This window comes from Pseudomonas sp. PDM26 (assembly GCF_019219185.1).
In the GTDB taxonomy this organism is placed as follows: Bacteria; Pseudomonadota; Gammaproteobacteria; order Pseudomonadales; family Pseudomonadaceae; genus Aquipseudomonas.
On record NZ_JAHUWC010000015.1, the window covers coordinates 55000 to 169559 of the forward strand.

The window sequence follows — 114560 nt, forward strand, 5'->3', positions numbered from 1 at the left end:
GCGCCTACCCCGGGCGTTCAGAAGCGAAAGCGCAACTTATCTATCGTGCAGATGTTTTTTCAAGAACGACCGGGTTCGTTCCTGGACAGGGTTTTGCAGGATCTCTTGCGGTGCCCCCTCCTCCACCACAACCCCGCCGTCCATAAAGACAATCCGGTCTGCCACTTCGCCTGCAAAGCGCATTTCATGGGTGACGATCAACATCGTCATGTGCTCTGCAGCGAGTTGTTTCATGACCTGGTTGACCTCTTCGACAAGCTCAGGGTCCAGTGCCGATGTAGCCTCATCGAACAGCATGACTTTTGGTTGCATCGCCAGTGCCCTTGCTATGGCTACGCGCTGTTTCTGTCCACCCGACAGGCGAGAAGGATACTCATCGAACTTGTTGGACAATCCGACTTTTGACAAATATTCCATTGCCAATTCGCGAGATGCTTTTTTAGTAAGCCCCTTGAGTTTTATCGGGCCAAGAGCGATGTTTTCATATACGGTCAAGTGCGGAAATAGATTGAAGTGTTGAAATACCATGCCCATCTGCTGACGCACAGCGTTTATATGCTGTTCAAACGCACGACCTTTCAATGGCCGATTGACTTGCTGACCCTCTAACCAGATCTCGCCATCGTCAAGCACTTCCAGGTGGTTGATTGACCGCAGAAGCGTGCTTTTGCCAGATCCACTTGGGCCGATAATGGCGACGATTTGTCCACGAGATACGGAAAGATCGATTCCCTTGAGTACTTCAAGTGCTCCGTAAGCCTTGCGAGCGCTCTTCACCTCAACCATGAGTTCCTTTCTGATCATCGTGACATCTCTACCTTGTTTTCGAGAATATGCAAGCCGGCTTCGAGAACAAGATTGGCTGCATAATAAATAACCGCAACAGTCAGATAAAACTCAAACGGGCTATAGGTCTCGCTCACGGCAAGTTGCGCACTGTATACCAACTCGGCAATACCGATTATGGAAACCAGAGAGGTGTCCTTCAACAGGACAATCAGATTATTTCCCAGCGGTGCAATAGTCCTGCGGAGCGCTTGCGGCACGATGACATAACGCTGAGTCTGTCCACGACTGAGGCCAATGGACCGGGCACCTTCAATCTGACCCGGGTCTACAGACATCACACCGGCACGAATAACATCGGCATTGTAGACAGCGAAGTGCAAACTAAGGCCTATGACGCCAGCCACCAAGGCAGGAATATCAATTCCCACTTGCACAAGACCATAATAAATCAAGTACAACTGAAGAAGGAGTGGAGTTCCCATGAGCAACCATGTAATAAAGCGCACGGGCAGAGCTAGAATTTTAGGCGCATAAATAACAATAAGCGCAAAGGCTGTCCCCGCCATCAAACTCAATATGCTGGAACTTAAAAACATCACAACCGTCCACCAAAGACCGGTCGCAAGCAGCTCGGAATAAGGTGTAACTATACTAAGGTCCAGGCTTTGCATATGAACACTCTCACCTTGCCGCGAAGCGATTATCGAGATAGTCAACAATAAATCTAACCGAGTAGACCATCACAATGTAGAGCAGTGCAGACACCATGAAAATCTCAAAAGGCTTGTACGTTGAACTGATAAAGCGTTGCGCTGTATATGAAAGTTCAACAACAGAGATCGTCGACACCAGTGCAGAACCCTTGATAAGAGCCACGGCGTTGACTCCCAGCGGCCTTATCATCAACTTTGCAGCTTGTGGCAGCGTGATAAACCACAAGGTTTGGCCCCGCCCGAAACCAATTGAACGTGCAGCTTCTTCCTGGCCCGGGTCAACGTTGGTGATAGCGCCACGAATAGATTCCGCCATATAAGCAGCAATGTTCAGACCCAAGCCGATTACACCCGCAGCAAAAGGCTCCAGCTCAAGCCCGATCTGTGGTCCACCGAAGTAAATGAGAAACAGTTGAACCAGGCAGGGAGTGCCACGAAAAACACTTATGTAGAGCCTTGCAAGGTATCGAAATATGAGAACAGTAGACAACCGGGCAGCAACCAGCACTATTGCGACCAGAAAACCAAGCAAAAGAGCAAGTACAGAGATCTGCACCGTAATCCAGGCCGCCTCCAGGAAAAACGGGAATGTTCGCTGTATGAGAGTCAGATCCATGAGCACGCTCGGAAAAGTCGGATTGGCTGGCCCGACGACAAGTCGAGCCATGCTGAACATGAATCAGCGGATATCGTTGCCAATCCACTTCATCGAGATCTTTTCGTAGGTGCCGTCGGCGAGCATGTCTTCAAGCGCTTTCTGCATCGTCGCCTTGAGCTCAGGGTTATTTTTACGCAGCGCAATGCCCATGCCTTCAATACCGCCATCGCTGTCCGGTGGAGTAATGATGCGAACCTTCTGCCCTGTTTCCTTGACGGCGACCAGCACCGGAACACTGTCCATCACAATCGCGTCGATACGTCCGGCGTCCAGATCGACAAGCATTTCGGGAAGACCTTTGTACGTTCTCACTTTCAGGTTGCCACGAGCCCTGGCCCATTTATCGTGAGCATCCCCAAGCGTAACGCCGACAACGACATCTTTAAGATCATCAAGACTTTTGATCGAAGAATCGTCCTTCACTACGATCGTACGGCCAGCATGGTAATAGGGCCCAACGAAATCCACTGCCCTCTGGCGCTCCGGGGTAATGGTCATGGAAGCGATAATGGCGTCATATTTTTTCGCGAGAAGACCTGCAATTATCCCGTCGAATGGCGTCGTAATGATCGTCACTTTTACTCCCATCCGCTCGGCCAGTGCCTCGCTGATGGAGGCGTCGAATCCGACAATCTGGTTCTGCTCGTTTGCAAAGCTGAAGGGAGAGTATTGTCCGCTCATCGCGATACGGATCTCTTTGGAATCCTGGATCGACTTCAAATCATCAGCGTGAACAGTTGAGGTGGAAAGTAGTGCCGCAGCCGCCACAGTGGAAGCGACAATCAAACCCTTGAGCTTTTTAATTAGCATTGGATGGCACCTTGGAAGAATTGTTTTTTATTTTTCTGGGGTTATTCACCCGGCCTTCATGAAAAGTCTTGCATAGGCAATTCTGGAAAGCACCCGGCAAGGTGTCAGCCTGACTGACACATTGCCGGAGTTGGCCGACACTATGTCGGGTAGTCACATCGTCCAACCAGGTTACCGGAGTGCGGCCTTGAAGCTTTCGTCCAGGACCTCAAGCAGAAAATCAGCATTTGCCTGACTGAAAATCATCGATGGGCGCATTTTCAGAACATTGTCATACGGGCCTTCAGTACCGATCAAAATGCCCCGCTCCCTGGCACCATCGGCTACTCGCCTGGCCAACTGCGTGGCCGGAACTTTCGTTTTGCGGTCCGTGACAAGTTCTATCCCGAGAAAAAGACCCTGCCCGCGCACATCGCCAATTGCATCGTAGCGCCGCTGCAATTTACGGAAGCCGTCGAGCAGATAGTTGCCAATGGTCAGTGCGTTGAGTTTCAAGTTATCGCGCTCGATCACATCGAGTACCGAGAGCCCTACAGCGCATGAAACCGGACTCCCGGCAAAGGTATTGAAGTACTCCATACCATTGTTGAAGCTGTCTGCAATCTCACGCGTGGTCACAACCGCCGACATGGGATGGCCGTTGCCAATGGGTTTGCCCATGGATACTGCATCGGGAACGACACCCTGGGTTTCAAAAGCCCACCAGTGGCTACCTACACGACCAAAGCCGACCTGGACTTCGTCAGCCAGGCAAAGACCGCCTTCTGCACGCACCATTGCGTAGACTTCTTTCAAGTAGTTTTCCGGGAAGAACAGTTGCCCGGCGACACTTGGAATGGACTCCGCCAGAAAGAACGCCGGAGCTCTGCCCTGCTTGCGCATGATCTCGATCTGATCCGCCACGCTCTCGGCGTAACGCTTGCCAAGTTCCTCGAACGACCAGTGATCCAAACCACGGTAGGCATCCGGGACGGCCGCCTCAAACACATGGTCTGCAGGGCCTTTACCGGCTTTACGCTTATATTTGTAGGGGCTAAGGTCAATCAGTTCCTGTGTAGTGCCGTGGTAAGCCCAATCCAGCACGATTGCATCGTTACGCCCCGTGTGATTGCGCGCCATACGCAGCATGAGGCTGTTTGCTTCACTTCCCGAACACCCGAAGGAAGCGACCGCCAAACCTTCGGGCAAAGTAGCCGTGAGCCGCTCTGCATACTCCACAATATTATCGTGCAGGTAACGCGTGTTTGTGTTCAGACGGGCAGCCTGCCGCGAAAGCGCTTGCACTACATCTGGATGGGAGTGGCCGAGATGGCACACGTTATTGAAGCAGTCCAGATACGCCCTGCCAAAGTTATCGATCAACCAGACCCCATCACCGCGAACGAATTTGATCGGATCGGAATAGGAAATCGACAGGTTGGGAAGCAACAACTCCTTACGCTTGGCCACAATTTCTGTCTTGGTGCGTCCGTCCTGACTGTAGGTTTCCGCAGGAATCCCCGCGAGCGTCGATGCATCGGGGAAAACGTCGGCCCATACCTCAAGATATGCCCGCTCACCGACGCCGATGAACTCGCCCGCTTTCAACCCGGTGTCGGTGGACATTTGAAAATGCACATGGGGGATCCACCCGCCATTTTCCGTATCCGCGCCCATGTATCCCACAAGCGCGCCAGCCTCCAGGCGGTCACCGGGCTTGAGCCGCGCCAGGGCTTCATGAGCCATGTGCCCCCACAGCGTCAGGAATGGCGGGCAACCTTCAGGCGAGTGTTCGAGCATGATCAAGCCGCCATAGCCAAGCGGCTCATGCTCGACCTCGACGCTCTGCACCACACCGGCAACAGGCGTATAGAGAGGCGTTCCTGCGGGCATGATCAAGTCGACACCGACGTGGATGATCCGACGCTGCCCTTCGATGAATCGCGACTCAAACGCCGTGTCGGTGTAGATAGTCCTTTCCTCGCCCCACGGCCCGATGCCGAGCGGCACCTTGTGTTCGGCAGAAAAATCATTCCACCACTTCGTTGCCTCCGCTGGACGCTGCTCGGCTGAAGCGATAGTCATCACATGCGACGCATCTGCGAACGGGGCAATGACCTTGTTCATGGTTGCAGCAGATGGACGCACGATATCCGCGAAGGACTTGCTGTTTTCGGCAACCCAGCGGCGAACCGCACCAGCGCCTTCGATCGCGTCAAAACCACAGGCCTTGCGCAGGATCGCCGTTGCCAGTCGAGGGTTCATGCGATCCAACCTTTCCAGAAGACGCCAGGCCGGCGCTTCGCTGATGCCAAGGTAGGGATTGTCTTGCGTCCGGTCGTATCGCGATGCCGACAAAGTGACGCTGGTGACCAGGCGCATCGCAATGAGATTGAAGAGGACGTCAAGCTCCTCCGGCTGCAGAGGGTACTTGTCATGGAAACCGGCAGTAAGAGCGGCGGCCGCGCCGATTGGATCCTCCATGTCGAGAATGGAATAGGCGCAGGTAATGGCGACTTCGGCAATCAGGATCGTATGGACCGCATCGCCGAAATCGATGACGCCCGAGACTTTCTGATGGTTGCGGGAATCGACGAGGATGTTCCAGTCATTGCCGTCATTGTGAATGACTTGTGCGCGCAAGCGCGAAAGCTTCGGTTGGACGCTTTGTTCGAAGTTTTCAATGAAGCGTTCCAGAATGGCCCTTCTGCCAGGATCTTTCACAAAGTGCAGGCGGGATCGCGAACGTGCGGCGTGACGCAAATCCCAGTCGAGATCACGCACCGCACCCGGATGAATGAAGCCCTGAAGTGCACGGTCGATCTCACCGAACGACTGGCCAAGGCTGCGCATCAATTCGAACGTACGCTTGACCTCGGCCAGCGGCGTTCCGTGCAACCAGCTCACCAGGCGGACCGCATGGGTTTCGCCCGAGGGCGCTGCCGCAGTGGCGAGGTATTCACCGGCAAGGCTTTTCTTGAGAAAAGGCACAGTAAGCTCGGGGTTGTGAGTGGCGAGATGACTGAGAATGGCTGTTTGAAACTCGCTTTCAACTCGCGGCTCAGTCGAGTTGACGACCTTCAGAATCCATCCGGCATCGGTTCCTGTCTTCAACCGGTAGTTGCGGTCGCGCTCGCCATCCAGAGGCGTGGCCGTACCGATAACGTTGAAAAGCTGCTCACTCAGTTTTTCGGCATCCCCGGTCGAGAACTGGGGAGCAGGATGGGAAAGATTTGTCATGGTAGTTGTTTTCCAAGCCATTTTTTTCAGATAGCTTGGCACGCAAAGCCCTGGACGGCAGTAGGTATACGGTCGGCTTCAGCCTGCATATTGCCGGAATCGACCGGCACAATTTCGGCAGCAACATTAGGGAGTTCTGATGCGCGACCTGGACACGAAAGATCGGGAAATACTCGAAATTCTTTCTAAAGAGGCTCGAATTGCCCTGAAGGCCCTGGCAGCGAGAATCGGGCTTTCAAGAAGTGCTACCAGTGAACGAGTCATCAACCTTGAACGCAATGGTGTGATCAGAGGCTACCGAGCTGATATCGGCGAAATCGATGCCCACGTGATTCGCGCCATCCTGCTTGTATGCCTGAAACGCACACCAGCCATCAGCTTGCTGGACCTGCTTGCCCAAAACTCGCAGGTACGACGCGTCTCCTCGGTCAGTGGCCAGCTCGATCTGGTCATTGAGGTCGAATCGCGAACCATCGATGATCTGAACCGGGTCAGAGATGCAGTAGCCAGTCACGAATCCGTTGAAGACATCACCACCGCTGTCGTTCTGCGGCGCGATATTGATCGCCAGAGTTCCTGATTTGGCTGGGGGGAGAAGACTTGAGACCAACTCCCCACCATAGCCCCCTCGATTCATGAGCAATCCGGCAACAGTGTTTATCCCGCGAGCCGATATTTGCGCCCCCGCCAAACGCCTAATATCGGCTCTACCCAAGTGAGCAAACCCAATCAGATGCAACCCGCTCACAAGGCTGAACACCCTTGCAGGACAACGCTTTTACCACGAGGTGAAGATCATGAAACTGTTGAACATCGCACTCTTTGTTGCCCTTGGCGCCGCCGGTGCCCAAGCCTTTGCAGGCGACAGTCACTCGACTGCCGCAAGCAGCCAAGCGCAGGTTGAAACCTACACGTACGGCACCAGGCTCGATATCAAACGCGTCATCGAAGTCTCGCAAATCGCCGATGAATGCGGCCCGGTCCCGGCGCGCATGACCTATGAAGACTCCCAGGGTCAACGCCGCACCATTGAATACCAAGTAATGGGCACTGGATGCTCGAACGGTTGAACATTGTATGGACGGTGGAGGGTCGACACTCCATGCGTACAACGCCAGCCACAACGCTACACAGATGCACCGACAATTTTTTCATCAGCAGCGAGCAACCCCGGTATGGAATGCTTCAGAAATTCCACCCAGGTTTTTATTTTTGCATCCACGAACTTGCGTGACGGGTAGATCGCAAACAGGTTCAGTTCCTCAAGCCGATACCCCGGCAATACCCGCACCAACGTCCCCGCCCGCAGGCCCTCGACGGCCGAAGCAATCGGTTGAATGCCAATCCCCATCCCGTTCTTGATCGCGAATGTCATGGCGTCAGCCGTGTTGACGTGAAACGGCGACACCGGTGTGCTGAACGTTTCTATCCCCTGCGGGCCTTCAAATACCCAGTTCTGCGCCGGCATGACCGTGTTGACGATTCGCAGGCAAGCATGGCCGGCGAGTTCACCCGGCGACTCGGGAATCCCGCGTTGACTCAGGTACGCCGGCGAGGCGCAGAGAATGCTGTAGGTGATACCCAGCCGCTGGGCGACGAATCCGGAGTCGGGCAGGTCCCGCGCCAGCACAATCGACATGTCATAGCCCTCCTCGAGCAAATCCGGCAGCCGATTGGTCACGGTCAGGTCAAACAGAACCGAAGGATAGGTTTCCCGGTAGCGGGCGATGGCGCCGATCACGTAATGGTTGCCGATGGCCGACATGGCATGGATTTTCAGCCGGCCGGCGGGCATGACCTGAGCCGTGCCCGCCTCCTCATCGGCCTCGCGCATGTCCTGCAGAATCCGCTCGCAGCGCTGCAAATAGCGCACGCCGGCTTCGGTCAATGCCAGGCGCCGGGTGGTGCGGTTGATCAGCCGTGTTTGCAGCCGGGCCTCCAGGCTGGAAACGGCTTTTGAAACGTTGGTCGTGGTGGTGTCCAGCATCGCGGCCGCCGCGGTGAAGCTGCCGCTTTGGGCGACTGCCGTGAAACAGCGCAGGGTCTGGAAAACATCCATCGTTTTCACCTCAAGGGGTCGGCAAACAGGACGGCCCCGTGACGAGCCGCCCTGACGTCAGGCATTACTTTTTGCGCGGAATGAATCCAGGCACACCGGTTTCAACCACCGAGTTGAAGCGTATACGGGTTGTGATGTCTTGTTGAATCTCAATCATGGCCCTGAGCGGCAAGGTCGAGATATCGATATTTTCCCGGATATGGCTCGGCGTTGCCGAGGTGGTCAGGAACGCTACCCCACGTTGTACCGACCAGGCCAGCGCCACCTGAGCCGGGGTTTTCTGCACACGCCGGGCGATGCCGGTAAGCACCGGGTCCTGCAGCACATTCGGTTCCATGCCATGCCCCAGTGGCGCAAACGCCAGCAGGATAATCCCGTGCTCTTTGCAGAACTCCAGCAACTCCCACTCCGGCAAGTAAGGGTGGGACTCGACCTGTACCACGGCGGGTTTTATCCGGGCGTCGGCAACCAGCGCCTTCAGCGCCTCCAGCGTGATATCGGACACCCCGATGGACCTCGCCCGCCCTTCATCCACCAGCCGCTCAAGCGCCCGCCACGTCTCGATCAACGTCACGCCGTTGTCGTAGATGACGTTGCCCTGCTCGTCCCTCGGGTCCTGATTGTCGCCGGGTTGAAAGGCAAACGGCGTGTGGATCAGGTAGCAGTCGATGTAGTCCACTTGCAGGCGTCGGCAACTGGCTTCGAAGGCGGGCTCGACGCGCTCGGGACGATGGTTGGTGTTCCACAGTTTGGTGGTGATGAACAGCTCCTCGCGCCGGACTTTGCCGGCCTCCTGCACTGCCTTCAATGCAACACCAACCTGCGCTTCGTTGCGATAACGCTCGGCGCAATCGAAATGGCGGAAACCGGCGGCCAGCGCCTCCTTCACCGCTTCAGTCGTGGTGGCGAGATCGCGGAACAACGTCCCGAACCCAACCGCCGGCATCTCGACCGCCCCATGGTTGAGCAGGAATCCGGTATTGCGCAGTCCGTCGTGAAAGGCTTCATAAGTCATGTCATTACTCCAGGCCGCAGCCATTATTGATACGAAGGTTTCTGCCCGTCGCCGGACGCCACGCGTTGCTCGAAGGCACCGACGGAGTTGCCGCCCAGCGCAATGAACAGCTGCACGGTGTCGAGGTACTGCGCGGTTTTCACGCGAATCTGTCCCAGCAGCGCCTGCTCGTAGGCGCGCTCCGCTTCCAGGACCTGGAGGATGCTGTTCTCGCCTTGCGCGAAGGCCTGCCGGTTCAACTGCAAACTGGTTTCGGCCGCGCGCAATGCGTCGGACTGGGCCTGGTGTTCCTCGGCGTCATGGTTGATCGCCTGCAAGGTGTCGGCGACCTGGCCGAACGAAGTAATGACCGTCTGCTGGTAACCGGCGAGCGTCGCCTTGTAACCATCGACGGCTGCCTGTTGTTCGGCCTTGAGCGTTCCGCCATCGAAGATCGGCCCGGCCAACCCGGCAGCGAAACCCCAGAGTGCCGCACCGCCATTGCCGGAAGCCGCCTGCGCCAGGGACGCGGACAGCGTGACGTGGGGATAGAGATTCGCCGTCGCCACGCCCACCGCTGCGCTCGCCATGTGCAGTTGCGCCTCGGCTTGCAGCACGTCCGGCCGGTCGTGGGCCATTTCCGAAGGCAGGCTCACCGGCATGTTCGACGGCAAGGCAAACTCGCTCAAGTCGAAATCGGGAGCGATCCAGTCCGCCGGTCCCTTCCCCGTCAGGATCGACAGTGCGTGGCGTGCGGCATCGCGCTGCTGAGCGAGGGGCGGCAACAGCGTGCGGTCCTGGGCGAGACGGGTCTCGGCCAGCGACACATCGATCTGCGTGGTGCTGCCATTGAGGTGGGCCATGCGCACCAGCTCAAGGTTCCTCGCGTCATTGGCCAGCAGCTTTTCCACGGCTTGCATCTGCGCGTTGGCGGAGGCCACCAGCAACGCCTGGCTGGCGACGTTGCCGGTCAGGGTCAGGTACGCCGCTTCGTAGCGGTGTTTTTGCAGGTCGGTAAATGCCTGCTGTTGTTCAATCAGCCGCTTGTTGCCGCCGAACACATCAAGGTCGAACCCCACTCGCGGCCCAATTGCATAGAAATTGGCGATGGAGGGTTCCTTGGTGTTGTGCAGCCGTTGACGGCCGGCCACGGCAGCGAAGTCGACCTGCGGATACAGCGCACCCTGCGCCGCCGCCACAGAAGACGCGGCTTGCCGGATCGTGGCATCGGCGGCCACCAGATCCAGGTTGCCGTCGATGGCACGACGAACCACGTGGTCGAGCTTCTGCGAGCGAAAGGCAGTCCACCAGTCGCCACTGACCTTCTTGCCCAGTTCGATGCGTGGGTCGGCACCATGAGCCAGACGCTGCTCGGCCTGTGGGTCATAGTGCTGCGACGCACTCGCCGCCGGTGCTTGATAGTCGGGGCCAACGGTGCAGGCCGTCAGGAATGCAAGCAGCGACAACGCCGCGAGTTTCGTTTGCAGCAGATAGCGGTTGATGACCCGCGCATAAGAATTCATTTGGCACACTCCACGAACACTAATTGGCCGCAACGGGCTTGCGAAGGAACAACACCAGCGGGCTCACCACCAACATCACCACCATCAGGATCTTGAACTGGTCGATCACGGCGATGAACGCTGCCTGGCCGGTGATCATTTCGTTGAGCCCACCCAGCACCTGCAACGGCGCCGAGGCCAGCGAATGCGCAGCGGCGCGGTACGGCGTCAGGTGGCTGGCCAGCGCCATGTGCATCGCCTGGGTGTTGTTGAAGAAGAACAGTTGCACGATGGCCACGCCCAGCGTGCTGCCGTAGACCCGGGCCAGGTTGAACAGGCCGGTGCCTTCGGGGCGTAGCGCGGGGTCGAGCGTACTGAACGCGACCTTGCTCACCGCCGGCATCAGGATGCCCAGGCCCGCGCCCTGGAGCGCACCGGCGACCGCCACGGGCCACTCGTCCATCAGCGGCGAATAACCAAGCATCAGCCAGTTGGCGTAAACCACGATGGCGACACCGGCGGCCACGAAGAGACGGCGATCGAAGCGCTCGGGCAGCCGCCCCATCAGCAGAAAAGCACCCACCAGGCCCATGCCACGGGGAATCGTCAAGGCGCCGGTGGTGTCCGGCGGATAGCCGAGAATTTCGTCCAGCATCGGCGACGTCAGGGCCATGGTCGACAACAGCACGAAACCGAGGGCGAAAAAGATCACCGTCGACAACACGAAATTGCGGTCCTTGAGCAGGCGTTTGTTGAGGAAATGCACGTTCGAAGTCAGCACATGCACCGCGAACAGGTAGGCCCCCAACGCAGCCGCCACGGCTTCGAGCCAGATCTCGGGCGAAGCGAACCAGTCCAGGCGCTCACCCCGGTCGAGCAGCATTTGCAGGCTGATCAAGCCGAGGGTGAAGGTGCCGAAACCGAAGAAATCGAACACCGGAGGTTTATCGGCTTTCTTCTCGGTCAACAACAGCGCCGCCACCAGGAAGATAAACGCCGACAGTGGCACGCTGAGGTAGAACATCGGCCGCCAGCCAAAATGCTCGGCGATCCAGCCACCGATACTCGGGCCGCTGACGATGCCGAACAGCACAATGGCCGTCCACCTCGCGCCAAACGTAGCCCGCTTGTCCAGCGGCAAGGTTTCCATGGCAATCGCCATCGACAGCGGCGCCAGCACGCCACTGGCGATACCTTGAATGATGCGCGCCCCCACGAACTCCAGTGGTGTCGTCGCTGCCGTGGCGAGCAACAAGCCAAGGACAAACACCGCCAGCGCCGCCTGATACACGAGCTTCAAGCCAAAGCGCCCGGCCAGCCACTGCGCGACCGGCATGCTGATCGCACTCGCGGCCAGGTACGAGGTGAAAATCCACCCAGCCTGATCGTCGCTCATCGACAGGCTGCCCTGAATCAACCTGAGTGCCGCGTTCGGCAGCGGCAGGTTCGCCGACTGCATGTAGGTCGCCAGCAAGGCCGCGAACCTGAGCGAACGCGCACCCTCCCCACCGGGGCTTACCATCGATTGGCTGTTCATCAGAAGTTACCTGCGGTCAGCAATGCCTTGAGCGGGTGCCACCAGGGGCCTTGAAACCGGGTATTGATCCGCACCGTGGCGCTGGTCCCGGAGAACAGCGGCAGTGCCGGGTCGACTTCGTCGAGCTCGAGCCGTACCGGCACCCGCTGCGTGACCTTGACCCAGTTACCGGTCGCGTTTTCCGGCGGCAGCAGCGCGAAATCCGACCCGGCCCCCGGGCTCATGCTGGTGACGTGGGCCTTGAACACGCGATCCGGGTAGGTATCGATGCGGATGGTGGCTTCCTGGCCCGGGCGCATGTGGGTCACGTCGGTCTCGCGGAAGTTGGCCTCGATCCAGAGCTCATGACCGGACAACAAGGCAAAGGCCGGCGCGCCGTTGTTCACATGGTTTCCCACCTGCAGGTCATCGACCTTGGCCACGATGCCATCCCGCGGCGCATACACCGTGGTGTACGAGAGGTACAACTGCGCCTCGTCGAGCTGGGCTTTGGCCTCACGCACCGTCGGGTGACTGTCGGCGTCGATGTCCGGATTGCCGTTCAAGGCCACCACGGTGCTGGCGATCTGTTGTTCGATGGACGCGATCCGTTGCCGCGCCACTTTCACGTCGGTGTCGGCCCGTTCGTAAATCGACTTCGACACGAACTCGGACGCGACCAGGGCCTTTTTGCGGGCAAAATCCTTTTGATCGAAGTCAGCCGACGCTTTCGCCGATTGCAGTTCCGCCTGTTGTTGGCGATAGCTGGCCTTGAGCCCATCGATACGCAGGCGCGCCACGCCCAGTTGTGCTTGCGCGCGGTCGACGGCGATCTGGAACGGTTTCGGGTCGATCCGGAACAGCACCTGGCCCTTGTGGACCGGCTGATTGTCTTCGACAGCGATCTCTACCACTTGCCCGGAGATCCGCGCATTGATCGATGCCTTCGCCACTCGGGCGTAAGCGTTGTCGGTCGAGACAAAAGCCTGCCCCGACACGTAGTGGGCATAGCCCAACGCTGCGAAGAGGATGGGAACACCCACCATCAGCCAGGGGCGCAACCGCTGTTTCAGTGGTTTGTTGATACGCGAGTCAGCCGGGTTTGGGCCTGGGTGCTCGAAGGTCTGCGAAGCCGGGAGATCGAACGCTTTGGTCATGATCGAGTGCGCCTTTAGCCGGGTAATCGGGCCGACGTCGGCAAGCATCGCCAGCGGCCCGCAGGTCAATAAATGTCGTAAGGAAGCAAGCCCGTGCGCGGCCGGGAGGATCGCTCCCGGCGCGTCGGTTTCGTCGCCGCAACACTCAGTTCGCGCTCGGCTACAACAAACCCTGGAACAAGGAATTTCTGATTCCTTAATTTTGTGCGATGGTGTAAGAATATCCCTCGACCTACTTCCTAACAAGGATTTTGTACGACATGGCACAAAATAAATCGACGGAAGGCAAAGGCCGTGGCCGCCCTCGCGCCTACGACCCGCAGACAGCGTTGCAGCAGGCACTCGGTGTGTTCTGGAACACCGGCTATTCCGGCGCGTCCCTGGACAGCATCGCCACCGCCGCCGGGATGAATCGCCCCAGCCTCTATGCGGCATTCGGCGACAAGCACGCGCTCTACATCAAAGCGCTGGAGCAATATTGGGAGTTTGCCGCCGCGTCCATGCACGAGGCGCTGACGGACCTGGAGCTGCCGTTGGCCGAGGCCTTGCAGCGTTTCTACGAGGGGCAGTTATCGATTTACTTCTCAGGCGACGGCCAGCCCCGCGGTTGCTTCGCCATCGGCACGGCAACCACCGAGGCCGTCGAAGACCCGGAAATTCGCGAGGTGCTTTCCGACCGGTTGAGCCGGCTGGATGCCGATCTGGAAGTTCGCCTGCAAGCGGCGAAAAATGCTGGTGAGTTGAAAGGCGATGCAGACCCGGCGGCCCTGGCCGTGCTCGCCTCGTCTCTGCTGCACAGTATTTCGATACGTGCCCGGGCCGGTAAATCCCGAACCGAACTGACAGAACTGGCACGCAATGCGATCAGAGTGATCTGCGGTGAGTGAAAAACTCGACGATATCCTCGCCGGGCAGTTGGCCGTGATCTTCTGCGGCATCAACCCCGGCATGACGGCCGCCGCCCAGGGGCACCATTTTGCCGGGCGCGGCAATCGCTTCTGGCGCACGCTGCATCTCGCCGGGTTTACCCCTGAGCTTGTGCAGCCGGAAAACGATCGGACACTTTTGAGCTATCGATGCGGATTGACCGCGGTGGTCGAACGGCCGACGGCCAGTGCGGATCAGTTGTCCCCGCACGAGTTCACCGCCGCGGCAGCGGCTTTCGAACAGAAAATCGCACGCCATGCGCCGCGTTTCGTGGCGTTTCTGGGCAAGACGGCGTATGCCGCGCTGTCCGGACAGCGCGACATTGCCTGGGGCCTGCAAACCAAAACCTTCGGCAATGCCTCGGTCTGGGTCTTGCCCAACCCCAGCGGGAGAAATCGTGGGTTCAGCCTCGAGCAACTGGTCACGGCCTACCGCGAACTGCGCCGGGCCGTCGACGACCGACAGCGGGTGTAATCACGTCGGCGGAATCGTCGCGAGCATACCGATCAGGATGGTCAACAGCAGAAAACCGCCGAGAAAAATCGTCATCTTGGCCATGGGGCCTCCCACACTATGAATTGGCGATACAGGGGGCAGCGTGTGCTGCCCCAACGGCGTACCGAGGACTTATTGTGGGCTGGCGGCTGTATCCGTTACAGAGGCAGATTGCGCTGAAAAATACGGATCAGATCCGCTTTCAGGCCGTGATTTCAGGCGTTTTGCACAGAGGAGCTTGCGCGCGATGTCCACAAACGGCGTGACGATCAAACCGTGCAACGTCAGGTAACGCTCGTGATCCTGCTCACCGGTGCCGTATTGAATGGCCTCGGGTGTGGACCGGGTGACGTACAGCGTGCCGAACATCCAGTCCCACAATGACAGATTGATGCCGAAGTTCTTGTTGAAGTGTCGCGGCGCATCGCTGTGATGAATCTGGTGCTGCGCCGGGCTGCTCAGCACCCGCTCAAGCAGCGGCCCGAAGGAACACCAGACATGGCTGTGGCGCAGGTTGGCCGCCAGGCTATTGAAGATGAACACCATGTAGGTCACGCCAAACAGCGTATAGCGGCTGATCTCCCCGCCGCAGGCGTACCAGAAGACACCGGCAAAGGCGCCGACGCAGATGATGTCCGTGAGCTTTTCGACCACTTCTTCCAGAAAGTGCACGCGGCTGGCCGTCGCCGGCACCAGCACGGGCGCCGAATGATGGACTTTGTGGAAGGCCCACAGATACCGCGAATGAAAAGCGCGATGGCCCCAGTAATGGCTGAAATCCTTGACCAGGAATACGCCCAGCCCATAAAGCAAGGTCAGCGCCAGATGCTCCTCCACTTGCGTGCGCGCGCCCCACAGTTGAGTGAAGAACGCGATGTAGTCCGCTGAACGCAAGACATACGGATCGACCAGGCCGACGATGGGTAGCACCAGGGCAACCTTGAGGATGGCGAGTACGAAGTAATAGCGGTAGTCGAGCAGCGCCGAGCGGTGCAGGTAAACCCTGCGCCCGCCGATGAACTGGCCGAACGAGCGCGCGTCGGTCAAGCCCCGGGATCTGCGCCGGCGGAACAGGCAATAAGCGACGCCGTAAGACATGCAGAGAAAGGATAGACCGAGTCTGCCGTTGAAGTCGAAAATGCCCAGGAACTGCCGGGTGACCGGCTCGATCACCCACTGGGATAAATAAAGATGGATTGCGGCAAGAACATCCATACCAGGCTGCCCGACGTAAATGGAAGGGCAATAGTAAATGAGAATGAGTCTTCAGTGTGTTGAATTATGACCAGCTGTCAGCCACCGAGCGCAATGATTGCAAGGATCAGCACGCCCCCCGTGGCGGCCATGATCACCCCTCCCTGCCATTGCGTGGCGCCAGCGTATCTGGCGAGCATCCAGCCGGCGATGAACAGCACCACGAGGCCCACCAGGTTGGACAGGCGGATGGCGAGTGCTGTCTGATCGAGCAGTATGAACGGCACCACCAGCGGAAATGTCGAGCCCACCACCAACAGGAAAACACCGAGCGCACCCTTGAAGTCGTTCCAGCCAAGGCCCGCCCTGGTCGGCAAGGGAGGCTGCTCGAGCAGCCGACGGCGCAACAACTCCAGGCCCTCGCTGCCGGCCGCCGTCGCGAATTGCACCGGCAACACTTGCGCAACGAGCGCCTGGCCGACCGCGGCGTCCGTGCCATTGCGCAGGGCGAGGTACAGCTTGATTCTGCGCGTGCGCTCGACCAGTGCGCGCAACAGGTACATGACCGCATCGGCCAGTCCCCAGGCGAGATTGCAACCGAGTGCGGCAATCATCATCGTGCGTTCGGCTGCCTGATCTGCCGTAGACACGCTGATGGTACCGGTGAACGTCATGGCCATCAGCAGGCCGAAGATCACCTCGGTAATGCGTTCGACAGGGTCAAGTACCGGCGCCCTTTCGAATTGACCAGTGGTTTGCATGATCTCACCTCGCCCGGGGGGGCCTGCACGATATCGGTCGACGCTGCGGCCAGGCACCGGTTGCTCAAGCTGGATATCCGCGTCCCCGTCAAGTGTAGATTGAACGGCTACACTCATGCGCACACGTCACCTGTTTCAAGAGGAGTGATTCATGCTTGATTACTTCGCGCTGGGCCTGCTGATCTTTGTCGGGCTCATCTTGTTCTACGGGGTCATCCTGCTCCACGACATCCCCTATGAAATTGCCGTCCACCGCAACCACCCCCACCAGGATGCGATCCACGCCACCGGCTGGGTCAGCCTGTTCACCCTGCATGCGCTCTGGCCGTTCCTGTGGATCTGGGCAATGGCCTATCGAGAGGACCGGGGCTGGGGTTTCAGTGACGGACATTCAGCAAAAAGCCATGTGGTTCACCTCGAACAACAAGTCGCCGAACTGCAAGGGCGGATCGAACGCCTCGAGGCGGCAACCGGCACTGCACAGGGCAGGCTGCCAACGGACAATCTCGGCGAGGGCATCTGAGCCATGGATCTTTTACTCATTCTGACGTATGCCGCACTCTGCGTTGCCATCTTCAAGATCTTCCGCATCCCCCTGAACAAATGGACGGTGCCCACGGCGGTACTGGGCGGGATCGTGATCATCGGCGCGCTGATTTTCACGATGAACTACAACCACCCCTACTCCGAGGTGGCGCGTTCCTATTTCGTATCGGTTCCGGTGATACCCGTGGTCAGCGGCCAGGTGATCGACGTGCCGGTGCAGGCCAACCAGCCTCTGGAAAAAGGCGATGTGCTGTTTCGCATTGATCCAACGCCTTTCGAATACCGGATGAAATCCCTCAAGGCACAACTGATTGCCGCCCAGGCCGATCGCGCCCGGATCACCGAGCTGATCAAGCGTAATTTCGGTACCCAACGGGAACTGGACATTGTGGTCGCGCGCAGTGATGACCTGAAGGCACAACTGGACAACGTGCAGTACGAACTCGACAACACCACCGTCCGCGCGCCGAGCAAAGGTTTCGTCACCCACGTTTCGTTGCGTCCGGGCATGATGGCGACCAAGTTGCCGCTACGCCCCTCGATGGTCTTCATTCCCGCCGAAGGGCATTACTTCGCGGCGTGGATGCGCCAGAACAGCCTGTTGCGCCTGACCGAGGGCGACGAGGCCGAAGTCGCTTTCGACGGCATTCCCGGAAAGGTTTTCGAAGGCAAGGTCAAGACCGTGGTTTCGGTCATCGCCGAAGGCCAGGTCCAGCCTTCGGGCACGCTGCTCGGCTTCACCGGTTCACCACCGGCCGGCCGGGTCCCGGTGGTCATTGAAATCACCGATCCCGACTATGCCCAGTACGCCGACCAGATGCCCGGCGGGGCCTACGGCCAGGCGGCGCTGTACAGCCAGCATTTCCATCACATCGCGATGATGCGCAAGATCCTTCTGCGCATGGCTGCGTGGATGAACTACATCTTCCCATTCCACTGATCGGGTAGCGACGGCAACTGGCTCAATCCTTGAATTGGGTCAGTTGCCGGTTCAGCTAACCGGCCTGATCGCGATAGAACACGTCGTCGGCATACGGGTACCACCAGTCCTGAATCTTCGGCTGGTGGTCGATGATGACCATTTTCGAGCGGCGGAACGCTTCCAGCCCCTGACGCCCGAGTTCGCGCCCAAGGCCAGACATCTTCCAGCCACCGAACGGCAGTGCATCGTTGTCGATCAGCGGATTGTTGACCCAGACCATCCCCGCCTCCAGGCGCTCGGCGGCTTCCATTGCTTCGGTCAGGTCAGTGGTAAACAGCGAGGCACCGAGGCCGAACGGCGAGTCGTTGGCCAGCCGCACCGCTTCATCGAAATCGTTGACACGACAGATCGCCGCCACTGGGCCGAAACACTCTTCCTGCAGAATCGCCATGTCGCCGGTCACGCCGGTGAGGATGGTCGGCTCATAGAACCAGCCGACGCTGTGCCCGGGTGGAATCCGTGCGCCACAGACCACTTTCGCACCCTTGGCCACGGCGTCATCGACCAGGCGCATGACTTTATTACGCGCCGCCTCGCTGACCATCGGCCCGATTTCCGAACGTTCCAGGCCATGACCAATGCGCAAGGCACGGGCGCGCTCGGCGAATTTCGCGACAAACTCGTCATGGACTTCATCGACGACGTAGAAGCGTTCCGCCGAGGTACAGATTTGCCCGCTCAAGTGGAACGCAGCGGTCGCTGCGCCCGCCGCCGCCACTTCCAGCGGCGCATGTCGGGAGATGATCAACGGATCGCTGCCACCGGCCTCGATCACGCAAGGTTTCATCCGTTCGGCGCAGGCCACGGCTACCGCCTTGCCTGCCGCCACGCTGCCGGTGAACGCCACCGCGTGGGTCTGATCCGACTGCACCAGCAACTGTGCGGTCGCTGCATCGCCCGGCACGCAAGACACCAGCCCCGGCAATAGCGCGCTGAAGTGCTCCATGAACTTGAGGGTGCACAGGGTCGTGGCTTCCGCCGGTTTGATGATGCAGGCATTGCCCGCCGCCAGCGACGCGGCGACCGTCCAGCACATCAGCAGGATCGGAAAATTGAACGGCATGATGTGCACGCTGACGCCATACGGTTCATAACGCACATGCTGGAAGGAGCCGATCTGCGTGGTGCCGGCGACCTTGCCGGCATCGTCCCGGGCCATTTCCGCGTAGTAGCGAAAGATCGGCGCGCAGTTGGCCAGCTCGCCCATGGCTTCGGGAAACGGCTTGCCCATTTCCAAGGTCATCAGGCGTGCGACTTCACGGTTGCAGGCGACATTCTGTTCGATGGCGTTGGCCAGTTGATGCAGGCGTGCGGCGCGGGTTTTGGCATCCACTACACGCCATTGTTTTTGCGCGGCGGTGGCGGCATCGATGGCGGCTTGCACATCGGCTTCGCCACACACGCCGACTTGCCCGACTGCTTGCAGGGTCGCCGGGTCGAGCACTTCGCGCACGCGGCCAGCGGTCAACGGCAGGAATTCAGAATTGATGAAACGCAATGCGGTGTCAGGGTTGAACGTGGCCATGGGATGATCCTTGAACCAATCGATAAGGGGTTTCACGCAATGTCGCCAGGGTCTCGGCGGGCAGTTCTTCACGCCAGCCCGGCACGTGCCGGTCGAGCCACTGGCGCAGCGGCGCAAAGGCCTCAGCGCCGAGGGCGCGGACAAACAAACCCAGGGTGCGCGGCAAGTGCGCCAGGTAACCGTGCTTGCCGTCCCGCCCGGCCAGGCGCACGAAAATTCCCAGCACCTTGGCGTGACGCTGGGCGGCCAGACGTCGGTAGTCTTCGAGAAAACGCAGTGCATCCAGTTCCGGGCGCTGCAGCAGGTAATGGCTGATCAGTGCTTCCCGCAGCGCCTCGGGCACATCGCGTCGGGCGTCTTCGAGCAGCGACATCAGGTCATAGGCCGCCGCCCCGACCAAGGCGTCCTGGAAATCCAGCAAGCCACAGGCCGCGACGCCTTCACGGCCTTGCAGCAGCATCAGGTTGTCGACGTGGAAGTCGCGCAACACCAGGGCTTCGCGGCGTTGTGCGACGTCGCGGCAAGCGTCGGCGAACAACGCCAGATACTCATCGCGCAGGGCCAGTGTCGCTTCTTCGCCGATCAACAACGGCACGTACCAATCAATAAAGAGTGCGTACTCGGCCGCCAGTCGCGGTTCGTCGTAAGGCGCCAGTTCAGTCGCTGGCGCTGCGCGATGCAACGCCACCAGCGTATCGACCGCCAGGTGATACAACGCCGACTCCGAATGCCCGGCCAGCAGCAGCCTGGTGTAGGTGTCGTGACCGAAATCCTCGATCAGCGCCAGCCCCGCCGCCTCATCCACCGCCAGCAAGGCCGGCGCGGACAGCCCCAGCCCCTGCAACTGCCGGGCGATCCGCACGAACGGGCCGATCGGCTCGCTGTGTGGCGGCGAATCCATCAGCAACAGGCCGGCGCCGTCCAGGCGGAAATAACGCCGGGTCGAAGCATCCGCCGGCAACGCAATCAGAGGCGCATAGGCGAAACCGGCGCGGGTCAAAAAGGCCGCACGCTGGTCTTCACGGGCTGGCAATGACGCCAGTGCATCTGTCATGGCAGTCACCGGATCATGTAGACCTTTTTGATGGTCTCGTGGACGGTGCACACACCCTTCCAGTCCTTGCCGAAGAAAGCGGCGGTGTCCGGCTTGATCTCGATCACTTCGCCGGATTCGTGGACGTAAGTGCAGCGACCTTCGAGGAAGTGGCAGAACTCATCGCTGGTCACATGGCAGATCCACTTGCCCGGGGTGCAGATCCAGATACCGCATTCGGACTGGCCTTCGGGGCCTTTGTGCAGCACCACGCCGGAGACATGGGACTCACCTTCGAGCATGGTCGGGATCACGCCCCAATCCTTGACGTCGGTGATGCTCAGCGGGTCGTATAGAAACGGGGTCTTCATCTGTTGCTCTCCAGAAAAATCAGTTCAAAAGGTTCATCGCATAACCTGTGGCGAGGGAGCTTGCTCCCGCTGGACTGCGCAGCAGGCCCAATTGTTGGGGCAGCTTCGCTGCCCAGCGGGAGCAAGCTCCCTCGCCACAGGTCCAGTGTCAGATTCAGATTCAGGTTCAAGTGCGGTGTCAGGTTCAAGCCAGCATGTACACGTTGCGCAGGGTTTCGCGGACGTCGCATTCACCCGTCCATCCGGCCGGGAACAGCACCAGGGTGTTGGGGCGTACCTCGATCACTTCGCCGTTGTCGTTGCGGTAAGTCGCGTGTCCGGCAATGAAATGGCACAGCTCGTCCCGGGGAATCGACAGCCGCCAGCGCCCGGGGGTGCACACCCACAGCCCGGTTTCCGGGCTGTTGTCCGGGCCCTTGAACAGCAAGCGGCCGCTGGAATGCGAGACGCCTTCGACGGCGTCGCTCTGCACGCCCCAGTCCACCAGGTCGGTGCGGCTACTGACGGCTTCGAGGTACGGCGTGATACCCGCCGTGGTGGATGAGTCAGGCATCGTTGAGCACCTTGTCGAGAATCGCGGCCGCGTCTTGCGGCCCCTTGCGTGATTGCATCTGCGTGCTGGTGCGCTGCAGGCGTTGGCGCATCGCCTCATCGTTGAGGCACGCGTGGAGTTTTTCCGCGAGCTGTTCTTCGCTCCATTCGTAGCGATCGAGCTTGAAGCCGTGGCCGCTTTCTTCGGCGCGCATGGCGTTGTCGTGGCCGTCCCAGACGTAGGACATGACGATCGCCGGTTTGCCGAAGAACAGGCACTCGGTGAAGCTGTTATTGCCGCCGTGGTGGATCACCGCGTCGACCTGGGCAATCACCGAAGGCTGCGGGAACCAGTTGGAAATCTGCACGTTGTCCGGCAGGTCGGTGTATTCGTCGAGGTGCTCGCCGACATTGAACAGCGCCCGGTAAGGCAGCTTGCCCACCGCCTCGATCAGGCGCTTGAGCAGCTCGACATCGCCGGAACCGAGGCTGCCGAAACTGGCGTACAGCAGCGGCTTGTCGTTGTGGGCGCGGAACGGCGCAATCTCGTACGGCGTGTCGTGGCGCACGCAACCTTGCAGGTAATGGAAACGCTCGGCCGGCAACGGATGGCGGCGGTCGAACTTGACCGCATCCGGGTACAACAACAGGTTCATGAACGGCGAGGCTTCAAAGAAGGTCCCCAGCGGATACGGCTGTTCGCCATGGGCCTGGAGGAACTGGTTGAAGTCGTCGTGGATCGGCCCGACCACTTCTTCGAAACGCTGGCGGAATTGCGCGTGGCCGGCCTTGTCGTCGATGCTCATGCCCGACAGGTGCGGCGGGATATCCGGGTCTTCGATCTCGTTTTCCGAGCAGGAAATGATCCGCACCCACGGCTTGCCGTATTGCTTGATCGCCGGGAACAGGATCACGTTGTCGACGCAGATCAGGTCGGGCTTGACCTTGTCCAGCACAGCCGGCAAGTCCTTTTGCGCCCACTTGGCGGTTTCGACGATGGCCGCCCAGCATTCCTTGACGTAGTTGTCGATCTGCTCCAGCGGTGACTTGCGGAAGTTCGGAATGTGGCCGTTGATGAAATCCACCCAGTAGCGGGCCATCTCTTCGGCCGGCATCGGCGCCGACATGTTGACCATGTGCTCTTCAAAACCATAACCGGCGTAAACACCGCTCATGCCCGGGTCGGTGAGGAACACCGCTTTGTGCCCCAGGGCTTCACACGCCTGGGCGATACCGACTGAGTTCAGCGCCGGGCCGTAGGCGGCTTCGGGGAAGAATGCGATCACTTTCTGTTTCATCGAGTGCTGCTCCTGCCTGGTCTTTTTATTGTTCAGCGCGTCAATACGCGGGCATGCCGGGCCTGCCAGCCCAGCCGGATGGTCGTGTCGATTGCAAAATCGGCGAATTCGAACTGTGAGGACGGCACGCGCACGATCAGCGGTTTGTCGCTGAGGGGGGTCTGCACGTGCAGGTTGGTGTCGAGACCGTGGTAGGCGACTTCGACGATCTTGCCGCTGACCTGATTGGCGCAATCGCCGCCCTGCTCCGTCAGCACTTGCAGGCGTTCGGGGCGCACCACCACGGCGACAGATTGGCCGGTCACCAGCGGCGCGTCGGTTTCGACGCTCAGCTCCTGGCCGTTGACCCGCACCGAGTGCTGGCCCGAGCGCATGCCTTCGAGCAGGTTGCTGACGCCGATGAAGTTGGCGACAAAACGGCTGTTGGGGTTTTCGTAGAGTTCGGTCGGGCTGCCGCACTGGCACACCTTGCCGCCGTCGAGCACGGCCATGCGGTCGGACATCACCAGGGCTTCTTCCTGGTCGTGGGTGACGATGATGAACGTGATGCCGCTCTCGTGTTGCAGGCGCTTGAGTTCCAGCTGCATCTTTTCCCGCAGCTTTTTGTCGAGGGCGCCCAAGGGCTCGTCGAGCAACAGCACCCGCGGACGCTTGACCAGTGCCCGGGCCAATGCCACCCGCTGACGCTGGCCACCGGAAAGCTGATCGGGCTTGCGTTCGGCCAGCTCACCCAGTTGCGCGGTGCTCAGCACTTCATCGACCCGGCGACGGATTTCGCTTTCCGGCAGACGCTCCATTTCCAGGCCGTAGGCAATGTTCTTGCGTACGGTCATGTTGGGAAACAGCGCGTAGGACTGGAACATCAGGTTCAGCGGACGCTTGTTGGCCGGCAGCGGCGAAATGTCATTGCCGTCCAGGTAGATGCAGCCACCGCTGGGGGTCTCGAAACCGGCGAGCATGCGCAGCAGCGTGGTCTTGCCGCAGCCGGACGGCCCGAGCAGCGCGAAGAACTCGTTCTCGCGGATGCTCAGCGACACCTCGTTGACCGCCAGGCCGTTGCCATAAGACTTGCTGACCTTGTCCAGGATCAGTACCGCAGATGAATTATTCATGGGTGCGAGGAGCCTTGTTGAGACGCTGCGAAGCCAGCAGCGCGGTGATGCTGACCAGCATCACCAGCGTCGCCAGAGCGTTGATTTCCGGGGTGACGCCGAAGCGGATCATGGCGTAGATCTGCATGGGCAATGTGGTGGACGCCTGGCCGGAACCGGAGTTGAAAAAGGCGATGATGAATTCGTCCACCGACAGGGTGAACGACAGCAAGCCGCCCGCCAGCACGCCGGGAAAGATCACCGGCAACAGCACCCGACGGAACGTGGTGAACCAGCTCGCACCGAGGTCGATCGAGGCTTCGAGGATCGAATAGTCGAAGTGCTTGAGCCGCGTGCGCACCACCGCGCAGACGAAAGCGATGTTGAACACCGCGTGGCTGATGATGATCGAGTGCAGCCCCAGGCCGACCTTGAGCAGGTTGAAAAAACTCAGCAGCGCAATCGCCAGCACGATGTCGGGAATGATCATCGGTGCCATCAGCAAGGTGTCGACCACCTGGCCTTTGTGGTTGTCCTTGCGGCGCAACTCAATGCCCAGCGCCAGGAACGTACCGAGCACGCAGGCAATGAAGGTCGCCGACAACGCCACGACCAGCGTATTGAGCGCCGCGGACAGAATCGCCGTGTTGTGCGCCAGTGCCGCGTACCACTTCAGCGATACGCCGCCCCAGGCGGTGGGCAAGCCAGACTTGTTGAACGACAACAGGATCAGCACCAGGATCGGTATATAAAGGAAGGCGTACACCAACCCCAAGTGCGAACCCAGCACGGTGCCGCTGACAGAACGAGACTGACTCATGAGCGCGCCCCTTCTGCACGACGGGCCACCAGGGCCTGGATGAACAGCAGGACCAACATGATCGCGATCAGGAAGAAACTCAGCGCGGCGCCGAACGGCCAGTCCCGCGCCGTGAGGAATTGCGAATAGATCAGGTTGCCGACCATCTGCACCTGCTTGCCGCCCAGCAGGTCGGCGGTAATGAAGTTGCCAATGCTCAGCACGAAGACAAACACCGCGCCCGCCGCGATGCCCGGCACGCTCAGCGGCAGGATGATCCGCCGGAAGGTCATCCAGCCCGAGGCGCCGAGGTCTTTCGAGGCGTCCCACAGTTCGTTGTTGATCCGCGACAGCGACGAGAAAATCGCCAGGATCACAAAGGGGATGTAGTTGTAGACCAACCCCAATACCACCGAGGCTTCGGTGTACAGCAAGCTGATGGGTTCGCCGCTGTAGCCGAGCATTTGCAGCAAGCGGTTGATCAGGCCTTCGCGGTTGAGCAGGACGATCCAGGCGTAGGTGCGGATCAGGTAATTGCTCCAGAACGGCAGCATCACCAGAAACAGATACGCCGCCTGACGCCGCCGTGGCGCCCGGGCAATCGCATAAGCCGCCGGGTAGCCGATCAACACCGCGAACACCGTGGCCAGTCCGGCGATTTTCGCCGACTTGAGCAGGATGCCGAGGTACAGCGGATCGAACGCACGCTGGTAGTTTTCCCAGGTGAACAACCAGTCGATGCCACCATAGGCACCGCGTTCGACGAAGCTGTAGACCAGCACCAGCAGGCACGGAATCACCAGGAACATCAGCAGCCAGCCGAAGCCGGGCGCAAGAAGCCAGGCCGACAGACGCCTGTCAGCGTGCAAAGCACTCATTAACCCTATCCTCCCGCCTCAGGACAGAGGCGGCTTGCGAGCGTGGCGAGGCATGCCGGGCATGCCTCGGATCGACGTGGCGTCAGTTCTGCGCCGCCATGATTTCGGTGACGGCGCGGGTGTAGGCCTTTTGCGTGGTACCGCCCAGGTCGCGCAATTGCTCCATTTTCAGCAGTTCCGCGGGGGCGATGGTCAGGTTGGGGTATTGCTTGAGCAGGTCTGCGGACAACCCGGCCATGGCCGCCTGGTTGGGGACTTTGTAGAGGATGTTTTCAGCGACCCAGGCGTGGTTGTCCTTGGCCAGCATGAAGTTGATGAACTTGAAAGCTTCGTCCTGGTGCTTCGAATTCTTGAGCACCACCATGGTGTCCACCCACAGATCGGAACCTTCCTTGGGCACCACGAACCTGATCGCCGCGTTGGCCTGGGTGCCGTAGTTGCACCAGCCGTCCCAGGCGTGGGCCATCAGCGATTCACCGGAGGCCAGCTTGGAATAGAAGGTGGTGTCGTCGAAGGAGAGAATGCGTTTCTTGGTGGCGATCAACTGGTCGCGAACAGCGGCGATTTGCGCAGGGTCGCTGTCGTTGACCGACCAGCCCTTGGCGAGGAAACCGGCACCGAGCATCCAGCGATCGGTGGCGAGCATCGTCACCTTGCCCTTGAGGGCATCGCTCGGATTGAGCAGCTCGTTCCAGCTCTGTGGCGCCGGCGTCACCTTGTCGGAGCGATAGCAGATGCCCGTGGTACCCCAGGTGTAAGGCACGGAGAACCGGTTGCCCTGGTCATATTCCAGGTGAGTGGCTTCGGGGTAGAGGTTTTTCAGGTTGGGGACCTTGACCGGATCGATGTCCGCCAGCAGCCCCTGCTTGCGCAGGACTTCGGCGAAAGGCGAAGAGACGAACACCACGTCATAACCTTCACCACCGGACGCCATCAGCTTGCCCATGATTTCTTCGTTGGTGGCGTGCAGCGCCTTGTCGACGTCCACACCGCTGGCAGCCTTGAACTTCTCCAGCGCATCCGGGGCCATGTAGCCGTCCCAGATGGAAATCACCATGTCTTTCGCACTTGCAGCCTGTGAAGCGATCGCCAGGGAAACGGCCAACCCCACGCACAGAAGATCATTCAGCTTGCTCATAAATACTCACCCGACGATTGTTTATTGTTGTGTTCGAAGGCAGTACGGCAAAACGAGAAACGATTGCTGGTGTTTTTTTTTAGAAATTAGGACCAGTATCAAAAGATGTCAACGCTTTTTTCCGGCTCTTCGCAGATAGCGGAATATCTGTAGGAGCAGCCTGCGGCAGCTCCTACAGGGGAAGGCGTACACCGCCAGGGTGTTACACCCTGACCATTGAGCGACGCATGGCATAAGATGAGCACCTGATTCGCCTGCGACCGAACCGAGATAAGACGCTTGAGCACAACAGCCGAAAAAAAACCGCGCACCAATCACCTGGAACTGGCCCGGCGCATCCTCGAGCACACTCAGGAAAGCGGCCTGGTGGCTGGCGACCCGGTGGCCGAACAGGCCCTGGCCCGGACCTTCCAGGTCTCGCGCACGCTGATTCGCGGCGCACTGAAAGTGCTGTTGGAAGAAAACCTGCTGAGTCATGAAGCCGGCAAGGGCTACCGATTGCTGGCATCGCCGACAGGCCATGCGTTCAACGCCGCCCTGCCCCAGGCCGAGGAAGAAGAACTGGCCGCCTCAGTGCTGCGTGACCGTATGGCCGGGCGCCTGGGCGACAGCATCAGCATCAGCGAACTGATGCGCCGCTACGACATCGGCCGGCCGGCGGCACAAAAGGCCTTGCAGCAATTGAGCGAAAGCCAGGCCATCGAGCGCGGCCCCGGCCAGTCCTGGCTGTTTCGCCCGTCGCTCAACAGCCTGGCCGCCCTTGAAGAAAGCCTGAAATTCCGCCTGATTCTCGAACCCGAAGCCTTGCTCAGCCCGAGCTTCAATGCCGACCCGCAACGCCTTGCCCTGCTGCGCAGCGCCATGCAAAGCCTGCTCTCGAGCCCCGTGGAAGACTTCGACATCCAGCAGTTTCGCGAACTGGACATCAGCTTCCACGAACTGCTGGCCCAGAGCTGCGGCAATCGTTTCATCAGCGACGCCCTGCTCCAGCATCAGGGCCTGCGCCGCTTGCCGAACCTGCTGCCATCGGTGAGCGTGCACCGCCTGCAGGAAGCCCTGCGCGAACACCTGCAAATCATCGCGCAGATCGAACGCGGGCAGATGGAGATCGCCGCCGACCTGCTGCGCCTGCACCTGCGCCTGAGCGCCGCGCAGCGCCCGCAGACCGCCAACCGTGGCATCCCGCAGAGTCATCTGTTCGGGCGTCGTTAACCGGCTCGTAAAAAAATGATGATTTTTTTTTAAAAATAAGACAGCATCAAAAACACCTTCAGGAGCGGCGGGTCTGACCCGCCATGGACAGTCCCTCGCCATGCAAAAACAAAAACTGATCGCCCTGTTTCCGGAAGCCAGTTTCGGCGCGGCCCTGAACTGCATTGGTATCGCTCAGTCGCTGCGCGAGCTGGGCGCCAGGCCGGTGTTCATCTGCCATGAGCATTTCCAGGGGTTGTTCGCCGAATACGGTTTCGACGAGTACCCGATTCCGCAAGCGAGCCCGTTGTCGGCGGCGGAACACCAGCACTACTGGGAACGTTTCATCGAGCGCAGCATTCCCTACTTCGACCAGACCCCGCTGGCACAGATCGACAGCTACGTGGCACCGGCCTGGGAAGCGATCATCGACACCGCCATCGAAGCGGAGAAACCCTTGCAGCAGTTGCTCGGCCGCCTCAAGCCCGACGTGATCGTGCTCGACAACGTGGTGATGTTCCCGGCCATCGCCAATGCCGGTTGCCCGTGGGTGCGAGTGGTGTCCTGCGCTGAAACCGAACTGCCGGATGCGGCCATTCCGCCCTACCTGTCCGGGTGCCTGGCCAGTGACACCCAGGCCTGCGAGCGTTACACCGAGCAGTACCTCAAGGCCGTCGCACCGGCTCATGAACGTTTTTTGCAGTTTCTTCTGAGCAACCATACGGCGCCGTGCCCAGCGGGGCAGTTCCTCACTGACTCCCCATGGCTGAACCTGCTGCTGTCCCCGACGCCAGTGCGCTATGAACGCCAGCAACCGCTCGATCCGCAGCGCTACGTCTACCTCGACGGTTGCGTACGACGGGAAGCGCCGTACATCGTGCCGGACTTTCCACGGCACAACGACGCGCCGCTGATCTACCTCAGCTTCGGCAGCCTCGGTGCCGCCGACACCGGGATGATGAAGCGCCTGATCAGCACAATCGAAACCTTGCCGTACCGCTTCCTGGTCAACGTCGGCGCCTACCGCGACATGTACACCACCGTGCCGGACAACGTGTACCTCGACAGCTGGTTTGCCCAGCCGGCGGTGCTCAAGGAATGCGATGCGTTCATCCATCACGGTGGCAACAACAGCTTCTGCGAAGCGCTGTATTTCGGGCTGCCGTCGCTGATCATCCCCTATTGCTGGGACGGCCACGACAACGCCGCCCGCGCCGAAGAAGTCGGTGTCGGCCGCTACCTGCCGCGCTTTGCCGATCCCGTGGCCGCCCTGCCCACCGCCCTCGAACAGCTGCTGGCCGACCAAGCGATGAAACAACGCCTCAAATCGTTCAGCGAGCGCATGCAAGCGACCCGCGGCACCGACATTGCCGCGCGCGCCATTCTTGAGCTGCCAGACCTCTAGCCAAAACAACAAAAACCGTCGGACAACCGAACGCAATCGTCGCTACCCGACACACCGCCGGAGTTTCAGCATGAATGCCCCACCGCATCTCGATGCGCTCGACCACGCCCTGCCCCATCCCTTCTGGCAGGACACCGTCACCCCGCCGCCTGCCGCACCCTCCGTCACCGGCACAGTGCAGTTCGACCTGGCGGTGGTCGGCGGTGGCTTTACCGGATTATGGACGGCGCTGCTGGCGCGCCAGCGCAACCCTGGGCTGAGCATCGCGATCATCGAGGCGCGACGCTGCGGCGGTGAGGCCAGCGGGCGCAACGGCGGTTTCTGCGCGCCGAGCATCTCCCATGGGGTGTCCAACGCGCTCAAGCGTTGGCCGGATGAAGCAGAGCAACTGATCCGCCTCGGCCGGCAGAACCTCGATGAACTGGCCGCCGACCTGCAGCGCTTTGGCATGCACGTCGAGTTCGAGCGCCAGGGCAAACTCAGCGTCGCCAGCCAGCCGTGGCAGGTCGACGGGCTGCGCTCGATGCAGCGCAACTATGCGCGGTTCGGTATCGAGTGCGAGTGGCTGGAAGGCCGCGATCTGACACAGAAACTTGATTCACCGGCGTATGTGGCCGGCCTGTTCGAGCCCAATTACGCCCTGCTCAACCCGGCGAAAATGGCCGCTGAACTACGCCGCGTGTGCCTTGAGCAAGGCATTCAACTGTTCGAAAACAGCCCGGTCCTAAAACTGGATGCGGACAAAGACAATTTGCGCCTGCGTACAGTAAGCGGCGAAGTGATCGCCGGGCAGATCGCCCTCGCCACCAACATCGCCCCGCCGTTGCTCGGCCATCTGGCATCGAGCGTGATCCCGGTCTACGACTACAGCCTGGTCAGCGAACCCTTGAGCGATGCACAGCTGCAAGCCATCGGCTGGACCGGCCGCTACGGCATCGCCGACGCCGGCAACCAGTTCCACTACCTGCGCAAGACCGCCGACAACCGCATTCTCTGGGCCGGCTTTGATGCCATCTACCATTTCGGCGGACGCCGCGACGAGGCACTGACCCAGCGCCCGCAAAGCTTCCAGCGCCTGGCCGAACAATTTCAACAGACTTTTCCGGCCCTGGGCGATGTGCGTTTCAGCCATGCCTGGGGCGGCATCATCGACACCTCCGCGCGCACCACGATGTTCACCGGTTGCGAGCACCAGGGCCGCGTCACCTATGCCTTGGGCTTCACCGGGCAAGGGGTATCCGCCAGCCGTTTCGCTGCACTGAACATGCTCGACCTGCTGGCCGGCGAGCGCACCGAACGCACCGAGCTGCTGATGACCTCCAAGGCGCCGTTCCGCTTTCCCCCCGAACCCTTGCGTTATGCCGGCGTGAAACTGGCCCAACGCTCACTGGCGCGCGAAGACCGCGACGGTCACCGCGACTGGCTGCTCAAGACCTTCGATGCCTTTGGCATCGGCTTCGATTCCTGATCCGGGAGACCACCATGTCCACAGCCCTGCCCCGGCATGTCCTCGACTTCGCCAGCGAGCTTGCCCCCCGTGAAACTGAAATCAACGACCCAGCCGTGGTCGACGCACCTTATCGCAGCAAGAGTTGGCGGCACTTTGTGGCACCCGGGAAAAACGCCGTGGCCGGCATCTGGGAGGCCGGACCGCACCGGGAGCGCTGCCAGTGTGATTACGATGAGCTGTGCCACATTCTGCAAGGCACGGTGCGTCTGACCGATGCCGAGGGCGTCGCGCGCACGTTCGGCCCCGGTGATTCGTTCGTGGTCGCCAGCGGGTTCAATGGCACCTGGGAAAACCTCACCCCGGTGCGCAAGGTCTACTTCATCCTCGGCTAACGTACCTGATTACGCCCGTTGCGCTTGGCCTGATACAGCGCATCGTCGGCACGGGTCAGCAGGCTCTCCGGCGTGTCACCGGGTTGAACATAAGCCACACCGAACGACGCGGTGATGGTGTCCAGCACCGTGTCGGTGCCTCGGGCCTTGACCCGCAGCGCCTGGACTTTCAGGCGCAGGCGTTCGGCAAAGGCAGCGGCGACCGCCAGATCCGGGCAATCCTTGAGCACGACACAGAATTCTTCACCACCGTAACGCGCAGCAATGGCCTCGGCCGGCAGCGAGTCTCGCAACACCCGGGCGACATGCTGAAGCACGCGGTCACCCAAGGGATGGCCGTACTGGTCGTTGAATTGCTTGAAGTGATCGATATCCAGCATCACCAGCGCCACGCCGGTCGCCGCGTTGCTCATCGCCTGCTCGAACTTGCGGTTGAAGGTAGTGCGGTTGAGCAATTCGGTCAGGCCATCGAGGCTCGCGGCCAATTGGGCGCGCTCCAGCTTGTCCCGCAGGCTTTTGATCTCGTGTTGCGCCGACTGCAACCGGGAGAGGAAGTGTTCCTGCTGACTCTGCATCAGTTGGGTGCTTTGTTGCAGCTGGATCAGGATGCTCGGTAAGCGCTCGTTGGCGGGCTCTTCAAGCATTTGCAGGTATTGGTCGAGGTTGGCCTGGAAATTCTGATTGCCCTTCACGCTGCGCGAAACATCGCGCTCCATGTCGTCGACCAGGTTGATCGCATCCTGTTGCCCGGAACGGGCGTCCGCCAGTTCATCGCGGATGATGTACTCGCGAAACAGTTTGGTGGCCGACTCCGGCGGGAAATAGTCGAAATCGTTGACCATCCGGTCCAGGTGCCGATTGAGTTCCGGCTCCTGGCCTTTGCTGTAGGTGTACCAGAGCGCGTAGTGCACCGGGTTGGGCGCAATGTTGTGACGAACCATCAGCGGCACTGCCTGCTTGAGCAACGCCGCCGCCTCGCGGGAGTCTTCCGGATACTGCGCTAGAACAGTCGCACGCGTGTCTGATTGGCTCATGGTTTCACTGTGGTTGTTATTATTTGGCGATTGGCAAACTCGCTGAGCATAACCATACGCCCGAAAAACGACCATCCCGAATGACACAATCATTTCAACCCGGTACGCCCGAGGTATTGCACCCAGCTTTTTGTGGGAGCGAGCCTGCTCGCGATGGCGGTGGACCAGCCAACGAAGATGTTGAAGCTGATGGCCTCATCGCGAGCAGGCTCGCTCCTACAGGTTTTTTTGGTGCCTGTATCAGCGCGCAGCCCAGGCGTTGAAGCGCTGTTCAAGCTCTTCGCCATGGTCGACCCAGAACTCCGCGTCCACGGCCCGCGCGCCGGCCAGGTTGGCCTCGGCGGTCGGCAGTTGCTCCTGCACGTCCTTGGGCAGCAATGGCAGGGTCTGGCGATGCACCGGCCCGTAGGGGATGGTTTCCGAGAAGACTTTTTGCGTCTGCGGCTGACTGGCAAACGCGATGAAGTTTTCCGCCAATGCCTTGTTCGGCGTGCCTTTGACCACAGCCCAGTATTCCGGGTCGTACAGGCTCTGCGGCCAGACGATACTCAGTTTCATGCCTTCCTTTTGCGCCGAGGCAATCCGCCCGTTGTAGGCCGCGCTCATCACCACGTCGCCTGCCACCAGCCATTGCGCCGGTTGGGCGCCCGCCTCCCACCACTGGATGTTCGGCTTGATCTGGTCGAGTTTGGCAAAGGCCCGCGTCACGCCTTGCGGGGTGTTCAAGACCTTGTACACGTCGTCCGCCTTGACGCCGTCGGCCAGCAGCGCAATTTCCAGGGTGTACTTGGCGCTCTTGCGCAGGCCGCGCTTGCCCGGGAAGTCGGCGACATTCCAGAAGTCCGCCCAGGATTGCGGCGCCTTGGCCTGCTTGCTCTGGTCGAAGGCCATGACCATCGACCAGACGTATGTGGCCACCCCGCACTCGGTCAGTGCACCGGGCACGAAGTTTGCCGAATCACCGAAGCGTCCCGCATCGAGCTTCTCGAACAGGCCCTCCTCGCAGCCGCGCAACAGCTCGGGGCTTTCGACTTCCACCACATCCCAACTGGTGTGGCCGGCGGAGACCATGGCCTTGATCTTCGACAGCTCGCCGCTGTACTCACCGGCGATGATGTTGCCCGCGCCGCTGGCATTAAAGGGCTGGAAATAGGCTTTATCCTGAGCCTGTTTGGTAGCACCACCGAAGGAAATCACGGTGAGGTCCTGGGGGGCCGCCCACACACTGGCACTCAACACCGCCAGGGCAAACGGAACACTGCAACGCAAGGATCTGGACATGGATCGCTTCCTCGGGCCTTGTCGACCCTTTGTTGTCATGGGTGTTCGGATTCACTCAAGTACGCCGCCAGGCGATCCATCAGGCGGTCGCAGGCTGCCATCTGTTCGACGCTGACAAATTCATCGGGTTTGTGTCCCTGGTCCATGCTGCCGGGACCGCAGACCACCGAAGGAATGCCGGCCTGATCGAACAGCCCGCCTTCGGTGCCAAAGGCCACGGTGCTGAACTCGTCACTGCCGCAAAGCCGGGCAATCAGCCGGGCCGCCGCGCTATCGGTAGGTGTCGCAAGGCCGGGATAGGCCGAGATTTCTTCAAAGCGGATACCGGTATCGGTGTCCACGGCCTGCATGGCCGGCAGCAACGTCTGCTCGGCGTAGTCCTGCAGTTCATCGACGACCACTTGCGGGGCGAAGTCCGGCAAGGCGCGGATCTCGAAATCGAAACGGCAGTCCGCTGGCACGATGTTCAGTGCCGTACCGCCCTGGATCACTCCGACCTGCACGGTCGAGAACGCCGGATCAAAGCGCTTGTCGTGCAATGGCGGCCGGGCCAGGGTGGCACCGATGTCGCCCAGCCGACCGATCAGGCGCGCGGCCTGCTCGATGGCATTGACCCCATAAGGCGCGTAGGCGGAATGACAGGCGGCGCCGCGCACATGGCAACGCATCGCCAGTTTGCCCTTGTGGCCGAGCACCGGCTTGAGTTCGGTCGGCTCGCCGATCAGGCACAACGCTGGCGCCGGGATGCGTTGCGGCAGCACTTCCAGCAAGCCGCGCACGCCGAGGCAGCCGACCTCTTCGTCATAGGAAAACGCCAGGTGCACCGGGCGCTTCAAAGGGCTGGCGAGAAACACCGGCACAGCGGCCAGCACCGAAGCCAGATAACCTTTCATGTCCGCTGTGCCGCGCCCATACAGCTTGCCGTCCGCTTCGCTCAGGCAGAACGGCTCGACCGTCCAGGCCCGGCCGTCCACCGGTACCACGTCGGTGTGACCGGACAGCACGATGCCGCCGGCCACACGCGGGCCGACCGTGGCCAACAGATTGGCCTTGGTCCGCTCGGCGTTGTAGATCAGTTCGCAATCCACGCCCAGTTCGTGCAGGTAGTCGCGCACGAACTCGATCAGCGCAAGGTTCGAATCGCGGCTGACCGTGGCGAACCCGATCAGTCGCGCGAGCATGGCGCGGCTGCGCAACTCACTCATCGCCGGGCACTCCATACGCGGGGGCCAGGGTCGGATTGAGGGCGCGGGTCAGGTAGTCCTGCAATTGCGGCTCGTAGGCAATCCACAGTTTGCCCAGCTCGCCAATCGGGTTTTCATCGGCCCAATCCACCCGCAGGTCGACCATCGGCCAGGTCAGGTCACCGACCACCGACAGCGCCGCCGAGTGCACCGCGCCGGCTTCGCCACCGGCATCCTGCCCGGCCTGCAAGGCGTTCATCAGTCGGGTGGCGAGGCAGCCTTCACTGTTTTCGAACGCCGCGACCATCGCCTCGATCACCCCACTGTTGGCCAGCAGATTGCCGGCCGCCACACATTGCTCACCGGCCACAGCGTTGTTGATGCCCAGCGCATGGTTGCCGCTGAACACCGCCGTGCGCCCGTGGGCATCGACCACCGCCACCTGGCGGTATTGGCTGTAGCCGTTGCGGGTCAATGAATGGTCCAGCGCCTGGGGTGGCGCCGAGCCGCCCGCCAGTTCATCGAGGATCTGCGGGCCGAGGGCCGGCAGCGTGATGTTCTGGCTCGATACCGCGCCGACACCGGCCCGCAGCCAGGGGCAGCGCGCGCCGACGGCAATGCTCGAAGAGCTGATGGCAATGCCTAGTTGGCCGGTCTCGGCGCAGCGACCCACGATGGAAAAAGTCATGGCCAATTCCTTATTCAGGGATGACAGCGATCACGTCGATTTCCATCAGCCACTGCGGCTGGCCGAGGGCGCTGACCACCAGGCCAGTGGAGATCGGGAACACACCCTTGAGCCATTTGCCGACTTCCTGGTACACCGGCTCGCGGTAGCGCGGGTCGATCAGGTAAGTGGTGGTCTTGACGATATGGCTCAGATCGCTGCCTGCCTCTTCGAGCAGTTGCTTGACGTTGCGCATGGCCTGCTCGGCCTGGGCGCGCGGATCACCGAGGCCCACCAGTTGACCGTTGAAATCGGTGCCGACCTGACCACGCACATACACGGTGTTGCCGGCACGCACGGCCTGGCACAGGTCGTTGTCCAGCGTCTGATTCGGGTAGGTGTCCTTGGTGTTGAACATGCGGATGCGGGTATGAGTAGGCATTAACGAACTCCCATGAGGCTGGCTTTCTGAATGGGTGCACGGGCGGCGTCGGCTTGACGTTGGGTCGCATCCCGGTAGTTGAGATAGGTGTGCTGTTTAACGATGTGATCGGCGATGTGCTTGGCGTCGTGCCAAACGCCCCAGATAAACGCGGAGCCACGACGGGACTGCCAAGGCAATCCGACGAAATACACGCCTGGCTCGGCCGACACGCCGCGCTGGTGCCGTGGCTTGCCGTTGTCCTTGAAGGCGTCGACCTTCAGCCAGCTGTAATCGGTGGAGTAACCGGTGGCCCAGATGATGGTGGTGACGCCGGCCTTGAGCAGGTCCAGTTCCAGGATTGGATTCGTCACGCAATCCGGGTCCGCCAGCATGGCCCGGGCTTCGGGTTCCAGCGGCAGGTCCAGGCCATTGCGCTCGATATAGGCGTCGGCCTTGTCGAGCAGTGCCAGGTAGTTTTCATCGCCACGCCGGATGTTGTCGGCGAGGTTGTCTTCGAAACTCACCACAGCGCCGTTGAACGATTGAGTCAGGCCGACCAGCGTCATGCCCTGATGGGCCAGCCGGCGGAAGTCCACGGTGTGGCCGCCACGGGCACCGCTCACGGCGATGGTCACGTGCTCCTTGCCCGGTTGCATGGCTTCGGCGTCCCACTCGCCGAGCACCCCCAGCCACCAGCAGAAATCACGGTTGCGATAGGCACGCGGCGGACGGTCGTGGGCGCCGACCGACAGGTAGACCTGTTTGCCGCAGCGTTGCAGCTCATCGGCGATCTGCACGCCAGAGGAACCGGCTCCCACCACCAGCACCGCGCCTTCGGCCAGTTGCTGCGGGTTGTAGTATTGGGCGGAGTGAATCTGGCTGATGCCGGCGATTTCCGGAGCAATCGGCGGAATGGCCGGGCGCTGGAATGGACCGGTGGCGACCACTACGTGGCGGGCCTCGATCACGCCATCTGAGGTTTCAACAGTGAAGCCCGGACGGTCGGCATTGCGTTCGACTTTCTTGACTTCAACGCCCGTGCGGATCGGCGCATTGAACTTGCGGGCGTAGGCTTCGAAGTACTCGGCCACCTGCTCTTTTCCGGCGAAGGCATCCGGGTCCAGACCGTCGAACTCCAGCCCCGGAAAACGGTCGTGCCAGGCCGGACCGTTGGCCACCAGCGAATCCCAGCGGCCGGTGCGCCAGGCTTCGGCGATACGATTGCGCTCCAGCACGAGGTGAGGCACGCCGAGCTTGCTCAGGTGTTCACTCATGGCCACGCCGGCCTGGCCGGCGCCAACTACAAGCGTATCAATTTCGGTCTTGTCAACTGTCATGGCTGTGCACTTCTGAAAGGTGGTTTGATTCAGGTCGGTCATGGCTGCCGCCTCGATTCTGATCACTGTTGTTCTTCTGCTGCGGCTATCGGTGTCAGGGTGTTGGCCGCATTCTGTTCGGAGCCGGGAAATAGCGAAATTATGTTTTTTGTGGTCGCTGACGAGGAAAAAGCGTCGAGGCGACCGGTTGGCTGTGCAAGGTTGCGGTCGACCCGATCCCGGCCTATGGTCCAAGCGATGCATTACCCGCGACCGACGCGAAGACCCGGCGCGGATTGCTGTCCATCCAGTGCGGATTTACGCAAGGAGTGATGACATGCCCGACAATTCCCGTCCTGCCGTGCTCGAACTGATTGGCAATACCCCGCTGGTGCGCGTCAGCCGTTTCGATACCGGCCCGTGCACACTGTTTCTCAAACTCGAATCCCAGAACCCCGGCGGTTCGATCAAGGACCGCATCGGTCTGGCGATGATCGATGTCGCCGAACGCGATGGTCGCCTGCGCCCCGGCGGCACCATCGTCGAAGCCACCGCCGGCAACACCGGCCTCGGCCTGGCCCTGGTCGGCCGCGCCAAGGGCTACCGGGTGGTGCTGGTGGTGCCGGACAAGATGTCCACCGAGAAGGTCCTGCACCTCAAGGCCATGGGCGCCGAGGTGCACATCACCCGATCCGATGTCGGCAAAGGCCATCCCGAGTATTACCAGGACGTCGCCGCGCGGCTGGCTGCGGACATTCCCGATGCGTTCTTCGCCGACCAGTTCAACAACCCGGCCAACCCGCTGGCTCATGAATGCAGCACCGCGCCGGAGATCTGGGCGCAGACCCAGCACGATGTGGACGCCATCGTCGTCGGCGTCGGCTCGGCCGGCACCCTCACCGGCCTGACCCGTTTCTTCAAACGCGTGCAGCCCGACCTGGAAATGGTTCTGGCCGACCCGGTCGGCTCGGTGATGGCCGAATACAGCCGCAATGGCACCCTCCCCACCCCCGGTTCCTGGGCGGTGGAAGGCATCGGCGAAGACTTCATTCCGTCGATTGCCGACCTGTCCAGCGTGCGCCGCGCCTATTCGATCAGCGACGAAGAAAGCTTTGACCACGCCCGCCAGTTGCTGCGCGTCGAAGGCATTCTCGGCGGCTCGTCGACCGGCACCCTGCTGGCCGCCGCCCTGCGTTACTGCCGCGAACAGACTCAGCCGAAACGGGTGGTCAGCTTCGTCTGCGACACCGGTACGCGTTATTTGTCGAAGGTCTACAACGACCAGTGGATGAACGATCAGGGCCTGCTGCAACGCAAGCACTATGGCGACCTGCGCGACCTGATCGCGCGGCGTTTCGAGGATGGCCGGGTGATCAGCGTCGGCCCGGATGACACGCTACTGACGGCTTTTCAGCGCATGCGCCTGGCGGATGTCTCGCAGCTACCGGTGCTGGTGAACGGCAAACAACTGGTCGGCGTGATCGACGAGTCCGACATCCTGCTGGGCGTGCACGAAGACGTTGCGCATTTCCGCAAGGCCGTATCCAGCGCCATGACCGACAAGCTGCAAACCCTGTCCCCCGACGCCTCTCTGGCGGAACTGGAGGCAGAGCTGGGCCGTGGGTTGGTGGCGATCATCCAGGACGCCTCGGGTTTCCACGGCCTGATTACCCGAACCGACATGCTCAATCACCTGCGGAGATCCCTGCCATGAGTCAACAGGATAAAAACGCCCCGCCACAGGGCTTCGCCACCCGGGTGATCCACGCCGGGCAAGCGCCGGACCCTTCGACCGGGGCGTTGATGCCGCCGATCTACGCCAACTCCACCTACCTGCAACAGAGCCCCGGGGTGCACAAGGGCCTGGACTACGGGCGTTCGCACAACCCGACGCGCTGGGCGCTGGAGCGTTGCGTGGCCGACCTCGAAGGCGGCATCCGGGCCTTTGCCTTCGCCTCGGGGCTGGCGAGCATTTCCACGGTGCTGGAACTGCTCGACGCCGGCTCGCACATCGTCTCGGGTAACGATCTGTACGGCGGCACCTTCCGCCTGTTCGACAAGGTGCGCCAGCGCAGCGCCGGGCACCGTTTCAGCTTCGTCGACCTGACCGACCTGGCGGCGTTCGAGGCATCCCTGCAAGACGACACCCGGATGGTCATGGTCGAGACCCCGAGCAATCCGCTGCTGCGCCTCACGGACCTGGCCGCCATCGCCCGCACCTGCCGCGCCCGCGGCATCATCTGCGTGGCCGACAACACCTTCGCCAGCCCGTGGATCCAGCGCCCGCTGGAGCTGGGTTTCGACATCGTGCTGCACTCGACCACCAAATACCTCAACGGCCACTCCGACGTGATCGGCGGCATCGCCGTGGTCGGGCAGAACGCCGAACTGGCCGAGCGCCTGGGCTTCCTGCAAAACGCCGTCGGCGCCATCGCCGGCCCGTTCGACGCCTTCCTCACCCTGCGCGGGGTGAAAACCCTGGCCCTGCGCATGGAGCGCCATTGCAGCAACGCAATGGAACTGGCGCTGTGGCTGGAACGCCAGCCGCAAGTCTCACGGGTCTATTACCCGGGCCTGCCATCGCACCCGCAACACGAACTGGCCCAACGGCAAATGCGCGGTTTCGGCGGGATGATTGCCCTCGACCTCAACAGCGACCTGGCCGGCACCAAACGCTTCCTCGAGAGCGTGCAGATCTTCGCCCTGGCCGAGAGCCTGGGCGGCGTGGAAAGCCTGATCGAACACCCGGCGATCATGACCCACGCCACCATTCCACCCGATACCCGCGCAGAGCTGGGGATTGGCGACGGGTTGGTGCGGTTGTCGGTGGGGGTTGAGGATGTCGAGGACTTGCGTGCGGATTTGGCGCAGGCGTTGGCGCGGATGTAAGCTCCGTCGTTCCCACACTTTTGAATTTCTGTCATACACAAATTTTGTGTTCACCAGAGATCCACTGTAGGAGCGAGCCTGCTCGCGATGGCGGCGGATCAGTCGATATTGATGCTGGCTGACACTCCGCAATCGTCGGAACGCCGCCCGGAGCAGGCTCGCTCCTACAGTTCCGTTTTGGCCCTCTCCCCTGCTGCAACGCTGCCCAAGCACGCAAGAGTCCCCATAATCGCGACAATTTCATCGGAGCGCATCGCACCGCGTCGCCAACCCAGACGACTCAGACTCATTGCACTCCTCCACCCGCGGCGAAAGCTGCGTCTGCTTTTATGGCGCGGGGTCAAGGGTTAGTCCATGGCGTGGCCAATGCCAGCGTGATGAGGTAGCGCTCTTCCGTGGGGCGCTTTTTGTCCTTGAAACGTCCGACTACCAGCATCACTTGATACTGGTTACCCGCATGCCAATAGGAGGTGCCGCCCTTGTTCACGTCGCGCAATCGGGCTCGCCATTCTGGCGTATCGGCGAATGGTGGATCTTCCTCGATTCGGATCGGAGTCCAGCCGGCTGCGCGCAATTGGTCCTGCAGATCCAGCACGACCTTGAGGGTGTCGTCGAGCAGTAGTGGCTCGATTTGTGGAGACATGCGGACATTGCCAACTCGCTCATCATCGAAACTTACGCTGAGAAAGCGCGCCAGTGGGGTCACAAACCCGTATTGAGGGTCTACGAAACGCAGGCGAGCATCGGTACTTGGGATTTTGAACCAGTAGTGTCCTGGGATGGCTGGACCTATGGCTGCACTGGAGCGTTGGCGCATATCTTCCCAAGGCTCGCCAATCATCAACGCAATTTCTGGCTCATCCGACAGGAGTTGAATCACCACCACTGTCAGGAGAACCGTGACTGCGAGTACAACGACACCAAGTCGCCAACCCACGCGATGCATCAAACTCATCGCACGCCCCCACCCACGGCGAATGCTGCGTCTGCATTTATGGCGCGGGGTCAAGGGTTAGTCCATGGCGTGGCCAGTGCCAGCGTGATGAGGTAGCGCTCTTCCGTGGGGCGCTTTTTGTCCCGAAAGCGACTCACTACCAACAACACTTGATACTGGGTGCCCGCATGCCAGTAAGCTTTGCCGCCTTTGTTCACGTCCCGCAATTGGGCTCGCCATTGCGGGGTGTCGGCGAATGAAGGGAAGTAATCGACCTTGATAGGGGTCCAGCCAGCGTTGCGCCATTGCTCCTGCAAATCCAACACGACCTTGAGGGTGTCGTCGAGTAATAGCGGCTCGATTTGCGGGGACATGCGGACGCTCCTCACCTTCTCGTCAGTAAAACTCACGGTAAAGAAGCGAGCCAAAGGGGTTACAAATCCGTATTGAGGATCTACGAAACGCAGGCGGGCATCAGACCTGGGGACGTTGAACCATGAGTGGCCCGGTATGGCGGGGCCAATGCTCGCGCTGGAGCGCTGCCGCATGGTCTCGTATGGCTCACCAATCACCAAGGCGATTTCCGGTTCGTCCGATAGCAACTCAATTGCTGACAGCGTCAGGAGGGATGCGACCACCAATACCAAAATGCTACGCCGCCAGCTCAGATGGTGCATCAAACTCATCGCACGCCCCCACCCACGGCGATTTCCCGAATCGACTGCTCAATCTGGTCACGCTGGTCGCTTTGCAGCAAATCGTCAAACTGCGCCGCGGCTTTAAGCACGAAGGCCATGCGCCGCTCGACGTCAGCCAGGTCGGCGAAGGGAAAGTTGCTAAAACCAATAGTGCGCCCGTCCTCGACGGGACGGCACTGACTGGCCAGGGTCAGTTCAATGGCCTGAGCAGCCCCGGAAGGAAGGTTGGTGACGTAGGAGAAATGGTTACCGCGCAGCAACCATTTTAGACCGCTGTCGTTGTACATCGCCGGTTGCAGGATATTGACCTGCTCGTGTTCGGCAAGAAGCGCGACACTTTCCGCGATATTGCCAGCGTCAATCGCCTCGAAGGCCAGGAGGATTTCCTTGTGGTCAGTCCCGAACTTCAGCGTTTCCTGCCCGACCGGCCACAACACTGGATGTTGGTCATGCCCGTAAATGTTGCTACGTGATTCCAGACAAGCCTTAAGCGCCTCCAACCCTCGCTCCGCATAAAACACATGCAACGGATACACATCCAGGAACAGCGTGGTATTACCCATGGCCAACATCTCGTGCACAAACCGGTACATCTGTTGCGCAAGGGGCAATGCACTATCAACCCCCCAATGAGTAAAACCCCACACCGGGTTGTCACGGTTGGCCTGTTCGTAGTCGCGTTGGCGCTGTTCAAATTCCCGTATTGTCGCGCGCTTTTCCCGCTCACTGGGGCTGAGCAAACCCACCAGCCCTTGCCTGGCGCTGTCCCTCAACTGCTGCATCGTCTCCTCTTCAGCCTGCATCTTGTCGATCGACTCGGCCGCGTGCAGCAGGCCGCAGCCCACCTGCTTGGAGGCAAAGGCCGCCAGCCCCGCCCACTGGAAACGCGGGTCGTGGCGCCACAGTTGGGCGTAAGCGGCGTTGATCGCCTTGTTGCGTGCCTTGGGGTCGGCAATCAGCTGGCCACCCGGCGCCACGACGTTTTCGACCCGTTGCTGGTAGCCGCGCCAGAGGTTCTCGCAGGCCGTTCCCGGCCGTTCGCTGAAGGATGGCGTGGCAGTCTTCGCTGTCGAAGCAGACCCGGACCGGCGAGCCGTGACCGGATGGCCGGGGGCAGGAGCTGTCGCGGGTTGCGGGACGGCCCTGGCGGCGGGCGCTGAAGTCACCTTCGAGATATAACTGGTGATGAAAATCGAAGGCTCCAGCGTGGCTTTGCAGGGACAACTGCTAGCACTGTCCAATGAGCCGGCCACCAGCCTGCCGTGACTGTCCATGAATGAAACGCCACCCTCGATTTCGTAGGTTTTGTTGTCCTTGCCGCAGGACACCGGGTCCCCTGCACGAGCATGGGCGAAGCCAAACACCGTGATGCGGGTATCGCCGTCCAGCACCTCGCCGCCGCAGCTGGTCTTGTCACCCTTGCGAATGAAATATCCCTTTGCCATAGACTCAAATCCTTGTGTGTGTTGATGACTTGAGCGGGGCAGTGCACCCGCCTACGAGCAATTTGCGCCTGCCCCGAGTGAAAACGGAGGCATGGCAAAATGCGGCGCACAGGGTTGACGCGAAGGGAAATAAACGTAAATGGGATGTTTCCGAGATGCGTGTAGGAAATGGAGAATCAATCGCCTTCTGCTGCGGTCTTCCTACGATAAATGTGAAGGAAACCGCTTTTCTCCAGCCTGCACGCGTAATCGTTCGCGTGCATCGTCGGAGCGCCGCCCGGAGCAAGCTCGCTCCTACAGGTTTTGCTGGTCTGGCACGCAAGAGTCCCTATAATCGCGGCGTTTTCGTCTACCCTCACGAAGCGTCGTGCAGCAATCAGCTTGTGCGGGGCGCATCGACATTTTTCCGCTATTGAACCGGAGAACTTCCATGCTCAAACGTACCCTGGCAGTGGCCATTGGCCTGACCTTGTCCCTTTCCACCCTGCTGGCACAGGCCGCCGAGACCCTCAAGGTCAGCGCCATTCCTGATGAAGCCCCCACCGAATTGCTGCGCAAGTTCAAGCCACTGGGCGAATACCTGGAGAAGCAACTGGGCATGAAGGTCGAGTTCGTACCGGTGTCCGACTACCCGGCGGTAGTCGAGGCGCTGGCCACCGACCGTATCGACATGGCGTGGCTGGGCGGTTTCACCTTCGTGCAGGCACGGCAGAAAACCGGCAATGCCATTCCATTGGTACAGCGTGAGCAGGACGCCCAGTTCACCAGCAAATTCATCAGCGCCGACCCGGCCGTCAAGTCGCTGGCCGACCTCAAGGGCAAATCGTTCGCCTTCGGCTCGGTGTCGTCGACGTCGGGCAGTTTGATGCCGCGTTATTTCATGCTGCAGGACGGCATCAAGCCGGAAACTTACTTCAGCCGTGTCGGCTACTCCGGCGCCCACGACGCCACCGTCGCCTGGGTCCAGGCCGGCAAAGTGGACGCCGGCGTGCTCAATGCCAGCGTCTGGGCAAAACTGGTCGCGGCCGGCAAGGTCGACACCGACAAGGTCAAGGTCTTCGCCACCACGCCGGCCTACTTCGACTACAACTGGACCGTGCGCGGCACCCTCGACCCGGCCCTTGCCAACAAAATCAAGGTGGCCTTCCTCGCGCTCGACCCGGCCAACCCGGAGCAAAAAGCGATTCTGGACCTGCAAGCCGCCAGCCGCTTCATCGAGACCCAGCCTGAGAACTACAAGGGCATCGAGGAAGCCGCGCGCGCTGCCGACCTGCTGAAATGACACTGCATCTGAACCGGGTCAGCCTCACCCACGGCAATGGCGTGCGTGCGCTGCATGAGGTCGACCTGCACATCGCTGCCGGTGAGCAGGTCGCGATCATCGGTCCGTCCGGCGCCGGCAAGTCGAGCCTGCTCAACCTGTTGGCTACCGCCCTGCGCCCCGGCAGCGGCACGGTCGAGGTGCTCGGCGAGCAAGCCTGGCAGCTTGACGCCCGACAGCGCCAACGGCTGCGTGCACGCATCGGCCTGGTGCATCAGGCGCCGCCACTGCCTGCGCGGCAGCGGGTGGTCACGGCGGTGCTGGCCGGAAAGCTGGGGCAATGGAGTTTTGCCAAAAGCCTGTTGAGCCTGTTGCATCCGGCGGATGTTCCGGGCGCGCGGGCGGCACTGCTCAAGCTGGACCTGGGTGACAAGCTGTTCGCCCAGTGCCAGCAATTGTCCGGCGGTCAGTTGCAGCGTGTGGGCATTGCCCGCGTGCTGTACCAGGCGCCCGAAGTGCTGTTGGCTGATGAGCCGGTGTCGGCGATGGACCCTGTACTGGCCGGGCACACCCTGTCGATCCTCTGCCGCCATGCCCGGGAGCACAACGTGACGCTGGTCGCCAGCCTGCATGCCGTGGAGCTGGCCCTGACGCACTTTTCACGCATCATCGGTTTGCGTGAAGGGCAGATCCTGTTCGATCTTCCCGCCAGCGACATCGACCAGCAATTGCTCGACAAGCTCTACGCCAACGAGCAACTGCTATCGCCGCCCACGCCGGTGGCGCCCTTGATCCTGCAGATTCCCCGATGCTGACCCGCGATATACGAGACCCGGCCACCCTGCCCCGCCTGCTGCTCAGTCTGTTGGCGCTGGCCCTGCTGTGGCCGGGTATCCATTTCAGCGAGCTGGACCTGGGTGTGCTGCTCAAGGCCGACAACCAGAGTGAGATGGGTCGGTTTGTCTCAGCCTTCTGGCCGCCGGCCCATGGCGAAGAGTTCCTCCAGTTGCTGTGGCAAGCCACGCTGCAGACACTGGCCATCGCCACCGCCGGCATGGCCCTGGCCTTGCTGTTGGCCGTACCCGCCAGTCTGCTGGCCAGTCGGGCACTGTCGTTGTCGGCGGCTTCACGCAGCGGTCGCCCGAGCGCCCTGGGCCGGCTGTTGCGCTGGCCGGTGCGCGGGTTGCTGATCTTCCTGCGCAGCGTGCCGGAAATCGTCTGGGCATTGCTGTTCGTACGCGCCGTCGGCTTGGGCCCGACGGCCGGGGTGCTGGCGATTGCCATCACCTACAGCGGCATGCTGGGCAAGGTCTACGCGGAGATCTTCGAGTCGGTCGACCAGCGTCCGGCCCATGCGCTGCTGCAAGCCGGCAGCAGCCGGTTGGCGGCGTTCTGCTACGGCACCCTGCCCAATGTCGGGGCGGAGTTGCTGTCGTACACGGTGTACCGCTGGGAATGCGCCATCCGCGCGTCGGTGGTGATGGGCTTCGTCGGTGCCGGCGGGTTGGGCCAGCAGATCGACTTGTCGTTGCGCATGTTCGCCGGCGGTGAAGTGGCGAGCATGTTGCTGACCTTTTTCGTCCTGGTGCTGCTCGCCGATCAGATCAGCCGCCTGTTGCGCTGGAGGTTCGCATGAATCGCCTGATCAACCTGCTGCTGATCCTGTGCATCGTCGCGGCAGTCGTCGTCTCGTTCAGCTATCTGGGCATCGATCTCGGCGAACTGACGGGCAGCGCTAACCTTGCACAGATGGGCGCCTACGTGCTGCGCTTTCTCAGCCCGGACTTGAGCGCCGGCCATCTGCACGCCATCGGCCGTGGCGCCGTGGAAACCCTGGCCATGTCGGCCCTGGGCACCCTGCTCGCGGCGGTCTTCGGCCTGGTCCTGGCGCTGCCTGCGGCCGGGCGTTTCGGTTGGCCGTTGCAGAGCGCGTCGCGCCTTGTGCTCAATGGCCTGCGCGCCATTCCCGAACTGGTGTGGGCGGCGTTGATGGTGCTAGCGGCCGGACTCGGCCCCAACGCCGGGACCCTCGCACTGGCCATGCACACCGCCGGGGTGCTGGGTCGACTCTTCGCCGAAGCACTGGAAAACACCCCGCCGCAACCGGCGGAAGCCATCCGCTTGCAAGGCGGCAACGTCGTCTGGGCCTTCTGCTACGGCACCCTGCCCAACCTGTTCCCCCAGCTGTTGGCGTACATCCTGTACCGCTGGGAAAACAACATCCGCATGGCCAGCGTGCTCGGTTTTGTCGGTGCCGGCGGTTTGGGGCAGATGCTCTATGTCAGCCTCAGCCTGTTCCAGGAGGCCCAGGCCAGTACGGTGATCCTGGCCATGTTGCTGCTGGTGTTTGCCGTTGATGGGCTGAGCAGTTGGAGTCGTCAGCGTTGGGTCAAGGCGTGATTGCGAGTCTTCTGGAGATTTCACAACCAGGCAAGTTGTCAATTTGCTTGTAGCAAGAGGGCCTCAATGAGGCCCTCATCGCTAAAGCGTAGTTGTACTCAGTGCGCCACTACTGGCTCGCGGTGACCGTGACCGCTGCCGAGACCGCCACGGACACCGTCGCCGGTGCCGACTCCGCGCCCTTGGCATCGGCGGCTTTATAGATAAAGGTCGCGGTGAACGGCGCAGCGACCGTGGCCGGTGGTGTGTAGGTCACGCGCACACCATCGGTGCTGACCACGCCCTTGCCGGAGTCCGGTTGCTCCAGCCCCACCACTCTAAGTGGCACGTTACCGTCAGGGTCGGTGTCGTTGGCCAGGACGTTGATGGGCACCGGTTGACCGGTGTTGCTGATGGCGCTGTCGGGGTTGGCGATCGGTATTTGGTTATTGCCGTCGTTATTGGCACGGGTATCGCCAGTGCGGAAGGTCGGCAGCGCGGCGGAGTTGATGTAGGTGACGCCGTCCCAGCCGGGTATGGGTGCTGGCATCAACTGGAACTGGCCGGGGTGCTCGACATCCCAGCGCAGCAGCATGGACGTGTCCTCGTGCTGGGTGTTGTGGCAGTGCTCCATGTAGGTCCCGGCGAATTCACGGAAGTGGATGGCCATTTCCACGTCCACCGAGCTGTCGATGCCATCACCGACGCGATAAACGTCCTTGCGCGCCCATTTTTCCCATTCCGGCGGTGGGTTGCCATCGCGGCTGAGGATGATCCCCTCTTCGAAGTGCACGTGCACCGGGTGGTTCCAGCCGTTGCCGCCGCTCATGATTCTCCATACTTCCAGGGTACCGTCGCCGGAGAACCCGGCAGGGGTCGGGCCGTTGGCCAGTTGCGGAGCGGCGCTGATGACTCGAGGGTCCATGGGGAAGCCAAACTCACCACCGTCGGTCTTGATGGTCCAGGGTGTTTCGTCGGTGCCGTCGGAGCGGCCGAAGCTGAACTCGCGATGCCGCGCCACCTGGAGCCTGGCCTGCACCGCCGGATCGTCACGGTTGAGGGTTAGCGGGATCATGGTCTTGCCGGCTGGCTTGCCCGGTTTGGCGGGCTCGAAGTCGGCGGGGTTCATGCTCACGTCCTGGCCGGCATAAGGCTGGACCACCAACTGCAGGAACTTGCCCACCCCCGGGTCGCCGCCGACCCATTCCGGCCCTTTGCTGCCCAGCCTGATCACCGCCTTGTACGTCCCGGACAGGACATCGGCCAGGCTCAGCACTGTAGCTGTCGGCTTCTTGCCGTTCTGGTGCTCCAACAGGTTGACGAAGTACAGCTTGTCGCCGGTGTTGATCCCGTTTTTCGCGAAATTGACGATGATGTCGAAACGCTCGGCGATGCCCTGGGTGGGCAGGATGGCGTTGTGGTCCTGGGGATCGCCGTTACCGTCCAGGTCCATGCTGCCGTCGAACGGCACGGCGTGTTCCATCAGGTTGCCGTCGTTGGCGATCAAGTGGAACGGCACGCGGCTATAAGACAGGCCGGAACCTGCCGGGCCGGGGAATTCGCCGCCGGTGCCGGGGACTTCACGCACCAGCGCGATCCTGAAGTAACGCGACACCGATCCGTTGAGGATGCGGAAGCGATAGCTGCGCGCCCGCACGTTCAGGCGCGGCTGGTACTGCCAGTTGACCAGGACCTGATCGCCGAGAAAACCGTCGGTGTTGAACGGGTTGAACCACAGCTGGCCGTTCTGATCCCAAGCCTTGTCGGCCACCAGCAGGTTGACGTCATAGTCGCGGTTGCCCCAAGGCAGCGCCGAACCGCTGGGCAGGCGCAGGTTGACGCCGTCTTCGAAGGCTTCGTTACCGCGATCCAGGGCGCTGTAGTAATTCATCATCACCGCGTTGCCCTTGTAGACGTTCTGCGCGGTGAAATCGAGCATGTGGTCATGGAACCAGTGGGTGCTCATGGTTTCGTGCCAGTCGCCGCGGATCTTGATGCTGCCGTTGTTGCACGTCTTGAGGCCCGGTGTGGCATCGTTGACAAACAGGGTTTCGCCCGGGGCGCAGGGGAACGCCGCGCGCGGATCCTGAGCGGTGGTGTTGATGGTGTCGTAACCGGCCAACTGGATCGGCCAGCGATAGTCGTAGTACTGCCCCGGAAAGAAAAACGCACCGGCAAAACCATCGCTTTCAGCCGGGGAGTGGCCGTTGTGTTCATGGGTTGTAATGGTGTGCAGGCCAAACCCCATGTTGGCCGACGGATCGATCGGCAGGGCGTTGTAGTGGCGCATCAGCGCGGCCTGACCGTAACGCACCATCAACAGTTTTGGCGGAAAAGTGCCGTCGAAGGTCCAGAGCGCCTTGTGGTCCTGAATCGGCATGTTGGGGTGAAAACGAACATTGATGCCTTGGGTGGTGCCCACCAGGACCGGGGTGTCCGAGGTCTGGTTGTAGAGCCCGCCCGGCCCGAACTCACCGACAGCGTAGTTGTGCAACTGTCGGTGGTCGCGCATGCCGCTGTTGATCTGGGCACCCGCTTGCACGGTTTTGAAGCCGACCTGCGGGAAGAACTCGTTCCAGCGCTGGTGCGACCAGCCTTTTCCTGGCGGACGACCTTCGGCCGGCGAGCCGACCGGATGGCGGTTGAGGAAGGCTTCGATCTGCGCTTGCCACGGGTTACGGTCCAGCACGTTGGAAAATTGCGACGGAAACGGGAACAGCCCCGGCTGGCGCATGAAGGCTTCCAGCGCCGCGGGCGAAGGGCTGCTGCGGGCGGTGTTGTTCGGGTCCTGCGTGGGCGCCGGGCCGACGAGCGGAACCGGGAAGGTCAGGGGCGGTGCGGGCAACGCCGGGTCGAGTTTTTCCGTGCCGAATTCTTCGAACAGCAACAGTTGCTGCGTATACGGCTGGGCCCCGAACAATGGGCTGGGATTGCCATTGGTGGGGATATTGAAGGATGTCTGCAGGGCTGGCGGCAGCACGTTTTCGGCCCGTGGCGTGTTCCGGTCACCAAATACGCCATTGGGCAGGGCGAGGGCGCCCTGGTTGGCGGGTGGCGAGGCCCGTAAGGCAGCCGCCGCGGCATCGAGGTCGGCCGGCGGGTTGCTAAACGCCGAGGGGTCCGTCGGAGGTGGCGGGCCGAAATCATCCAGCGGCACGGCGCTTGCCATGCTGGTCAGGGTAAGGAGCATCGCACAGGGCAGGCTTGTCCTGTGCAGAAAGGCGATGGAGCTGCGAAGTGATGTCGTGCGTTTCATTTTTTCACCCCTCGCGACATATCGAGTCTGGCGAAACCCACCGTCGCCAGGATGTCTGGGACACAGCTATTGCGGGTACAAGAGGACGGCAATTAATGGGCCATCACACCAGAGGGGGAGAAAAAATCCAGATAAATTAATAAACTATTTTTGAGTGTTTCAAACGAGAGAAGAGTGAGTGGGGAATACCCCTCTAATTAGGTGGAAAACACCCGCTCGTGGGTGTAGTGCCCCATTTATGGAGAGGATTGAAACCTTTACTTTTAGCGCAGGCATTCGGTGCTCAAGTGCAGTGCAATTTCGCGCCTGACGAGCAAACCAGTACTGCCCACGCAAAAAACCCTTCCTGCGCGTCAACACAGGAAGGGTTTTTCGTTGCGGCCGATCAGCCTTTAGCCTGGCTCAACTTGGTGAACAGCTCGGTCGGTACTTTCTTGCCGTTGGAAATGAACTGGTTGGTGCGGAACTTGTACACCTCCCCCTCGGACAGGAAACCGTCGCCGTTGGTGTCCATCGCCTTGAATTCCCCAGTGCCCTTGGGCGCCACCGCCAGCAGTTCCTTGAGCGACACGCGTCCGTCATCATCGGTGTCGGTGCGCGCGAAAGACGCATCGCCGCACTTGCCTTCACCGCACTTGCCCTCGGCCTGGGTCTTTTGCGCGCTGGCTTCGGCACCGCACTTGCCTTCGCCACACTTGCCTTCGCTGGTCTTTTCCGCGGAAGCCACCTGATAGCCCTGAGGCAAGGCTTCGGCGGAAAACGCAGTGGACGCGAAGTTGATACCGCCGACCAGTGCAACAGCGATCAGGCCAATACGGGTTTTGTTCGACTGGATACGAGACATGTTGATACTCCGGATCATTTGCGCGGCTGGACCGTTATTGGTCGTACCACAAGGGTTGATAAACCTGGTGGCGAGTTGCAGGGTGCATCTCGCTTTGGCAGGTCTATTTGGCCCCGGTGGTGTATCCCGGCTGTATCCGTAAAGAGTGGGTTTTGTATGGCTGTATGCGGATGCCGTGCCCTGATACACAGCGATACACGAAAGCCGGTATTGAGCTAATCCGTCTCGCTTGTGTCCGCTGAGGGCAACCGCCCGACATCGCCCAGGAGCGCTTGTTTAAAAAGGTTGTAGGTTATTTCCTGAGGGCTACAAGACCTTGCGTCGTTGCCTACGGTTACGCCAGAATCCGCCGGCTTGTGCGTCTAGGGCGCGGGTTCTATCGTTCGCGTGTCGCTGCCTGTTCAGTGACCGGGTCTGGAAACCCCGAAATGAAAATGGCGCCACTGCGCCCTTCATAACCTAGGCTTGCACGCTTTTAAGTGTGCACTCCGTTATGGCGGCTGTGCGCGGGAGACCTTCGGGTCTACCGGGTTGCCGTTTCCCCGGGTTTCCAGCCTGCGTACAGCTGCCACCTCTTCGTCTGGAAACGAACGTGGCAGCTTCAACCATGAAGCGGAGACAGCCATGTTCAAAGTCACCCCCAACCCGCCGGACACCGATCCGACATCCCCGTCCGAACCCGATTCAAAAACGCTCAACGAAGCCGCCGAACGCGCCCTCGCCTTCCCCTCGACCGCAGATATCAAAGCCACACCACGCACACCCAGCACCCTGTTTACCGTAGATCCCAAGGCCGATACCGAAACCCTGATGGTGTATCTGGTCGAAACGCTGGCCTCGGTCGATGTGATGGTGCACCAGTTGGTGGATCATCTGGACGGCGGCTCACGCAATGCCCTGCTGGGGATTTCCAACAGCGTGATGTTGGCGGAGATCACGGCGAATCGGGTGCTGGACCAAATCGACCCGCGCGAATAATCACTGAATCTGTGACTAACACAGACCCTGTGGCTAACACTGACCCTGTGGCGAGGGAGCTTGCTCCCGTTGGGCAGCGAAGCGGCCCCCGCTTTTCTTCAGTCCAATCGTGCAGGCAGGCTTTGCGACGGCTTCGCCGCCGAACGGGAGCAAGCTCCCTCGCCACAGGCTTTGTGTGTTTGATGTTTGCTGGGCTAACGCTAGTTCGGGTCAAGCAACCCGCCACTCCAGTTGCGGGACACCCGGCTGCCGGTGAATTTCGCCACCCCCATGCCTTGGGGTATCAGCCGGTCGCGATAACGCGTCACCAGCCGCCCCGCTTGCTCGGCGTGCAGCACCACTTCGGTGGACGGATCGCCCGGTATCCTGAGAATCCGTGCAAACCTCTGGCCTTCTTCAACAAAATCCCCCAGCTCTTTTTCGAAGATCAGCACGCCGGGTTGCGGCGCGATGATGGTTTCCATGTGGCCCATTTCCACGGCTTCGACGGGCCAGTCAGCCGGTGAAACTTGCTCATCGATGACACCGCAACCGCACAGCCAGTTGTACAGCCCTTCGGCATCGGACTCGGCAAAACGGTCGCTGACATCGCCCTGCCCGCGCAGCTCCAGGGTCGCCGCCATGCGGTGCTCGGTGACGCCTTCGCGCAGCCATGGGGCAATGATGGTTTCCTCGAAGGAGCCATCGCCGCCGTCATCCCAGATGATCGCCACATCCATCTTCATCGCCGCCGCCAGTTCGCGACCACGGGGCCAGAAACTGCGGTGTACGTAGAGGTATGGCAAGGCCTCGTCATCGGTGTGCAGGTCGAGCATCACATCGGCCGGGGCGGCCAGTTGCACCAGTTTCTTTTGCCACTCCTGGACGCAGGTCGAAGGTTGTTCCATGGCCGCCGACTGGTCGAACGAGCGATTGAAGTTATGCCCGGTCGCGTCGTGATAACGGCCGAGAATCCGCCCCTGGCGAAACTGCCCGATGCCCAGCGGATTGGCCTGCGGCACCACGGTCACATTGCCCTTGAGCCGGCCCTGGGATTCAGCGGTTTGCAGTCGTTGCATCAGCAGGTGCAGGACCAGCATCCCGGCGATTTCATCGGCATGTACGCCCGCCTGCAAGTGCACGTTTGGCCCGCTGCCGTCGCCTGCATAGCGCCAGGCACCGACCCGCACGGTATCGCCGTTGTTGTTGCGAACACTGAACGAAATATCCTGCGGCATTGGCTTTCCCTCCCGCCGTGAACGTTGAAAAACGTTGTATCGCTGCTGCCGAGGCTGGTGATTGAACAGACGTTCAACTAAGCTCGGCATCGTGGAACCTCACCCAAGGACAGCCTTGTGACAATCGATGCCCCGAAAAACCGCCGCGCCGAACCCGAAGACCGCCGCGAAATGCTGGTGGCTGCCACCCTGCGCTGCCTGGGCCGCGACGGTCACGCCGGGATTTCCGTGCGACGCATTGCCACTGAAGCCGGAGTGTCCGTGGGGCTGCTCAACCATCACTTCGGCAGCATCGAGGCACTGATCGCCGACACCTACCAGCGGCTGGCGAGCGAACTGACCACGGCCCTGCGCCAGGAAATCGAGCAGGCCCAGACACCTGCGCAAAAGATCGATGCCTTCCTGGAAGGCTCGTTCTCGCCCAGGGTCATGGACCCGCAACTGCTCGGCGTTTGGGTGGTGTTCTGGAGCCTGATCCGTCACTCCGAATACGTCAGCCAGTCCCACGAAAAAAGCTACCGCGCCTACCTCGACCTGATCCGCCAGTTGCTCGACGGGCTGGCAGCCAGCGAAGGCTTCGTGATTCACGACACCCGCCTGGCGGCCATCGGCTTATCGGCGATGCTCGACGGTCTCTGGCTCGAGTGGTGCCTGAACCCCGAGACCTTCAGCGCCGCCAACGGATTGCATATCTGCCGTTGCTGGATAAAAGGGCTGCGTCACGGAGCATTCAGCACCGACGACGCCTTGTGACGAATGCCGGCCGAAGATCATTGCCAGGGTGCCGCTGACGGTGGTCAACCCTTGTCGAACTCATCAGGCCGACCTGCGCACGGGCGTCCCGCGCCGTTCGGCAAAGGCAAACAGCGCTTCGATCAGGAACGTCAGGCAGACATACACCCCGGCTACCAGCAACAAGGGTTCGTACACCTGCAGGGTCTGTGCGCGGACCACGTTGGCGGCGCCCAACAGGTCGATCACGGCGATGGTCGAGGCCAATGCCGTGGACTTGAGCAGCATCACGGTTTCCCCGGCCAGGGTCGGCAGCAACAGGCGCATCGCCCGGGGCAAACGCACCCGTAGCAAGGATTGGCGCGCGGTCATGCCGAAGGCCGAGGCCGCTTCCATTTCACCCTTCGGTACCGCCAGCAGGCCACCGCGAATCACTTCGCCGACATAGGCGCCCACCGACACCACCAGGGCGAACACGATGTACCAGTAACCGTCGCGCAGGTACGGCCAGAGGAAACTGCCGCGAATCAGCGGGAACTGGGCAAACAGGCTGCCCAGGCCGTAGTAGAAAATGTAGATCTGGATCAGCAACGGCGTACCGCGCGTCACGCTGGTGTAGAGCAGGCTGACCTTGGCGATCACCTTGTTTTTCGAGATCCGCGCCAGCGCCACCAACACCGCCAGGACAAATCCGAACACACTGGCGATCAACAGAATCCCGAGGGTGGTTTGCAGCCCCCGGCCCAACAGTGCCGCGTATTCAACTATCCACGCTGGAATCATTTCATTCTCTCTGCCGGTTCAGTCAACAAGAGGCATCCAGCGACGAATACGTCGCTCAAGCCGACCCGACACATAGTTCGACGCCAACGTCACCGCGTAATACAACGCCGCAGCCGTGAGGTAGAACAACAGATAATGGCGCGTCGACCCCGCGCCTTGCTTGGCGGTGTACAGCAGCTCGTTGGTGCCGACTACGCTGATCAGCGCACTGTCCTTGATCAGGTTGATCCACAGGTTGGCCATCCCGGCCATGGCGTAAGGCGCCATGATCGGCAGCGTGACCCGGCGGAACAGACCGAAACCGTTCAGGCCGAATGCCTTGGCCGCTTCGATCTGGCCGAAGGGAATCGCCTGGATCGCTGCGCGGAAAATCTCCGAGGCGTACGCGCCCTGCACCAGCCCCAGCACCGCGATGGCCGCCAGTGGACCGCTGACATTCACCACGTCGTAGCCGAACCGGGTCATCAGCGAATTGAGGAGCATGGAGCCGACGTAGTACAGCAACAGAATCAGCAGCAATTCCGGAACCGCGCGGAACAAGGTGGTGTAGCCGCGCATCAGCGCTGCAATCGGCTTCGGCGCGCCCAGCTTGAGGCACGCCACCACCAGCCCGATGGCCAGCCCGAGCACAAAGGCTCCGGCGGAAATCTGCAGGGTCATCCAGAGCCCCTTCAACAGCGCACTGCCCCATCCCTGCTCGGTGAAATTGATCAGATCGAACATTGCCGGCATTTCACTCTCCAGTGGGAGGACACGGTCCCCAGCAGGAGCGAGCTTGCTCGCGAAAAACGTTAACGATGACGCAGTCACTCAGAAGAACCGCGGCGCTCTTGCGTCCATCGCGAGCAAGCTCGCTCCTACAGGTTTTTTGCTTGTATGCCTGGGATCAGAACGCCGGCTTCACGCTGGTGCCGAAGTAGCTTTGGGACAGGTCGTCGTAGTCCTTGCTCGCCAGCAACTCCCGGATGGCCTTGTCGAGCCGGGCCTTGAGTTCGGTGTCGTCCTTGCGCAGGCCGGCCCCCACGCCTTTGCCGAAGATCGGGTCGTAAGGCACGGTGCCGAGGTAGGCCAGGTCCTTGGCATCCGGGGTCTTGATGAACGCGGCCATGGCGGTGCCATCGGCCATCATCAGGTCGATGCGGCCGGCAATCAGGTCGGCGTTGGCCGAGTCCTGGGTGTCGTAGTACTTAACGTCGGCAATTTTTTCGTAGTAGGTCTTCAGGTAGCTGGCGCTCACGGTCGAGTTCTGCACGCCGATGATCTTGCCCTTGAGGTCATCCGGGTACTTCTTGACCGACGCCTCTTTCGGGCCGACGACGGCAATCACCGAGTCGTAATAGGCCTTGCTGAAGGCGATCTGTTTTTCGCGTTCTTCGGTCACCGACATCGAGGAAAAAATCACGTCGATCTTTTTCGCCAGCAGCGACGGAATGATGCCGTCCCACGCCACTTCCTTGATCTCGCAATCGGCTTTCATTTCGCTGCACAGCTTGTGGATCAGGTCGACTTCGAAGCCCTTCCACTCACCGTTGGCCTGCTTTTCGGTATACGGCGGATAGGGTTCGGCTGCCACCGCGAACCTGATCGGCTGTGCCTGGGCCGCACTCATGCCGGCCAGCAATACGCAGGCCGCCCCGGTCAACCAGTTTGCAAAACGTCGATTTCCCATGTTGTTTTCCCGTCTTTTTATGATGAGTTAGCGAGTTTGATGAGCGTTGACGAACTGTCGGCAACGCTCGCTGCGTGGGTGTACGAACACTTCGTCCGGCGAACCGGTTTCCTCGATCAGCCCTTGATGCAGGAAGGCGACTTTGGAAGAGACATCGCGTGCAAAGGCCATTTCATGAGTCACCAGGATCATGGTCCGGCCTTCTTCGGCGAGGGAGCGAATCACCCGCAGCACTTCCCCGACCAGTTCCGGGTCGAGTGCCGAGGTGGGTTCATCGAACAGCATGACCTTGGGCCGCATGGCCAGGGCCCGGGCGATGGCCACCCGTTGTTGCTGCCCCCCGGAGAGAAACGCCGGGTACTCGTTGCGCTTGGCCGCAAGCCCGACGCGCTCTAGCAGCGCTTCGGCCCGTTCAGTGGCCTCCGCACGGCTTTCACGCAGGACCTGGGTCGGCGCTTCGATGAGGTTTTCCAGCACCGTGCGATGGGGCCAGAGGTTGAAGTTCTGGAACACCATGCCCAGGCTCGAACGGATGCGTACAAGCTGTTTGGCGTCCGACACCAGCGGTGCACCGGGACGGTTCTGGTTAAGGTGAATGCTTTCGCCATCGACCAGGATGCGCCCCAGGTCCGGCACTTCGAGCATGTTGATGCAGCGCAGCAAGGTACTTTTGCCCGAGCCGCTGGCACCGATCAGGGAAATCACTTCGCCCTCGCGGGCGGTCAGGGAAACGCCCTTGAGCACTTCGATATTGCCGAAGCGTTTGTGCAGGCGATCGACTTCGATCATGGTCTTGGCGGCGACCGGTTCGGCGGCTGCGGTACGGGTCACCGTGCCGATCACCGGCCTCGGCGCTTCGCCCATGAGCACCCCGACAAAATCGCGAATACGCTGACAGGCCTGGGCCAGGCGCTCGTCACTCAGGGTGAACGAAAGCCGTACAAAACCCTGGGCCGGCTCACCGAATGCCGCCGCATCCAGCACCGAGACACCGGCTTCGCGCAGCAGTCGCCAGGCGAACTCGAGCGAGGTCAGGCCGGTACCACGCACGTCCACCAGCACGAACATGCCGGCATCGGGGTTGAGCACGCTGATACCCGGGCAACCGGCCAGGCCAGATACCACCAGATCGCGGCGCCGACGATAGATCTCGCGCATGCCGTGGGTGACTTCATCAAAGGACTGCACGGCCTTGAGTGCCGCTTCCATGACAAACCCGGGCAAGCCGTACAGCATGCTCAACACCAGGGTCTCGACATGGTTGACCAGGGCTTCATGGGCCACGACCCAGCCGATGCGCCAACCGGTCATGGCATGGGATTTCGACAGGCTGCCGATCACCACGCAGCGCTCGGCCATGCCCGGCAACGCCGCCAGGCTCAGGTGTTCACGCTCATAGGCGAGGCTCTCGTAGACCTCGTCCACCACCACCCACAGGTCATGGGCGATGGCGAGGTCGGCGATGGCTTGCAGCTCTTCGCGACCCAGTACTACGCCGGTGGGGTTGTTCGGGTTGGAGAAGAAAATCGCCCGGGTGCGCGGGGTAATGGCCTTGGCCAACACGGCGGCATCGAGGCGGAAACCCGAGTCCGCCGCGCAGGGCACCCGCACCAGCGTGGCGCCGGACGCCTTGAGCGTCGCTTCGTAGGTGACATACATCGGATCGAAGGCGATCACTTCGTCGCCGGCACCGAGCAGGCACATCGAGGTGGCGAACAAGGCGTTCTGCGCACCTGCCGTGAGAATGACGTTCGACGCCAGCAGTTCGCGGTCGATCAGTTGGCTGTAGCGGCCGGCGATGGCCTCGCGCAAAGCCTGGCGGCCGGCGATTTCGGTGTAGTGGGTATCCCCTTCACGCAAGGCATGGATGGCGGCATCGGTAATGAAATCGGGGGTGGGGAAATCCGGGTCGCCGACGCTGAGGATGATCACGTCTTCGCCATTGCGCTGTGCCGCGTTGGCCGCGTAGTGAATATCCCAGGCGGCAACGCCCTGGCCACTGATCCGCTCTACAAAGGGTGAAAACCGCATGCCAGTGCCTCGTTCGAATTGAAGAAACGCAAGCCCGCAACCAGCCGGGGGAAGGTGGCCCCCAACATAGTCGAGACTGAACACTCGTTCAACAGAAAACTCACAAGGCTTCGCGTTCAGCGCAAACAGGTCGTTTTCACGACAGTCGCGCCGTTTTTCAGCACGGCGCGATCAAGCGACGTGAAACGATTTTGCTGACCGCGCCAAGCGCCAGCGCAATGACGATCAACCCGGCGGCGACGGCGAACGTCAGCCGCATCCCCTGTGCGATGGCCTCAGGTTGCGCCTGCAAAATATCGTGGCTGGCCGAGCCGAAGGCGAACACTGCGCCCATGACCGAGGCGCCCGTGATCAACCCGAGATTGCGCGACAACCCGAGCAAGCCGGAGATTACGCCACGCTGCTGCGACTCGATATCCGCCATGACGGCGGTATTGTTCGCCGCCTGAAACAACGCATAACCGCCGGTCATGACAGTCAGCGGCGCGATGTAGCCGAGTACACCGAACCCCATAGGCATGGCGGAAAGGATGCAAGCGCCAATCAACATGGCAATCAATCCGAGCGTGCCGGATCGATGCGCACCCAATCGGTCGACCCATCGGCCCGCCGGTACGCCCGCCAGTGCGGCCACCAGCGGCCCCGTCGACATCGCCAAACCAACGCTCGCTGCATTCAACGCCAGTGCGCCAGTGAGGTAAAACGGCCCTACCACCATGGTCGCCATGATCACGGTGGTCACCAGCATGCTCATGACGAATCCTGCGCTCATGTGCCAGTTACGGAACATCGTCAATCGAACCAGAGGCGACTCGGCTGTGTGCTCGACGAATACAAACACGCACAGCCCAAAAACTGTCACCAGCAACAGCGTCAAGTTCAGCGGCCCCAGGGTGCCACGCCCAACGGTCATCGCCAGTGCATAAGCCAGCAGCGTCAGAATCAGCACCAGCGTGCCGAGCACATCGAAGCCCGCTCTATCCGCCCTCTTCTCACTGCGATCGTTGGGCAAAAAGTAGAGCACGAGCCCAATCGCCAAAACACCCAACGGCACATTGACCAGGAAAATGGCCTGCCACCCCAAATTGGCAATCAAAAAACCTCCCAGGGTCGGGCCGAGTGAGGTGCCAATCGCCGACATCGTGCCGAGCACGCCCATCGCGCTGCCCATTTTCTCCTTGGGAACGGCCCCGCCCACCAGCGCCATGGTCAGCGCCATCATGATGGCCGCACCGACGCCCTGCAGCGCCCGAGCGGCAATCAATAACCAGAGATGAGGGGCCAGCGCGCACAGGATCGAAGCGACGGTAAACACACAAATCCCGATCAACAACAAACGTCGGCGACCAATGATGTCGCCAAGTCTTCCGACACTGACGATCAGCGCCGTGATCGCCAGCAGGTAAGCGAGCACCACCCATTGCACTTGCTCAAAGGAGGCCGAGAACGCCTCGGCCAGTGTCGGCAATCCAACGTTGGCAATACTGGTGCCCAGGGACGATAGCAGCATGGATAACGACAGGCTGGCCAAGGCTCCCCGAATCGATATGGACTTCATTTTCTCGCGACTCCGCAAATAGGTTGTCCCGAGCCTAAGCCCGGTCATAACATGGCGGAAGACGCAGCATTTGCACTTTATACGTGCATATAACGCCACCTACCCACAAACCAGTGTGGGAGCGGGCCCTGTGGCGAGGGGGCTTGCCCCCGTTGGGTTGCGAAGCAGCCCCAAAATCTCTGATGCACCAAAGATCTTGTGAGTGCTACGCACTCAAACGGGGGCAAGCCCCCTCGCCACAGGGCCCGCTCCCACAGGAATTGATTCGATGCCCGACCTGAATCTGTTGATCACCCTGAACGTGTTGCTCGAAGAAGGCAGCGTGGCCCGCGCCGCGCAGCGTTTGCACCTGAGCCCGTCAGCCATGAGCCGGGCGCTGGCGCGATTGCGCGACACCACGGGCGATCCGCTGCTGGTGCGGGCCGGACGCGGACTCGTGCCCACGCCTCGGGCGCTGGAGTTGCGTGAACGCGTCGGCGTGCTCGTGCAGGACGCCGAAGCCGTCCTGCGCCCTGCCGAGGCACTCGACTTGAATCAACTGACCCGTACCTTCACCCTGCGCACCAGCGACGGCTTCGTGGAAAATTTCGGACCGCCACTGATCGCCCGCATTAACGAAGAAGCGCCCGGCGTGCGCTTGAATTTCGTGCAGAAGCTGAACAAGGACAGCACCCTGCTGCGCGAAGGCTCGGTGGATCTGGAAACCGGTGTGATCGGCGAATCGACCAGCCCGGAAGTGCGGACCCGGATGCTGTTTCGCGATCGGTTCATTGGCGTCGTGCGTGAGGGTCATCCACTGACTCAAGGTGAAATGACACCTGAGCGTTATGCCGCCGCCCGACACATACTGGTCTCACGTCGGGGCCACGAAAAAGGCGTCATGGACGACGCCTTGAATGAGCTGGGGCTGAAGCGGGACATCATCACCATCGTCGCCGGTTTCTCTTCGGCGCTTGCATTGGCGCGGGCTTCAGACCTGGTCGCCAGCGTACCCGAGCGGCACGTCGGCAACCTGTGCCAGGGGATGCACTGCTTTGCCCTGCCATTCCCCACGCCGCCGATCACGGTTTCGATGCTGTGGCACCCGCGCATGGACGCCGACCCGGCGCATCGCTGGCTGCGCGGTTGCGTGTGGGAGGTTTGCAGCCGGCAATGACCCTCGCCTACTCCTTCAGGATCAGCAGTGCTTCGCCTTTCTTCACGATGTAGGTTGCAAGTTCCGAGGACTTGCCCTGACCCACGTTCTTCGCCACATGGGCGACACCTTCGGGGATGTACAACGAGTCACCGGCCTTGAGCGTCACCGGTGCCCGCCCTTGCAGTTGATATTCAAAGGTGCCGCTGATCACGTGTGCCACCTCGACACCGGGGTGAGCATGTTTGGGCGATGTCACACCCGGATCGAAGTCCACGAGCACCTGGAGGACTTCGCGATCGGCGGTGCCCAGGTCTTCGCGTACCAGGTCGGTGCGGTGCAGGCCCTGCTGCCAGCTTTTCATCGCCGGGGCCGGTTGTGCTTCCTGGGCTTGAGCAAGGCTCGCTACAGTGGCGAGCCCTGCGGCGGCCAGAACCAGACCAAATTTGCCCAGGGGGTGACGGGTGGTGATACGCGACATTGTCTTTCCTCCAGTTGAACCACGCCAGGCTGCGCCGAAAGTGGCGCGATGCCGGTGATTCCATTTGAAGGCCGCCGTGTATCGCCCGGGTGTCGCGAAACGCCGGTTTTGTATGCCCGGGTAACGGTGGGCGTTGCGGATACCTGCTGATACAAACCCGTATCTGCGGGTACGGCATCGTGACCACCGGCATCGTGGTCAATGGCGAAGATGAAGTGACCGCGACCCGATCCCACTCAGGTCGCGGCAAGTTCAGGCTTTTTGACTACGCCAGATCGAATCGATCCAGGTTCATCATCTTCAAGGGCAACCCTGAGGGCCGCGCAGGCTGCGGCTTTCAAGCCCTCAAAAATCCCTCTTTGGGGTTTGTAAGGTTCGGTTTGGCTATGCAATGACAGCTTTATGTCAGCGTGACACTCCTCTCCCCGGCGTCCTGCCAGTGAACCGCCCCCCTTGCCCCCTCGCAACCCTTCGGCCTTCCGTCGAAATCAACTGCCATCCAGATCTGCACTCCTGTTGTATCGGCCTTGTACCGCGTACGATACGCGCGTGCCAGGTACAGGCCCGGTATAAAAAATGGAGCACCACAGACAATGACGTCTCTCGCCGAACCGGCCAGCCCGCTACTGACCCTAAACACCCACAGCACAAAGTACCGGCCGGACATTGATGGCCTGCGCGCAATCGCCGTCCTGTCCGTGGTCGGCTTTCACGCCTTCCCGGAATGGGTGACTGGCGGCTTCATCGGCGTCGATATTTTCTTCGTGATTTCCGGGTACCTGATCACCACCATCCTGCTCGAAGGCCTGGCTCGCGGGAAGTTCAGCATTCCGGATTTCTACGTTCGGCGCGTCAACCGCATATTCCCGGCCTTGCTTACGGTGATGATCGCCAGCTATGCGTTCGGTTGGCTGACACTGTTCCCCGACGAGTTCCAGCAGCTGGGCAAACACATTGCTGGCGGCTCCGCCTTTATATCCAACCTGGTTCTGTGGAACGAAAGCGGGTATTTCGATACATCGGCCGAGATAAAGCCGTTCCTGCATTTATGGTCATTGGGCATTGAAGAGCAGTACTACATCTTCTGGCCGGTGATCATGTGGGCCGCTTGGAAAAAGCAGTTAAACCTGCTGGCCATCGCGGTGTTGTTGCTCGGCGCGTCTTTCGCCCTGAACATGGAGTACATCAAGGAAGACCCAACGTTCACCTTCTACATGCCCCAGACTCGTTGCTGGGAACTGTTGATCGGCTCCGTGCTGGCCTACCTGTCACTCTATAAAATCTCGGCATTTGATAAAGCCTTTGCAGCGACAGACCGTTTTTTAGCCGCGATCATTCACAAGCCGGTGCCGGTAGAGAGTGGCCAAACACTCAGAAACGCCCTGTCGTTTATCGGGCTGGGCCTTATTGCCTACGGCCTGGCGACCATCACCAAGGATGATCAATTTCCCGGGTGGCGCGCAATTTTCCCAACGGTCGGTACCGCGTTGATCATCGCCGCCGGCTCGCGGTCGTGGCTCAATCGCTCGTTACTTCCCAACAAACTGATGGTGTGGGTCGGCCTGATCAGCTTCCCGCTGTACCTGTGGCACTGGCCTCTTTTGACATTCGCCCGCATCATTCAGAGCGATGTACCATCCCAAGAAATCAGAATGGCGGCCGTGTTCTCCGCTTTCATTTTAGCTTGGCTGACATATCGCTTTCTTGAGCGCCCTTTACGAAACAACCAAAGTAAATTCAAAACTCCTATTCTTGTCATCCTGATGGCGAGCATTGGAGGTGTGGGTTTTGCAACTTTCAATCTGGGTGGACTGCCTGACCGCGAGGCAGTCAAAAGTGCGGAAGAGTTCAACAGCCAATTTGTAGGGCCGATATGGAAATTCACCAAAAACGACACGTGCATCAATCGATATCAGTTTAAAGAAGCAGAGTCATATGGCTGGTGGTTTTGCATTACAAATAGAGATAAAAAACCAACCTTGCTCTTATTGGGCAACAGCTACGCAAACCATTTGTATCCTGGGCTTGCGGCGGAAAACAAAATAAACAATCAAACCATTCTTTCTATTGGTGCCTGCTCCCCAAACATGGGCAACCCCTCTGATGAAAATACAGCAACGACGATAACTCCGTGTTCTGGTAATCGGGCTTACCATCAGAAACTTCTGATCAACAGCATCATTGAGAAAGACAAAACAATAAAATATGCCATTCTAGACGGCCTCGACCCAAAACCAGACGAAAATGCAATTGCAACAATTGAAGAGCGGATAAGCTATCTTGAAGGCAACGGAATTCAAGTCATACTTTTTGTTCCTCACATCACAACAACCCATGACCTGAAAGGCTGTTTTTCTCGTCCGCTTAAAAGTGGGCCAGCCTCTTGCGACGTTAGTCCACAAGCAAAGGAAACAGCTTTCAATGACTTCAAGCCATTAGTCGATAAAATTTCAAGTAAACATCCAACCGTACGGGTTTTTGACCAGAATGAATTGTTCTGCAACTTCCTTGGCTGCTCTCTTACAACAAATGGGATGCCTTTATTTAGAGATGAATATAGTCATTACTCCGAGTACGCGAGTACAGAGCTAGCAAAACTGTTTGTGAAGTGGGCAGAGAAAAATGTACCGGGAATTTTAGAAAAATAATCAAGCAAGCTGCCAAGGCGATCAATCAGTAATCGCAGAACCATTGAAGCATGCCAGATACATTTACCGGGGCACCTGGGTTCCGGTGATGAGTAGTCAGGGGCCAGGTGGCGGCGACCCTGTCAGAGTCGCCACACCTATGCCTCCATGATGCTATCTGCTGGCGAGAATCCAATGTGGGTAGCCTAGCAACCCGGCCACAAAGACTGGACCCTGATCGCCAAGGTTCATGGTCGCCGGATGCCCTCCGCTGATGTAAAAGCCGGAGGGCGAGCCGAGGCACTTTTTGCCGGTAATGTCGGCGCTATGACAACCTCTCCTCTAGGCAGTACGGGTTAAGTCGAAGCGATCCAGGTTCATCACTTTGGTCCACGCAGCAACGAAGTCCTTGACGAACTTCTGCTGTGCATCGGCGCAGGCATAGAATTCGGCCAAGGCGCGCAACTGCGCATTGGAACCGAAGACCAGGTCAACCCGCGTCCCCGTCCACTTCACTGCACCGGTCTTGCGATCGCGCCCTTCATACTCTTGCTGGGCATCCGATACCGGCTTCCACTCCACGCCCATATCCAGCAGGTTGGTGAAGAAGTCGTTGGTCAAGGTTTCCGGACGTGTGGTGAACACACCGTGTCTGCTCTGGCCGACATTGGTGTTCAACACACGCAAGCCGCCCAGCAACACCGTCATTTCCGGCGCGCTGAGCGTCAGCAGTTGCGCCTTGTCGATCAGCAATTTTTCGGCCGGTACACGGTACTGTTGCTTCAGGTAATTACGGAAGCCGTCGGCAATCGGTTCAAGGTAACCGAAGGAATCGACATCGGTCTGTTCCTGGCTGGCGTCCATACGTCCTGGGCTGAACGGCACTGTCACACTGTGGCCGGCGTTTTTCGCAGCCTGTTCGACACCCACGCCACCGGCGAGCACGATCAGATCCGCCAGGGAGATTTTCTTGCCGCCCGATTGCGCGCTATTGAACTCCTTCTGAATGCTTTCGAGTTTTGCCAGCACGCTGGCCAATTGTTCTGGCTGGTTGGCCTGCCAGGACTTCTGCGGCTCCAGACGCAAACGCCCACCGTTGGCACCGCCGCGTTTATCGGAGCCACGGAAAATCGACGCTGCCGCCCAGGCCGTGGATACCAGTTGCGAGACTGACAGCCCCGAGGCCGCAATTTTGCCCTTGAGCGCAGCCACATCGCTGTCATTGACCAGCGGATGATCGACGGCCGGGATCGGGTCTTGCCACAGCAGCTCTTCGTTCGGCATTTCCGGGCCGAGGTAGCGTGAGAGCGGTCCCATGTCACGGTGAATCAGCTTGTACCAGGCACGGGCGAAGGCGTCGGCCAACTGGTCTGGATTGGCCAGGAAGCGCCGCGAAATCGGCTCATAGATCGGGTCGAAGCGTAGCGACAGGTCCGTGGTCAGCATGGTCGGATCACGCCGTTTGGACGGATCATGGGCATCCGGAATGGTACCGGCGCCAGCGCCGTTTTTCGGCTTCCACTGGTTTGCCCCCGCCGGGCTCTTGGTCAGTTCCCATTCGTAACCGAACAGGTTCTCCAGGTAGTTGTTGCTCCACCGGGTTGGCGTGGTCGTCCAGGTCACTTCCAGGCCGCTGGAGATGGTGTCGTCTCCTTTACCGGTACCGAACGTGCTCTTCCAGCCCAGGCCCTGTAGTTCGAGGCCGGCGGCTTCGGGCGCCGGTCCGACATGCTCGACGGGACCGGCACCGTGGGTTTTGCCGAAGGCGTGACCGCCCGCGATCAGCGCGACGGTTTCCTCGTCGTTCATGGCCATGCGCGCAAAGGTTTCACGGATGTCCGTCCCGGCGGCGACCGGATCAGAGTTGCCTTCAGGGCCTTCGGGGTTTACGTAAATCAGGCCCATCTGCACGGCTGCGAGGGGGGGTTCCAGATTGCGCTCTGCGGGATTTTGCCCGGCATCTTTGCCATACCGCACGTCGCCACCCAGCCACGTTTTTTCCGAGCCCCAGTAGACATCTTCGTCCGGTTCCCAGACATCCGGGCGGCCCCCGGAAAAACCAAAGGTCTTGAAGCCCATGTCCTCCAGCGCAACGTTGCCGGCGAGGACGATCAGGTCGGCCCAGGAGATTTTGTTGCCGTACTTTTGCTTGATTGGCCAGAGCAGCCGACGGGCCTTGTCGAGGCTGACGTTGTCGGGCCAGCTGTTGAGCGGTGCAAAGCGCTGCTGGCCGGAGCCGGCGCCACCCCGACCGTCACCGGTGCGATAGGTGCCTGCGGCGTGCCAGGACATGCGGATAAAGAAAGGCCCATAGTGACCGAAGTCCGCCGGCCACCAGTCCTGGGAATCGGTCATCAGCGCAGTCAGGTCTTTTTTCAACGCCTGAAAGTCCAGGCTCTTGAAGGCTTCGGCGTAGTTGAAGTCGCCCCCCAACGGGTCAGATTTTGGCGAGTGTTGACTCAAGATCTTCAGGTTCAGTTGGTTCGGCCACCAGTCGCGGTTCGTCGTGCCACCGCCGGCAGCGGCGTGATTGAACGGGCATTTCGATTCAGTTGACATGGCATCTCCTCTTGATTTTGTTTTCAGCTAACCATCCTTAAGCGTGGATCCGGATCACCGATTGAAGAAATAGCTTTTCGGTATGGGATCCATAGCCTAAAGGCTATGACGGCCCAGTGATCAGTCGCTCCAGAACATCCATTAAAGTACCGGTCCGGGAAACTGTCGCTTCATCTTGGGAGATAGCTGATAAACAGTTCAAATCTGCAAGCAAATGCAAGATCATGAACACCTGCCACAATGGATGGGTAGCCTTTGCTGCAAGGACGCGGACGATCGTAAGAATTGTTTGCCGCGAGAGGTTTCGCCATGTTCCTCAAAGCCATTGTCATCTGGTCATTGCTGTCGATCATCGTTGCCGCCGTGTTCTGTCGCCTGATGCATAACGCCAAGGTCGCCGACCGGGCGCTCAAGATCGCCAGGCCGGATCATGAGACTCATGAACGAAACGTTGGCAAGGCGTCCATGCCCCGGGACAAAAGTGGCAGCGACGATTCGGATTACCACGCGGTCTGAGCCATTCAGGGCGTTCCTGCATTCAATAAAAAACCGGCTATTCAGCCGGTTTTTTTATTTCACTCAACAGCACTTCGGTCCGGCTTTACTGCCGTAACGGGCTTCCTGACGCTCGCGGAAGAACGCCTCGTAGTCCATCACCGGTTTGTCCGGGTGCTTGGTCTGCATATGCTCGACGTAGTTGTCGTAGTCGGGCATGCCGACCATCAGGCGCGCGGCCTGACCGAGGTATTTGCCGAGGCGACTCAGGTCATTGAACATGATCAGGCATCCGGCAGCGCATGGAATGGCGCCTCCTTATCCGTACGCTCCTTGGTGCCCCAGGCGGCAATACCGACCTTGAGCGCGAAGAACAGGATGCTGAACACCACGAACAGGAACAGCGCGGTCAGCGTTGCGTTGGTGTAGGCGTTGAAGATCACGTGCTGCATCTGGTCGATGCTCTTGGCCGGGGCCAGCACCTGACCGTTGGCCAGGGCATCGCTGTACTTCTTCGCCAGGGCGAGGAAGCCGATCGCCGGGTTGGCATCGAACAGCTTGATGAAACCGGCGGTCGTGGTGCAGATCAGCAACCATACCGCCGGCAGCAAGGTGACCCAGACATAACGCTGGCGCTTCATCTTGATCAGCACCACGGTGCCGAGCATCAGCGCGATACCGGCCAGCATCTGGTTGGAGATACCGAACAGCGGCCACAAGGTGTTGATGCCACCCAATGGATCGATCACGCCCTGATACAGCAGATAACCCCACATGGCCACGCAACCGGCGGTGGCGATCAGGTTGGCGGTCCAGGATTCGGTGCGGCGCAGGGCCGGCACGAACGAGCCGAGCAAGTCCTGGAGCATGAAACGCCCGGCACGGGTACCGGCGTCGACCGCGGTCAGGATGAACAGCGCTTCGAACAGGATCGCGAAGTGGTACCAGAACGCCATGGTGTTCTCACCTGGCAGGACGTGGTGCAGGATCTGCGCGATACCGACTGCCAGGGTCGGCGCACCGCCGGCACGGGCCAGGATGGTGGTTTCACCGATGTCATGGGCCACCGCTTGCAGCGCTTCAGGCGTGATGGCAAAGCCCCAGCTGCTGACGGTTTGAGCCACGGCAACCGCGTCGGCACCGACGACGGCGGCCGGGCTGTTCATGGCAAAGTACACGCCCGGATCGATCACCGACGCAGCGACCATGGCCATGATGGCCACGAAGGATTCCATCAGCATGCCGCCGTAACCGATGTAGCGGGCATGCCCTTCGCTGGCGAGCAGCTTCGGCGTGGTGCCGGAGGCGATCAGCGCGTGGAAACCCGAGACCGCGCCACAGGCGATGGTGATGAACAGGAACGGGAACAGACCGCCCTTCCATACCGGGCCGGTGCCGTCGATGAACTGGGTCAGAGCCGGCATTTTCAGCTCGGGCATGGTCACCAGGATGCCGATGGCCAAAGCGACGATGGTGCCGATTTTCAGGAAGGTCGATAGGTAGTCACGGGGCGCCAGGATCAGCCACACCGGCAACACCGCCGCGACAAAACCGTAGCCGATCAGCATCCAGGTGATCTGCAGACCGGTAAAGGTAAAGGCCTTGGCCCACACCGGATCCGCGGCAATCTGCCCGCCGAGCCAGATCGAGCCGAGCAGCAACAGCACGCCGATCACCGAGATCTCACCGATGCGACCGGGGCGGATGTAGCGCATGTAGATGCCCATGAACATCGCGATCGGGATGGTCGCCATCACCGTGAAAATGCCCCAAGGGCTCTCGGCCAGGGCTTTGACCACGATCAGCGCCAGCACCGCGAGGATGATGATCATGATCAGGAAGCAGCCGAACAGCGCGATGGTCCCGGGGATGCGGCCCATTTCCTCGCGAACCATGTCGCCCAGGGAGCGACCATTGCGGCGGGTGGACATGAACAGGACCATGAAGTCCTGAACGGCACCGGCCAGCACCACGCCGGCGATCAGCCACAGCGTGCCGGGCAGGTAGCCCATCTGCGCCGCCAGCACCGGACCGACCAGAGGGCCTGCACCAGCGATGGCCGCGAAGTGATGACCGAACAGTACGTGTTTGTTGGTCGGCACGTAGTCCAGACCATCGTTGTTGAGCACAGCCGGAGTGGCCCGATTGGGATCGAGCTGCATCACTTTATTGGCGATGAACAGGCTGTAGTAGCGGTAGGCAACAAGGTAGATGGCGACGGCTGCGACTACGATCCACAGGGCGTTGATCGCTTCGCCGCGGCGCAGGGCCACGACACTCAGCGCAATCGCTCCCAGGACAGCCACGGCAAACCAGGCGAGGTGTTTAGCCAGACGGGGCATAGCGTGTCTCCTGCCGACAGCCAGTGACTGCGGCGGTAATTTTTATAATTGTGTCCGCGGTGCGGAGCTGGCCCAATATCTGCGCATGCCGTCCACAAATAAATCCGCGTTACTACGTACGTGGTATCTACGTAGTTCTACGTAGACAACACCGCCCCCTCCCCCTGTAGGAGCGAGCTTGCTCGCGATGGACTCCGGAACACCGCGTTTATCCAGCAGGCACGCGTTTTCGTTAACGACCATCGCGAGCAAGCTCGCTCCTACAGGGCCTCTTTTGGCATATGATCCCGAGCCTTCGCGCGGGCAGGAGTCAACATGCAGCTCAAACACAAGATCGTCGCCCTCGGGATTCTGCCGCTGGTGCTGGCCATTGCCGTCATCTGCGCGCTGGTGATATCCCTCAACCGCCAATTGGGCGACCAACAGGCGCAACTGATCGAAGACAGCATTCTGGCGAGCAAGCGCGCGGAGCTGAAAAACTACGTGGAAATGGCCCAGAGCCTGATCGAGCCGCTGTACGACGACGGTCACGGTGATGCCCACGCCCAGCAACAAGTGCTGGAAGAACTGCGCAAGCTCAGCTTCGGCATCAACGGCTACTTCTTCGTCTACGACCACGAAGGCCGCAGCCTGATGCATGCGCGCCAGTCGGAACTGGTGGGCCAATACCTGTGGGACATGAAAGACCCCCACGGCCTGCCGGTGATCCAGGCGCTGCTCAAAAGCGCGCAATCGGGCGAAGGTTTTCAACGCTACGCCTGGAACAAACCCTCCTCCGGCCAGGTGACCGACAAGCTCGCCTATGTGGTGATGCTCGATCGCTGGGGCTGGATGCTCGGCACCGGCATCTACCTGGAAGACGTCGAGCGCGCCACCCAGCAGGCCCGTGCCGAAGTGGCCATGGGCATCCGCAAGACCATGATGGCCATCGCCGTGGTCGCCCTGGTCGCGGTACTGTTCGTGTTCGCCACCGGCATGACCCTCAACGTCAGCGAACATCGGCTGGCGGACAAGAAACTGCAACGCCTGACCCAGCGCATCGTCAGCCTGCAGGAGGAGGAACGATCCCGGGTGTCCCGCGAGTTGCACGATGGCATCAGCCAGGTGCTGGTCTCGATCAAGTTTCAGTTCGAACTGGCCAGCCATCTGCTGGAACGCGGACAAGCCCACGACAAGGGCCTGAACACGTTAAGGGACGCCACCGAGCGCCTGGGCGATGCCATCGGCGAAGTCCGCAGCCTCTCCCACGACCTGCGCTCATCCTTGCTCGACACCCTCGGCCTGCCGGCGGCCATCGGCCAATTGGCCGCCGAATTCGAGCAGCGCAGCGGGCTGAGCGTGACCTATGACGAAAATGAATTCGACTGCCAACTGGTCGATGGCGCCGCTGTTGCACTGTTCCGCATCGTCCAGGAAGGCCTGACCAATATTGAACGCCATGCGCAGGCGAAGAACGTGTCCATTACCCTGCGCGGCTGCGAACAATCGGTGCGGCTGACCGTGGTCGATGACGGCAGCGGTTTCAACGTCGCCCAGGTCGAACGTCGTCAGGCCGGCATTGGTTTGCGTAACATCCGCGAACGCGTCGAACATTTTGGCGGACGCTTCGATTTGATCTCGATGCCGGGCAGAAGCGAGCTGGACGTACGGCTGCCAATGAAACCTGGCGCAAAACTACAAGAGTGAACCTTGCATGAACCTGCCCTCCCCGATCCGCGTCGCCCTGGTCGACGATCACTCCCTGGTCCGCGACGGCATCAAGGCGCTGCTGGCCGTGATGTCGCCCCTGGAAATGGTCGGCGAAGCGGAAAACGGCGCCGACGCCATCGAAATGGTCGGGCGTTGCCAGCCGGACCTGCTGCTGGTCGACATCAGCCTGCCGGACATGAACGGCCTGGAACTGACCCGCGTGCTGCGCAGCCAGTACCCGTCGCTCAAGGTGCTGGTGCTGAGCATGTACGACAATTACGAATACGTCAGTGAATCGGTGCGCTCCGGCGCCAGCGGCTACGTGCTGAAGAACGCCCCGTCACGGGAAATCATCGCCGCCATCGAGGCCATCAGCAGCGGGGGAACCTTCTACAGCGCCGAAATCGCCCAGCGGCTGATCGCCGACAGGAACACCGACAACGAACTGACCCCGAGGGAAAGCCAGGTGCTGTCGAAGATGGCGCAAGGGTTGAACAACAAGGAAATGGCCCGGGAACTGGACATCAGCGTGCGCACGGTGGAAACCCATCGGCTGAGTATTCGGCGCAAGCTCAACATCGACAAGCCGGCGGCGCTGGTCAAATACGCCCTCGACCACGGCCTCATTTCCCGCTAGCCCCTCCCTCCAGCCACCACCATCCTCTGTAGGAGCTGCCGCAGGCTGCGATCTTTTGATTTTCCAGATCAAAAGATCGCAGCCTGCGGCAGCTCCTACAGGTTTCGTACGGCCGAAAATTTCTTTCCTCCCTACCACCCGACGAGAAACTCATCCAAGGGACTTGCGTCATCGGTATTATGGTATACCATCAGACGCACAGACACCAAAACCTCCTACGGAGCAGCCCATGAGTTTCGAAATCCGCAAGATCGTCAGCTATGTCGAAGAAACCTTTATCGAAGGCGGCAAAGCCACCGATAAGCCCGTGACCATGGTCGGTCTGGCCGTTGTGATGAAAAACCCCTGGGTGGGCAACGGTTTCGTCGAAGACCTGAAACCACAGATCCGCGCCAACTGCTCCGACCTCGGCGCGCTGATGGTAGAGCGCCTGGTGGGCATCATTGGCGGTGCCGAGAAAATCGAGGCTTACGGCAAGGCCGCGGTGGTCGGCGCCGATGGCGAGATCGAACACGCTTCGGCGGTGATCCACACCCTGCGCTTCGGCAACCATTACCGCGAAGCGGTCAAGGCCAAGAGCTACCTGAGCTTCACCAACAAGCGCGGCGGCCCGGGCACCTCGATCCAGATCCCGATGATGCACAAGGACGACGAAGGCCTTCGTTCGCACTACATCACCCTGGAAATGCAGATCGAAGACGCCCCGCGTGCCGACGAAATCGTTGTGGTCCTGGGTTGCGCCGACGGCGGCCGCCTGCACCCGCGCATCGGCAACCGCTACATCGACCTGGAAGAACTGGCCGCCGAAAAAGCCCAGTAACCGGCCAGCAGAACGACAACAAGAAGGCATTGCAGGAGCGCTCCATGATTCGGCTCACCGCTGAACTCACCCCGGCTGGCACCAGTTACCTGGCGACCGGCCAAGGCCAGCCCGTGGTCTTGATCCACGGCGTGGGCCTGAACAAAGAAATGTGGGGTGGCCAGATCGTTGGCCTGGCCACGAACTACCGCGTCATCGCCTACGACATGCTCGGCCATGGCGCCAGCCCGCGCCCTTCGATCGGCACGCCGCTGCTCGGCTATGCCGACCAGTTACTGGAGCTGCTCGACCACCTGCAATTGCCCAAGGCAACGGTGATCGGTTTTTCCATGGGCGGGCTGGTGGCGCGGGCGTTTGCCTTGCACTACCCGCAACACCTGGAAGGCCTGGTGGTGCTCAACAGCGTGTTCAACCGCAGCGCTGAACAACGCGCCGGGGTCATCGCCCGCACCAGTCAGGCTGCCGAACACGGACCGGACGCCAATGCCGAAGCGGCGCTGTCGCGCTGGTTCAGCCGTGAATACCAGGCGGCCAACCCGGCGCAGATCGCCGCGATTCGCCAGACCCTGGCCGGCAATGACCCCCAGGGCTACCTGACCACCTATGAACTGTTCGCCACCCAGGACATGTACCGCGCCGACGACCTGGCCAGCATCCAGGTGCCGACGCTGATCGCCACCGGTGAGCTGGACCCCGGTTCGACCCCGGAAATGGCCCGGCAACTGGCCGAACGCATTCCCGGTGCGACCGTTGCCGTGCTCGCCGAGCAACGGCATATGATGCCCGTAGAGTCTCCGCGCCTGGTCAACCAGCTGTTGCTGGAGTTTCTACAGACCGCGCATTCCCAACAAAACCAGATCAAGGGGATCGTTGCATGACACTCGCACGCTTCCAGATGTGCATCGGCGGTGAATGGGTCGATGCCCTGTCCGGCAAGACCTTCGAAAGCCTCAACCCGGCGTTGGCCGAGCCTTGGGCCGAGCTGCCAGATGCCGACGAAGCCGATGTCGAGCGCGCTGTGCAGGCAGCGCAGACGGCTTTCGACGGCCCGGCATGGCGCGGCTTGACCGCCACTGCGCGCGGCAAATTGCTGCGACGCCTGGGCGACCTGATCGCCGAGAACAAGGAACAACTGGCGCAGCTGGAAAGCCGCGACAACGGCAAGCTGATCCGCGAAACCCGCGGCCAGGTCGGCTATCTGCCGGAGTTCTTCCACTACACCGCAGGCCTGGCGGACAAGCTCGAAGGCGGCACCCTGCCGCTGGACAAGCCGGACCTGTTTGCCTACACCGTGCACGAAGCCATGGGCGTGGTTGCCGCGATCATTCCGTGGAACAGCCCGCTGTACCTCACCGCGATCAAACTTGCTCCGGCCCTCGCCGCGGGCAACACCATCGTGATCAAGCCGTCGGAACACGCCTCGGCGACCATCCTCGAACTGGCGCGCCTGGCGCTGGAAGCCGGGATCCCGCCGGGCGTGGTCAACGTGGTCACCGGTTACGGCCCAAGCACCGGCGCCGCCCTCACCCGCCATCCGCTGATCCGCAAGATCGCCTTCACCGGCGGCGCTGCCACGGCCCGGCATGTGGTGCGCAGCAGCGCCGAGAATTTCGCCAAGCTGTCGCTGGAACTGGGGGGCAAATCGCCGAACATCATCTTCGCCGACGCCGACCTCGACAGCGCGATCAACGGCGCCATCGCCGGGATCTATGCCGCCTCCGGGCAGAGCTGCGTCTCCGGTTCGCGCTTGCTGGTGCAGGACGAGATCTACGACGAGTTCGTCGGTCGTCTGGTGGACCGCGCCCGGCGCATCCGCATTGGCAACCCGCAGGACGACAGCAGCGAAATGGGCCCGATGGCCACCGCACAGCAACTGGCTGTGGTCGAAGGCCTGGTGGCCGATGCGATTGCCGAAGGCGCGCGCCTGCGCCTGGGCGGCAAGCGTCCGGAGAATCTGGGCGACGGCTGGTTCTATGAGCCGACGCTGTTCGAGTGCGACCGCAACTCGATGAAGATCATGCAGGAAGAAGTCTTTGGCCCGGTGGCTTCGGTCATCCGTTTCAAGGACGAAGCCGAAGCGCTGGCGATTGCCAACGACTCGCAGTTCGGCCTCGCCGCCGGCATCTGGACCCGTGACCTGGGTCGTGCCCATCGCCTGGCCCGGGACGTGCGTTCCGGGATCATCTGGGTCAACACCTACCGCGCGGTCTCGGCCATGGCGCCGATCGGCGGCTTCAAGAACAGCGGCTATGGACGCGAAAGCGGCATCGATTCGGTGCTGGCCTACACCGAGCTGAAAACGGTGTGGATCAACCTGTCCCAGGCACCGATGCCTGATCCGTTCGTGATGCGCTAGGAGTCCTGAGAAATGATCGAACCCGGCATTTACAAAGACGTGATGAGTTCGTTCCCGTCCGGGGTCACGGTGGTCACCACCCTGGACCCGGACGGCGGCATCGTCGGTATCACCGCCAGCGCCTTCAGTGCGCTGTCGATCGACCCGGCACTGGTGCTGTTCTGCCCCAACTACGGCTCCGACACCTACCCGGTGCTGCGCGACAGCAAGCAGTTCGCGATTCACCTGCTGTCCGCCGACCAGACCGCCGAAGCCTATGCCTTCGCCGGTAAAGGCAAAGACAAGGCCAAAGGCATCGAGTGGCACTTGAGCGAACTGGGTAACCCGATCCTGGCCAAGGCGACGGCGATCATCGAGTGCGAACTGTGGCGCGAGTACGACGGCGGCGATCACGCGATCATCGTCGGCGCGGTGAAGAACCTGATCCTGCCCGAGCAACCGGTGACGCCAATGATCTACCACAAAGGCAAGCTGGGGCCACTGCCCACCCTGGCCTGACACAGCCACTGTAGGAGCGAGCTTGCTCGCGATGGTCGTGAACGATAACGCGTGCTGCCTGACAGCCCTTGGCGTTCTCGGTTTTTTCGCGAGCAAGCTCGCTCCTACAGGTAACCCCCTTTTTTCCAGGAGCCGACATGAGCCCAGCAGCCTCGTTACTGTTCCGCCAACAGGCCTACATCAACGGCCAATGGCTGGACGCGCCGGATGGCGCCTGTCAGGACATCTTCAATCCGGCCACCGGTGAACTCATCGGCCAAGTGCCGAGCCTGGGTACCGAGCACGCGCGCCTGGCCATCGAGGCCGCCAACAAGGCCTGGCCGGCCTGGCGCGCACTGACCGCCAAGGAACGCAGCAATACCCTCAAGCGCTGGCATGCCTCGATGCTGGAAAACGCCGATGCCCTGGCCGAGATCCTCACCCTCGAACAAGGCAAGCCACTGACTGAGGCCAAGGGCGAAATCCTCTACGCCGCGAGCTTCATCGAGTGGTTCGCCGAAGAAGCCAAGCGCATCTACGGCGACACCATTCCCAGCCACAAGGGCGACGCGCGCATCGTGGTCAGCAAGGAGCCGATTGGCGTGGTCGCGGCCATCACACCATGGAACTTCCCGGCGGCGATGATCACGCGCAAGGCCGGCCCGGCGCTGGCCGCCGGTTGCCCGTGCATCGTCAAACCGGCCCCGGAAACGCCCTTCTCGGCGCTGGCCATGGCGGTTCTGGCGGAACAGGCCGGGATTCCGGCGGGCATTTTCAACGTGATCACCGGCGACGCCATCGCTATCGGCGCCGAGCTGACCGCCAGCCCGAAGGTGCGCAAACTGTCGTTCACCGGTTCCACTGCCATCGGCAAATTGCTGATGGCCCAGTGCGCGCCGACGCTGAAAAAAGTCTCGCTGGAACTGGGCGGCAACGCGCCGTTCATTGTCTTCGACGATGCCGACCTGGAGCGTGCCGTCGATGGCGCGCTGATCGCCAAATTCCGCAACGCCGGGCAGACCTGCGTCTGCGTCAATCGCTTCCTGGTCCAGGCCGGTATCCACGACGCCTTTGTGGCGCGCCTGACCGAGCGGGTTTCGCAACTCAAGGTCGGCAGCGGCTTTGACGCGGGTGTCACCCAAGGACCGCTGATCAACGAGCGTGCCGTGGCCAAGGTCGAAGACCATGTGCAGGACGCGCTGGCCCACGGCGCACAACTGCTGTGCGGCGGTGAACGCCATGCATTGGGCAACGGCTTCTTCCAGCCAACCGTTTTGGCGGGCGTTACCACGCAAATGAAAGTTGCCCAAGAAGAAACCTTCGGCCCACTGGCGGCGGTGTTCCGTTTCGACACCGAGGCCCAGGCCGTCGAGATGGCCAACGACACCGAGTTCGGCCTGGCCGCCTACTGCTACACCCGCGACCTGGGCCGCGCCTGGCGCATGAGCGATGCATTGGAGTACGGCATGGTCGGGATCAACGAAGGGCTGATTTCCACAGAAGTCGCGCCGTTTGGCGGCATCAAGTCCTCGGGGCTCGGCCGTGAAGGGTCGAAGTACGGCATCGAGGATTACCTGGAACTCAAATACACCTTGATGGGCGGCCTCTGAGCCCACGGGAGCTACGCAAATGAACAGCGAAAAATACGAAAAAGGCCTGAAGATCCGCACCCAGGTGCTGGGCGAAGCCTATGTCAACCGCTCCATCGAAAACGCCGACGACTTTACCCGGCCATTGCAGGAAATGGTCACCGAATATTGTTGGGGTCATGTCTGGGGTCGTGAGGGTTTGTCGCTCAAGGAGCGCAGCATGATCAACCTGGCGATGATCTCGGCCCTCAACCGGCCCCACGAACTCAAGCTGCATGTGCGTGGCGCCTTGCGTAACGGCCTGAGTCGTGAGCAAATACGCGAAATATTGCTTCAGGTCGGCATTTATTGCGGCGTCCCCGCTGCCGTAGACAGTTTCCGGCTCGCCCGTGAAGCCTTCGCCGAAGCCGATGCCGAGGCCTCCAGTTAACCCTTGGCTGTTTGATGACAGAGCACATGGATTCCCGTAATCGAAGTGCTCTTTTTTGCATGGACAGCCACAATCAGAGCGGACCCCATGAAACGCCTGCCACTCGACGACAGCTTCAAGGTCAATCGCAACCCCGTTACCCTGCGCGAAATCGTGCTGGATAAACTGCGAAGCGCCATCATGAACTTCCAGCTCCTGCCGGGAGACCGTCTGGTCGAACGCGATCTGTGCGATCGCCTGGGCGTCAGCCGTACTTCCGTGCGTGAAGCCTTGCGTCACCTCGAATCCGAAGGCCTGGTGGAATTCGCCGACGCCAAGGGCCCACGTGTCGCGATCATCACCCTGGCCAATGCCGTGGACATCTACGAGCTGCGCTGCGTTCTCGAAGGGCTGATCGTGCAACTGTTCACCCTGCGCGCCAAGGCCAAGGACATCAAGGCCCTGGAAAAAGCCCTGGAAGAAAACCGCAAGGCGCTCAAGGACGGCGAACTGCAACAGGTCATCGACTCGGTGCAGGGTTTCTACGACGTGCTGCTCGAAGGCTCGGGCAACCATGTCGCGGCCACTCAACTGCGCCAGTTGCAGGCACGCATCAGCTACCTGCGCGCGACCTCGGTGTCCCAGGAAAACCGTCGCGGCGCCAGTAACCAGGAAATGGAACGCATGGTCGAAGCGATCAAGAGCGGTGACCCGCTGGCCGCCCACCAGGCGTGTGTCGACCACGTGCGTGCGGCCGCTGCCGTGGCCCTGGACTACCTCAAGCGCAAACAGGAAGAAACCGGCGCCACGCCGCAGATCACCCTGCCCATCGCGCTGAAAGAACCGCGCATAGGTCGCTGAAATGTTCAGCCCGAGCTTTTGCCCCAAGTGCGGCAGCGCTGATCTCGGTCAGCAACTGCCGCCGGGCGATACGCACGAGCGCCTGATGTGCCGCGGCTGCGGCTACATCCATTACGTCAATCCGAAGATCATTGCCGGCTGCATCATCGAGCAGGACGGCAAGTACCTGTTGTGCCAGCGCGCGATTCCACCGCGTCCGGGCACCTGGACGCTGCCGGCGGGCTTCATGGAAAGCGGCGAGACCACCGAGCAGGCGGCCTTGCGCGAAGTCTGGGAAGAAAGCGGCGTGCGTGCGGAAATCGTCTCGCCCTATTCGATCTTCAGCGTGCCCAGGATCAGCGAGGTGTACATCATCTTCCGCGCCATCGCGCTGGAGATCACCGGCCAGTACGGCCCGGAAACCCTCGACTACAAGTTCTTCGCGCCCGAGGATATTCCCTGGGACAGCATCTACTACCCGGCGATCCGGCAGATCCTTGAGCGCTATATCGAGGAACGTCAGGCTGGGGTGTATGGCATCTACATGGGCAATGACGACAGCGGGAAGATTCACTTTATTCGCTGATAGTTGTGGGTTTTAACCTGCCACCTGGACTGCACCCCAAAAGTTGGACACCAACCCTGACGTTCGGCCTCACGAGGGGCGTACACCGCAACAGTGCCCGAGGCGGCCTACCGGCCGGCCTGGTTCGTCATGCGTACGCATTTCCCCGTAGGAGCTGGTAGGAGCTGTCGAGTGCAACGAGGCTGCGATCTTTTGGCTGTATTACTCAATTACTGACAATCAAGATCAAAAGATCGCAGCCTTCGGCAGCTCCTACGGCGTGATCCATCCGCGAAATCAGGTCGGCTGGCCGGCCGCCAAGGTCAAAGAAGATCAAACAACCCCGACAACCCCATCCCCATGCATCTGCCGCAACAACCTCAGACCACCCTCGAAAAACGCCGATGAACCAAGCTGCCCCGCCTCGACCGCCAATCCTTGCAACTGTTCACGCCCGGTCACTTCGGGAAACTCGTCAATTCTCTGCAACAACCGCCACGCCAACGGACTCAATTCAGAAAACCTCACACTCCAGTCCTCCGCCCGCCGCACCAGCAGCAGTGTCGGCTGATCAGGCAAAGCGCCCGGCTGATGATCCGGCCCCACCCGCTGCACGGGCCAGGCATACGCCAACGGCCAGGCCAGCGCCGACACCTGCAACGGCCGCTCCAGCAGCAACGCAGCATCACCGGTAACCAGAGGCTCGGCGTCGGATTGTTGCAAGGCCATTTCCACCCACTCGTAATGCGCCAGCTCCACCATGAACGGTGGCCACGGCCCATCGCTCAATGCTTGAGGCCCGACCGCGAGAAACTCGACGAACTCCTGGGCGATCTCACCGAATTTCGGCGTGCGAGCGCGGTAGTCCCGCAGAAAGATGCGCACCAGCGAACGCCAGCGTTCCTCCCCCAGAATCTTCACCAGCACAGGAAAAGTGCCACTGAGCAGCGAAGACAGGTTGGCGAACACCAGATCGCGGTAAACCTGTGCCCGCACCGGGTCCATTTCGGTGGGAGGCGCGTGCTGTTCAGGATCGCGCAGGTAAAGGCCCATAGTGGTTTGTTGCTGCAAAAGATTCGGCTTACCCACGGTCCACACCCTCCTGTTGCAGGCGGCGAATGGTCTGCAGCTCCGCCACCAGTTCGGCGAATGCCGGAAAGTTGAAATCGCGCTCCAGCAAGGTCGGTTGTACGCCAAACCGGACATAAGCCTGGGCCAGCAACGACCACACCGCCGGTTTCACCGAGGCACCGTGGGTGTCGATCTTCAAGGTATCGGACTCGTCGAAGTGCCCGGCAATGTGCATCGCCACCACCCGACCCGAATCGATGCCAGCCAGAAACGCCTGCGGATCGAAACCGTGATTGATCGAGTTGACGTAGACATTGTTGACGTCCAGCAGCAGGTCGCAATCAGCCTCGCGCAACACCGCATTGGTGAACGTCACCTCGTCCATGTCCTGTTGGGGCGCGGCGTAGTAGGAGACGTTTTCCACCGCCAGGCGCCGGCCAAGGATGTCCTGGGCCTGACGGATACGCGCGGCGACGTGGTGCACCGCTTCTTCGGTAAACGGCAGCGGCAACAGGTCGTACAGGTGACCGTCATCGCTGCAATAGCTCAAATGCTCGCTGTACAACGGCACGTTGTAGTGGTCGAGAAAACCCCGGACTTCCTGCAAAAACCCGACGTCCAGCGGCGACGCCCCGCCCAGGGACAGGGACAGGCCGTGACAGGACAACGGATAACGCTCGGCCAGCGCCCGCAGCGCCGCACCATGGGCACCGCCGATGCCGATCCAGTTCTCCGGCGCGACTTCCAGAAAGTCGAAATGTCCGGCCGGGGCCGCTTGCAGTTCTTTGAGTAAACCGCGACGCAGGCCAAGCCCTGCGCTGGCCCTGGCTACGGGGGCAATGGATGTCTGCATGGTGTCGATCTCGCATGTGTCCAGGATTGCGGGCAGGTGCCCGCCTTGAGACACAGTTAATCGAAGGGGTGTATCGGGACTATGTTCGACAGGGGCCGACAATGGGTGTCTGTGTATCGGAACCGGGGTTGGACACAATGGAATACACAACACAAATCCCTTGTGGGAGCGGCGGTGCGGCGATCCGACTTGCTCGCGAAGGTGCCGGCACACTCAACAGGGATGTCGCCTGCCAGGTCGCCATCGTCGGAACGCCGCCCGGAGCAAGCTCGCTCCCACAGGGTCATGTGCCGGCAGGAAAATCGTCGCTTTCGTCGCGCCAGACCGCGCAGTGCAAGCTCCGAACTAAACTCAACGCACACAGGACCCGCCTGGTGCCCTGCACATTCCCACGACCACCGCCCAGCGGCGAACATCTCGCCAGACACCGCCCCTGGACCGTGATCCTGCTCAAGGAGCACACATGATGGACGAGGCCAGACTCAACGATTTCATGGGTAAACTGGTGAATGACATGGGCGGCGCGGCGATGCTCGCCAACGTCATCCTCGGCGAAGAGCTCGGCCTGTACCGGGCGATGGCCGACAGTCAGCCCATCACCCCCGAAACCCTTGCCGGGAAAACCGGCTGCAACACCCGCCTGCTGCGCGAATGGCTCAGCGCCCATGCCGCCTCCGGCTACATGGAACACCATGACGGCCAGTTCCGCCTGCCCGAAGAGCAAGCCATGGCTTTGGCAAACGAAGACTCACCGGTCTATGTGGCGGGCGGGATCAGCGTGGTCGCGTCGTTTTTCCACGACAAGGACAAGCTGGTCAACGCCATGCGCGGCAACGGCGCCCTGCCCTGGGGCGATCACCATCCGTGCATGTTCAGCGGTACCGAACGCTTCTTCCGCCCCGGCTACAAAGCCCACTTGGTCGCTGAATGGTTGCCGGCCCTCGACGGTGTGGTGGCCAAACTGGAAGCCGGGGCCAAAGTGGCGGACATCGGCTGCGGCCATGGCGCCTCCACGGTGATCATGGCCCAGGCGTTTGCGGATTCGCGCTTCGTCGGTTTCGACTACCACGCGCCCTCCGTTACCGTCGCCACCCAACGCGCCGAAGAAGGCGGTGTGTCCGGTCGGGCCCGGTTCTTCCAGGGCACGGCCAAAAGCTACCCCGGTAGCGACTACGACCTGATCTGCTACTTCGACTGCCTGCACGACATGGGCGACCCGGTGGGTGCAGCCAAACATGCTTATGAATCGCTGAAGGACGACGGCACGGTGCTGCTGGTCGAGCCCTACGCCAACGACTTGCTCGACGACAACATCAACCCGGTCGGACGCCTGTTCTACGCGGCCTCGACGTTCATCTGCACGCCCAACTCGCTGTCCCAGGAAGTCGGCCTCGGCCTCGGCGCCCAGGCCGGTGAAGCGCGGTTGCGCAAGGTATTCAGCGAGGCTGGATTCACCCGTTTTCGTCGGGCCACGGAAACGCCCTTCAACCTGATTCTGGAGGCGCGCAAGTAAATACCACCGCCCTCTCTGTAGGAGCGAGCTGGCTCGCGATGAACGTGATCACGCCGCGGCGTGTCAGGCTTACAGTGTTATCGTTGACGACCATCGCGAGCAGGCTCGCTCCTACAGGTTTCCCGACATGCTTGACCGCCTGATCCATGAACAGCTCGATCACCTCCATCAGCTCATGGCCGACGCGCCGTTTGCCGTGCTGACCGGGGCCGGTATCAGCACGCCATCGGGCATTCCGGATTATCGCGACAACCAGGGCGTGCGGCGTGGCCGGCAGCCGATGATGTATCAGGAATTTCTCTCGGCCCCGGAGTCCCGGCGGCGCTATTGGGCGCGGGCGATGCTCGGCTGGCCACGGGTGCGTCTGGCCCAGCCGAACGTGGCCCACGACACCCTGGCCCGTTTGCAAGGCACGCGGCAGATCAGCGGGTTGATCACCCAGAACGTCGACACCCTGCACGACCAGGCCGGCAGCCATGACGTGATCGAGCTCCACGGCAGTCTGCACCGGGTTTTGTGCCTGGATTGCGGTCGGCGCAGCGAGCGCGATTCGATCCAGCGCCTGATGGAAACACAGAACCCGTACCTGGCCGGCGTCGACGCGGTACAGGCGCCGGACGGCGACACCTTGCTCGACCCGGCCTTCGAGGCACGCTTCCAGGTCCCGCACTGCCCGCATTGCGCCGGGGAACGGATGAAGCCGGATGTGGTGTTCTTTGGCGAGAACGTCGCGCAGGCCACGGCGGCCAAGGCGATGGCGGCCGTTGAACAGGCTGCCGGGTTGTTGGTACTCGGATCTTCGTTGATGGCCTATTCGGCATTTCGCTTGTGCCGGGCGGTGGTGGATCAGGGCAAGCCGTTGATCGCGATCAACCTGGGCAAGACCCGGGCCGATGAGATGCTGGATATGAAGATCGAGGGGGCGTGCGAGCAGCTTCTTCCGTTACTGGCCAAACGCCTTGACCACTGACAAAACCCAATCCCTGTAGGAGTGAGCCTGCTCGCGATGGGGCCGGCACATACAACATCTTTGTCAACTGACACACCGCCATCGCTAGCAGGCTCGCTCCTACAGAGGATTGTGATCAGCTCATGGCAACTCGTTGCCCAAGATTTTCCTCCTTGAGCACATCAAACAACGCCTGCGCCGCCGCCGACAGCTCTCCCCCGGGCAACGTCAACACCCCAAGCGCCCGCTCCACCACCGGATCGCGCAAGGTAATGCAACGCGCGCCCAGCTCACGCATCTGCCCTGCACACAAGGCCGGCACTGCGCTCACGCCCAGGCCACTGGCGACCATGCGCCCGACCGTCGCCAGTTGATGGCTTTCAAACTCCACCGGCAGTTTCATGCCGCGAGCCTGCAAATGCTCTTCAAGCATAACCCGCACGGTGGACGGTCGCTGCAAGGTAATGAACGGTTCCTTGAGCAGGGTTTGCCAGTCGATGTCATCGAGTTCGGCCAGTGCCGAATCCAGGGGCACCACTGCGACAAATCGGTCGATGTACAACGGCGTGAATTGCAGCGACGAACTCATGGTCGGCTCGAACGCCACCCCCAGTTCCACCTGGCGGTCACGGACCATTTCCAGCACTTGCTCGTTGATCACGTCATTGACCGTCACGTTGACGTTCGGATAACGGGCGCGGAAGGTCTTGAGGATCGGCGGCAGCAGGTTGCCGGCAAACGACGGCATCGCCGCCAGGGTCACGCGACCGCGCTGCAGGGTGAAGCGCTGGCGCAGTTCATCCTCGACATTGTCCCAGTCGGCGATCAACCGGCGCGCCAGCGGCACCAGGGATTCGCCTTCGGCGGTGAGCGCCACGTTGCGCGTTGTGCGGGTGAACAAGCGCCCGCCCAGGCCCTCCTCCAGCGCCTTGATGGTCAGGCTCAGGGCCGATTGCGACAGGTGCAGGCGCTCGCAGGCCACGGCAAAGCTCAGGCTCTGGGCCACGGCCAGAAAGGCGCGGATCTGCTTGACGGTCATACTCGATTTCTCCCGGGTATTGTAGGAGCTGCCGAAGGCTGCGATCTTTTGATCTTGATCCAAAAGATCGCAGCCTTCGGCAGCTCCTACATATTGTTGAGTTTTATCTATTAATCAACCTTAAAAAACAACTTAACAAATGAATACACCAGCGAGACACTCCATCCCATTCGGCTAGCCAGCCGCCCACAAAGAATAAAAGAGGTGCATATGGCAGGTTTCGACAAGCGCGTGAGTTCCTACGAGGAAGCGTTGGCAGGTCTTGAAGACGGCATGACCGTGATCGCCGGCGGCTTCGGCCTGTGCGGGATCCCGGAAAACCTGATCAACGAGATCAAGCGCAAAGGTACTCGCGACCTCACCGTGGTTTCCAACAACTGCGGCGTCGACGGTTTCGGCCTCGGCGTACTGCTGACCGACCGCCAGATCAGCAAAGTGGTGGCGTCCTACGTCGGCGAAAACAAGCTGTTCGAAGAGCAACTGCTCAACGGCGAAATCGAAGTCACCCTGACCCCGCAAGGCACCCTCGCTGAAAAAATGCGCGCAGGCGGCGCCGGCATCCCGGCCTTCTTCACCGCTACCGGCGTTGGCACGCCTGTCGCCGACGGCAAGGAAGTCCGCGAATTCCATGGCCGCAAATACCTGATGGAAGAATCCATCACCGGCGACTTCGCCATCGTCAAAGGCTGGAAAGCCGACCATTTCGGTAACGTGATCTATCGCCACACGGCCCAGAACTTCAACCCGCTGGCCGCCACCGCCGGCAAGATCACCGTGGTCGAAGTCGAAGAAATCGTCGAACCCGGCGAGCTGGACCCGACGCAGATCCACACCCCTGGCATCTACGTCGACCGGATCATCTGCGGCACGTTCGAGAAGCGCATTGAACAGCGCACCGTACGTAAGTGATCCCCTGCCCCCGGACCGAATGAAGGAATAACGACAATGGCACTTTCCCGCGAACAAATGGCTCAGCGCGTCGCCCGCGAAATGCAGGACGGCTTCTACGTGAACCTGGGTATCGGCATTCCGACCCTGGTCGCCAACTACATCCCCGAAGGCATGGAAGTCATGCTGCAATCGGAAAACGGCCTGCTGGGCATGGGTCCTTTTCCTACTGAAGACACCATCGATGCCGACATGATCAACGCCGGCAAGCAAACCGTGACCGCGCGTACCGGCGCTTCGATTTTCTCCTCCGCCGAGTCCTTCGCGATGATCCGCGGTGGTCATGTCGACCTGACCGTGCTGGGCGCCTTTGAGGTGGACGTGCAAGGCAACATCGCCTCGTGGATGATCCCCGGCAAACTGGTCAAGGGCATGGGCGGCGCGATGGACCTGGTCGCCGGCGCAGACAACATCATCGTCATCATGACCCACGCGTCCAAGGATGGTGAGTCCAAGCTGTTGTCCCAATGCAGCCTGCCGCTGACCGGCGCCGGGTGCATCAAGCGCGTGCTGACTGACCTGGCTTACCTGGAAATCGAAAACGGCGCGTTCATTCTCAAAGAACGTGCACCGGGTGTCAGCGTCGAAGAGATCGTCGCCAAGACTGCCGGTAAACTGATCGTGCCGGACCACGTACCGGAAATGCAGTTCGCTGCCCAGTGAGGAATCATTCCATGCAAGAAGTCGTCATTGTTGCCGCCACGCGCACCGCGATCGGCAGCTTCCAGGGATCCCTGGCCAATGTGTCCGCGGTGGACCTGGGCGCTGCGGTGATCCGTCAGCTGCTGGCGCAAACCGGCCTGGACCCTGCGCAAGTCGATGAAGTGATCATGGGCCAGGTGCTGACCGCCGGCGCCGGGCAAAACCCTGCGCGCCAGGCCGCGATCAAGGCCGGCCTGCCCTTCGCCGTGCCGGCCATGACCCTGAACAAGGTCTGCGGCTCCGGTCTCAAGGCCCTGCACCTGGGCGCCCAGGCGATTCGCTGCGGCGATGCCGAGGTGATCATCGCCGGCGGCCAGGAAAACATGAGCCTGGCCAACTACGTCATGCCCGGTGCCCGTACCGGCCTGCGCATGGGCAACGGGCAAATCGTCGACACCATGATCAGCGATGGCCTGTGGGATGCGTTCAACGATTTCCACATGGGCATCACCGCCGAGAACCTGGCCGAGAAGTACAGCCTGACTCGCGAGCAGCAGGACGCGTTCGCCGCCGCCTCGCAACAGAAAGCCGTGGCCGCCATCGAAGCCGGGCGCTTCGTCGATGAAATCACTCCGATCCTGATCCCGCAGCGCAAGGGCGATCCGTTGTCCTTCGCCACCGACGAGCAGCCACGGGCCGGCACCACCGCCGAATCCCTGGGCAAGCTCAAGCCGGCCTTCAAGAAAGACGGTTCGGTGACCGCCGGTAACGCCTCGTCGCTGAACGATGGTGCCGCGGCCGTGATCCTGATGAGCGCTGAAAAGGCCAAGGCCCTCGGCCTGCCGGTACTGGCGAAAATTGCTGCCTACGCCAACGCAGGCGTCGATCCGGCGATCATGGGCATCGGCCCGGTGTCAGCCACCCGCCGCTGCCTGGACAAGGCCGGCTGGTCCATCGACCAACTGGACCTGATCGAAGCCAACGAAGCCTTCGCCGCGCAATCGCTGGCGGTGGCCAAGGACCTGGAATGGGACTTGAACAAGGTCAACGTCAACGGCGGCGCCATTGCCATGGGTCACCCGATCGGGGCCTCGGGTTGCCGCGTGCTGGTGACCCTGCTGCATGAAATGCTCAAGCGCGACGCCAAAAAAGGCCTCGCCACCCTGTGTATCGGTGGTGGTCAGGGCGTGGCACTGGCGCTCGAGCGGGCGTAAGCCAACAGCGTTCAACAGATGGCGCGGGGACCCACGAAGATCCGTGACCGTCTGGAAAACTGTGGCGAGGGGGCTTGCCCCCGTTGGAATGCGAAGCGCTCCCAAAATACTCGACTAATTCCGAGATTCTGGGGCTGCTACGCAACCCAACGGGGGCAAGCCCCCTCGCCACATCCCGGGTTCTTTTTTGCCTACGCTTTTTCAGGTAGACCGCGAAGGGGCCGGTTCTGTCACCCCAGAAACTGCAGAATCAACCAACTGTTCGCCCCACTGATCACCCCGAACAACCCCCACGCCAACACCCGTGTCGGCAGCCGGTTCACCAGTGGCCCCATGAGGGCGTGATCGTTGGTCATGCGAATCAACGGGTACAGCGCGAACGGCAATTGCAGGCTCAGCACCACCTGGCTCAACACCAGCAACTTGCCGATGGCGTCATCCCCCATCAGCCACACGCCGATGAACGCCGGGATCAACGCCAGCCCGCGAGTGATCAGGCGACGTTGCCAGCAGGGAATGCGCAGGTTCAGGAAACCTTCCATGATCACCTGGCCGGCGATGGTGCCGGTGAAGGTCGAACTCTGCCCCGAGGCCAGCAACGCCACGCCAAACAGCACGCTGGCCAACGCCCCGCCCACCAGTGGGTCGAGTAAGTGGTAGGCATCCTGGATGTCCACGACATCGGTATGCCCGGACTGATGGAAAGCTGCCGCCGCCAGAATCAGGATCGCCGCGTTGACCAGCAGTGCCAGCGCCAGTGAGCCAATGGTGTCGATGCGCGCCAGTTTGACCGCGTCCTGCTTGCTGGCCAGGTCTTTGCCGATCAACCGGGTCTGCACGATGGACGTGTGCAGATACAGGTTATGCGGCATTACCGTGGCCCCGAGGATGCCGATGGCCAGGTACAGTGGCGCCGCATCGCCGATGGCCGACAGCGACGGCGTGAAGCCGCGGGAGACATCGGGCCAGTAGGGTTTGATCAGCAGCAACTCGACAAAGAAGCACAGGCCGATGGTGCCGACCAGCACCAGCATGATTGCTTCGAGTCGGCGGAATCCACGGTTCTGCAAGGCCAGCACCAACAGGGTATCGAATGCCGTCAGGGCGATGCCGAAGGTCAGCGAGCAACCGAGCAACAAATGGAACGCCAGGGCGCAGCCGAGCACCTCGGCCAGGTCGGTGGCGATGATGGAAATCTCCGCCAGAAACCATTGGGTGCGAGCGGTGCGCGTGCTGTAGCGCTCTCGGGACAACTGCGCCAGATCACGCCCGGTGGCAATGCCCAGGCGCGAACACAGGCACTGCACGACCATCCCCGACAGGCTTGCCAGCAACACCACGAACAACAGGCTGTAGCCGAACCGCGAGCCGGCCTCGATGGCGGTGGCCCAGTTGCCCGGGTCCATGTAACCGATGGACACCAGCAAACCCGGCCCGGCAAAACGCAGGACACGCTTGAAGAACGACGCACGGGGGTCGACGGCGACGCTGCCGGCCACTTCCGGCGGGCAAAACGGCGCAGTGGCGGTCTTGGGTAGAAAACTGAATTTCACACGATGATCCATCAACAGGTGGGAAGGCTGGCAAACGTGTGGTGATCATCGCAAAGTTTACGGGGCCGCGCCCAGCAACTGCCGGCCGAGAAAAAACCGCGCGCCCTGCCCCGGCAAACAGACCCCGGTCAGGCCGCGTGCCAGCCTGCGCATCGACGAGGTGGGCCTTGTTTTTTGTATACAAAATTCGCACCCACATAAAGCAATCCACCCGATGCAATGTTACCGTTGCCACCCCACACAGGTCGGAGACGTGCGCGTGTTGATCCTCAAATTGCTGGTGATCCCAGGCTTCCTGCTACTGATTTCCCTGGCTGGCAAACGCTGGGGGCCGAGCGTGGCCGGTTGGTTATCGGGGTTGCCGGTGGTGGTCGGGCCGATCCTGTTGTTCCTCGCCCTCGAACAGGGCCAGGCGTTCGCTGCGCAATCGGCCACCGCTGCGCTATCGGCCATGTTCGCGATGATTGCGTTTTGCGTGACCTACGCCCAGGTCGCACAACGGGCCGGATGGCCGCTGGCGCTGGTGATCTCGCTGTCGGTCTGGGCGCTGGTGGCGGTTGTCCTGTCGCTGATCCCGGTATCCCTGGCGTTTTCGGTGTGCGCCGCCGCCACCGCGCTGCTTGCCGCACCGTACCTGTTCCCCGCCGTGCAACCGGTGCTCAATGGCCCGGCGCCGAAATCCGACAAACTCCTGCTGCGCATGATGGCCGGTGCTTTGCTCACGTTGGTCGTGACCCTGCTGGCCAGCACCGTCGGCGACCGCTGGAGCGGCCTGCTGGCGGTGTTCCCGGTACTGGGTAGCGTGATGGCGGTGTTCTCCCAGCAAACCCGTGGCCCGGCCTTTACCGCCGCGTTGCTGCGCGCCACCGCCACCGGCATGTACTCGTTCGCCGCCTTCTGCCTGGTGTTGGCGCTGGCCCTGCCAACGATGGGAATGAACGCTTTTGTGCTGGGCATCGCGGTATCGGTGGCCATGCTGGGCGTGACCAAGCGTTTGCTGGCGCGGCCGGCCGGCCCGACGACACACACTGAAGGAGCTGCCATCAAACGCTAGGCAGCATCGGGTGATCGGGATGTCCTCAGCATAGGTGGGTGCCCGGCCAAGGTGACCGCTCGGTAGAGCACACTGGAACGCATCACAACCTCCATGGGATGATCGCGCCCCACCGCGCGCCCATCCCTGGAGATCCCGATGTCATTGTTGAGTAAAAAAGCCCTTGTCCTGCTGCTGGCAGCCGCTACCGGCCTGGGGGCTTTGAATGCGCAGGCCGCCAAGGCCACTTCCAGCGATGCGCCCGCCCGGAAAGTCTCGATGCTCGGCGGCAAGTTCACCTTCAACCTGCCCAAGGGTTTCATCGCCAACCCGCTGCCGGCCAGCCCGGAGGGTGCGAGCGGCACCCTGTACAGCAATGAAACCACCAAGACCGTAGTGATCGCCGCTGAAAACACCCTGCCCAACGGTGTCAGCGTCAAGGACAACGACGGCGCGTTCCTCGACGGCACCGTGGCCGATTTCGATGCGGCGCAACACAAGTCCCTGCCCGACTACAACAAGCTCAGCGAAAAAGCCCTGACCCGGACAACCGGGCTGGGCCTGCGCCAGGTCGACGGCACTGCCACCCAGGGCGGTGGCCTGACCCTCACCACCACGCTGATGGCGGCATCCGGCACCCGTATGGCGGTGATCCAGGTGATTTCCCGTCCCGGCGACATGGCGGCCCACGAAACCCTGATCAAACAGATCGTCAGCGGAAAATAAGGCTCAGGGGTTGAGACGCTGCAACCAGGCGCTCAAATCCTGGATCTCGTCGGCGCTGATGTTGTGACCGACACCGGGGTAGCCGTGGAACTCGGGGTCGAGTGACACGCTCTGCAACAGGCTGTTGGCTTCGGTGCCATCGCTGTAGGGAAGGCGTTTGTCCTGCTCGCCATGACCGATGAAAATCGCCAGCGACTGGCGTTTTTCATCCGGTACAAGTTCGGACTTGAGCACCGGCAGAATCCGTCCGCTCAACGCAGCGATCCCACCAAGCGCTTCGGGATGCCGCAGGCCCACTTCGTAGGACATGATCGCACCCTGGCTGAAGCCCACCAGGTACACCTTCTCGGGTTCGGTGTGATATTTCTTCGTGGCCTGTGCGACGAAGTCCAGCAGTACCTGGCCGCTGGACTTCAGATCATCGGTCTCGCCGTTGTAGGCCCCTTCACCCTTCTTGCGGAACCACTGGTAACTGCCCTCCTGCATCACCATCGGCGCTCGTACCGACAGGTAGGTGTAGGACTCGGGCAAGTTATCCTTGATATCGAACAGGTCCTGCTCGTTACTGCCGTAACCGTGGAGGAAAATCACCAGGGGTTGATGGTTCGAATCGGCGTTGGCCTGTTCCAGGTATTTGAGCGGCAAGTCGGTTTGCAGCGGGGTTTGGGCGTGGACGACAGTGGATGCCAGGAGCGTAAGCAGCGCGAGAATCTTCAACATGGGTCTTCCTTCACGGAATGCAGGATTCGGGGAAGAGCCTAACATTGTGAATCAGGCAGGAACATCTCTGGCGTGGCTGATGCCGTCATCGCGAGCAGGCTCGCTCCTACAGTAGATTTGTGGCGTTCACAAAACCTGTGGGAGCGAGCCTGCTCGCGATGAGGCCAGTACAGACAAAGAAAATTTCCGGCTCAGTCGTTGATCAACTTACCCACCCGAATCGCCTCGCGCCCGGCAACCTTCGCCTGCCAGCTGCCTGGCTGGGTATAGCGCCCACGGTCGATGGCAAACAACACGCCGCTGGTGCCGGCCTGCACGGTGGTGACCTTGTCGTTCAACGGGTCGACCACCTCGAACAGTGCATCACCCTTTTCCACCCACTCCCCGGCCTCACGCAGGAAGCTCACCACCCCGTGATGCGGTGCGAACAGGTATTGGGTGCCTTCGAATGGCATGCCTTCACAGCATTCGGCCGGTGCCGCCGGCCAGGTGCCGGAGATGAAACCCTGCTCGGCGAGGAACCCGAGAATAGCCTCGCAATTGGCCTGGGCCTGGTCGACGCGGGTGTCGCCCATGCTGCCCAACTCCAGGGTGGTTGCCAGGTTGGACGGTGGAATCGCCGCCGCCGGGAACGCCCTGGCCAGGCGCAACCATGGCGAAGAACAGGATTCATCGAACGAGCTGCCACCGGAGTCTTCGCACAACAGCGCCACGCCGGCTTTCAAGCGCGCCGCCAGGGATTGCCATTGCGGCCAGTGCTGCGGCAACGCGTAGAGGTGGATCGCCGCATCGAAATCGCAATGCAGGTCAAGGGTGATGTCGGCGTCGCAGGCATGGCGCAGCAACAGGCGGTGCATCGCCTCCAACTGCGAGGTCGCGGCCGGCAAGTCGTCGAGGACCTGGCCCATGGCCTGGCGAATCAGCGCGATGTTGGCCTGGGCATCGCTGCCGAGACGATCACCGATCAACCCGGCCACCGGCGCACTGAGTTCGACGAACGAGCGGTTGAAGTTCTTCCCGCTGCCGAGCTCGAAACGCCCCAAGTGGCTGCCTTGCACGTGCTGGTCGAGGCCAATGGGATTGGCCACCGGCACCAGTTCGATCACACCCTTCAATTGTCCCTGTTGTTCAAGTTCGGCCAGGCGTTTCTTCAACTCCCAGGCCGTGCGCATGCCCGGCAATTCGTCGGCGTGCAGGCTGGCCTGGATGTACACCTTGCGCGTGCCCGCGCCATAACGAAATACGCTGAGGGTGCGCTCGGTGCCCAGGTGGCTCCAGGGCAGTTGGTGGTCGATGCGTTGCATGGGAAACTCCTACAGTTGGGATATGTGTCAGGCAGGATAAATCAGGAACACAAAAAAAATGGCAACCGCGCCAACGGTTGCCACTTTTTCAACCCGCTCGCTTACTCGCCGTAAACGTCAAACTTGAAGTACTTGTCCTGCACTTGCTTGTACTTGCCGTTGGCGCGGATGTCGGTGATCGCTGTGTTGAATTTCTCGGCCAGGGCGGTATCACCCTTGCGCACCGCAATGCCGGCGCCGCCACCGAAGTATTTCGGATCGTTGTACTCAGGGCCGACGAAGGCAAAACCTTTACCGGCGTCGGTTTTCAGGAAACCGTCGTCCAGGTTGACCGAGTCGGCCAGCAACGCGTCGATGCGGCCGGAGACCATGTCCAGGTTGGCTTCCTGCTGGGAGCCGTAGCGCACCAGGACAATCCCCGCCGGTTGCAATACTTCAGTGGCGAAGCGGTCGTGGGTACTGGCACGCAGCACACCGACTTTCTTGCCCTTGAGTTCGGTCAGCGGGTCTTTGACGTCGCTGCCTTCCTTCATCACGAAGCGTGCCGGGGTGTGGTAGTACTTGATGGTGAAATCGACGTTCTTCTTGCGATCGTCAGTGATGGTCATGGACGACAGGATGGCGTCGATTTTCTTGACCTTCAGTGCAGGGATCAGGCCATCGAACTCTTGCTCGACCCAGGTGCACTTGACCTTCATCTGCTCGCACAGGGCGTCGCCGATGTCCACGTCGAAACCGGTGAGTTTGCCGTCTGGGGTTTTCATCGAGAATGGCGGGTAGCCGGCTTCGATACCGATGCGGATCGGCTTGGCGTCTGCGGCCACGGCGGTCAGGGACAACATCGACAGTGCCAGGGCACCGAACATCACTAGCTTGTTCATTTATAACTCCTGTGTGCGGAGGCTTTTATTGGCAGCTTCGATTGGCAGCGTTCGGTCATCGCTTCGTGAGCGGGAGCCGAAGTGGCCGGCAGTCTAGAGCGGCTACCGGAGGGCAAATTACGCCGAGGCGACAAATATTTATAGAAAAGTGGCGGCAGGATGGAGGTATTGAGGTGCACGCGCCATCACGGGGCAAAGTCTGTCAGACAAGTCGCGTTTTCAGCACAAACCTGCAGCGTTTGCGGCTGCATCCGACGCAATGAGCCGACTGGCGATGCTGGATTTTTTACGGCACATTGAGTGCCCTTGCGTCCCATCGAGACTAGCGTAATGCCCACGTTGAACCTGATCCAGCACCACCCTGCCGAGGGCCCGGGTGCCATCGCCATCTGGGCCGAATCCCGAAGGCTGGCGCTGAAGGTGTTTCGCGCCGACCTCGGCCAATTGCCGCCCGTCAGCGCCGATCCCATGATCCTGTTGGGCGGGCCTTACGAATCCAATGCCGGTCCGGACTGGCTGGAAGCCGAACGGCAATGGCTCGCAGGCACTCTGGAACTGGGTGGGGCCGTATTCGCGATATGCCTGGGGGCACAGTTGCTGGCGCTGAGTCTCGGAGGGAATGTACGGCGGATGGACCAGACAGAAACCGGATGGACCCGCGTGACCTTTATCGATGGGCAAACGCTGAAGGCGCTGGAGTGGCACGAAGACGCCATCGACCTGCCGCCTGCCGCGCAACTGCTGGCCAGCAGCGCGTTATGCGCACAGCAGATGTACCACGCCGGGCCGACGCGGCTGGGGTTACAGTTTCATCCGGAATGGAACGCCGAGTCGGTGGCCTTGCTCAATGCGCATTTTGGCGATGAGTCGCCGTTGCCACGGGGTGCGCAGGAGACCGAGGCTTATGCAGCGGTGGCCGCGTGGTTGGAAGTGACACTGGATGAGTGGTGGGCGGCCGCAAATCAATAAAAAAGATCAAAAGATCGCAGGCTGCGCCAGCTCCTACAGGCACCGCAATCCAATGTAGGAGCTGGCGCAGCCTGCGATCTTTTACGGTTACATCAACACTCGCAACCGACCACGCTGCTGGCTTGCCGCTGTACCCCGACACTCAATTCAAACCCTTCATCCAGCCACCCGGCTACGCCACCAATCATCTCCTTGACCGGATAACCCAGGGCCGCCAGTTTCACTGCAGCCTTGTTGGCGCCATTGCAGTGCGGCCCGGCGCAATAGACCACAAACAGGCTGTTTTTTGGATACCCGGCCAAACCTTCGGCGGTCAGCAAGCGACGGGGAATGTTGATCGCTCCCGGCACATGCCCGCGTTCGAACGCCAGCGGGCCACGAACATCCACCAGAACGAAATCGACTTCGCCAGCCAGCTGGCTGCCGTGGACGTCGGAACAATCGGTTTCGAACGTCAGACGGTTGCTGAAATGCATCAGGGCGATGGCCGATGGGGCGGCGGGAATTTCGCGTACCAGACTGGTCATGTTGTGTACTCCAAGGAATCGGTGGGTGCAGGAGGACTTTATCCGCCAGCCACTTGCAGCTACAGTGGCGCACAAGACACTCACTGGGAACTTTCCGCCAAATGCACCCCAGCCCAGGAATGGTTGCGATTCTGGCCTACGATGGCCTCTGCACGTTCGAGTTCGGCATTGCCGTGGAGATCTTCGGCCTGCCACGCCCTGAATTCGAGTTCCCGTGGTACGAGCATCGTATCGTCGCCGTCGATCATGGCCCGATGCGCGCCATGGGCGGCATCCAGGTCCTGGCCGATGGCGGCATGGAAATGCTCGCCGACGCGCGGACCATCATCATCCCCGGCTGGCGCGACCGCAGCGCCGCAGTACCCGCGCCGCTGATCGCCGCCCTGCGCCAGGCCCATGCGCGGGGGGCGCGGTTGCTGTCGATCTGCTCCGGTGTTTTCGTCCTCGCCGCCACCGGCTTGCTCGACGGGCACGGCGCGACCACGCACTGGCGCTATACCTCGGAACTGGCCGAGCGGTTTCCCGGCATCCTGGTGGACCCGGACGTGTTGTATGTCGATTCCGGCCAATTGATCACTTCCGCCGGCAGCGCGGCGGGCATCGATGCCTGCCTGCATCTGGTGGCACGGGATTTCGGCACGCAGGTGGCCAACTCCGTGGCCCGACGCCTGGTCATGTCGCCGCAACGCAGTGGTGGCCAGGCGCAATTCATTCCGACGCCGGTCAGCCCGACACCGCGCAGCGATCTTTCCCGCGTCATGCAGTGGGCACGTGAGCGTTTGCACCAGCCGCTGGAGGTGCGCGACCTGGCCAGCGAAGCCGCCATGAGCGAACGCACGTTCCTGCGCCGCTTCACCGAAGCCAGTGGCCAGTCACCAAAAACCTGGTTGCAGCACGAACGTCTGGGCCGCGCCCGCGAACTGCTGGAAAGCAGCGACCAGAACACCGAGCAGATTGCCGAACGTTGTGGTTATCGCTCGGTGGAAAGCTTCCGGGTGGCCTTTCGAACCGTGGTTGGCGTGCCGCCTTCGGTGTATCGGGAGCGGTTTGGGCGTGGGGGCAATGCGGTTTTTTGAGTTGTTCTCGAGGGCGTCAGCCCGGTCACCGACTGATCAAGGCTTGCGCAATAAATAGGTATCCATGATCCAGCCATTGGCCAGCCGCGCCGCCTTGCGCACCCGTTCGATTTCATCCGCCACATCCTTGAGCTTGCCGCGGATCAGTATTTCATCCGGCGTCCCCAGATAGGCGCCCCAGTAAATCTCGATGTCCTGATCCACCACCTGACGGTAAGCATCCTGGGCATCGAGCATCACCACCAGGCTGTCGGCATCGCTCACCCGCCCTGCCGCCAGACGCCGGCCCGTGGTGATTTCAACCGAGCGGCCAATCTGGTTGAGCGGCACCTTGTGCTGTGCCGCCAACGCCTGGACGCTGGTAATGCCGGGGATCACCTCGAACTCGAACGCACAGGCGCCTGAAGCCTGAATGGCCTGAAGGATGCGAATGGTGCTGTCGTACAACGCAGGGTCGCCCCACACCAGAAAACCACCACACTGGCCGTCGGACAGTTCCTCGTTGATCAGCCGTTCGAAGGTCTGCTGCCTGGCCAGGTTCAGGTCGTCGACACTGGCCTTGTAGTCCACCTCACCGCGCTCGCGCTCCGGGCTGTGGGCTTCGACAAAACGGTAAGCGTGGTCGGTGATGTAGCGTGAACAGATTTCGCGCCGCAAATCGATGAGTTGGTTTTTGCTCTCGCCCTTGTCCATGAGAAAAAAAACGTCGACCTGATTCAGCGCCTTCACCGCTTGCATTGTGATGTAGTCGGGATTGCCAGCACCGATACCGATGACCAGGAGTTTTTTCATCACAGCAAGTCCTCGGGGCCAGTGCCCGGCAAGCGCAGCCGCCAGCGGCCATGGAATCTCAACTCGATCGCCGACAGGGGTTCGACGTCGATCAGGCCGGACGATGCGCCTTGCAACACCTGCGTCAGTGCGGCGCGGATGACGAAGGGATGGGTAATGGCAACGATGTGCCCTGGCGTCGACTGCAACGTTGTCAACCACGCGCCCACTCGCTCGCCCAGTTGCACCAGCGACTCGCCACCGTGGGGTGCCGAAGCCGGGTCGCCCAGCCAGTGCTGGAGCGGCTCGGAATCGTTTTTTTGCAGATCACTAATGCGTATTCCGTTCCAGCGCCCGAAGTCGCAGTCCTTCAACGCGTAAACAATCTCCGATGCGCTGCCGAACAGTTCAGCGGTTTGCCGGGTGCGCAATTCCGGGCCGCAGACGAGGCGTGGAGTGCCCTTGAACTGATTGCCACGGGAAAGCCTGAGCGCTTGCCAATCCATCTCCAGAGGCTCGTCCAATGGAAAACGCGCCAATTTCTGTGCGACGGTTCGAGCATGACAAATCAGGGTTAAACGGGTCGCCTGCACCAGCAATCACTCTAAAGATGGAAGGGAACGACAGCGTCAGATGACCGCCATCGGGCAATTGTGCCGCAACAAAGCTGCCCCGGGTGGTGTTTAATTTTCCTGCCTGAAACAGATCCTTCAGTCATTTCCTGCCAGGTTTTCTCTGATGTCTGACCGTAATCAAGGCAATCACCTACAAGACTTTACGACATCGGCGTAGTCCCTTGGTACAGGCACTTCGCCCCTTTTTCGGGCACGGCCAGACCACGCGAAAATTCACTAGACAGGCAGGACGCGATAATTAAATACTCCTTTCAACGGACTGTTAAATCATGTTCCACACTCATCCAGCAGGAGCCCGGACACCCTTTCTCGAATACCCGATCAACGCACCTGGCCAGGCATCGCCTGCGGCCGAGTCGCCCGTTTCTTGTTTAATGCGGTCCATTCCAATAAACATCTGACAAGAAAAAGAGTGGCGCCTGACAACGTTCAGACGACCACCGGTTGAATGTGTGGAAAAACCGACAGTGATAGTCAGGTTCGGCCCAAACCGTCGAATCGTTTGATACAGGAGTGTCTCCATGCTGGTCTTGCGTCCAGTCGAGTCAGCCGACCTGCCCCAGTTACAAAGGCTGGCTCGTGAAAGCCTCGTGGGCGTTACATCCCTGCCCGACGATAGCGAACGGTTACACGGAAAAATCCTCGATTCCTGTGCGTCGTTCGAGAAGGACGTCGCGGGTCATGGCCCGGAAAACTATTTCTTTGTGCTCGAAGACCTGACGACGCAGCACCTGGTCGGCTGCTCGGAAATCCTCGCCACGGCGGGGTTCAACGAGCCGTTCTACAGCCTGCGCAACCGGCACTTCACCAGTGCCTCGAGGGAACTGAACATCGAGCACGGTGTACCGGCCTTGTCGTTGTGCCACGACCTCAGTGGCCACACCCTGCTGCGGGGCTTCCATATCGATGCTGCGCGTGTGCGCAGCGCGCATTCCGAACTGCTGTCGCGGGCGCGCCTGTTGTTCATCGCCGCCCACGCCCGGCGTTTTTCCGAAACGGTGATCACCGAAATCGTCGGCTACAGCAGTGATGAAGGCCACTCGCCATTTTGGGATGCCGTGGGCAAGCATTTCTTCGACTTGCCCTACGTCGAGGCCGAACGGCTTTGCGGCCTGCAGAGCCGCACCTTTCTCGCCGAACTGATGCCGCAGTATCCGATTTACGTGCCCATGCTGCCCCAGGCGGCACAGGACTGTATCGGCAGCATCCACCCCGACGGCCAGGAAGCCTTCGATATCCTCGAGCGTGAAGGCTTCGAAACCAACAGCTACATCGATTTGTTCGATGGAGGCCCGACCCTGTATGCGCGCACGTCGGGCATTCGTTCCATCGCCCACAGCCAGTGCGCTATCACGCGGCCGGGACCTGTGATCGATGCCCGCGGCAGCTTTCTGGTGAGCAACGAGTCCTTGAAGGATTACCGGGCCATCGTCGCCGATCTTGATTACATCGCCGGGCAACCCGTGACACTGGACGCAGCCATGTGCAAGGCGCTGAAGGTGACCGAGGGCAGCCCGATCAGGCTGATCGCCCTGTGAATACCCGCCAGCGACGTCACCGCCCGAGCACACACGAACAAGGAACAGCCGCATGATTGTCCGTCCGGTCCAGATCACCGATCTGCCCGCCCTGGTCACGCTGGTGCGTCAGGCCGTTCCGGGACTTACCAGCCTGCCGGCCGACGAAGAACGCCTGGCCCACCGGATCCGCTGGGCCCGACGCACGTTCGCCGGGCAGGTCGATCGGGCCGATGCCGATTATCTGTTCGTGCTCGAGGACGACGAGCAGCAAGTGGTGGGCGTCAGCGCCCTGACGGGGGGCGTCGGCCTGCGCGAGCCCTGGTACAACTACCGGGTCGGGCTGACGGTCAGTGCGGCACCGGACCTGGGTATCGAGCGCCAGATCCCGACCCTGTTCCTGAGCAATGAATTGACCGGGCAATCGCAAGTCTGCTCGCTGTACCTGCGCGCCGATCAGCGCCAGGGCAGCAACGGCCGTTTGCTTTCGCTCGGGCGTTTGTTGTTTGTGGCCGAGTTTACGCAGCTGTTCGGCAACCGGCTCATCGCCGAGTTACGCGGCAGTGCCGACGAACGAGGTGGCTCGCCGTTCTGGGACAGCCTCGGCCGGCACTTTTTCAAGATGGATTTCAGCCACGCCGATCACTTGTCCGGGCTGGGCAACAAATCGTTCATCGCCGAATTGATGCCGCGCCAGCCGCTGTACACCTGCCTGCTGACCGAGCAGGCCCAGGCGGTGATCGGCAAGGCCCACCCCAATACCGAGCCGGCCCTGAAAATCCTCAGCGCCGAAGGGTTTGCCCACAAGGGCTACATCGATATCTTCGACGGCGGACCGGTCCTTGAAGCCTCGGTTTGCGGGATCCGCACCGTGCGCGACAGCCAACCGCTGTCACTGGCCATCGGCTCGCCGGACGATAAAGCGCCCCTCTGGCTGATCCACAACCGCCGCCTGGAAAACTGCCGCATTACCTGCGCCCCGGCCCGACGGTTGGGCAACAGCCTGGTGGTTGACCGCCTGACCGCCAAGCGCTTGCAGCTGCAACCCGGCGACTCGGTGCGCGCCGTGCCGCTGCCTGACCAACGGCAACAGGCCGAGGCGGCGTGACTCATCAGCTCCATCGTTGCGACGTCAATCTGCCTGCTCCGGCAAATTCGTCATCAATCTCCCCCTGCGCGCGTGATAGCCTTTTAATCTTCGGCGTTGACACTTTTGCTCAAGCCCCTCCATTCCATTGGTGGAACTCATATGTCCAGGCTTTCCCATCAAGATTTGCGCCGCAATTTTCGCCAATTGTTCGCCTCCGACACCTGCTACCACACAGCCTCGGTTTTCGACCCGATGTCGGCCCGCATCGCCGCCGACCTGGGCTTCGAAGTCGGGATCCTTGGTGGTTCGGTCGCCTCGTTGCAAGTGCTGGGCGCCCCTGACTTTGCCCTGATCACCCTCAGCGAATTCGCTGAACAGGCCACCCGCATCGGCCGTGTCGCCCAGTTGCCGGTGATTGCCGACGCCGACCATGGCTACGGCAACGCGCTCAACGTCATGCGCACCATCGTCGAACTCGAGCGGGCCGGCGTCGCCGCGCTGACCATCGAAGACACCCTGCTGCCTGCGCAGTTTGGCCGCAAATCCACCGACCTGATCACGGTCGCCGAAGGTGTCGGCAAGATCCGCGCGGCACTGGAAGCCCGCTGCGATAAGGAAATGGCGATCATCGCACGCACCCATGCGGGGATTGCGCCGGTGCAGGAAATCATCAGCCGCACCCGGCAATACCAGCGCGCCGGGGCCGACGGTATCTGCATGGTGGGCGTAAAGGACTTCGACCATCTGGAGCAGATCGCCGAGCACCTGAGCGTGCCGCTGATGCTGGTGACCTACGGCAACCCGCTGCTACGCGATGACAAGCGCCTGGCCGAACTGGGTGTTCGTGTGACCATCGACGGCCATGGCGCTTACTTCGCCGCGATCAAGGCGACCTACGACAGCCTGCGCGAGCAACGCCAGATACTCACCCAGACATCGGACCTGAACGCGACCGAGCTGACGCACACCTACACCCAACCCGAGGAGTACATCCGCTACGCGGAAGAGTTCATGAGCGTGAAGGAGTGACGGATCAATGCGGCTGACGGTGTGAACCGACACGCCGCTTTCGCGAGCAGACAATCACACCGAATCGAGCAGTTCGCGATGGGGTTTCCCATTACCGCAACAGATCACTCGATTGCGCCCGGTGGTCTTGGCTTCGTATAGCGCATGATCGGCGTCGTTGAGCCAGAATGTCGCGTCGGCGTGGGCCGGGTTGAATGACGCCAGGCCAATGCTCAGGCTGACTTTCAGCGCCGGGTTCTGCTCGTCCCCCAAGGTGGCGAAGCGATCGCGCAGTGCCTCCATGACGGCGACGGCGCGGTTCAGGGGCAGGTCCGGAAGGATCACACAAAACTCGTCACCGCCGTAGCGCCCTGCCACATCGGTCGCTCGCAGGCTGTGCCTGAGCATTTTGCTCAACTGACGCAGGACGATGTCGCCGGCAACATGGCCGTAGGTATCGTTGATGGCTTTGAAATGGTCGATATCGATCAGCGCAATCGCCCCGCCTTTTTGCTGGCGTTTGCAACGCTGGAACTCGACCTCCATCTGGTCCTTCCAGGAGCCATGGTTGAGCAGGCCCGTCAGGCTGTCGGTGCGGCTCAATGCCAGCAGTTCACGCTTCTGAAGGCCGAGGGTATGGGCCTGGCGGAAGCAGGTCCAGCCCAGCACCAACGGATACAGGCACAGCAATGGCAAACAGGCATAGAGCTGCACCGGGCTGGTAGCAGGAATGAACGCCGGGGCGAAAATCTGCAAGCCAACACACAGGCCCAGCACTTGCGCCGCCGTCCCGGCCAGCAGGAAGCGCAAGCCGCCGATGGCCACGTTGTGCATGGCCATCATCGAGATAGTGGTCGCGCTGGGCAGTGGATTGAATTGCATGGCGGCAATCCAGAAGCCACCGAGAAAGGCATCGATCAGCAGATTGCGGTGTTCGGCGTGATAAGGCGTCCTGGCCCGGCGCGCCCATTGGTAGGCCAGGTGCGGCCAGACCAGGCCGTTGAACCACATGAACCCCCAGACCCAGGGCGCCGGATCGAGTGGATACATCGCCGCGCTCACACACACCAATCCCAGGGCCACCCCCAGGATTCGCGATGTGTAGAGCCTCCTGGCCAATGAAGATCCTTTTCCTCCCGTTTTTGCCATAGGGCCTCTGTGCCACTCGACGGAATGCGATAACAGCCTGTGCCTGTGTGCTGGAGTCTATCAGGGCGAGATCAAATAGCCATCACCGACTGGCGGACTGAATATCGCGACATCACGCTCGCATAAAAGCAAAAGCCTCGTCTCCAGAAACGGCTATACATGAAAGAAGGGTTGATCAATGACCATAAGAGGAGGCCCATGCAGACCTTTCAAGTATTGATCATCGGCAGCGGTTTTGGCGGCCAATGTGCTGCAATCAATTTGCTCAAGGCCGGCATCGACGATTTCCGCCTGCTGGAGCGACGGAATTTCTTCGGCGGCACCTGGTGCCAGAACACCTATCCCGGCGCGGCAGTCGATGTGCCCTCGCCGCTTTACTCCTTGTCTTTCGCCCCGTATCGCTGGACGCAAATGTTCGCAGGACAGGCCGAACTGCACCGCTACACCCGCCATGTGGTGGAACGCTTCGGCCTGCGGGACAAGGTGGAACTGGACGCTAATGTCGAGCGCATCGAATGGGACGACGCCAACAGGCGCTGGACGGTTTACACCGCCGGCAAAGGCACGTTTTGCGCGCAGTTCCTGATCAACGCGACCGGGCCGTTGAGTCAACCGGTGGTTCCGCGCTTCGACGGACAGGAACGCTTTCAGGGCCAGACTTTCCACACCAACAACTGGGATCACGGCTACGACTACCGGCAAAAATCCGTGGCCATCGTCGGCAGCGGCGCCAGTGCGGCCCAGGTCATTCCGGCCATTGCCCCGGACGTCGGGCACTTGCATGTGTTCCAGCGCACGCCCCACTGGGTATTGCCCCGGGCTGATCACAGGTTTGGCCGCTTCCAGCGCTGGCTGCTGGGGCTCAAGCCCGCCTACAAGTTGCTGCGCTGGGGTATCTACTGGCAATTCGAAACCCGGGTGTTTGGCTTCAAGTATTCGAAGCCGGCCGTGCACAGGGTTCAGCGCCAGGCCCTGCGCTTCCTCAAACGCCAGGTGCCGGACGACGAACTGCAGCGCAAACTGACGCCGGACTACACCATCGGCTGCAAACGGGTGATTCTGTCCAGCACGCTGTACCCGGCCCTGGCCCGCCGCAACGTGACGCTGCACAGCCGCGAGCAAGGCATCGCATCCATCGACGAAACCGGCATCGTGACCCTCGATGGCCAACACATCGACGTGGACCTGATCGTCTGGTCCACCGGCTACGACGCCACCGACGGGGTGATTTGCTACCCGGTAACGGGCAAAAACGGCACCCGTCTCAAGGACGTCTGGGCGCAATACCCGCGGGCCTATCTCGGCACCGCCCTGCCCGACTTTCCCAACCTGTTCATCGTCACCGGGCCGAACACCGGCATCGGCCACACCTCGGCGCTGTTCATCATCGAATCCCAGATGAATTACATCCTCGATTGCATTCGCACCTTGAAGGATCAAGGTTTACGCAGCATCGAAGTTCGCCATGAGGCGGAACGTACCTACACTGAAATGATCCACCGGGAAATGGAACGCACCGTGTGGAAGTCCGGCGGTTGCCACAGTTGGTATCAAAGCAGGAGCGGTCATGTGATTGCCATGTTTCCGGGGTTCAGCTTCAGCTTTCATCGCTTGACCCGAGCGCTGAAACCCGCCGATCACATTTTGTCCTGAGCAGATACAAGGGAGACGCATGATGCTTTTGTTATTCGTCGTTCTCGCAGTGTTCGTCGCCTGGAGCTGGCTAACCTACCCGGCCATCGGCTACTGGCTCTATGACTTGAACATGGCGGCCGAGGCCAAGTTGTACCGGTTGCACAAAATCGTCGTGCCTATCCCCGAGATGACCGTCTCGACCTGGCAAGGCGGGCCGTACGAGGCCACCAGCAGTGTGCTGATGCTCCATGGCTTCAGCACTGACAAGAACCTCTGGCTGCGTTTCGCCCGGCACTTTGTCGGCAGTCACCGGGTGATCATCCCGGACATCGCCGGCCATGGCGAAACCGGCTTCAAGGCCGGCGGCGGCTATGACATCCCGCTGCAGGCCAAGCGCATGATCCAGCTGCTGGATGTGTGCGGGGTGGAGAAAGTCCATGTCATCGGCAATTCCATGGGTGGCTACATGGCCGCATGGCTCGCAGCCACGTACCCGGAGCGCATTGTGTCCTTGGCACTGATCGACCCGGCGGGTGTCACCGCGCCCGAGCCCAGTGACCTCGAGCGGCATTTGGCCAGGGGCCACAACCCGTTTCTGATTCACTCGCGCGAAGAATTCCAGCGCTTCTACGCCATGACCATGGCTTCGCCACCCTGGGTACCGAAGCTGGTTCTCGATGCCGTCGCCCAGCGCTATGAACAGTCCTGCGAGGAGCTGGAAGAAATCTTCCGCGAAATGCGCGCCAGTCCGCCGATGGAACCGCACCTGCCCGACATCACCGCCCCGACCCTGTTGCTGTGGGGGCGCAAGGACCGGCTGATCGATGTCAGCAGCGTGGCGGTCTGGAGCAAGGGCATCGCCGACCTGCGCGTGCATATCTGGGACGCCGTCGGGCACATGCCCATGGTGGAAGCCCCCACCGGTTCGGCGCGGCTATATCGGGAGTTTTTGGCATCGCTGCGCTCGGAGAGCCCACAGGATCAACGACTGCACTAGGAAACTAATTGAGAACGCCCCCTAGACATGCAGTCCTTTGCAGAATGAAGTTCGTCAGAAACTTCGTTTGTCGGCGTCGCTCAAGGCTGCGATCTTTCGTCCATCCTTTACGTCACCGCGCCAGGAATCCTGTTCATGAACCACCCGAACTTCGTCAGCCCTGACCTGATCCGCCAACGCTTCTCCAAAGCGATGTCCGACATGTATCGCGAGGAAGTGCCGTTGTACGGCGCGTTGATGGAGCTGGTGGAGCAGACCAACCGTCACGTACTGGACAGCGATCCACAGGTCGCACAACAGCTCACGAGCACCGGCGAAATCGAGCGCCTGGACCTGGAGCGTCATGGGGCGATCCGCGTCGGTACGGCCGCTGAACTGGCGACCCTCGCCCGCCTGTTCGCGGTGATGGGCATGCATCCGGTGGGTTACTACGACCTGACACCCGCCGGCGTGCCGGTGCATTCCACGGCTTTTCGCGCGGTGCATGAAGCGGCGTTGCAGGTCAGCCCGTTCCGGGTTTTCACCTCGCTGTTGCGCCTGGAATTGATCGAAGACCTGGAGCTGCGAGCGTTCGCCCAGTCGATGCTCGACCAGCGCGCGATCTTCACCCCCACGGCCCTCGCCCTCATCGAACGTGCCGAATCCCGGGGTGGCCTGACCGAGCAGGAAGCCCTGGAATTCGTCGAACAGGCCCTGGAAACGTTTCGCTGGCACCACAGCGCCACCGTCACTGCCGAGCAGTATCGACAACTCAGCGCCCAGCATCGTCTGATCGCCGACGTGGTGGCGTTCAAGGGCCCGCATATCAACCACCTGACACCACGGACCCTGGACATCGACATCGTCCAGGCGCAAATGCCGGCCCATGGCATCACCCCCAAGGCGGTGATCGAAGGCCCGCCCCGCCGCCAATGCCCGATCCTGTTGCGCCAGACCAGTTTCAAGGCCCTGGACGAGCCGATTGCCTTCACCGATCAAAACCAGGCTCGCGGCAGTCACAGCGCCCGTTTCGGCGAAATCGAACAGCGCGGTGCCGCCCTCACGCCCAAAGGCCGGGCACTGTACGACCGCTTGCTCAATGCCGCACGGGACGAACTCAAGGACTTCCCCAACGAAGCCAACGCCGCGCGTTACAACGCGCTCATGGCGCAGCACTTCAGCGAATTCCCTGACACCTGGGAAGGCATGCGCCAACAGGGCCTGGCTTACTTCCGCTACTTCGTGACGGAAAAAGGCCTGGCGGCGGGCGACCTGACAAACGCCGCCCTGGAAGACTTGCTCGGCAGCGGTTGCCTGCGGGTTGAACCTCTGGTCTACGAAGACTTCCTGCCGGTCAGCGCGGCGGGGATTTTCCAGTCGAACCTTGGGGATGCGGCGCAGACCCGTTACGGCGTTCACTCCAACCAGCAAGCCTTCGAACAGGCTCTGGGGCGGCCGACGATCGATGAACTGCAGCTGTATGCCGACAGCCAGCGGCGTTCGATCGAGCAGTGTTTCGCGGCGTTGGCCGATGTTGTTCAAGTCAATAAAAAACATGACTGAACGACTTCTCACCGCTCAATAAAAAACGGGCGACCTGTTGGTCGCCCGTTTTTTTTTATATCCGAAACTTTCAAAACAGCAAAAAAGTGTTCGCCCAGTGCACTGGCCTCGGCAATCCATGCACTGGTAAAGAGCCTTGCACTGGGCGAACGGAAAGTATTTTAGTAGAAGTGGCTAAATATGTCGGTGGGGTAAAGATGAAATTTATCGACATTATATGTACTAAAATGTCGACTTAAATCCTACCCCGCACCGAGCCACAAACTCACCAGTTCGGCCATACGAGTTGATTATTCCTGTACAAAACCTGCACAAAAACAATCAACCCGTTCAGAGCCAATATTAGTGCTTGCTGGTCACCGTCAATACATCGGTATAAACCACGTTCACGCTTTGCCCGACTTTCAAGTCCTTGAGTTTGGCCTGGACCTCAGGTCGTTTGACGTCGACGGTCTTGGACTGGCCTTCCGGATTTTCGAAGGTCACCTGGTGTTTTTTCACGTCAATGTGGGTGATTTTCAGCTGCACTTTCACCTGGCGGTAAGCTTCGCCACCCGGGTTGGCGCTGCCTGGCGCTGCACGAATTTCGCCAATGGCTTCGGCGGTGCCGGGCAGGCCTTTGTCGATATCGGTGTCGAGGTAGGCTGCAACGGCGCTGGTGACCGTGATGTCCACCGTATCGCCGGCCTTGAGGTTATCGAGGTTTTTCGCCTTGTCGGTCAACTGCACCGGGAACTCGTTACCCTGCGGGCCTTTTAGAACCACGGAATGGTTCGCGGCATCAACCGAAACGACTTTGGTGGAGACTTGATCGGCCACCACGACTTCGGACAGCGGAATATCGGCGGCAACTGCGCCAAAACTGGCGGCAGACAGCAAGGTTGCGAGGGTGATGGCTTTGCTCAGTGCGTGGCGTTTCATAGACAGAACTTTCCCTGTGATTGATGGCAACAAACGGCGTTGAAAACGGGCTCAACGCCGTGTGTGCGAGTGAGCATAGACGCTGTTCAGCGAGTGGTCGCGCCGGGGCGGTGATTTTCCCTAGTACCCGGTCATTTCCAGATAGCCCTGCCCTGCATGACTGCCACTGAGGCGCACCGGGCCTTCCCAATATGGAATGCGCAAGTCCATCCAGGCCTGGGGATTGAGCGCGGTGATGGCGATATCGAGGTGTCTGGCGGGGATCTTGATCGACCAGCGAATGGGCATCTCGCGTCCTGCCACGCGGGCGGTGTCTTGTGGCGCGAGGCTGATGTCGCTGGCGTGCAGCAATTGTGTCTGGCCCCGGGCGTCGATCCAGGTGCCGATGAGGTAAGGCTCGCCGTCCTTTTGCCGCATGCGATACAGCATCACCTGCTCGCCGCTGTCCAGGTGCAGGGAGAACCAGTCCCAACCGGTCTGATTGCCTGTCAGGGGCTGGCTGCTCCATTCGCGGTCAAGCCAGGCCTGGCCACTGACCTGAAAGGTCTGGCCGTCGATGTCCAGCGTGCCGCTGGCCTGGAAAAACGGCTGGCTGTAGTAATACGAGGCCTGACCCTGCTCGGATTTCTGGCTGAACCCCTGGTCCCCCTGAAGCACCAGCGGACCTGTCGAGGTCAACCGCAACCGGTAGCTGAAACGCCGGTCACGAGCACTGAGCTGCAGGTCGGCCAACGGGTCGTCGGCAGTCGCCTGACTGCGCAACTGCCAGTCGTCGATCCACGCATTGAACGGCGTGAGGCTGACACCGGCCTGACCGACGCCACCACGGGCATAGCGTTCAGCCGCGTGATGCACCGTCGCCGACGTCACCGCCGCGTGACCGAGCCAGATCGTCTGATTCTGCCAACCCGCCACCTCGGGGGTGGCTGTCAAGGCACTGCGGAACAACGTCCATTGCGCGCCGAACTCATGCCCCTGATCGTCCTTCAGGTTGGCCGTGACGTACCACCACTCGATGCGAAAGCCGTCGTGCGGGCCGTGATCCGCCGGGAAGCTGAACACCCGACCGGGCACCACCTTCGTGAACGCAGCTGCCTGGTTACCCAGCCCGGCAAAACCCTTTTCTACCGGTGCCGGTTGATCGCAACCGCTCGCCAGCAGCGCCAGCAGCAACACGCCGAGCTTAATCTTCATGGGCGAACGTCCGCAGCAGGTCCGCCGGTTGCGTGCGGTACAAACGGTACAACGGCCAGGCCGAGGCCAGCAGCGTCGCCACAAGCGCCAGCCCCATCAATTGCAACAGTTGCCATGGAAACACCCGCAACGGCAGGCGCCAGCCAAAGGCCTGCACGTTGATCACCGTGTCCAGGCACCACGCCAGGGCGATGCCCAGCGGCAACGCCAGCACCAGGGTCAGCAGCGCCAGCAACCAGGTTTGCCCGAGGTTGAGCAACATCAAATGCCGACGTGTCACCCCCAGTGCCCACAGCGGCGCCAGTTGCCCGAGACGGCTCTGGCTTTGGGTCAACAGACTGATGAACAGCGCCACCCCGGCCACGCACAGCGTCAGGCTATTGAGCGCGGCGGTGGCGGCGAAAGTGCGTTCGAAGACTTGCGTGGACCAGCCCTTGAGCCGCGCCTGATCGACGATGCGACTGTCGTCGAGGGTAAAACGCGCCTGCAGCGCCGCGACGAACGTCGGGATCGACGCCGGCTCGATGCGCAGGTTGAAGCGGCTCGGTGCCAATTGCGGCCAACCGCGCAGCAGGTGATTGATATTGACCAGAATGTGGCCCTTGGGATTGCCGTAGTCGGCGTAGATCCCGACGATCCGCGGCGACCACGGGCCGGTTGGCGTCGGCAGCGTCAGGTGATCGCCGAGCTGAACGCGCAGGCGCCGGGCCAGTTGCTCGCTGAGCATCACCGCATCGTCCTTGGCCAGTCGCTCCCAAGGGTTGTCGCCCAAGGCTTCGAGCAGCGGCCAGTGCTGGCGATAGGTCGGATGGTCGATGATCCCGGACAGGTCCGTCGGCCAGCCCTGCAACTGGATCGACACCTGCCAGTTGGGCAGCACTGCCGCCAGTTGCGGCTGCTGGTTGAGCCAGCTGTGCAGCTCCCGGGCCTGGGCCGGGTTCTGTGGGTTGAGGTAAAGCTCGGCCGTCAGCCGTTGCTCGAGCCAGTTGCTGAAGGTTTGGCGGAACCCCGCGGTCATGCTGCCGGCACCGATATTTGCCGCCATGGCCAGCAGCAGCGCCATCAACGCCAGGCTCAGGGCCGGCAGTTGCTGGCGGCAATCGGCGACAAACCACTGGCCGAGCACCGAGCGACTGCGCTGCGAACCGAGACTGAGCAGAGAACTGAGCACCACCGGCAGTGCCAGTGCGGCACCGATCAACAGCGCCGCCATCAACACGAAGCCAATGACCAGGCTGTCACCGAAAATCAACGCCAGCAGCGCGATCGCCCCGGCCATTGCCGCCACCCCGCCCTGGCGTCGCAACCAGCGGGCATGGGCCTGATGCCAGGCTTGCGGGTCGGCCAGCGCCAGCAAGGGCAAGCGCGCCGCCCGCAACAGGCTGCTGGCACCGGCCAGCAACGCGCCGATCAGGCTCAAGCCGATACCGCTGAACCACCACGACAGGCTGAGGCTCAACTGCCCCGCCACTTCGGCGCCGTACAAACCACGCAGGCTGGCGGCGACATCGGGCAACAGCACACCGGCCAGCAGGTAGCCGCTGACCACCCCGGCTACACCGCCGATCAGGGCCAGCCCACCCAATTCGACGGCGAGACAAGCGATCAGCATCCGCGCACTCACGCCACAGGCACGCAGGGTCCGGAACAAGCCTCGGCGTTGCTCCAGCGCCAGCCCGATGGCGGCGTGCACGATAAACAGGCCGACCACGAACGACAGCACCCCAAGAGCCTCGAGGTTCAGGTGAAAGCTTTCGGTCAGGCGCGCCAGGTTGTTTTCTTCACCGGCGCTCTTGAGTTGCAGCTGCCCCTTGAGCGAATCCGGCAGCGGCGCAGTGAAGTCCTTCGGCAACAGCAGACGCGACAACTGATCCGGCAATCCCAGAATCTGCTGGGCAAAACCGATGTCCACCAGCAGCACACCGGGTGCCATGTCGGCCTGCACATGCAACGGCGGCAGCGCCGCACCAGCCAGGTTCAAGGGCCGGTCACCCTCACGCAAACCCAGTGCCTGCAAGGTTTGCGACGATATCCAGGTAGTGCCCGGCGGGCTGAAAAAATCGACCACCTGCTCAATCGCCAGGGCCTGCCCGGCCACCGCCGCGCCCGCCGGCAGCGACACCGGCTCGATGCCCATCAACTGCAAGCGCTGCTCTTCATGGCCTTTGAGCGTCACTCGCCCTTGCAGTACCGGTGACACCGGCCACCCCGCTCGGCGCAGATCGATAAACCATTGCTGCGTGAACGTGCCGCCACCGGGCGCACTGAGGCTGGCCTGAGGTTCGCCGCCGATCAACTGACTGGCGCGGGCATAGCTGTCGCGGGCCTGGCTGTTGAGTGCCTGGACGCCGGTCAGCAGGCTGGTGGCCAACCACAACCCGGTCAGCACACTGAAAAACTGCACCGGGTGCTGCCGCCAGTGGCTGAGCAGCGCGCGCAGGGTTTCGCCAAAAATACGCATGTCAGCGCGCCCCCACACCGGCAAGGCGACCACCGCACAGCAGCGCTTTTTCCGCCAGCCGCGCCGCCACGCCGGGACTGTGGGTGACCATCAACAGGCTGGTGGGACTGTCGTCGAGCAATTCCAGCAGCAACTGCAACACCTCGGCGGCGGTGGTTTCATCGAGGCTGCCGGTGGGCTCGTCGGCCAGCAGCAGTTGCGGGCGCGACGCCAGCGCCCGACCCAGCGCAACCCGTTGCTGCTGGCCGCCGGACAATTGCTCCGGGTAGCGCCGCAGCAACTCGCCCAAGCCCAGGCGCTGCACCAGATGCGCCTGCCAGCGTGGGTCATGGCGCCCGGCCAGACGCGCCTGAATCGCCAGGTTGTCTTCGACCCGCAGGCTGCCGATCAGGTTGAATTGCTGGAACACCAGGCCGATTTCCGTACGGCGCCAGTTCGCCAGTTGCCCTTCATTCATCTGCTCCAGGCGATGTTCGCCACTGCGGATGCTGCCGCGATCGATCCTGTCCAGCCCGGCGATCAGGTGCAGCAAGGTGCTTTTGCCACTGCCCGACTCGCCCATCAGCGCCAGGCTGCTGCCGGGCCTGAGCGTCAGGTCGACGCCTTGCAGCACCGGCAGCGGGCCCTGCGGGGTGGCGTAGCTTTTGAAAACGCCATGGACTTCAAGCATGGGTCAACCTGCTGGATATGCCTGGTCCAAGAATAGCGGCCCTGAATGTTTTTTGTCCGTTGCTGATGATCGCCCTGCCCGAGCCCCGCCCTACTCTCGAAGCTGGTCTGACCATAACGATAAAAAACGGAGACACCATGCCTCGTTTCACCTTGAGCCCTCGTGGGCTGCTCGCTTGCCTGATCACTGCCTGCCTTGCGCAATCGGTGGTCGCCGCCGACGCACCGGTCGCGGCCAGCCCGCAAACCTCGGCCAGTAACACCGCCGTGCTGCAACAACTGCCCTTCACCGACCGCACCGACTACGAGTCGGTTACCAAGGGCTTGATCGCGCCGTTCAAGGGCCAGGTCAAGGACGCCTCGGGCAAGGTCATCTGGGATATCCAGGCCTATGACTTCCTCAGCAAGGATCAGGCCCCGGAGTCGGTCAACCCGAGCCTCTGGCGCCTGGCCCAACTCAGCGCCCATGCCGGACTGTTCGAAGTCAGTCCACGGCTGTATCAAGTGCGTGGCCTCGATCTGGCCAACATGACCATCATCGAAGGCGAAGACGGCCTGATCATCATCGACCCGCTGACCATGGCCGAAACCGCCAGGGCAGCACTGGACCTGTACTACCAGAACCGTCCGCACAAACCGGTGGTGGCGGTGATCTACAGCCACACCCACGTCGACCACTTCGGTGGCGTGCGCGGGGTCATCGACGAGGCCGACGTCAAGGCCGGCAAGGTCAAGGTGTTCGCCCCCGCCGGGTTCATGGAACATGTGATGAGCGAGAACGTCTATGCCGGCACCGCCATGAGCCGCCGCGCGCAGTTCCAGTTCGGCAGCCTGCTGCCCCGTGGTGAAAAAGGCCAGGTCGATGCCGGCCTGGGCAAGAGCACGCCGAGCGGCGGCACCGTCACCTTGATCCCGCCCACCGACCTGATCGACAAGGAACTGGAAACCCGCACCATCGCCGGCCTCGACGTGGAGTTCCAGTTGACCCCGGGCACCGAAGCACCGGCGGAGATGAACCTGTACCTGCCGCAGTTGCGCGCCTTGTGCATGGCGGAAAACGCCACGCAAATGATGCACAACATCCTCACCCCCCGCGGCGCCCAGGTGCGTGACGCCAAGGCCTGGGCCGAGTACCTGGACGGCAGCCTGGCGCGTTACGGCGACAAGAGCGATGTGTTGTTCGCCCAGCACAACTGGCCGACCTGGGGCGGCGAACGCATCCGCACCTTCCTCGCCGACCAGCGCGACATGTACGCCTTCCTCAACGACCGCACCCTGCACTTGCTGAATCAGGGCCTGACGTCGCTGGAAATCGCCGATTCGATCAAGAAACTGCCCGGCAGCCTGGACCAGAAGTGGTACACCCGCGGCTACTACGGCTCGCTGAGTTTCAACACCCGCGCGGTGTATCAGCGTTACATGGGTTTCTATGACGGTAACCCGGCCAACCTCAATCCACTGCCACCGGTAGAAACGGCCAAGCGTTCGGTCGAAGCCATGGGCGGCGACGCGGCGGTGCTGGGGAAAATGCAGGCGGCAATGGCCAAGGGTGAATACCGCTGGGCCGCGCAACTGGGCAATCAGTTGCTGTTCGCCAACCCGGACAACGGCGATGCGCGCAAAGCCCAGGCCCAGGCGCTGGAGCAAATGGGCTATCAAAGTGAAAACGCCACCTGGCGCAACATGTACCTGACCGGTGCCATGGAACTGCGCAATGGCGTGCCACCCCAAGCGAGCACTACGGTATCGGTGGACATGGTGCGGGCGATGAGCCCGCAAATGTTCTTCGACTTCCTCGCGGTTCGTCTGGACAGTGAAAAGGCCGTAGGCCATGACCTGACCCTGAACTGGACCTTCGAGGATCAGAACAAGGACTTCAACCTGACCCTGCGCAACGGTGTGCTGACCCACCGTGCCGGGCTCAATCCCCAGGCGGACGCCAGTGTGAACATGACCAAGGCCACCCTGGAACAGATCAGCCTCAAGCAACTGGATATCCCGACAGCGATCCAGAAAGGCCTGATCAAGTTGCAAGGCAATGGCAAGAAGCTTGGGGAGTTGATGAGCAGCCTCGATACCTTCGCGCCGCAGTTCAATATCGTCACGCCTTGAACCGGTGACGCGGCAAACCGCGTCGCCTCCATCACGAGCAGCACCGTCGCTCCCACACCGGATCTGTGTCATTCACAAATACTGTGAACAGCCTGGATCCCTTGTGGGAGCGACTGACTGGTCTTATTTGGCGGTAAATTTGGTGTAGCTATTGATCAGGTTGCGATAGTTCGGCAGGCGTTCAGACAGCAGGTTGGCCAGGCCTTCCATGTCGTTGCGCCAGTCGCCTTGCAGCTCGCAGGCCACGGCGAACCAGTTCAGCAGGTGCGCACCGGCGGCCGACATGCGTGCCCAGGCCGCTTGTTGCACGGTGGTGTTGAAGGTGCCGGAAGCGTCGGTCACCACAAACACCTCAAAGCCTTCGGCAATGGCCGACAGGGTCGGGAACGCCACGCATACGTCGGTCACCACACCGGCGATGATCAGTTGCTTGCGACCGGTGGCCTTGACCGCCTTGACGAAGTCTTCGTTGTCCCAGGCGTTGATCTGGCCCGGGCGTGCAATGAACGGCGCGTCCGGGAACTGCGCCTTGAGCTCCGGCACGATCGGACCGTTCGGACCGCTGTCGAAACTGGTGGTGAGGATGGTCGGCAATTTGAAGAACTTGGCGATGTCACCCAGGGCCAGCACGTTGTTCTTGAACTCGTTGGGCGAGAAATCCTGTACCAGCGAGATCAGACCGGTCTGGTGGTCGACCAGCAATACCACGGCATCGTCTTTGTTCAGGCGTTTGTACGGAACGTTGCTCATTGGAAACTCCTTGGTGGATGGTTGTCGCAGTCAACGCCGACCTGTTGGGCCGGCGCTTTTTTTAAA

At 61.1% G+C, this 114560-nt stretch carries 106 protein-coding genes and 1 pseudogene; 49 read left to right on the forward strand and 58 right to left on the reverse strand.

Going from position 1 to position 114560, the window contains the following annotated elements; translation table 11 throughout:
- Positions 1-36: 36 nt before the first annotated feature.
- The 5 genes from KW849_RS25495 to KW849_RS25515 form a co-directional block, all read right to left on the reverse strand.
- A complete protein-coding gene (locus tag KW849_RS25495; RefSeq protein ID WP_305729733.1) occupies positions 37-804 on the reverse strand; it encodes an amino acid ABC transporter ATP-binding protein in 768 nt (255 codons plus the stop codon).
- Entirely contained in the window at positions 801-1460 is a 660-nt protein-coding gene (locus KW849_RS25500) for an amino acid ABC transporter permease (protein ID WP_218431886.1), read from the reverse strand. The genes KW849_RS25495 and KW849_RS25500 overlap by 4 nt, the downstream gene beginning before the upstream one ends.
- A 10-nt stretch (positions 1461-1470) precedes the next feature.
- Complete coding sequence (locus KW849_RS25505) at positions 1471-2118, reverse strand: amino acid ABC transporter permease (protein WP_218431888.1); 648 nt, start codon at positions 2116-2118, stop codon at positions 1471-1473.
- Between the two features lie 63 nt (positions 2119-2181).
- Positions 2182-2970, reverse strand: coding sequence for an ABC transporter substrate-binding protein (locus KW849_RS25510; RefSeq protein ID WP_218431890.1), 789 nt, complete (start codon positions 2968-2970; stop codon positions 2182-2184).
- A gap of 171 nt (positions 2971-3141) precedes the next feature.
- A complete protein-coding gene (locus KW849_RS25515; RefSeq protein ID WP_218431892.1) occupies positions 3142-6189 on the reverse strand; it encodes an aminotransferase class III-fold pyridoxal phosphate-dependent enzyme in 3048 nt (1015 codons plus the stop codon).
- A 139-nt stretch (positions 6190-6328) separates the two neighbouring features.
- Between KW849_RS25515 and KW849_RS25520 the strand changes: the two genes are divergently transcribed.
- Entirely contained in the window at positions 6329-6769 is a 441-nt protein-coding gene (locus tag KW849_RS25520) for an Lrp/AsnC family transcriptional regulator (RefSeq protein ID WP_218431895.1), read from the forward strand.
- Between the two features lie 217 nt (positions 6770-6986).
- On the forward strand, positions 6987-7259 hold the full coding sequence (locus tag KW849_RS25525) for a DUF2790 domain-containing protein (RefSeq protein ID WP_218431897.1): 273 nt from the start codon (positions 6987-6989) through the stop codon (positions 7257-7259).
- A 56-nt stretch (positions 7260-7315) separates the two neighbouring features.
- On the opposite strand, the gene KW849_RS25530 is transcribed toward KW849_RS25525, so the two are convergent.
- The 5 genes from KW849_RS25530 to KW849_RS25550 form a co-directional block, all read right to left on the reverse strand.
- Complete coding sequence (locus tag KW849_RS25530; RefSeq protein WP_218431899.1) at positions 7316-8248, reverse strand: LysR family transcriptional regulator; 933 nt, start codon at positions 8246-8248, stop codon at positions 7316-7318.
- Positions 8249-8312: 64 nt separating this feature from the next.
- A complete protein-coding gene (locus KW849_RS25535) occupies positions 8313-9263 on the reverse strand; it encodes an aldo/keto reductase (RefSeq protein WP_218431907.1) in 951 nt (316 codons plus the stop codon).
- Between the two features lie 23 nt (positions 9264-9286).
- Complete coding sequence (locus KW849_RS25540; protein WP_218431909.1) at positions 9287-10765, reverse strand: efflux transporter outer membrane subunit; 1479 nt, start codon at positions 10763-10765, stop codon at positions 9287-9289.
- A 19-nt stretch (positions 10766-10784) separates the two neighbouring features.
- Positions 10785-12281, reverse strand: coding sequence for a DHA2 family efflux MFS transporter permease subunit (locus KW849_RS25545; RefSeq protein ID WP_218431911.1), 1497 nt, complete (start codon positions 12279-12281; stop codon positions 10785-10787).
- Positions 12281-13417 (reverse strand): HlyD family secretion protein, encoded by a 1137-nt coding sequence (locus tag KW849_RS25550; protein ID WP_218431913.1) that lies wholly within the window; start codon positions 13415-13417, stop codon positions 12281-12283. The genes KW849_RS25545 and KW849_RS25550 overlap by 1 nt, the downstream gene beginning before the upstream one ends.
- Before the next feature lie 260 nt (positions 13418-13677).
- On the opposite strand from KW849_RS25550, the gene KW849_RS25555 reads away from it, so the two are divergent.
- Both KW849_RS25555 and mug read left to right on the forward strand, forming a co-directional pair.
- Entirely contained in the window at positions 13678-14304 is a 627-nt protein-coding gene (locus KW849_RS25555; RefSeq protein ID WP_218431915.1) for a TetR/AcrR family transcriptional regulator, read from the forward strand.
- Entirely contained in the window at positions 14297-14818 is a 522-nt protein-coding gene (gene mug, locus KW849_RS25560) for a G/U mismatch-specific DNA glycosylase (RefSeq protein WP_218431926.1), read from the forward strand. The genes KW849_RS25555 and mug overlap by 8 nt, the downstream gene beginning before the upstream one ends.
- A 153-nt stretch (positions 14819-14971) precedes the next feature.
- On the opposite strand, the gene KW849_RS25565 is transcribed toward mug, so the two are convergent.
- On the reverse strand, positions 14972-16054 hold the full coding sequence (locus KW849_RS25565) for a sterol desaturase family protein (RefSeq protein WP_218431928.1): 1083 nt from the start codon (positions 16052-16054) through the stop codon (positions 14972-14974).
- 77 nt (positions 16055-16131) lie between these two features.
- The gene (locus KW849_RS25570) at positions 16132-16794 is read right to left on the reverse strand and encodes a VIT1/CCC1 transporter family protein (protein ID WP_218431930.1); all 663 of its coding nucleotides are present in this window, start codon (positions 16792-16794) and stop codon (positions 16132-16134) included.
- 151 nt (positions 16795-16945) lie between these two features.
- On the opposite strand from KW849_RS25570, the gene KW849_RS25575 reads away from it, so the two are divergent.
- Positions 16946-17317, forward strand: coding sequence for a DUF3302 domain-containing protein (locus KW849_RS25575; protein ID WP_218431932.1), 372 nt, complete (start codon positions 16946-16948; stop codon positions 17315-17317).
- 3 nt (positions 17318-17320) lie between these two features.
- A complete protein-coding gene (locus tag KW849_RS25580; protein WP_218431934.1) occupies positions 17321-18280 on the forward strand; it encodes an HlyD family secretion protein in 960 nt (319 codons plus the stop codon).
- Positions 18281-18335: 55 nt separating this feature from the next.
- Here the strand turns inward: KW849_RS25580 and KW849_RS25585 are convergent, their stop codons facing one another.
- The 9 genes from KW849_RS25585 to KW849_RS25625 all read right to left on the reverse strand — a co-directional run bounded on the left by KW849_RS25585 (position 18336) and on the right by KW849_RS25625 (position 26986).
- A complete protein-coding gene (locus KW849_RS25585; RefSeq protein ID WP_218431937.1) occupies positions 18336-19847 on the reverse strand; it encodes an aldehyde dehydrogenase in 1512 nt (503 codons plus the stop codon).
- Positions 19828-20901 carry an aminoglycoside phosphotransferase family protein gene (locus tag KW849_RS25590; RefSeq protein WP_218431939.1) on the reverse strand — a complete coding sequence of 358 codons (1074 nt, stop codon included), beginning with the start codon at positions 20899-20901 and terminating at the stop codon, positions 19828-19830. The genes KW849_RS25585 and KW849_RS25590 overlap by 20 nt, the downstream gene beginning before the upstream one ends.
- A 5-nt stretch (positions 20902-20906) precedes the next feature.
- Entirely contained in the window at positions 20907-21251 is a 345-nt protein-coding gene (locus KW849_RS25595; protein ID WP_218431941.1) for a cupin domain-containing protein, read from the reverse strand.
- 184 nt (positions 21252-21435) lie between these two features.
- Positions 21436-21804: a cupin domain-containing protein gene (locus tag KW849_RS25600; protein ID WP_218431943.1), complete on the reverse strand. Its 369-nt coding sequence runs from the start codon at positions 21802-21804 to the stop codon at positions 21436-21438.
- Positions 21797-23080, reverse strand: coding sequence for a glycosyltransferase (locus KW849_RS25605; protein WP_218431945.1), 1284 nt, complete (start codon positions 23078-23080; stop codon positions 21797-21799). Before KW849_RS25605 ends, KW849_RS25600 begins: the two co-directional genes overlap by 8 nt.
- A gap of 32 nt (positions 23081-23112) precedes the next feature.
- The gene (locus KW849_RS25610; protein ID WP_218431946.1) at positions 23113-24192 is read right to left on the reverse strand and encodes an ABC transporter ATP-binding protein; all 1080 of its coding nucleotides are present in this window, start codon (positions 24190-24192) and stop codon (positions 23113-23115) included.
- Positions 24185-24991 (reverse strand): ABC transporter permease, encoded by an 807-nt coding sequence (locus tag KW849_RS25615; RefSeq protein WP_218431947.1) that lies wholly within the window; start codon positions 24989-24991, stop codon positions 24185-24187. The genes KW849_RS25610 and KW849_RS25615 overlap by 8 nt, the downstream gene beginning before the upstream one ends.
- Entirely contained in the window at positions 24988-25848 is an 861-nt protein-coding gene (locus KW849_RS25620; protein ID WP_218431948.1) for an ABC transporter permease, read from the reverse strand. The genes KW849_RS25615 and KW849_RS25620 overlap by 4 nt, the downstream gene beginning before the upstream one ends.
- Before the next feature lie 82 nt (positions 25849-25930).
- Positions 25931-26986, reverse strand: coding sequence for a spermidine/putrescine ABC transporter substrate-binding protein (locus tag KW849_RS25625; RefSeq protein WP_218431950.1), 1056 nt, complete (start codon positions 26984-26986; stop codon positions 25931-25933).
- Between the two features lie 279 nt (positions 26987-27265).
- Between KW849_RS25625 and KW849_RS25630 the strand changes: the two genes are divergently transcribed.
- The 4 genes from KW849_RS25630 (at position 27266) to KW849_RS25645 (ending at position 31424) form a co-directional block, all read left to right on the forward strand.
- Positions 27266-28198, forward strand: a complete 933-nt coding sequence (locus KW849_RS25630) for a GntR family transcriptional regulator (protein WP_218431952.1) — start codon at positions 27266-27268, stop codon at positions 28196-28198.
- 100 nt (positions 28199-28298) lie between these two features.
- Positions 28299-29582, forward strand: coding sequence for a glycosyltransferase (locus tag KW849_RS25635; RefSeq protein ID WP_218431954.1), 1284 nt, complete (start codon positions 28299-28301; stop codon positions 29580-29582).
- 70 nt (positions 29583-29652) lie between these two features.
- Positions 29653-31050: an FAD-binding oxidoreductase gene (locus KW849_RS25640; RefSeq protein ID WP_218431957.1), complete on the forward strand. Its 1398-nt coding sequence runs from the start codon at positions 29653-29655 to the stop codon at positions 31048-31050.
- A gap of 14 nt (positions 31051-31064) precedes the next feature.
- Positions 31065-31424, forward strand: a complete 360-nt coding sequence (locus tag KW849_RS25645; RefSeq protein WP_218431959.1) for a cupin domain-containing protein — start codon at positions 31065-31067, stop codon at positions 31422-31424.
- Here the strand turns inward: KW849_RS25645 and KW849_RS25650 are convergent.
- The 6 genes from KW849_RS25650 to KW849_RS25675 all read right to left on the reverse strand — a co-directional run bounded on the left by KW849_RS25650 (position 31421) and on the right by KW849_RS25675 (position 37393).
- Complete coding sequence (locus KW849_RS25650) at positions 31421-32458, reverse strand: GGDEF domain-containing protein (protein ID WP_218431961.1); 1038 nt, start codon at positions 32456-32458, stop codon at positions 31421-31423. The two genes, KW849_RS25645 and KW849_RS25650, sit on opposite strands and share 4 nt — an antisense overlap.
- Positions 32459-32698: 240 nt before the next feature.
- A complete protein-coding gene (locus KW849_RS25655; protein WP_218431963.1) occupies positions 32699-33739 on the reverse strand; it encodes an ABC transporter substrate-binding protein in 1041 nt (346 codons plus the stop codon).
- 35 nt (positions 33740-33774) lie between these two features.
- Positions 33775-34944, reverse strand: a complete 1170-nt coding sequence (gene argE / locus KW849_RS25660; protein ID WP_218431965.1) for an acetylornithine deacetylase — start codon at positions 34942-34944, stop codon at positions 33775-33777.
- On the reverse strand, positions 34937-35611 hold the full coding sequence (locus tag KW849_RS25665) for a DUF1028 domain-containing protein (RefSeq protein WP_218431967.1): 675 nt from the start codon (positions 35609-35611) through the stop codon (positions 34937-34939). Before KW849_RS25665 ends, argE begins: the two co-directional genes overlap by 8 nt.
- Before the next feature lie 10 nt (positions 35612-35621).
- Positions 35622-36032 (reverse strand): RidA family protein, encoded by a 411-nt coding sequence (locus tag KW849_RS25670; protein ID WP_003201555.1) that lies wholly within the window; start codon positions 36030-36032, stop codon positions 35622-35624.
- The gene (locus KW849_RS25675; RefSeq protein WP_218431968.1) at positions 36032-37393 is read right to left on the reverse strand and encodes an NAD(P)/FAD-dependent oxidoreductase; all 1362 of its coding nucleotides are present in this window, start codon (positions 37391-37393) and stop codon (positions 36032-36034) included. The genes KW849_RS25670 and KW849_RS25675 overlap by 1 nt, the downstream gene beginning before the upstream one ends.
- Before the next feature lie 274 nt (positions 37394-37667).
- Between KW849_RS25675 and KW849_RS25680 the strand changes: the two genes are divergently transcribed.
- Together KW849_RS25680 and KW849_RS25685 are read left to right on the forward strand one after the other, a co-directional pair.
- Positions 37668-39044 carry a pyridoxal-phosphate dependent enzyme gene (locus tag KW849_RS25680; RefSeq protein WP_218431971.1) on the forward strand — a complete coding sequence of 459 codons (1377 nt, stop codon included), beginning with the start codon at positions 37668-37670 and terminating at the stop codon, positions 39042-39044.
- Positions 39041-40219 (forward strand): PLP-dependent aspartate aminotransferase family protein, encoded by a 1179-nt coding sequence (locus tag KW849_RS25685; protein WP_218431973.1) that lies wholly within the window; start codon positions 39041-39043, stop codon positions 40217-40219. Before KW849_RS25680 ends, KW849_RS25685 begins: the two co-directional genes overlap by 4 nt.
- Positions 40220-40559: 340 nt before the next feature.
- Here the strand turns inward: KW849_RS25685 and KW849_RS25690 are convergent, their stop codons facing one another.
- The 3 genes from KW849_RS25690 to KW849_RS25700 are packed head-to-tail and all read right to left on the reverse strand — an operon-like array spanning position 40560 to position 43296.
- Positions 40560-41174, reverse strand: a complete 615-nt coding sequence (locus KW849_RS25690; protein WP_218431975.1) for a hypothetical protein — start codon at positions 41172-41174, stop codon at positions 40560-40562.
- A gap of 50 nt (positions 41175-41224) precedes the next feature.
- Entirely contained in the window at positions 41225-41839 is a 615-nt protein-coding gene (locus tag KW849_RS25695; RefSeq protein WP_218431977.1) for a hypothetical protein, read from the reverse strand.
- Positions 41836-43296 (reverse strand): PAAR domain-containing protein, encoded by a 1461-nt coding sequence (locus tag KW849_RS25700; protein ID WP_218431979.1) that lies wholly within the window; start codon positions 43294-43296, stop codon positions 41836-41838. The genes KW849_RS25695 and KW849_RS25700 overlap by 4 nt, the downstream gene beginning before the upstream one ends.
- 430 nt (positions 43297-43726) lie before the next feature.
- Between KW849_RS25700 and KW849_RS25705 the strand changes: the two genes are divergently transcribed.
- The 4 genes from KW849_RS25705 to phnE are packed head-to-tail and all read left to right on the forward strand — an operon-like array spanning position 43727 to position 46957.
- A complete protein-coding gene (locus KW849_RS25705; protein ID WP_218431981.1) occupies positions 43727-44578 on the forward strand; it encodes a putative selenate ABC transporter substrate-binding protein in 852 nt (283 codons plus the stop codon).
- Complete coding sequence (locus KW849_RS25710; protein WP_218431985.1) at positions 44575-45372, forward strand: phosphonate ABC transporter ATP-binding protein; 798 nt, start codon at positions 44575-44577, stop codon at positions 45370-45372. The genes KW849_RS25705 and KW849_RS25710 overlap by 4 nt, the downstream gene beginning before the upstream one ends.
- Positions 45366-46193 carry an ABC transporter permease gene (locus tag KW849_RS25715; RefSeq protein WP_218431987.1) on the forward strand — a complete coding sequence of 276 codons (828 nt, stop codon included), beginning with the start codon at positions 45366-45368 and terminating at the stop codon, positions 46191-46193. Before KW849_RS25710 ends, KW849_RS25715 begins: the two co-directional genes overlap by 7 nt.
- Complete coding sequence (phnE, locus tag KW849_RS25720; RefSeq protein ID WP_218431990.1) at positions 46190-46957, forward strand: phosphonate ABC transporter, permease protein PhnE; 768 nt, start codon at positions 46190-46192, stop codon at positions 46955-46957. Before KW849_RS25715 ends, phnE begins: the two co-directional genes overlap by 4 nt.
- Positions 46958-47066: 109 nt before the next feature.
- Here the strand turns inward: phnE and KW849_RS25725 are convergent, their stop codons facing one another.
- Together KW849_RS25725 and KW849_RS25730 are read right to left on the reverse strand one after the other, a co-directional pair.
- Positions 47067-50126 carry an Ig-like domain-containing protein gene (locus KW849_RS25725; protein ID WP_371319186.1) on the reverse strand — a complete coding sequence of 1020 codons (3060 nt, stop codon included), beginning with the start codon at positions 50124-50126 and terminating at the stop codon, positions 47067-47069.
- A gap of 451 nt (positions 50127-50577) precedes the next feature.
- Entirely contained in the window at positions 50578-51036 is a 459-nt protein-coding gene (locus tag KW849_RS25730) for a hypothetical protein (RefSeq protein ID WP_218431991.1), read from the reverse strand.
- Between the two features lie 624 nt (positions 51037-51660).
- Here KW849_RS25730 and KW849_RS25735 point away from each other — a divergent pair.
- Positions 51661-52014, forward strand: a complete 354-nt coding sequence (locus KW849_RS25735; RefSeq protein ID WP_218431992.1) for a DUF6124 family protein — start codon at positions 51661-51663, stop codon at positions 52012-52014.
- 200 nt (positions 52015-52214) lie between these two features.
- Here KW849_RS25735 and KW849_RS25740 read toward each other — a convergent pair whose 3' ends face one another.
- A complete protein-coding gene (locus tag KW849_RS25740) occupies positions 52215-53231 on the reverse strand; it encodes a succinylglutamate desuccinylase/aspartoacylase family protein (RefSeq protein WP_218431993.1) in 1017 nt (338 codons plus the stop codon).
- A 117-nt stretch (positions 53232-53348) separates the two neighbouring features.
- On the opposite strand from KW849_RS25740, the gene KW849_RS25745 reads away from it, so the two are divergent.
- Complete coding sequence (locus tag KW849_RS25745) at positions 53349-53984, forward strand: TetR family transcriptional regulator C-terminal domain-containing protein (RefSeq protein WP_218431994.1); 636 nt, start codon at positions 53349-53351, stop codon at positions 53982-53984.
- 63 nt (positions 53985-54047) lie between these two features.
- Here KW849_RS25745 and KW849_RS25750 read toward each other — a convergent pair whose 3' ends face one another.
- From KW849_RS25750 to KW849_RS25770, 5 genes are all read right to left on the reverse strand, one after another.
- Positions 54048-54746: an ABC transporter permease gene (locus KW849_RS25750; protein ID WP_218431996.1), complete on the reverse strand. Its 699-nt coding sequence runs from the start codon at positions 54744-54746 to the stop codon at positions 54048-54050.
- A gap of 18 nt (positions 54747-54764) precedes the next feature.
- Positions 54765-55478: an ABC transporter permease gene (locus KW849_RS25755; protein ID WP_218431998.1), complete on the reverse strand. Its 714-nt coding sequence runs from the start codon at positions 55476-55478 to the stop codon at positions 54765-54767.
- Positions 55479-55632: 154 nt separating this feature from the next.
- A complete protein-coding gene (locus KW849_RS25760) occupies positions 55633-56415 on the reverse strand; it encodes a transporter substrate-binding domain-containing protein (RefSeq protein WP_218432000.1) in 783 nt (260 codons plus the stop codon).
- Positions 56416-56442: 27 nt separating this feature from the next.
- Positions 56443-58446, reverse strand: coding sequence for an aminotransferase class I/II-fold pyridoxal phosphate-dependent enzyme (locus tag KW849_RS31700; protein WP_218432003.1), 2004 nt, complete (start codon positions 58444-58446; stop codon positions 56443-56445).
- Positions 58447-58603: 157 nt separating this feature from the next.
- Positions 58604-60052 carry an MFS transporter gene (locus KW849_RS25770; protein ID WP_371319185.1) on the reverse strand — a complete coding sequence of 483 codons (1449 nt, stop codon included), beginning with the start codon at positions 60050-60052 and terminating at the stop codon, positions 58604-58606.
- Positions 60053-60272: 220 nt separating this feature from the next.
- On the opposite strand from KW849_RS25770, the gene KW849_RS25775 reads away from it, so the two are divergent.
- Entirely contained in the window at positions 60273-61160 is an 888-nt protein-coding gene (locus KW849_RS25775; protein WP_218432006.1) for a LysR family transcriptional regulator, read from the forward strand.
- Positions 61161-61167: 7 nt separating this feature from the next.
- On the opposite strand, the gene KW849_RS25780 is transcribed toward KW849_RS25775, so the two are convergent.
- Positions 61168-61620 (reverse strand): cupin domain-containing protein, encoded by a 453-nt coding sequence (locus KW849_RS25780; RefSeq protein WP_218432008.1) that lies wholly within the window; start codon positions 61618-61620, stop codon positions 61168-61170.
- A 179-nt stretch (positions 61621-61799) separates the two neighbouring features.
- Between KW849_RS25780 and KW849_RS25785 the strand changes: the two genes are divergently transcribed.
- The 3 genes and pseudogenes from KW849_RS25785 to KW849_RS31530 form a co-directional block, all read left to right on the forward strand.
- Entirely contained in the window at positions 61800-62015 is a 216-nt protein-coding gene (locus KW849_RS25785; RefSeq protein WP_218432016.1) for a hypothetical protein, read from the forward strand.
- Between the two features lie 198 nt (positions 62016-62213).
- Positions 62214-64268 (forward strand): acyltransferase family protein, encoded by a 2055-nt coding sequence (locus KW849_RS25790; protein WP_218432018.1) that lies wholly within the window; start codon positions 62214-62216, stop codon positions 64266-64268.
- Positions 64269-64364: 96 nt separating this feature from the next.
- Positions 64365-64607, forward strand: a pseudogene (locus KW849_RS31530) (site-specific integrase); the annotation flags it as partial.
- Here KW849_RS31530 and katG read toward each other — a convergent pair.
- Positions 64590-66806: a catalase/peroxidase HPI gene (katG, locus tag KW849_RS25795; protein ID WP_218432020.1), complete on the reverse strand. Its 2217-nt coding sequence runs from the start codon at positions 66804-66806 to the stop codon at positions 64590-64592. The pseudogene KW849_RS31530 and the gene katG sit on opposite strands and share 18 nt — an antisense overlap.
- Before the next feature lie 309 nt (positions 66807-67115).
- Between katG and KW849_RS25800 the strand changes: the two genes are divergently transcribed.
- A complete protein-coding gene (locus KW849_RS25800; protein ID WP_218432021.1) occupies positions 67116-67322 on the forward strand; it encodes a hypothetical protein in 207 nt (68 codons plus the stop codon).
- A gap of 63 nt (positions 67323-67385) precedes the next feature.
- Here the strand turns inward: KW849_RS25800 and KW849_RS25805 are convergent, their stop codons facing one another.
- Together KW849_RS25805 and KW849_RS25810 are read right to left on the reverse strand one after the other, a co-directional pair.
- The gene (locus KW849_RS25805) at positions 67386-67583 is read right to left on the reverse strand and encodes a YbdD/YjiX family protein (RefSeq protein WP_007976534.1); all 198 of its coding nucleotides are present in this window, start codon (positions 67581-67583) and stop codon (positions 67386-67388) included.
- Between the two features lie 2 nt (positions 67584-67585).
- Positions 67586-69643: a carbon starvation CstA family protein gene (locus KW849_RS25810; RefSeq protein ID WP_218432024.1), complete on the reverse strand. Its 2058-nt coding sequence runs from the start codon at positions 69641-69643 to the stop codon at positions 67586-67588.
- Positions 69644-69958: 315 nt separating this feature from the next.
- Here KW849_RS25810 and KW849_RS25815 point away from each other — a divergent pair, with 315 nt between their 5' ends.
- The 10 genes from KW849_RS25815 (at position 69959) to KW849_RS25860 (ending at position 79046) form a co-directional block, all read left to right on the forward strand.
- Positions 69959-71329, forward strand: a complete 1371-nt coding sequence (locus KW849_RS25815; RefSeq protein WP_218432026.1) for a cache domain-containing protein — start codon at positions 69959-69961, stop codon at positions 71327-71329.
- A gap of 7 nt (positions 71330-71336) precedes the next feature.
- Complete coding sequence (locus tag KW849_RS25820; RefSeq protein ID WP_218432028.1) at positions 71337-71969, forward strand: response regulator transcription factor; 633 nt, start codon at positions 71337-71339, stop codon at positions 71967-71969.
- Between the two features lie 229 nt (positions 71970-72198).
- On the forward strand, positions 72199-72789 hold the full coding sequence (locus KW849_RS25825) for an amino acid synthesis family protein (protein ID WP_003225712.1): 591 nt from the start codon (positions 72199-72201) through the stop codon (positions 72787-72789).
- Positions 72790-72833: 44 nt separating this feature from the next.
- A complete protein-coding gene (locus tag KW849_RS25830; RefSeq protein ID WP_218432030.1) occupies positions 72834-73667 on the forward strand; it encodes an alpha/beta fold hydrolase in 834 nt (277 codons plus the stop codon).
- On the forward strand, positions 73664-75145 hold the full coding sequence (locus tag KW849_RS25835) for an aldehyde dehydrogenase (protein ID WP_218432031.1): 1482 nt from the start codon (positions 73664-73666) through the stop codon (positions 75143-75145). Before KW849_RS25830 ends, KW849_RS25835 begins: the two co-directional genes overlap by 4 nt.
- Before the next feature lie 12 nt (positions 75146-75157).
- On the forward strand, positions 75158-75643 hold the full coding sequence (locus KW849_RS25840; protein WP_218432033.1) for a flavin reductase family protein: 486 nt from the start codon (positions 75158-75160) through the stop codon (positions 75641-75643).
- A 137-nt stretch (positions 75644-75780) separates the two neighbouring features.
- Positions 75781-77232: an NAD-dependent succinate-semialdehyde dehydrogenase gene (locus KW849_RS25845; RefSeq protein WP_218432035.1), complete on the forward strand. Its 1452-nt coding sequence runs from the start codon at positions 75781-75783 to the stop codon at positions 77230-77232.
- Positions 77233-77251: 19 nt separating this feature from the next.
- The gene (locus KW849_RS25850; RefSeq protein WP_218432037.1) at positions 77252-77641 is read left to right on the forward strand and encodes a carboxymuconolactone decarboxylase family protein; all 390 of its coding nucleotides are present in this window, start codon (positions 77252-77254) and stop codon (positions 77639-77641) included.
- An 87-nt stretch (positions 77642-77728) separates the two neighbouring features.
- Entirely contained in the window at positions 77729-78481 is a 753-nt protein-coding gene (locus tag KW849_RS25855) for a GntR family transcriptional regulator (protein ID WP_218432039.1), read from the forward strand.
- A gap of 1 nt (position 78482) precedes the next feature.
- The gene (locus tag KW849_RS25860; protein WP_218432040.1) at positions 78483-79046 is read left to right on the forward strand and encodes an NUDIX hydrolase; all 564 of its coding nucleotides are present in this window, start codon (positions 78483-78485) and stop codon (positions 79044-79046) included.
- Between the two features lie 312 nt (positions 79047-79358).
- On the opposite strand, the gene KW849_RS25865 is transcribed toward KW849_RS25860, so the two are convergent.
- Both KW849_RS25865 and KW849_RS25870 read right to left on the reverse strand, forming a co-directional pair.
- Positions 79359-80114: a putative DNA-binding domain-containing protein gene (locus KW849_RS25865; RefSeq protein WP_218432043.1), complete on the reverse strand. Its 756-nt coding sequence runs from the start codon at positions 80112-80114 to the stop codon at positions 79359-79361.
- On the reverse strand, positions 80107-80949 hold the full coding sequence (locus KW849_RS25870) for a DUF692 domain-containing protein (RefSeq protein ID WP_218432048.1): 843 nt from the start codon (positions 80947-80949) through the stop codon (positions 80107-80109). Before KW849_RS25870 ends, KW849_RS25865 begins: the two co-directional genes overlap by 8 nt.
- Before the next feature lie 466 nt (positions 80950-81415).
- On the opposite strand from KW849_RS25870, the gene KW849_RS25875 reads away from it, so the two are divergent.
- Positions 81416-82462: a class I SAM-dependent methyltransferase gene (locus tag KW849_RS25875; RefSeq protein WP_218432128.1), complete on the forward strand. Its 1047-nt coding sequence runs from the start codon at positions 81416-81418 to the stop codon at positions 82460-82462.
- Positions 82463-82589: 127 nt separating this feature from the next.
- Complete coding sequence (locus tag KW849_RS25880) at positions 82590-83432, forward strand: NAD-dependent protein deacetylase (RefSeq protein WP_218432050.1); 843 nt, start codon at positions 82590-82592, stop codon at positions 83430-83432.
- A gap of 115 nt (positions 83433-83547) precedes the next feature.
- Here KW849_RS25880 and KW849_RS25885 read toward each other — a convergent pair whose 3' ends face one another.
- Entirely contained in the window at positions 83548-84450 is a 903-nt protein-coding gene (locus KW849_RS25885) for a LysR family transcriptional regulator (RefSeq protein WP_108219701.1), read from the reverse strand.
- A 210-nt stretch (positions 84451-84660) separates the two neighbouring features.
- Here KW849_RS25885 and KW849_RS25890 point away from each other — a divergent pair, with 210 nt between their 5' ends.
- The 3 genes from KW849_RS25890 to KW849_RS25900 are packed head-to-tail and all read left to right on the forward strand — an operon-like array spanning position 84661 to position 87254.
- Entirely contained in the window at positions 84661-85359 is a 699-nt protein-coding gene (locus tag KW849_RS25890; protein ID WP_218432053.1) for a CoA transferase subunit A, read from the forward strand.
- 36 nt (positions 85360-85395) lie between these two features.
- Positions 85396-86061 carry a CoA transferase subunit B gene (locus KW849_RS25895; protein WP_218432055.1) on the forward strand — a complete coding sequence of 222 codons (666 nt, stop codon included), beginning with the start codon at positions 85396-85398 and terminating at the stop codon, positions 86059-86061.
- An 11-nt stretch (positions 86062-86072) separates the two neighbouring features.
- A complete protein-coding gene (locus KW849_RS25900; protein WP_218432057.1) occupies positions 86073-87254 on the forward strand; it encodes an acetyl-CoA C-acetyltransferase in 1182 nt (393 codons plus the stop codon).
- Positions 87255-87484: 230 nt separating this feature from the next.
- Here KW849_RS25900 and KW849_RS25905 read toward each other — a convergent pair whose 3' ends face one another.
- Positions 87485-88807: an Nramp family divalent metal transporter gene (locus KW849_RS25905; RefSeq protein WP_218432060.1), complete on the reverse strand. Its 1323-nt coding sequence runs from the start codon at positions 88805-88807 to the stop codon at positions 87485-87487.
- A 259-nt stretch (positions 88808-89066) separates the two neighbouring features.
- Between KW849_RS25905 and KW849_RS25910 the strand changes: the two genes are divergently transcribed.
- Together KW849_RS25910 and KW849_RS25915 are read left to right on the forward strand one after the other, a co-directional pair.
- Positions 89067-89861 carry a hypothetical protein gene (locus KW849_RS25910; protein ID WP_218432061.1) on the forward strand — a complete coding sequence of 265 codons (795 nt, stop codon included), beginning with the start codon at positions 89067-89069 and terminating at the stop codon, positions 89859-89861.
- A 138-nt stretch (positions 89862-89999) separates the two neighbouring features.
- Positions 90000-90566: a hypothetical protein gene (locus KW849_RS25915; protein ID WP_218432062.1), complete on the forward strand. Its 567-nt coding sequence runs from the start codon at positions 90000-90002 to the stop codon at positions 90564-90566.
- A gap of 3 nt (positions 90567-90569) precedes the next feature.
- Here the strand turns inward: KW849_RS25915 and KW849_RS25920 are convergent, their stop codons facing one another.
- The 3 genes from KW849_RS25920 to KW849_RS25930 all read right to left on the reverse strand — a co-directional run bounded on the left by KW849_RS25920 (position 90570) and on the right by KW849_RS25930 (position 93471).
- Positions 90570-91286, reverse strand: coding sequence for an alpha/beta hydrolase (locus tag KW849_RS25920; protein ID WP_218432064.1), 717 nt, complete (start codon positions 91284-91286; stop codon positions 90570-90572).
- A gap of 191 nt (positions 91287-91477) precedes the next feature.
- Positions 91478-92590 (reverse strand): succinylglutamate desuccinylase/aspartoacylase family protein, encoded by a 1113-nt coding sequence (locus KW849_RS25925; RefSeq protein WP_218432066.1) that lies wholly within the window; start codon positions 92588-92590, stop codon positions 91478-91480.
- Between the two features lie 101 nt (positions 92591-92691).
- On the reverse strand, positions 92692-93471 hold the full coding sequence (locus tag KW849_RS25930) for an ABC transporter substrate-binding protein (protein WP_218432068.1): 780 nt from the start codon (positions 93469-93471) through the stop codon (positions 92692-92694).
- Between the two features lie 330 nt (positions 93472-93801).
- Between KW849_RS25930 and KW849_RS25935 the strand changes: the two genes are divergently transcribed.
- Entirely contained in the window at positions 93802-94440 is a 639-nt protein-coding gene (locus KW849_RS25935) for a type 1 glutamine amidotransferase (protein WP_218432069.1), read from the forward strand.
- A 92-nt stretch (positions 94441-94532) separates the two neighbouring features.
- Here KW849_RS25935 and KW849_RS25940 read toward each other — a convergent pair whose 3' ends face one another.
- A complete protein-coding gene (locus KW849_RS25940; RefSeq protein ID WP_218432070.1) occupies positions 94533-94967 on the reverse strand; it encodes a rhodanese-like domain-containing protein in 435 nt (144 codons plus the stop codon).
- A gap of 101 nt (positions 94968-95068) precedes the next feature.
- Between KW849_RS25940 and ftrA the strand changes: the two genes are divergently transcribed.
- Positions 95069-96043, forward strand: coding sequence for a transcriptional regulator FtrA (gene ftrA, locus KW849_RS25945; protein WP_218432071.1), 975 nt, complete (start codon positions 95069-95071; stop codon positions 96041-96043).
- A gap of 36 nt (positions 96044-96079) precedes the next feature.
- Here the strand turns inward: ftrA and cobF are convergent, their stop codons facing one another.
- The gene (gene cobF / locus KW849_RS25950) at positions 96080-96835 is read right to left on the reverse strand and encodes a precorrin-6A synthase (deacetylating) (RefSeq protein ID WP_218432072.1); all 756 of its coding nucleotides are present in this window, start codon (positions 96833-96835) and stop codon (positions 96080-96082) included.
- Entirely contained in the window at positions 96835-97407 is a 573-nt protein-coding gene (locus tag KW849_RS25955; protein ID WP_218432073.1) for a histidine phosphatase family protein, read from the reverse strand. The genes cobF and KW849_RS25955 overlap by 1 nt, the downstream gene beginning before the upstream one ends.
- Before the next feature lie 563 nt (positions 97408-97970).
- Here KW849_RS25955 and KW849_RS25960 point away from each other — a divergent pair.
- From KW849_RS25960 to KW849_RS25970, 3 genes are all read left to right on the forward strand, one after another.
- Positions 97971-98987, forward strand: coding sequence for an arginine N-succinyltransferase (locus KW849_RS25960; RefSeq protein WP_218432075.1), 1017 nt, complete (start codon positions 97971-97973; stop codon positions 98985-98987).
- Positions 98988-99039: 52 nt separating this feature from the next.
- Positions 99040-100074 carry an arginine N-succinyltransferase gene (gene astA, locus KW849_RS25965; RefSeq protein WP_218432077.1) on the forward strand — a complete coding sequence of 345 codons (1035 nt, stop codon included), beginning with the start codon at positions 99040-99042 and terminating at the stop codon, positions 100072-100074.
- A 141-nt stretch (positions 100075-100215) separates the two neighbouring features.
- Positions 100216-101085, forward strand: a complete 870-nt coding sequence (locus KW849_RS25970) for an oxaloacetate decarboxylase (RefSeq protein ID WP_108219687.1) — start codon at positions 100216-100218, stop codon at positions 101083-101085.
- A 54-nt stretch (positions 101086-101139) separates the two neighbouring features.
- Here KW849_RS25970 and KW849_RS25975 read toward each other — a convergent pair whose 3' ends face one another.
- Complete coding sequence (locus tag KW849_RS25975; protein WP_218432079.1) at positions 101140-102213, reverse strand: diguanylate cyclase; 1074 nt, start codon at positions 102211-102213, stop codon at positions 101140-101142.
- 198 nt (positions 102214-102411) lie between these two features.
- Between KW849_RS25975 and KW849_RS25980 the strand changes: the two genes are divergently transcribed.
- The 3 genes from KW849_RS25980 to KW849_RS25990 all read left to right on the forward strand — a co-directional run bounded on the left by KW849_RS25980 (position 102412) and on the right by KW849_RS25990 (position 106387).
- Entirely contained in the window at positions 102412-103866 is a 1455-nt protein-coding gene (locus tag KW849_RS25980) for an NAD(P)/FAD-dependent oxidoreductase (protein WP_218432081.1), read from the forward strand.
- Between the two features lie 22 nt (positions 103867-103888).
- Positions 103889-104845, forward strand: coding sequence for an alpha/beta fold hydrolase (locus KW849_RS25985; protein ID WP_218432130.1), 957 nt, complete (start codon positions 103889-103891; stop codon positions 104843-104845).
- A gap of 135 nt (positions 104846-104980) precedes the next feature.
- On the forward strand, positions 104981-106387 hold the full coding sequence (locus KW849_RS25990) for a VOC family protein (protein ID WP_218432083.1): 1407 nt from the start codon (positions 104981-104983) through the stop codon (positions 106385-106387).
- Positions 106388-106729: 342 nt separating this feature from the next.
- On the opposite strand, the gene KW849_RS25995 is transcribed toward KW849_RS25990, so the two are convergent.
- The 4 genes from KW849_RS25995 to KW849_RS26010 form a co-directional block, all read right to left on the reverse strand.
- The gene (locus KW849_RS25995) at positions 106730-107308 is read right to left on the reverse strand and encodes a hypothetical protein (RefSeq protein WP_218432085.1); all 579 of its coding nucleotides are present in this window, start codon (positions 107306-107308) and stop codon (positions 106730-106732) included.
- A gap of 120 nt (positions 107309-107428) precedes the next feature.
- Positions 107429-108502 (reverse strand): lipocalin-like domain-containing protein, encoded by a 1074-nt coding sequence (locus KW849_RS26000; protein WP_218432087.1) that lies wholly within the window; start codon positions 108500-108502, stop codon positions 107429-107431.
- Positions 108492-110963, reverse strand: coding sequence for an ABC transporter permease (locus KW849_RS26005; RefSeq protein WP_218432089.1), 2472 nt, complete (start codon positions 110961-110963; stop codon positions 108492-108494). Before KW849_RS26005 ends, KW849_RS26000 begins: the two co-directional genes overlap by 11 nt.
- Position 110964: 1 nt before the next feature.
- Positions 110965-111633: an ABC transporter ATP-binding protein gene (locus KW849_RS26010; protein ID WP_218432091.1), complete on the reverse strand. Its 669-nt coding sequence runs from the start codon at positions 111631-111633 to the stop codon at positions 110965-110967.
- A gap of 137 nt (positions 111634-111770) precedes the next feature.
- Here KW849_RS26010 and KW849_RS26015 point away from each other — a divergent pair, with 137 nt between their 5' ends.
- A complete protein-coding gene (locus KW849_RS26015; RefSeq protein WP_218432094.1) occupies positions 111771-113744 on the forward strand; it encodes an alkyl/aryl-sulfatase in 1974 nt (657 codons plus the stop codon).
- 123 nt (positions 113745-113867) lie between these two features.
- On the opposite strand, the gene ycaC is transcribed toward KW849_RS26015, so the two are convergent.
- The gene (gene ycaC / locus KW849_RS26020; protein WP_218432095.1) at positions 113868-114494 is read right to left on the reverse strand and encodes an isochorismate family cysteine hydrolase YcaC; all 627 of its coding nucleotides are present in this window, start codon (positions 114492-114494) and stop codon (positions 113868-113870) included.
- Positions 114495-114560: the final 66 nt, after the last annotated feature.

Bases quoted from the DNA above. Each gene is read 5' to 3' on its own strand.
- KW849_RS25730 (WP_218431991.1), bottom strand. From the start codon at position 51,036: ATGTCTCGTATCCAGTCGAACAAAACCCGTATTGGCCTGATCGCTGTT.
- KW849_RS25585 (WP_218431937.1), bottom strand. From the start codon at position 19,847: ATGGCCACGTTCAACCCTGACACCGCATTGCGTTTCATCAATTCTGAA.
- KW849_RS25565 (WP_218431928.1), bottom strand. From the start codon at position 16,054: ATGGATGTTCTTGCCGCAATCCATCTTTATTTATCCCAGTGGGTGATC.
- KW849_RS25510 (WP_218431890.1), bottom strand. From the start codon at position 2,970: ATGCTAATTAAAAAGCTCAAGGGTTTGATTGTCGCTTCCACTGTGGCG.
- KW849_RS25880 (WP_218432050.1), top strand. From the start codon at position 82,590: ATGCTTGACCGCCTGATCCATGAACAGCTCGATCACCTCCATCAGCTC.
- KW849_RS25845 (WP_218432035.1), top strand. From the start codon at position 75,781: ATGAGCCCAGCAGCCTCGTTACTGTTCCGCCAACAGGCCTACATCAAC.
- phnE (WP_218431990.1), top strand. From the start codon at position 46,190: ATGAATCGCCTGATCAACCTGCTGCTGATCCTGTGCATCGTCGCGGCA.
- katG (WP_218432020.1), bottom strand. From the start codon at position 66,806: ATGTCAACTGAATCGAAATGCCCGTTCAATCACGCCGCTGCCGGCGGT.
- KW849_RS25725 (WP_371319186.1), bottom strand. From the start codon at position 50,126: ATGCTCCTTACCCTGACCAGCATGGCAAGCGCCGTGCCGCTGGATGAT.
- KW849_RS25830 (WP_218432030.1), top strand. From the start codon at position 72,834: ATGATTCGGCTCACCGCTGAACTCACCCCGGCTGGCACCAGTTACCTG.
- KW849_RS26005 (WP_218432089.1), bottom strand. From the start codon at position 110,963: ATGCGTATTTTTGGCGAAACCCTGCGCGCGCTGCTCAGCCACTGGCGG.
- KW849_RS25640 (WP_218431957.1), top strand. From the start codon at position 29,653: ATGAATGCCCCACCGCATCTCGATGCGCTCGACCACGCCCTGCCCCAT.
- KW849_RS25530 (WP_218431899.1), bottom strand. From the start codon at position 8,248: ATGGATGTTTTCCAGACCCTGCGCTGTTTCACGGCAGTCGCCCAAAGC.
- KW849_RS25930 (WP_218432068.1), bottom strand. From the start codon at position 93,471: ATGAACAAGCTAGTGATGTTCGGTGCCCTGGCACTGTCGATGTTGTCC.
- KW849_RS25500 (WP_218431886.1), bottom strand. From the start codon at position 1,460: ATGCAAAGCCTGGACCTTAGTATAGTTACACCTTATTCCGAGCTGCTT.
- KW849_RS25535 (WP_218431907.1), bottom strand. From the start codon at position 9,263: ATGACTTATGAAGCCTTTCACGACGGACTGCGCAATACCGGATTCCTG.
- KW849_RS25800 (WP_218432021.1), top strand. From the start codon at position 67,116: ATGTTCCTCAAAGCCATTGTCATCTGGTCATTGCTGTCGATCATCGTT.
- KW849_RS25970 (WP_108219687.1), top strand. From the start codon at position 100,216: ATGTCCAGGCTTTCCCATCAAGATTTGCGCCGCAATTTTCGCCAATTG.
- KW849_RS25595 (WP_218431941.1), bottom strand. From the start codon at position 21,251: ATGAAGACCCCGTTTCTATACGACCCGCTGAGCATCACCGACGTCAAG.
- KW849_RS25805 (WP_007976534.1), bottom strand. From the start codon at position 67,583: ATGTTCAATGACCTGAGTCGCCTCGGCAAATACCTCGGTCAGGCCGCG.
- KW849_RS25885 (WP_108219701.1), bottom strand. From the start codon at position 84,450: ATGACCGTCAAGCAGATCCGCGCCTTTCTGGCCGTGGCCCAGAGCCTG.
- KW849_RS25715 (WP_218431987.1), top strand. From the start codon at position 45,366: ATGCTGACCCGCGATATACGAGACCCGGCCACCCTGCCCCGCCTGCTG.
- KW849_RS25555 (WP_218431915.1), top strand. From the start codon at position 13,678: ATGGCACAAAATAAATCGACGGAAGGCAAAGGCCGTGGCCGCCCTCGC.
- ftrA (WP_218432071.1), top strand. From the start codon at position 95,069: ATGCACCCCAGCCCAGGAATGGTTGCGATTCTGGCCTACGATGGCCTC.
- KW849_RS25825 (WP_003225712.1), top strand. From the start codon at position 72,199: ATGAGTTTCGAAATCCGCAAGATCGTCAGCTATGTCGAAGAAACCTTT.
- KW849_RS25675 (WP_218431968.1), bottom strand. From the start codon at position 37,393: ATGACCGACCTGAATCAAACCACCTTTCAGAAGTGCACAGCCATGACA.
- KW849_RS25925 (WP_218432066.1), bottom strand. From the start codon at position 92,590: ATGCAACGCATCGACCACCAACTGCCCTGGAGCCACCTGGGCACCGAG.
- KW849_RS25920 (WP_218432064.1), bottom strand. From the start codon at position 91,286: ATGTTGAAGATTCTCGCGCTGCTTACGCTCCTGGCATCCACTGTCGTC.
- KW849_RS25855 (WP_218432039.1), top strand. From the start codon at position 77,729: ATGAAACGCCTGCCACTCGACGACAGCTTCAAGGTCAATCGCAACCCC.
- KW849_RS25760 (WP_218432000.1), bottom strand. From the start codon at position 56,415: ATGGGAAATCGACGTTTTGCAAACTGGTTGACCGGGGCGGCCTGCGTA.
- KW849_RS25770 (WP_371319185.1), bottom strand. From the start codon at position 60,052: ATGACCGGGCTTAGGCTCGGGACAACCTATTTGCGGAGTCGCGAGAAA.
- KW849_RS25790 (WP_218432018.1), top strand. From the start codon at position 62,214: ATGACGTCTCTCGCCGAACCGGCCAGCCCGCTACTGACCCTAAACACC.
- KW849_RS25990 (WP_218432083.1), top strand. From the start codon at position 104,981: ATGAACCACCCGAACTTCGTCAGCCCTGACCTGATCCGCCAACGCTTC.
- KW849_RS25635 (WP_218431954.1), top strand. From the start codon at position 28,299: ATGCAAAAACAAAAACTGATCGCCCTGTTTCCGGAAGCCAGTTTCGGC.
- KW849_RS25810 (WP_218432024.1), bottom strand. From the start codon at position 69,643: ATGCCCCGTCTGGCTAAACACCTCGCCTGGTTTGCCGTGGCTGTCCTG.
- KW849_RS25975 (WP_218432079.1), bottom strand. From the start codon at position 102,213: ATGGCAAAAACGGGAGGAAAAGGATCTTCATTGGCCAGGAGGCTCTAC.
- KW849_RS25710 (WP_218431985.1), top strand. From the start codon at position 44,575: ATGACACTGCATCTGAACCGGGTCAGCCTCACCCACGGCAATGGCGTG.
- KW849_RS26010 (WP_218432091.1), bottom strand. From the start codon at position 111,633: ATGCTTGAAGTCCATGGCGTTTTCAAAAGCTACGCCACCCCGCAGGGC.
- KW849_RS25600 (WP_218431943.1), bottom strand. From the start codon at position 21,804: ATGCCTGACTCATCCACCACGGCGGGTATCACGCCGTACCTCGAAGCC.
- KW849_RS25605 (WP_218431945.1), bottom strand. From the start codon at position 23,080: ATGAAACAGAAAGTGATCGCATTCTTCCCCGAAGCCGCCTACGGCCCG.
- argE (WP_218431965.1), bottom strand. From the start codon at position 34,944: ATGAGTGAGTTGCGCAGCCGCGCCATGCTCGCGCGACTGATCGGGTTC.
- KW849_RS25835 (WP_218432031.1), top strand. From the start codon at position 73,664: ATGACACTCGCACGCTTCCAGATGTGCATCGGCGGTGAATGGGTCGAT.
- KW849_RS25580 (WP_218431934.1), top strand. From the start codon at position 17,321: ATGGATCTTTTACTCATTCTGACGTATGCCGCACTCTGCGTTGCCATC.
- ycaC (WP_218432095.1), bottom strand. From the start codon at position 114,494: ATGAGCAACGTTCCGTACAAACGCCTGAACAAAGACGATGCCGTGGTA.
- KW849_RS25840 (WP_218432033.1), top strand. From the start codon at position 75,158: ATGATCGAACCCGGCATTTACAAAGACGTGATGAGTTCGTTCCCGTCC.
- KW849_RS25960 (WP_218432075.1), top strand. From the start codon at position 97,971: ATGCTGGTCTTGCGTCCAGTCGAGTCAGCCGACCTGCCCCAGTTACAA.
- KW849_RS25665 (WP_218431967.1), bottom strand. From the start codon at position 35,611: ATGACTTTTTCCATCGTGGGTCGCTGCGCCGAGACCGGCCAACTAGGC.
- KW849_RS25655 (WP_218431963.1), bottom strand. From the start codon at position 33,739: ATGTCCAGATCCTTGCGTTGCAGTGTTCCGTTTGCCCTGGCGGTGTTG.
- KW849_RS25620 (WP_218431948.1), bottom strand. From the start codon at position 25,848: ATGAGTGCTTTGCACGCTGACAGGCGTCTGTCGGCCTGGCTTCTTGCG.
- KW849_RS25515 (WP_218431892.1), bottom strand. From the start codon at position 6,189: ATGACAAATCTTTCCCATCCTGCTCCCCAGTTCTCGACCGGGGATGCC.
- KW849_RS25850 (WP_218432037.1), top strand. From the start codon at position 77,252: ATGAACAGCGAAAAATACGAAAAAGGCCTGAAGATCCGCACCCAGGTG.
- KW849_RS25820 (WP_218432028.1), top strand. From the start codon at position 71,337: ATGAACCTGCCCTCCCCGATCCGCGTCGCCCTGGTCGACGATCACTCC.
- KW849_RS25860 (WP_218432040.1), top strand. From the start codon at position 78,483: ATGTTCAGCCCGAGCTTTTGCCCCAAGTGCGGCAGCGCTGATCTCGGT.
- KW849_RS25685 (WP_218431973.1), top strand. From the start codon at position 39,041: ATGAGTCAACAGGATAAAAACGCCCCGCCACAGGGCTTCGCCACCCGG.
- KW849_RS25755 (WP_218431998.1), bottom strand. From the start codon at position 55,478: ATGCCGGCAATGTTCGATCTGATCAATTTCACCGAGCAGGGATGGGGC.
- KW849_RS25935 (WP_218432069.1), top strand. From the start codon at position 93,802: ATGCCCACGTTGAACCTGATCCAGCACCACCCTGCCGAGGGCCCGGGT.
- KW849_RS25645 (WP_218431959.1), top strand. From the start codon at position 31,065: ATGTCCACAGCCCTGCCCCGGCATGTCCTCGACTTCGCCAGCGAGCTT.
- KW849_RS25590 (WP_218431939.1), bottom strand. From the start codon at position 20,901: ATGACAGATGCACTGGCGTCATTGCCAGCCCGTGAAGACCAGCGTGCG.
- KW849_RS25980 (WP_218432081.1), top strand. From the start codon at position 102,412: ATGCAGACCTTTCAAGTATTGATCATCGGCAGCGGTTTTGGCGGCCAA.
- KW849_RS25890 (WP_218432053.1), top strand. From the start codon at position 84,661: ATGGCAGGTTTCGACAAGCGCGTGAGTTCCTACGAGGAAGCGTTGGCA.
- KW849_RS25610 (WP_218431946.1), bottom strand. From the start codon at position 24,192: ATGAATAATTCATCTGCGGTACTGATCCTGGACAAGGTCAGCAAGTCT.
- KW849_RS25505 (WP_218431888.1), bottom strand. From the start codon at position 2,118: ATGGATCTGACTCTCATACAGCGAACATTCCCGTTTTTCCTGGAGGCG.
- KW849_RS25780 (WP_218432008.1), bottom strand. From the start codon at position 61,620: ATGTCGCGTATCACCACCCGTCACCCCCTGGGCAAATTTGGTCTGGTT.
- KW849_RS25705 (WP_218431981.1), top strand. From the start codon at position 43,727: ATGCTCAAACGTACCCTGGCAGTGGCCATTGGCCTGACCTTGTCCCTT.
- astA (WP_218432077.1), top strand. From the start codon at position 99,040: ATGATTGTCCGTCCGGTCCAGATCACCGATCTGCCCGCCCTGGTCACG.
- KW849_RS25735 (WP_218431992.1), top strand. From the start codon at position 51,661: ATGTTCAAAGTCACCCCCAACCCGCCGGACACCGATCCGACATCCCCG.
- KW849_RS25775 (WP_218432006.1), top strand. From the start codon at position 60,273: ATGCCCGACCTGAATCTGTTGATCACCCTGAACGTGTTGCTCGAAGAA.
- KW849_RS25650 (WP_218431961.1), bottom strand. From the start codon at position 32,458: ATGAGCCAATCAGACACGCGTGCGACTGTTCTAGCGCAGTATCCGGAA.
- KW849_RS25940 (WP_218432070.1), bottom strand. From the start codon at position 94,967: ATGACCAGTCTGGTACGCGAAATTCCCGCCGCCCCATCGGCCATCGCC.
- KW849_RS25525 (WP_218431897.1), top strand. From the start codon at position 6,987: ATGAAACTGTTGAACATCGCACTCTTTGTTGCCCTTGGCGCCGCCGGT.
- KW849_RS25900 (WP_218432057.1), top strand. From the start codon at position 86,073: ATGCAAGAAGTCGTCATTGTTGCCGCCACGCGCACCGCGATCGGCAGC.
- KW849_RS25680 (WP_218431971.1), top strand. From the start codon at position 37,668: ATGCCCGACAATTCCCGTCCTGCCGTGCTCGAACTGATTGGCAATACC.
- cobF (WP_218432072.1), bottom strand. From the start codon at position 96,835: ATGAAAAAACTCCTGGTCATCGGTATCGGTGCTGGCAATCCCGACTAC.
- KW849_RS25895 (WP_218432055.1), top strand. From the start codon at position 85,396: ATGGCACTTTCCCGCGAACAAATGGCTCAGCGCGTCGCCCGCGAAATG.
- KW849_RS25995 (WP_218432085.1), bottom strand. From the start codon at position 107,308: ATGAAACGCCACGCACTGAGCAAAGCCATCACCCTCGCAACCTTGCTG.
- KW849_RS25875 (WP_218432128.1), top strand. From the start codon at position 81,416: ATGGACGAGGCCAGACTCAACGATTTCATGGGTAAACTGGTGAATGAC.
- KW849_RS25985 (WP_218432130.1), top strand. From the start codon at position 103,889: ATGCTTTTGTTATTCGTCGTTCTCGCAGTGTTCGTCGCCTGGAGCTGG.
- KW849_RS25545 (WP_218431911.1), bottom strand. From the start codon at position 12,281: ATGAACAGCCAATCGATGGTAAGCCCCGGTGGGGAGGGTGCGCGTTCG.
- KW849_RS25815 (WP_218432026.1), top strand. From the start codon at position 69,959: ATGCAGCTCAAACACAAGATCGTCGCCCTCGGGATTCTGCCGCTGGTG.
- KW849_RS25700 (WP_218431979.1), bottom strand. From the start codon at position 43,296: ATGGCAAAGGGATATTTCATTCGCAAGGGTGACAAGACCAGCTGCGGC.
- KW849_RS25690 (WP_218431975.1), bottom strand. From the start codon at position 41,174: ATGAGTTTGATGCATCGCGTGGGTTGGCGACTTGGTGTCGTTGTACTC.
- KW849_RS25915 (WP_218432062.1), top strand. From the start codon at position 90,000: ATGTCATTGTTGAGTAAAAAAGCCCTTGTCCTGCTGCTGGCAGCCGCT.
- KW849_RS25495 (WP_305729733.1), bottom strand. From the start codon at position 804: ATGATCAGAAAGGAACTCATGGTTGAGGTGAAGAGCGCTCGCAAGGCT.
- KW849_RS25550 (WP_218431913.1), bottom strand. From the start codon at position 13,417: ATGACCAAAGCGTTCGATCTCCCGGCTTCGCAGACCTTCGAGCACCCA.
- KW849_RS31700 (WP_218432003.1), bottom strand. From the start codon at position 58,446: ATGCGGTTTTCACCCTTTGTAGAGCGGATCAGTGGCCAGGGCGTTGCC.
- KW849_RS25670 (WP_003201555.1), bottom strand. From the start codon at position 36,032: ATGCCTACTCATACCCGCATCCGCATGTTCAACACCAAGGACACCTAC.
- KW849_RS26015 (WP_218432094.1), top strand. From the start codon at position 111,771: ATGCCTCGTTTCACCTTGAGCCCTCGTGGGCTGCTCGCTTGCCTGATC.
- KW849_RS25575 (WP_218431932.1), top strand. From the start codon at position 16,946: ATGCTTGATTACTTCGCGCTGGGCCTGCTGATCTTTGTCGGGCTCATC.
- KW849_RS25520 (WP_218431895.1), top strand. From the start codon at position 6,329: ATGCGCGACCTGGACACGAAAGATCGGGAAATACTCGAAATTCTTTCT.
- KW849_RS25570 (WP_218431930.1), bottom strand. From the start codon at position 16,794: ATGCAAACCACTGGTCAATTCGAAAGGGCGCCGGTACTTGACCCTGTC.
- KW849_RS26000 (WP_218432087.1), bottom strand. From the start codon at position 108,502: ATGAAGATTAAGCTCGGCGTGTTGCTGCTGGCGCTGCTGGCGAGCGGT.
- KW849_RS25615 (WP_218431947.1), bottom strand. From the start codon at position 24,991: ATGAGTCAGTCTCGTTCTGTCAGCGGCACCGTGCTGGGTTCGCACTTG.
- KW849_RS25540 (WP_218431909.1), bottom strand. From the start codon at position 10,765: ATGAATTCTTATGCGCGGGTCATCAACCGCTATCTGCTGCAAACGAAA.
- KW849_RS25740 (WP_218431993.1), bottom strand. From the start codon at position 53,231: ATGCCGCAGGATATTTCGTTCAGTGTTCGCAACAACAACGGCGATACC.
- KW849_RS25870 (WP_218432048.1), bottom strand. From the start codon at position 80,949: ATGCAGACATCCATTGCCCCCGTAGCCAGGGCCAGCGCAGGGCTTGGC.
- KW849_RS25695 (WP_218431977.1), bottom strand. From the start codon at position 41,839: ATGAGTTTGATGCACCATCTGAGCTGGCGGCGTAGCATTTTGGTATTG.
- KW849_RS25625 (WP_218431950.1), bottom strand. From the start codon at position 26,986: ATGAGCAAGCTGAATGATCTTCTGTGCGTGGGGTTGGCCGTTTCCCTG.
- KW849_RS25750 (WP_218431996.1), bottom strand. From the start codon at position 54,746: ATGATTCCAGCGTGGATAGTTGAATACGCGGCACTGTTGGGCCGGGGG.